Here is a 115343-nt window from a genome sequence, read left to right on the forward strand (position 1 = left end):
ACAGAATTGTCGGAAAAAACTTCTCAACCACGAATAAAGCGCTATTCACACTTAGTTCTTAGATTTTAGAGTTGCTTCCTTACAATACACAGTTTTGATATTCCTGTAAATCTCGTAACGATGATTTACAATTTGATTTGAAAATCACCGCCGAAGTTTACCGAAACATCAGGTCACATATCAGTCAGAGAAAAAGCTCCCGACTTCATTATTAGATGAATGTAAAATTGCTCTCACAAGACATTTCAAAGCATGTCAAACGAGAGATTCTCAAAAGAGCTTTGAGGTATATAAAAGTTCCCGTCTTAACTCTTCATATTGAATTTTATCTCACAAATCAGAGAGATTTGAGAGGAACTCAAAGAGTGATGACAAATATTTAAACGTTTTGCACCAGGGATTTTTTCCAACTTTAAAAAAATAAAAATTATGAATGAAAATCAGCGATCAGCGAAATTAAAAAGAAATGTTGAAAAATTGAAAAATAAAAGACCGCAGAAAACGGTTTTTATTTTTCATAGGTGGTGTACGTTTTTGTTTTTATTACTCAATTGTTTTTGATTATTCAAGTCATAGAATGAACCGAAGTCGATGAGGAGGACTTGATTGATTCGACATTTGGCAGCTGATTAAATCCTGCTTCAAGATCAGAATCAGACGGAATATAATCCGTCATTTTACCTGCCAAATAACTTGAATAAGCTTGCATGTCAAAGTATCCTGTACCGGTTAAGCCGAAAAGAATCGTCTTTTCTTCGCCCGTCTTCTTGCACTCCATCGCTTCATCAATCGCTGTTCGAATGGCATGCGCCGACTCGGGTGCCGGCAAAATTGTTTCGTGCTTGGCAAACAGAACCGCCGCTTCAAACACTTTGGTTTGTTGTACCGATACCGCTTCCATATATCCGTCATGATACAATTTAGACAGAATCGGCGACATACCGTGGTAGCGCAAACCGCCTGCGTGATCGGCTGACGGCATGAATTGACTGCCGAGCGTGTACATGCGCGCAAGCGGCGTAATTTTCCCTGTGTCACAGAAATCATACACATATCTGCCGCGCGTCAAACTCGGACACGAGACCGGCTCCACCGCAACGATTCTGACGTCAGATCTCTCTTTTAATTTGTCTTGCATATAAGGCGCAATCAATCCGCCGAGATTGGAACCGCCGCCGGCGCACCCGATGACAACATCCGGATATTCATCAATAGAATCCATAGCCGCCTTTGATTCCAAACCGATAATGCTCTGATGCAAAAGCACCTGATTCAAAACGGATCCGAGAACGTAACGGCAATTCGGCGTGTTAACCGCCGTTTCAACGGCTTCTGAGATTGCGCAGCCGAGACTGCCGCCGGTGTCAGGATGTTCTTTGAGAATAGAACGCCCGACAGCCGTCGTATTGCTCGGGCTCGGAATAATATCGGCGCCGAATGTTTCAATTACGGATTTACGGTACGGCTTTTGTTCGGCACTGCCGCGAACCATGTAAACCGTCAAATCCAAATTATAGAAAGCGCAAGCCATGGAAAGCGCAGTTCCCCACTGACCGGCGCCGGTTTCGGTTGTCAGACTTGTTAAGCCCTGTTCTTTGGCATAATGAACCTGAGCCGCGGCGGAATTGAGTTTGTGACTGCCGGACGTGTTGTTTCCTTCAAATTTGTAGTAAATTTTTGCGGGCGTTCCAAGTGCCTTTTCCAAATTGTAAGCGCGAATCAGCGGGGACGGGCGGAACATTTTGTAAAATTCCTGTACAGGCTTTGGGATATCAAAATACCGTGTTGTCGTGTCAAGTTCCTGTTTGGCAAGTTCATCGCAGAAAACGGGTTTCAAGTCTTCCAGCGTTGCCGGCTGGTCGGTTGTCGGATTTAAAAGCGGGTCATGCTGTTCTGGCATGTCCGCGCGGATGTTGTAGTATTTTTTCGGAATCTGTTCTTCATCTAAATAAATTCTGTAAGGGATGCTCATATCATAATCTCCTGTTTTTTTGATTTTTGTTTTTCAGTCTGTCAATTTCGCAACAGCGAATCAGAGGGAGATTAAAAACGCCAACATTGTTCTGTAAATTTCATTTGAATTACCTTAATGTTTAGATTATTACAACAATGCATAAATGTATACAAATATATAAGATTTTGGCAGAAAATGGACAGATTTGAAGAAAATGTTAAATTTGTTTATTTATTACACTATCATACACTTTAGCTTCGTTAATGAGAAGAGGCAATCATACAATTCCCATTTTACTGTGTGCTGGTCAGATTTATTTTCTGCTATCAAATTGCCACCGTATGCGACCCATACTGATTCATATTGATTAATACATACGCGAAAAAAGGGGAAAATGACGAAACTCAAATTCTGTAAACATTAAAAATAAAAATTGAGAGAATTTAAGAAAACTGTTTCTCATATTGATTAAAAATTCTCACAATATTTTCAGGATTTCTTCCACCCAATAATAGAATCCAATAATGACCGGGAATATTAATCATGGGATTCCCTTCGGAATAATCATGATCGGGTGCAAAAGATTTGAAAATAAACGTTGACCAATCTGAATCCGATATTTCAATTCCATCATATTCTTGCAAATATCTTCTTAAAGCCAGATATGCGGGTTTTTTAACATTTGTCCGTTCATAAAACGGATGCAGAATTTTTAAAATATTCAGAGACCCGACAGACGTTTCAAATTCTTCATCAAGGGAAACATTATTAGCAACATATTGTTCCATTCTTTTGATATCGTTAGACTCCGTATCATTGATTTTAAGATCTATTCCCAGCTTGAGAGCGGTTTCTTGAGACCAAGCAATATCTTCAGTCAAAGATAAGTCTTCAATGTATGACAAAAGATTTTCATCAAATCCATAATAATCTAAAAGCTTAGGAATAGCAGAATAGTGATGAAAATGAGGAACCTTATCACCTTTTTTACGAATAACTCTCCCGATTCTTTGAATCAATTCCAATCTTGTTTTTGAAGAAGAAACGTTAATACCGATTTCGGCATCAGGGATATCAATACCTTCGTTAAGAATATTTGCTCCGATTAAAATACCGGATTTTGCGGCTTTGAAGTCTTCCAAATTTGTTTTGTAATCTTTAATTTTTGAATGGACAACAAAAACATTTGAAAAATTAATCCTTAATAACTCAGCAATTTCATCACATGTTTCAGTCCTTTTCAAAAACATAATTATTTTTTTATCACTTTTTAGGTACATCTCAGCAAGCTTAGTAGCTTCATCCAATTTAGGTTTTGAGTCATGAATGATTTCCCTGCGTTTGAAAATAAGCGCAAAAAGTTCAACCCATTTTGGAGGTAACGTGATTTTGCACGATTGCGCCGCCGACGTAAAACTTATAAAATCTTTTAAATCAAGAAAATGCGTTTTGTTTACATGATATTTCGGCAGCGGATATTTTCGTTTCCGGAATTCGGTTTCGACCTCTTTTGATTTTTTTAGAATTACATTAGACTCCTCATTAATTTCAGTTAATTTTGTAAGAATAGATTTCGTAATTTTTTCAAACTCTGCATTTTCAGTGTCATCCAAATAAGTCGTATGAAAATCCCATTTAAATTTTGGCAAGATTCCTCTATCAATTGCATTTTTCAGATCAAAATTATATACGACTGGCCCAAGTTCTCTTTCAAGAATATTCAATTTAAAATTACCTTTGTTGTCATCAACCGTCGCTGACAGACCTATTTTTTGTTTTGCTTTAATACCGAAAATTTTGCGATAAGAAGGAGCAGCTGAATGATGAACTTCATCTACAATTAATAAGTCTGAATAATATTTGCTGTTTAAATCATCCAATATTATAGATTCCATTGCTCTTTCATAAATTTTTGAGATTTCTTCGTCCTCGGAAATTTCATCGTGATTAAAAACATTTGCTTCCAATTTTGTGGCATCTTTAACAATTTTTTGAATAGTATTGAAATGAATTGTAACATTATTAAATTTCAATGAACTTTTGTAACTTTTTGTTTCGTCCAATAATGGATTAAATTTCCTTACCGCTTCTTGCCTCCATTGATCCAAAATAGCAGTTGAATGAGCCAATATTCGAACAATTCCCTCTTGATTTGGCCCCAACTCTTCGCTTAATTTCTGAATAGTCATTAAACCGACAACAGTTTTTCCAGTGCCTGTTGCCATTTCAACAATTCCATTCTTGGTCTTACTCCATTCATTAAAAGCTTCTTCTTGATGATCCCAAGGAACTAACATAAGAGAAGGAGAGGAAATCAAACGTCTTTGTTCTGATTCATCCATATCAAAAACTGTTTGCTGGAACTTTTCAATTACATCGAAATAATTCATTTGGACAAATAACTCCAAAAAGAACAAAGCTCTGCCTGGTACAGTAGAATGAGCTGCTGACTCCACACACATTGGATCAAAATTGTTTAAAACACAAATCTTTTTCAGCAGAATCATAAGTTTCTGAGGATTTTCTGCTCCGACATAAGTTTCGTGAATGCCAGCACCATTAAAGCTTCTATAAAAATTCAAAAAGCGTGTTTCAATTCCGGATAAATCGTTTTTTACAATATTGTCGCCTTTAATAAAAGATTCTGAAACGCGTCTTTTTAAAATTTCAAAAAAATAATCGTTGAAATAAGGTTCAAAATTATTCCTATAAACCGAACAATCATATTCAAGATAATTCATAGGACTTGGATAATGCTTTGATTGAAATTTGTAATCGTAATACCAAGATAATTCATCATCAACCAATGATAAGCCATATATATCTTGATCAAATACGGGATGCTGTAAAATCTTATTTTGAAAATAATCATATGTCAGCTATTGTTCACTCTTTTTTTCCGAAAATATATCATTATAAGCCATAAAAACAAACACCGTATAATAAATAGTTAAGGATGAATAAATAATTTTATAAAAAAGGATAAATGACACAAACTTAATAATGCATTAAAGTAATTCTGAAACCCTAATCAATCGATAAGATAATAAATAAAATTACACTTCATTTTTCATTCATATTATAAACGAACTTTAAACCAATTTATTCTATTCAACAGGAGCATCAAGCAATGGATTATCACCTTAAATGTATCGAGTGCGGCGCAGAATTCGGAAAAACCGAAATCATTTACACCTGCCGCGAATGTGACGGCCTTTTGGATGTCATTTACGATTATAATGAAATCAAAAAGAACATGGACATGGAAAAACTCAAAACCGCGCCGCCGTCCGTTTGGAAGTATAAAGATTTGCTTCCGATTGCAATCGAGCCCGTCAGCATCCGCGAAGGCGGCACGCCGCTTTACAAATGCGACCGCCTCGCCGCAAAAATAGGCATCAAAGAATTATATGTCAAACACGAAGGCATGAACCCGACCGGCTCCTTTAAAGACCGCGGCATGACTGTCGGCGTTTCCAAAGCAATCGAACTCGGCATGAAAACAGTTGCCTGCGCATCCACCGGAAACACATCCGCGGCGCTCGCCATTTACGGTGCCAAAGCAGGAATCCCGTCCGTTGTTTTGCTTCCGGCAGGAAAAGTCGCGCTCGGCAAAATCGGACAAGCACTCATGCACGGCGCAAAAGTCATCATGATTAAAGGAAACTTCGATGACGCGCTCGCGCTCGTTCGCGAACTCTGTGAACAGGAGCCGATTTATCTCCTCAACTCTGTCAACCCCTACCGCTTGGAAGGACAGAAAACCATTGCTTTTGAAATTGTCGACCAGCTCGGATTTAAAGTTCCCGACCGCGTCGTTCTCCCCGTCGGAAATGCCGGAAACATTACCGCAATCAACAAAGGCTTTAAAGAATTCGTAACACTCGGAATCACTGACAAACGCCCCAAGATGACAGGCATTCAAACCGAAGGCGCCTGCCCGATTGTCAAAGCGTACAAAGCCGATGCCGATGACATTACGCCGGAAAAGAATCCGGAAACCATCGCAACCGCCATTCGAATCGGCGACCCAGTCAACGCCAGAAAAGCGCTCATCGCCATCAAAGAATCCGGCGGTATGGCCGAATCCGTCACCGACGACGAACTCGTTCAAGCGCAGAAAGACTTGGCACAGCTTGAAGGCATCGGCGTTGAGCCCGCCAGCGCAACATCCGTTGCCGGCCTCAGAAAGCTCGTCGAAGCAGGACTCATTTCCAAAGACGAAACCGTTGTCTGTGTGACTACCGGCCACCTCCTCAAAGATCCGGAAGAAGTCATCAGCGTCTGCGTTGAGCCTGTGACTGTCGAAGCCAATTTGGAAGCTTTGAGAAAAGCCGTCTTTGAATAAGGAAAAAGGAAATTAATAATCGGAATTCCGGTGAAAAATAATGCAAGAGGACTATAACATACAAGAAACCGAATCCAAGTGGCAGGAAAAGTGGAGAATTGAAAAAATATTCGAAGCGAACCCTGAATCCGGCAAGGAAAAATACTTTATCACGATTCCGTTCCCGTATTTAAACGGGAATCTTCATGCCGGCCACACCCGTACCTTTACGATCGGAGATGTTATTGCCCGCTACAAAAGAATGCAGGGATACAACGTCCTTTACCCGATGGGCTTTCACGTGACGGGAACACCGATTGTCGGTTTGGCCGACCTCATTCGCGAACAAGACCCGACCACAATGAAAGTTTACACCGAACTTCACGGCATTCCGAAAAACATCCTCCCGACATTGGACGAGCCCGAAAAAATCGTGGATTACTTCAAAGTCGAAGCCGAATACGCGATGAACATCATCGGCTATTCCATTGACTGGCGCCGTAAATTCACAACAATGGATCCGGCATTCCAAAAATTCATCGAATGGCAATATAATAACCTTTATGACAAAGGCCTCATCGTCAAAGGCTCCCACCCCGTTAAATGGTGTCCGCACGACAACAATCCGGTGGAAGACCACGACATCCTGCGCGGTGAAGAAGCCACGCTTGTCGAATACACGCTGATCAAATTCAGACACAAAGACACGATTTTCCCCTGCGCGACACTGCGCCCGGAAACGGTTTACGGTGTCACAAACCTTTGGCTCAACCCTGAAGTCAGTTATGTCAAGCTGAAAATGGAAAAAGACGAGCTTGAAGAATATTGGGTTGTCAGCAAAGAAGCTTATGAAAAATTGCTTTACACCGATTGGAATGTTGAATTTATTGAAGACATGAATGCGAGCGACCTCATCGGTTTGAAACTGAAAAACCCGGCAACCGACAACATCATCCAGATTTTGCCCGCGCCGTTCGTTCGCGGAAACAACGGAAGCGGTGTTGTAATGAGCGTTCCGGCGCACGCGCCTTACGATTATTTGGCACTCAGAGATTTGGCAAAACAGGATTTGACCGAATACGGCATCACTGCTGATGAAGTGCAAAACATCAAGCCGATTCAAGTCATTGATGTTCCCGATTACGGTGAAGCACCCGCAGCAGAAGTCGTTGCCGAGCTCGGCGTTGTTGACCAAAAAGACCCTAAAGCCGAAGAAGCGACAAAAATCGTATACAGACGTGAATTTCACGGCGGAACCCTCAAAGACATCACCGGCAAATACAAAGGCATGCCGGTTTCAAAAATTAAAGACCGCCTCACGCAGGATTTCATTTCACAAGGCATCGGCAGTATTTTTTATGAATTCAGCGAACCGGTTCAATGCCGCTGCGGCACAATGTGTGTCGTCAACATGGTCAAAGGCCAATGGTTCTTGAATTATTCAAACCCGGAATGGAAAGATAAAGTTTACAAATGTCTCAGTCAGATGGATGTGATTCCGCCCGAATTCCGCGTGGAATTTGAGAACAAAATCGACTGGCTCAAAGACAAAGCCTGCGCCCGAACGAAAGGACTCGGCACACAGCTGCCGTGTGACCCGCGCTGGCTGATTGAATCCCTCGGCGATTCAACCATTTACATGTCTTATTATACAATTGCCAATTACATCAACGACGGAACCATCACGCCTGAAATGATGACGCGTCCGTTTTTGGATTACCTCTTTTTGGATGTCGGAACGGCAGAAGATGCCGCCGCGTCAAGCGGACTCAATGCCGACCTCATCAACAAAATGAAATCGGAATTCAATTACTGGTACCCGGTTGACATTCGCTCTTCCGGCAAAGATTTGGTGCCGAACCATTTGCTGTTCTTCCTCTTCCACCACGTCGCGCTCTTTGATGAATCCAAATGGCCGAAAGCACTCGCCGTCAACGGATTCGTATCCCTTGAAGGACAAAAAATGAGCAAATCCAAAGGTCCGATTCTGACGCTGAAAGAAGCGGTTGACACCTACGGCGCCGATGTGACGCGCATGTACATCCTCTCCGCGGCCGAGCAGGCGCAGGATGCCGACTGGCGTAAAGAAGGCATTGAATCGGCCAGAACACAAATCGGCAGATTCTACACATTCGTTCGCCAAGTCGTTGAAAGCGGCTGCAAGATTCCGGAAAACGGCGATAAAACACACATCGACCGCTGGATTGAAAGCCGCATTCAGCAGTACATCCGCGAAGTCAATATTGCTTTTGATTCAATTCATACGAGACACGCGATTCAAAACGCGTTCTTCCTGATTTATAACGATATCAAATGGTATCACAGAAGAGGCGGAGAACAGTGTTTGACCGAAGTTGTTGAAACCTGGACCAAATTGATGGCGCCGTTTACGCCGCACATTTGCGAAGAAGTTTGGAGCGAACTCGGACACACGGAGTCCATTGCGTTTGTGCCGTACCCGACAGAAAATAAAGCTTTGATTGACGAAGCCGCTGAGGTTGCCGAAAACATCATCATTAAAACGCTTGAAGATGTCGAAGAAATTATTCGCGTGGCAAAAATTACGCCCAAAAAAGTTTACCTTTACACAACGCACGAATGGCGCACCCTGATTTTGAGAAAAGCCGCTGAAATCGCGTTGGCGTCTGACGAATTTGTCCCGACGGAAGAAATTGCGAAAGGCATCAGAACAGATCCTGAAATTATGGATTCCGCCATTGAAACAATGGGCCATTATGTCAAGGAAGATGTGAAAGAAAAAGCCAAAGAAATCACGGAAGCCGTCAGAAACCATGTCGATGTGAAAGAATTGATTCAAAAAAGCATGGCTGACCCGACAATCCGCTCCCGCGGCAAAGAAGGACAGAAATATGTTCAAAAGGTTGCAAATGACATTCGCGGTTCATCCATTGACGCTGTTTTGAGCTATTTGAATGCGAATGTTGATGAAAAACAGATTTTGGAAGAAGCCAAACCGTTCCTTGAAAAAGAACTCGGCTGCCCTGTTGAAATCTTTGACGCTGAAGAGATTGATGCCGGAAACGCATACGATCCCGAAAAGAAATCCAGATTTGCCGAACCCGGCAGACCGGCAATTTATATTGAACAGGAATGAATCAGAAATTGATTCTTTTCTGTTTTTAATATTTTCTTTTTCCGTTTTTAAAAATAAAAATGAATAGAGAAATCACTTTTTTTGAGACAATTCAAGCAATCTTTGATATTGCCATTCCCGCTCTTTTGAAATGATTTGATCATATTCATCAGGCGTCGCTGTAAAAGAAACGGCTTTGAGCGCATATGTTGCTGCGTGAGGTGCGTGTCCTGCCGCGTGCGCTGCCGCAACGGCTTGTCCGACCGAACGGGCTGCAGCGCATGCCGCCGCTTCTGCACCTTCTCCTTCCGTCAGCGGCGTAAAACCGGTGCGGGCAAATTCCGTGTCGACCGCGTCACGGGCAGCATTGTGCGCGGCAACGGCTGCTTTTCTGGCATCCGTGACGGTTACTTCGTCGCGAACCCAGGCGCGTCCGGTTTCAATCGAATCGCGAAGACGCTTGTCGTCGGGAAAGGATGATTCATAATAAGAAAGGATATGCTCAGCGCAATCAAGCGCCCATGTCACTTTTGTTTTTTGGTCTTGTTCATTTAAAATTTGTTCAATCGGATACATGTAAAATCCTCAATTTAAAAAAATAAAAGTAAAAGTGGAATTAAAAATCTAATAAGCTTTTGTTGGCGGTCTTGGAAACAAGCTCGGAAACGTCAATTTCGTCTTTGAGAAGCGCGCTTAAAATGTTGACGGTACGCATTAAGAAATCGGGATCCAATTTGTCGGTATGAATTTCATACGCCGGCGAACTTTTCGGAATCTGCGGCAGCTCATCATAATATTTTTTGAAATCTTTTGATTTGACAACAAGATTGGAATCCGGCGTTGAACCCGTTGTTGAGCTGAAATAACGGGTGATTTGATTGGAATCAATTCCGGCCGCGTTTAATTCGGATTCAAAGCACGGGCGGTCAAAAAGCGTCATAAAAATATAAACGGCGGTTTCAATTTTCGTCGCTGCTGAAGTCATTTTGGAAAGCTTTTCCCCGACCAATCCGTAAACATCAACGGTTTTGACTTCTTTTTTGGTTCTGACAAAGCCGCCGGCATTCTTGTCTTCTTTGAGCGTGTAAATTTTAGACGGCGACAAATCGAATTCATTTAAGCAATCCATATCTTTGAGCGCACGAAGATAGCCTGTCACAATCAAACGATGTTCGTTGAAATCACGGCTTTTCAGCTCGCGGGTAATACCGCTGATAGACAGCTGGCGGCCGTCCTTTAACAGATCATAAATTTCCACCGATAAATCCGAATGTTCCTGCATAAGTACACCAAAATCAATAAACGTATAACGAACGAAAGTAATTAACATGATTGACAATGAATTAAACTTGATTTCACGGGTTTCGAATTTTCGAAACGAAGAGAGGAAACAGAGTTCGTTTAAGAAAAGATGCACAATTTTTTTTGATTAAATTTGCGTATTTTGATAAGTTTAAAATACTTTGCACACCTATTGCGTATCCTGTCTTTTTTAAATCATTTTTGATTTAACAAACAACACAATATATGAATATAACTTTTACCATGTTCGGATACAAATCAGCCGTATTTGATTCAAAAATAAAACGGGCGATAAAGACAGACATGTTTTCGAACGGCTTAAAAACGAACACTGTAAAAACAATTATTGCCGCACAGGCAAAATTTGAGGCTTTGAAAATGGGAGAACGAACGCGAATTATTAACGATCCTTCATATCTGGTTCCTCTTTTGAGAACTTTCAGTTCAAGGACACACAAAAAAGTCTTCGATTTACTTTTATCAAATTGGATGACGCAGGAAGAATTGGATGAAGCAATTGAAGCTGAATCTTTAAGCAGTTTAATCAACCTTAAAAAAGCGGGTCTCTTGGAAAGCAAATGGCGCGTTCCCGAGCCCGGAAAATCCCCGGTCAAGGAATATCATACCTCTTATTCAAATGTTCAAGTGAATTTCCAAAGCTCATTTGAAGATTTAAGCGACATCATTATGCTGGCTTTCAAACCTTATGAAGAAGTGAAAGACACAATCGAAAGCCTTGAAAGAATGGTTGCCGAAGGAAACAATTCCATGAGCAAACTCACCCGCGAATTAAATATGAATACCAGTCACATCTGTGCTATCGCCCGCCGTTCCGACAGACTTTCCGTCATGGGACAGCGTCTTAAATTAGTCGAAAAAGATGAGGAGATATAATCTTGAATGCAAAAATCCTTCAAAGCAAAAGCGAGATGACCAAATTTCAGGTTTTGACGGAAATCGCCGCACATCAGCCGAATGTTCGCCAAAAAGAAATTGCAACCAAAATCGGAATTACACCGCAGGCAGTTTCCGAATACATCAAAGAATTAACGGCGGAAGGATTGATTCATTCTGACGGGCGTGTCCGCTACAAGATCACCAAAGACGGTGTCGAATGGGTTTTGGACAATGCTTCGGAATTAAAACGTTACTCACAATTGGTGATGGAAGACATCATCAGCCATGTTTCGACATGGACTGCCATTTGCGATGAAGCGATTCGAAAAGATGAAAAGGTTTTCATTGAAATGCGCAAAGGATTATTATACGCCAACCGGACCAAAGATACCGGCATTTACGGCACCGCCATCATGAACGGCGAAAGAGGTTTTGATATCGGCGTCACCGATTTGAAAGGATATATGCATGTGGATACCGAATCCATTACAATCTGCAAAATTCCGAGAATCAAACGCGGCGGATCTTCATTTACAAATTTGGATCGCTTAAAACCGATTGTCGAATCCAAGCCTTACATCGGCGCGGTCGGCACGGAAGCGCTCATGGCATTGAAAAGAATCGGCATCACGCCGGATGTTATGTTCGGCGCGTCCGAGTCCGTCATTCAGGCCGCTTACCACGGATTAGCCTCCGTTGTTGTGATCGTTGAAGATGAAGTGTCCTATTTGATGACGCGTCTTGAAAACGAAAGCATTCCATACGAAATTATGGATCTCAGCAAAACCGGCATGAAGTAAACAAAATTTATTCGGCTTCGCCTCACAAATTTTCATGGCAGTTTAAGGCGGTGTTTTCGAAAATCGCTTCGCGATTTTTATGGCTTCGCCTACGATTTCATCGGGTGTTTATTTAAAATTGCTGCGCAATTTTTATGCGGCTTGCGCCGCTTTTAATACAGTCGCAATATAGTAATTTGCAGCGGCAGGTTGCGCGCAAGCCTTTCCGGCTTTTCTTATTTTTTAAAAACGGGGGATTCATTTACATTAATTTTTCAAAAACGGGAATCTGTTTTTTAATAATTACATTAACAAATGGTATTTTATTTTATATTGAAAAACATATATAATGACAGAGAATACTCTCAATCATAATTAAAAACAAAAACAGGTGGATAGATAAAATGAAAATTTTAGTAATTTCCGATACGCATCTTCCCGAATTGAATTCGGATGAGTTTTCCTTTTTTCCCGAGATTCTGCGTCAAAAGATGGATGAGGCAGACATAATCGTTCATGCCGGCGATTTTGAATCGGATGACGCTTACCGCGCATTTCAAAAAACAGGGAAGTTGAGGGCGGTTTACGGCAACCGTGACACGGAAATGATTCGAAAAGCGTTGCCTGAAAAATTGATTTTTGAACAAAACGGCATCAAATTCGGCGTTGTTCATGAAGCGGGGATTTCTTTAAATGATAATACGGCACGCTGGTATGTTTTAAAAGAAATGGGCGTTGACGTTTTGATTTACGGGCATATTCATACGCCGACGATTGATGAATACGGCGGAAAGTTTTTGCTTTGCCCGGGGTCGCCGACAAAAGCCAGAATGTCTGAGCCGTCTGTTGCGGAAATCATTATTGATGAAAAGGAACAAAAGATTGCGGATATTCAAATTATTCCGGTGGGGCAATCTGCCTGCGGTTTTATAAAATTCCGCGATGAATTGGTTAAAAAAAGTGAAAAGGAATAAATAAAACCGGTTCACTAAAAAGAAACAATGGAAACAAAAAATTATCCGAATCAAATAGAAGAAGTTGCCGCTGACGGTGCCGTTGTCGTCTTTTCAGGCGGCCAGGACAGCACCACCTGTTTGTTTTGGGCAGAGAAAATCTACGGGAAAGAAAACATTATTCCCGTCTCTTTTTTTTACGGCCAGAAACATCAGAAAGAACTGGAAGCGGCCGAGAAAATAACAAAAACATACGGTTTTAAGGGAATGAATCTCTCATTGGATTTTTTGAAATCAATTTCGGCTTGCGCATTAACGGAAGAAGAAATTGAAGTTGATAAAGAAATTCCGGAGGGAGAGGATTATCCGAATACTTTCGTTCCCGGGAGGAATTTATTCTTTTTGTCAATCGCCGGCGTGATTGCGCGAAACAACGGCTGGCACAACGTGATTACAGGTGTTTCGGAATCTGATTTCAGCGGATACCCCGACTGCCGTGAAGAATTTATCAGATCCGCCGAAAAAACAATAACGCTGGCAATGGATTATGAGATTAAAATTCATACGCCGCTGATGCATAAAACAAAAGCGCAAACGTGGAAAATGGCAGAAGAGCTCGGTGTTTTTGATTTGGTGGCGGAAGAAACTGTCACTTGCTATAATGGAATTATCGGAAGCGGCTGCGGCGAATGTCCGGCTTGTGCGCTGCGCCAAAAAGGGCTTGAAGAGTATCGAAACGGAATTTATTGAAATGAATCGGTCGTTAGAAAATGAATCATGACGAAAAAATAAATGCGGCGCCGCAGACGGCGGGCGAACACATTCGAGATGATGACATATTTGTCGTTCTCGGCGGCGTTGAAGACGGATACCAGCTGGTAACGGCAGCAGACCCTGTCGCTGACACCGGCGGTTCGAGCCGCAAAGCCGATTCATTTGACGAATATTTAATCGGACCCGAATTGGAAGAGCTCGGGAAAACATCGCCGTTCGGCTTGGTCATTCGCATCGGCATCAAAGACGACGTGAAAGCGGCGGTTTCGGAAAAGGATTTGGAAGCGGTTGTTGAAAAGAAACTCGGTGACATTTTAAATTTGATTTCGGGCGTTTCTCATGAACAAACGCGCGATCAAATTGAAATTAAAATCAGCGTTGATGCCGTTAAAAACGGAGTCACTTTTGAGAAGATTGAAAGTTTTGTCAGGGAACAACTGATGGAAGAATTCCCGTTTATTGAATCGGCAGCGGTTCGCATTTATACAGACAAAGAAGCCGTGAAAGCAGGGCTTGAGATCGCAAGACGCGTTTATGAAAAGCGAGATGAAAGGGCACTTTCGATTCATGATGACGAAGCCGATAAATTCTACGGCTGCAAAATTTGTCAAATCAGCAGCCCGGCGCATGTTTGTGTGATTACGCCGGACCGCCCGTCCGTTTGCGGAACGATTAATTGGTTTGAAGCGGGGGCATCGGCTTTGGCAAATCCCGACGGACATGTTTTTGAAATCGAAAAGGGCGAATTGTTGGATGAGGCGGGCGGAGAGTACGCGGGCGTGAACAGCGCGCTTGCTGTCGGCAGCGGTGGTGAAAACGAGAGAGTTCTGCTTTATTCGCTGATTGAAAATCCGCATACGACCGGCTCGGTTTTTGAGATTATCGCGTTTTATATTCCTGAAATGAACGGCATCGGGCTTATTGACAGAACGACAAAAACGCCGAGCGTGAATTGTTTGACGTTTGAAGAAATGATGATTTTTACGGGATACGGTCAGCAGATTTCCGGGTTTTCGGGCGTCGGCGAAATGTATCTTTTGTCGGATAAATTCATGCAAAAAGAAGGCGGTTGGGACAATGTTGTTTGGATGTCACGTTCTTTAAAGGATAAATTAATTCAAAAAATCGGAATGATGGAGTCCGGCGGTCCGAGATATGAAAAATTGCTCGGCCGGATTCGTTTAATTCCGACGGAAAACGATGCCGAAAATTTAAACGCGCTGGCGGATTATTGGAACCGACATGAATAATTAAATAGGAATTCAGCATTGAATACACCCGAATTATGACGCGTAAAATGAGATATTCCGATTTGGAAAAATTGTTTCAGATTCTACAAACCGAAGGCAAAACAGATTTGCAGCTTTCGGATTTATCGGGCGCGAAAGGAGATGAAAAAGAACTTCTCGCCCGCATTTCTCAAATTTCTTCACTTCTCGGTTGTGAAACGGACAGTGAGCTGGAAGCATTGCTGAGCAATGCGTATCCGGTTTCAGACACGCTTGCCGCCGCCAAATTCAATGTGGCGGATTTCACGCAATTTAAACAATCGATTCAAGAAGTGACGCTCGGCGCAGGCAGCCGGAAAAAACCGTTTGTCATCGGCGGCGAAAAAACAATGCCTTACTTTTTTGACGCGGCAATGCCTAACATCAACCGCGTGACAATGGATGTTTTTGACATGCCGGTCGGCCTTGCCAAATCCGTTCGCTCCAATTATGAAGACGTATTGGAAGATCCTGCCGCCTGGGCGAAAAAATCAGTCAACGAGTTCGGTGCCGACATGATTACGATTCATTTGGTTTCAACCGATCCCGCCATAAAAGACACATCCGCAAAGGAAGCCGCAAAAACCGTTGAAGAGATTTTGCAGGCGGTCGACGTGCCGATTGTGATTGGCGGAAGCGGCAATCCGCAAAAAGATCCGGAAGTCTTGGAAAAAGCGGCGGAAGCAGCAGAAGGTGAGCGCGCGCTCATCGCATCGGCCAACCTGAACATGGACTACCAACGCGTCGGCAACGCCGCTAAAAAGTACGGGCATGTGATTTTATCATGGACACAGATGGACATCAACGCCCAAAAAGAGCTCAACCGCAAACTGTTCCGCCAATGCGGCATCGAGCAAGACGGACTGATCATGGACCCGACAACGGCCGCGCTCGGTTACGGTTTAGATTACGCGTACTCCAACATGGAACGCATTCGAATGGCGGGATTAACGGGTGATGCCGAGTTGGCTTATCCGCTCTCATCCGGAACGACAAACGCCTGGGGCGCCCGCGAAGCTTGGATGATTGCATCTCCGCAAGCAGCGGATTCCGACTGGGGCGACCGTGAGTACCGCGGCCCGATTTGGGAAATTATTACAGGAATGACGCTTGCGCTTGCCGGAAATGATTTGTTTATGATGATGCATCCCAAAGCGGTTCAATTCTTGAAAGAATTCACGGGAATTTTGGGTAATGCCTCAACCGTTGATTCTGAAATGAACGACGATTGGCTGACGGAGGTGTACTGAAATGGCGAAACAAGTCAGCCCGCTAAACATTTATCCGCTTCTTCCCGATGATTGCGAATCGCTTTTCGGAACATCGAAGATGGCGGTTGCAACGCAGCTTGCCGGCAAAAAAATGAAAGTCAGCGATGTTAAGGAAATTTATGACAAACTGCCGCCGGAGTTTGCCGAAAAATACGAAAAACTCGCCGATCTTTTGAGTCCCGCGATTCGTGAAATTGAAATCGGCGCGGGTGACAAAAAAATAATAATCGGCGGCGATGATGTGATGTTCCGCCACACGCTTTCGTTTTACAACAAACCGCCGGTCGCGGTTGATGTTTGGGACACGATGAGTGATGACGAATTGTTTGAGAGAATTAATAAAATTCAATCGTTTCAAAAATTCTATGTCGGCGACTTCCTTTATTTGGATATGATTGCGGTTCGCTCAACATCCGGCAATCCCGAAACATTCGGAAAATGCGTTGAAAAGATTATCGCGCATTCCGATTTGCCGCTGATTTTGTGTACGAAAGATGCAAAAATTATGCGCGCGGGTCTTGACGCGGCGGACGGGAAAAATCCGCTGATGTACGCCTGCGATGTGAAAAACCGCAAAGAAATGACAACGCTGGCGCTTGAATTTGATGTTCCGATTGTCATTACGGCTGCCGGGAATTTGGATGAAACAAAATCGCTTTCGGCAACCCTTCAAAAAGACGGCGTGTCAAAAATTGTGATTGATCCGGGCACCGCTTCTTACAGCGCGGGATTTAAAAAGACATTCCAGAATTTCATCAAGCTCCGAAAAGCGGGACTTGACGGCGACAAAGATTTGGCGTTTCCGCTGATTGCTTTGCCGATTGCCGCAAGAAAATCAAACCCGCGGGCGAATGAGAAACTGCCGCAGGAGATTGTTGCCGATTATCATGAAACAATAACCGCGTCTGCTTTGACGGTTCGCTACGCTGACATTATGATTATTCACGGCTTGGGAGGGCATGAGCTGCTTCCGATTGTTCATGTCACCGACATGATTTACACCGACCCGAGAACGCCGTCTTCGGTTGAGCCCAAACTCTATCAAATCGGAAATCCCGATTCGTCGTCGCCGGTTTTGTTCACGACAAACTTCGCGCTGACCTACTACACGGTGGAAAGCGATTTGGCGTCGGCCGGCTTTGACGGTTACGTTTTGGCGGTCAACACAGGCGGGCTCGGCGTGGAAGCGGCAGTGGCCGGCGGACAGCTGACAGCGGAAGTCGTTAAAAAGAATTTTGAAGAAGCACGGTTTAACTTTGAAGAAACCGATTATCAAACGCTTGTGCTGCCGGGATTGGCGGCGCGTTTGCAGAATGAGATTGAGAAATCAATGAATATCGCGGCGGTTGTCGGCCCGATGGATTCGGGAAGATTGGCGAAGTGGCTGGAAGAAAATTGGCCGCCGGAAAAGAAAACATAATGAAAAACATGACACAAAAAGAAAATAAACTGGACCCGAAACAATCGTCTTCTGCGATGACCGTTTGTCCGGAATGCGGCAAAGAAACGGACAAAACCGTGAAAAATGTTTGTCCGGAATGTTTCGGCAAAAAATTAAAATTATTTGATTTACCGGAGGTACTTCACGCGCGCATTTGCCAGCGCTGCGGCGCCCACTATTACAAAAGCAAATGGGAAGACATGGGAACGCCGGAAGAGGTGGCGATGCTGACAGCGGAAGAGCATCTCGCCATTCCCGACACGATTGACAACGTCACTGTCGGCATGCACCCGCACGCGCGCTCGCCCTACATTTTTGATGTTTTGGTCGATGTTGGAGGCGATGTCGATGATGTTACCTATTATCAAAACGGCAAAACGGAAGTTCGGATTAAAAGAGAAGCCTGTGAAATGTGCAGCCGTCGCGCCGGCGGATATTTCGAAGGAATAATTCAAATCCGCGCCAATAACAGAACGCCGACAAAAGAAGAAGTGATGGACGCGCTGAAACTTGTTGAAGAATCCATGCTGGCGCAGTTGAAAAAGGGAGATAAGCTGGCGTTCGTGACGGATACAATGACGTTTAAAGACGGCGCCGATGTTTATATCGGCTCAACGAAAGCCGGGAAACATGTTTGCAAACACATCATTGAAGTGATGGGCGGAACAGTCACGGAATCATATACGCTTGCCGGTATGAAAGACGGCAAAGATATTTACCGAACGACTTTTGCGATGAAGCTGCCTGAATTTAAGAAAGGCGATGTCGTTTATTTCGAAGACAAAGTGATTGAAATCAAGAACTGCGGCAAGCGTGTGACGGGAATTAATTTGATGAATTCATCCAATTTCTTTATCGAAGGCGAACATTTCAAAAACACAAAACTGCTCGGGAATACCGCAAACGCGAAAGAAACGGTTCTTGTTTCCGTTGAAGAGCACGGCATTCAGATTTTAGATCCGGAAACGTTTGAAACAATTACGATTCAAAAACCGATGGGCTTTAACGCGCTCCCGGGAAGCGAAATTAAAGTGTTCAAGACGGAATACGGAATTTTTGCGCTTTGAAGAAAAAGCAAAAATATAAAAGCTAAAACGCACAGGTTTATCTATTATAAAAAGTCATTATGATTTATATTTTATAAATACGATTTTAACAAAACGAATGCGGGAACATTCGCATGATTTAAAATATCCGAATGAGGTAAACGATTTGATTAATTTAGACGATCCCTTGATTCACGGCTATCTGCTCCGTTTAATCGGTGAAGACGGCATTACATTGATTCGAAATATGCCGGAAGGCGAAGTAACGGATGAAGAGATTTGCAATGCGCTTAATCCGCTTCGCGCCGTTTCAAAGGCAGCCGATGACAGAGTTAAAAAACTGAATATCGAAATCAAAGCGGCCAAAGAAAAGGGCGAAGAAACAAAAAAGCTTGAAAAGGAATTGGCTGCCGCTGAAAAGGAAGCTGTCACCGCCAAAGAAAATGTCGGCGATGAAAAAGAAATCACATTAAACACGGTTCGCAAGATTCTTTTCATTCTTTATGAAAACAAATTCACAATCTGCCACAGAGAAAGAGATGCCAACAGCGGTTGGCTCACATTCCGCTGGATGATCAATATGGACGGCATTTACCACCAGATTGAGCGTGAAAAGAAAAAATTGTACAGAAACTTGGTCAAACGCAAGGAATACGAAGACAACAATATTTTCTACGTTTGTCCGCAGAATTGTCTCCGCCTCGTCTTTGACGAAGCAACAGAAACGGAATTCCTCTGCCCGCTTTGCGGTGAAGATTTGGTTTTCCAGGACAATGAACCGTTTAAAGAACTCTTGGACAAAAGAATTGAAGAGTTTGAAGAAACGGCATGATTTGAATTGCTTGCGCCGCCGCGCGCGAGCAGCACCATTTTTTTCAAAAACGAAACAAAACCCGAATGCATTTTTTAGAATTATTTAATCAAAATTCAGGTGATGAAAATGATTTCAAGAGAAGAAGCCATTCAGATTCTCAAAGACGAAGGCTGTGAAGAAAAAGTCATTCAGCATTGCATTACTGTTGCCGATACCGCCCTTGAAATCGCCCGGCGGAATATTGAGAGAGGACACCAAGTCGATATGGAACTTGTTGAAATCGGCGGTTTGCTTCATGATTTGGGACGCGCGAAAACGCATGGTATGGATCACGCGATCATCGGTGTCGAACTCGCGAAAAAACACGGCATTGAGAAGCCGGTTTTGGAAATTATCAAAAAACATATCGGTGCCGGCGTCACAAGAGAAGAAGCGGCGTATTTCGGATTGCCGGATGATGATTACTTTCCAAGAACATGGGAAGAGAAGATTGTTGCGCATGCCGATAATATGGTCAAAGGCTGTAAAATAATCACGCTGAAAAAAAGAAATAAACTTTTGGAAGAAAACGGCGCGGATGAAGAAATTTGTAAACGGATTAATGATTTGGCGTATGAAGTTGATTTTGAAAACTGCGGAAAAGAGGATTGAAAAAATCAAAAACAAAGAATCAAATCTAATTAAATCAAATCTAATCAGATCAAAGAATTGAATAAGAAAAGAACCGAAAGACCGTTTGAAAAACGTGAACGGGAATAAAATCAAAGGAAAATATATATACATCGAAAACGATTATGTCATAAATTAATATTTAAGCCGGTTCAGAGAACTTTTTTCAAATCGGCTGTTACTTCTGAAATTTAAAACGGCTGACATTGAGAGGTATCGGTTGCGATGCCTTAAAGTGCTTTATTTTATGTTTTCAAAATTTATTTGGAAAAAATAAATTTAAACAGTAATGGTTTTTATAAAATCAAAAAGGGCATAAATTTCAGAGAATGTTTCACAATTAATATTCACATTTATTATAGAAAATTTCAAACAAAAACAATCAGGTAAATTATTATGGAACAAGAAGTACTCAAAGGAACAACGACAGTCGGCATGATTTGTACAGACGGAATCGTTCTTGCCAGCGAAAGGCGCGCAACGATGGGACACTTTATCGCCAGTCGTGAAGCTAAAAAAGTGTACCAGATCAGCGACACCACAGGCCTCACCATTGCAGGTACTGTCGGCGACGCGCAACAGATTGTCCGCGCCATGACAGTTGAGTCAAAACTCTATGAAATGAGACGCAAAGAACCGGTGACAATCAAAGGCCTTTCCACAATGCTTTCAAACATGCTCAATTCCGTTCGAGGGTACGGCGTTCAGCTTTTAATCGGCGGCGTTGACAAAAACGGCCCGTCCCTTTATTCAATTGACGCGTTGGGCGGAACCATTGAAGAAACAAGAGCTGTTTCAACCGGCTCCGGCTCCCCGATTGCTTACGGTGTTCTGGAAGACAATTATAAAGAAGGAATGACCGTTGACGAAGGAGCGCAACTTGCAATCCGCGCGCTTCACAATGCAATGAAAAGAGATTCAGCCTCCGGTGACGCAATCAGCGTCGTTAAAATTACCGACGGCAAATTTATCAGAATGGAAGACGAAGACGTCAATGAATACAGAAAAACATTAAACTGATTCTGTATTTCATTTTTCATTTTTACTTTCAATTTATTGATTCAACTTATTTATTATTTAATTTATTATTCAACTTATTTATTATTCAAGTTTAATGAACGGCGTTTAGATTCTCACATTTAAGCGCCAGAAATAATTGATTTTTTGAGTTTCGAAAGCAGAGCTCCGAAATTGAATCGGCCGCTTTTTTCATGTTGCCTTTTGAAAACGTCATAAATCATTTTTCAGATCAATTCAACAGACTCAAATTTCAATACAATACGATTAGACGATACAATTTATTCATTTTAAAAAAGGAAGAAAATAATGGCAATAGATGACGTTTTAGCTGACCTTCAAAATAAAATCGAAAAAAATCTGCCTGAAGGCGTAACCATTTCAGGCGTGAGTTTTGAAGGCCCACAATTAGTACTTTATACGGAAGACCCGAAAAAGTTTGCCGACGACGGAAATATTATCAGAAATTTGGCCAAGGCGCTGCGTATCAGAATTGCGGTGCGTCCCGACCCGAAAGTGTTGGCAGAGCCGGAGAAATCCATTGAGATTATTCACAAAATCGTTCCGGCGGATTCCGTTATTTCAAATTGTTATTTTGACCCCGATTCCGGCGAAGTGATTATCGAAGCCGAAAAACCGGGACTCGTTATCGGTAAACACGGCGACACGCTTCGTGAAATTACCAAAGAAATCGGCTGGATTCCGAAAGTGGCAAGAACGCCGCCGATTAAATCCAAGACCGTTAAAAATGTCCGCGATTTCATGAGAAACAATCTCAAAGAAAGAAAAGAGATTCTGCGTGATGTCGGCCGTAAAATTCACCGTGAAACAACGCACACAGACCAGTGGATCCGCGTCACGGGTCTCGGCGGCAGTTTGGAAGTCGGCAGAAGCTGCTACCTCCTCTCAACGCCCGAATCTAAGATTATGATTGACTGCGGTGTCAACCTCGGCGCAGAAGACAAAACGCCTTACCTTTACGTTCCCGAAGTCAACAACTTCAGCGAATTGGACGCGGTTGTTTTAACGCACGCCCACATGGACCACCAGGGATTGATCCCGCTGCTTTACAAATACGGTTTTGACGGTCCCGTGTACTGCACGCCGCCGACTCGAGACATGACTGTTCTGCTCCAGCTGGACTACGTTGACATCGCCTCAAAAGAAGGTAAAAAGGTGCCTTACGATTCTTCAACGATTCAAAAAGAATTGTTGCATATGATTCCGCTCGACTACGAAGAAGTGACGGACATCGCGCCTGACATGAAACTGACATTCCACAACGCCGGTCACATTATCGGATCTGCCATTGCGCACTTCCACATCGGCGACGGTCTTCACAACATTGTCTTTACGGGCGATTACAAGTATGAGAGAACACGTCTTTTCGACCCCGCCGTCAACCGTTTCCCGCGTGTTGAAACTGTGATTACGGAAGCAACATACGGCAACAACAACGGTTATCAGACACCGCTTCGGGATGCCGAAAAGAATTTACAGAAAATTATCCGCGACACCGTTAACCGCGGCGGTGCTGTTCTGATTCCGGCATTCGCAGTCGGCAGAAGTCAGGAAGTCATGATTGTTTTGGAAGAAGCCATTCGTAAAGGCTACATTCCGAATGTTCCCGTTTATTTGGACGGTATGATTTGGGAAGCAACCGCGATTCACGCAACGCACCCTGAATATTTGAACAGCGAACTCAAGAAACAGATTTTCCAAAAAGGTCAAAATCCGTTCTTGTCGGAATCTTTCAAGCAGGTTGATTCCAAAGACATGCGTGAAAAGATTTTGGAAGAACCGCATCCGTGTGTCATTATCGCGACATCAGGCATGATGACGGGCGGTCCTGTCATGAGTTATTTCTATAAGTTAGCACCGGATGAACGCAATACGCTTGTCTTTGTCGGCTACCAGGCTGACGGAACCATCGGCCGCCGTCTCCAAAAAGGCTGGTCTGAAATTGCCGTCGGCAACAACAACACTGTCAAAGTCAACATGAACGTGGAAACAATTGACGGTTTCTCCGGTCACTCAGATGTGAGACAGCTTCACGAATACATCCGAAAAATGCAGCCCAAACCCGAGCGCATTTTCACGGTTCACGGCGATGAAAAATCCTGTATCGAATTGGCAGAAGCCTTGCGCAAGAAAAACAGAATTGATGCGAAACCGCTTGTGAATTTGGAAACATTCAGGATTTTGTGACGAAATTCTGATTTTTCTTTCTTTTTTATTTTTCACGCTTTTTTTTGGTTTTATATTATTGACATTCTTTAAAATTCTAGTAAAATTCGATTTTTTTCGGCGTATGGAGATATTATACTCACAAAAACAATATGAGTTGAATAATTTAAAAAGATTCATAAAAAAGACAAAATTGGAGACAGAAGGTGATTCTTCTGTCTCGAAAACAAGTAAAAGATACAATAAATGCAAAAGGAATCAGTATTGGCATATACACATATGATTTTCAAAATGAATATATTTCGTTGACTGACATTGCAAAATATAAAAGCGATGAACCAAATGATGTAATAAAAAATTGGATGCGGGCGCGAGATACAATTGAGTTTTTGGGTTTGTGGGAATTACTCCACAATCCTAATTTTAAACCCGTCGAATTCGACGGGTTTAGAAAAAAAGCGGGTTTAAACGCTTTTACACTTTCTCCTTCAAGATGGATTTCCGCGGTAAATGCAATTGGCATTGTATCGAAATCAGGACGTTACGGGGGCACATATGCACATTCAGACATCGCTTTTGAATTTGCATCTTGGATTTCAGCTGAATTTAAATTATATATAATAAAAGATTACAAGCGCCTCAAAAATGATGAAAACAGCCGCTTATCCTTAAATTGGAATTTGAATCGCGAGATGTCAAAAATAAATTATCGAATTCAAACAAATGCAATTAAAGAGAATTTACTGCCGCCGGAACTTACACAGGAACAGATTTCAATGACATATGCCGGGGAAGCAGATTTATTAAATGTTGCATTGTGGGGAATGACTTCAAAACAATGGAAAGAAACTCGACAGAGTAAAAACGCAAATAATATCCGTGATGAGGCAAGTTTGAATCAGTTACTGGTTCTTGCAAATATGGAAAGCTACAATGCAATACTCATTGAACAAGGAAAAACACAATCAGAAAGGTTAATCATTTTAAACAGATTAGCTGTCAAACAATTAAAAACACTTACAGAAATCAATACAACCGATAGAAGATAAAAGATAAGAGGAAACTTTTTAGAGGAAGGTATATTTTTATCATGACTTTTAATTAAAATGATTAAATTTTTTAAATTTACATAACCAAACCGGTAATCAAAAACAGAAAGCGGAGTAATTTATGAAAGAACTTGATACTATCCGACCCGACGAAAGCAGATCTTACAGCACTTTTTTAACGGACGGTTGTCTTTGCTGTCAAAAAGGCGCGAAAATGGTTTTGTTCGTGACGGGACTTTGCGACAGGGACTGTTTTTTCTGTCCGCTTTCGGAAGAGCGGAAAAATAGAGATGTGATTTTTGCGAATGAACGCGCTGTTTTAACGGACGCAGACGTACTGGAAGAAGCGCGCGCAATGTCTGCCGAAGGAACAGGAATTACGGGCGGCGAACCGCTTTTAGAGCTTGAAAAGGTGATTCATTATATTCGGCTTCTCAAAGAGGAATTTGGAGAGAATCATCACATTCATCTTTATACGTCAACGGCGCCGAGTGATGAATACTTGCAAGTGCTTGCCGCGGCGGGTTTGGATGAAATCAGGTTCCATCCGCCGTTTGAATTATGGGATAAATTAGACGACTCCGATTTTGACGTTTCTTTGAAATCGGCATAGGAAAACGGCATTTGCGCCGGATTTGAAATTCCTGCGATTGACGGGGCGGAAAATGTTGCTGTTTTTGTGAAAAAAGCCGGCGGTTTTTTGAATTTGAATGAGTTGGAATTTTCAGAAACAAATGCCGAAGAAATGAAAAAACGCGGGTATGTTTTAATTGATGATGAGTCCAATACGGTTCTCGGTTCGGCTGAAACGGCGAGAAAGGCGTTTGATGCATTTGATTTGTGCGACTCCGAAAACGGAGAATGCAAAATGAACTTTTGTTCATCCCGTTACAAAGATGCCGTCCAGCTTCGTTTAAGACTTTTGAGAACGGCGCGGCAGAATGCCCGGGATTTTGATGAAATCACAGAGGACGGGACGATTATTTTCGGGCGGATTAAAGTGCCGGCTGAGTTTTTAGAATCTTTTGATGTTTTTTTGAAGGAAAACGAACTGCCGGAAGAATCTTATGCAGTAGACGCGGATCGAAATACAATTGAAACGGCTTGCGGGATTGCCGAGGAGCTGGCAACTATTTTTGAAGAAGAAAATCCGAATTTCGGACAAATTCAAATCTGGATTATTGAACAATATCCGTTCACAGGCGGCTTCGTCGTCGGCAGTGAGCGAATTTACTAATATTTAAAGCTTACGCGTAAAAATTTATAAAGGATTAATCTCTATAAGGATTGTTTAATCCGCTGACGCGTAAGCCGTTTTTCATAATCGGCTGATAAATCTTGCGGATGGTCTCTAAAAACGAATTGTAAAAACAGTTTATAAAATTCGGTTTAAATTATGATAGGGAGTTATAATTTAGCCGTTCGGCAATTCAAAACAGCTTTTAAACGATTTCAAAATCGGACTATTTGCCGTAAAAACTGAAAACAGAACAATTCGGACTTCGTAAACATATGGCATACGAAGTCAACCCAAAAATCAATTAAGGGATACAAAGAGGGGTGTCAGGGCTGCAATCATCAGAAGACAGAGTAAAGGAAAGATTAGAAAAATACCTTTCAAGAGATGAAAACGGAATACGAAAAATTGTATTAAATTTGTTTATTACGGGTGACAAATTCACGACCGGCGACGTTTACAAACATTTGGAACAAGAAAGCTGTGACGTGAGTTACAGAGGCGTTTCCGCTATGGTCGGATTAATGAACACGAGACTCGGTATTTTAAGCATTAATGTTACCGGCGATCACAATATCTATTCATTAAAGGATGACTACAAAACAGTCGTTCAAGCAATTCTTACCCATACCGCTCAGTAATTGAGCATGTTGTTTTTTTGTTTTCGTATTTCGTAAAAAGTAAAAAAAGAATGCTGATAAAGCATTCTTTTATTTTTTATTTTAAAATTATTTTATAATTTTAACTTTCAACAAAATGTAATCATTTTAAAAATGGAATCATTTGAATTTGTTATTAAAATTAGTATTAAAATTATCATTTAAATTACCATTTAAATTATCATTTAAAATTTGAAACGGTTGCCGCTATGCCTCAAAAAAGAAAAAACTCAAGAACTTTTTTGCGTTCCGCTGAATACATTCCGGAACATATCGCTTTTATTATGGACGGCAACCGCAGATATGCTCACCGAAAGGGAAAAGAAGCGAATTGGGGTCATACAGCCGGCGTTTCCGCGGTTGAAAATTTGCTTCACTGGACATATTTGGCAAAAATCAAACACATCACGATTTACGCTTTTTCAACGGAGAATTTCAAGCGGAATCCGACGGAGGTTGAAAGCATTTTTGAGCTTCTTGAAAAGATGCTTTACAAGCTTTCAACGGATGAGAAGATTCTGAGCAAAAAAATCAGGATCAGAATGATTGGCGAAACGGACAATTTGCCCGAAAAAACGCTGAGCGCGTTTAAAGATTTGGAAGAAAAAACCGCCGGCAACGATAAAATGTTTTTAAACGTCGCGCTCGCTTACGGCGGCCGCAATGACATCACACAAGCGTTTGAAAGAATTGCCGAAGAAGCCGTTCTTCCCGAAAATAAAGAAAAACCTGCCGGCGATTTTTTATCGGACGATGAAATTTCAAAATTCCTCTTCCCGTTTTCCGACGAGATTGTCCCCGGTGTTGACTTTTTAATCCGCACGGGAGATGAGCGCAGAACGTCCAATTTCCTGCCGTGGCAAGCAAACGGCAACAACGCCGTCGTCTGTTACTACAACAAATTTTGGCCGGAATTCACATTTAAAGACTTGTTTTACACGCTGAGAATTTACGGGCGTATGGAAGAAGACCGCCGAAAAGACGAAGAACGGCGTCAAAAAAAGATTGACGCATTTTTGGCAGACTTGAAAAGCTGAGCAGCTCGGTGCGCGCGTCGGGGCCCATTTTGAGAATATAATTGGAAGAGCAGAGCGGTTAAAAAAATAATAAAAATGAGAACAAGTGCGCGGTTAAAATTTGATGAGGCAAACCACGACCGCAATCAACCAGCGCGATCAGTTGACAGCAGCAAAGCAAACGGCAAGTAACAGCAGCATAAGCAAACGGCAGGTAGCAGCATAAGCAAACGGTAGGTAGCAGTAGCAAAGCGAACGATAGGTAGCAGTAGCATAAGCGAACGATAGGTAACAGTAGCAACGCAAACAGTAAGGTAACAGTGCTCACGTTCGCGCAAGCGAACGGATGTGATAAGAAAGAGCAGATGCAAGCAGCAAAGCAGATGCAAACAGCAAAGCAGATGCAAGCAGCAAAGCAGATGCAAACAGCAAAGCAGATGCAAGCAGCAAAGCAGATGCAAGCAGCAAAGCAGATGCAAGCAGCAAAGCAGATGCAAGCAACAAAGCAGATGCAAGCAACAAAGTAAATGTAAGTGGCAAAGCAGTGCAGCCGACAGGTACAGAACAAAAATGAATAATAAAAAAGCTATTTTTCACTTTTGCTGTATCGGCTGGATACGAATCCGCAAATTTCCGATTCCTCACTTCACTTCGTTCCGTTCAGAATCGTAAATTAGCGGGTGGTTGTTTGAGATTTAATAAATTATTTGAAAACGTCCGAATGATTTAAAAATAAAATGAAAAAGAGACATTAAATTCAAAAAATAAGAAAAATCTGAATCAAAAAATTAGATCAAAAAATTAAGTCAAAAAAAAGATTAAAAAATAAAAGAAAAAGAAAATCATTCGGTGCTGTCATCGACGACAAGAATGTGATCTTTCTCTTTGCTGTCTTTTTGAACGCAGTCGCTGTTTTCTTGGCAGTAAAGGATTTCTTCAATCGTTTCTGCTGTGATTAATTCGCCGGGAATGCAAATCGGAATTCCGGGAGGGTAAATCATCACGGCTTCGGCGGCGACGCGACCGACGGCTTCACCGATTTTCACCGAAACTTTGTCGGCGTAAAATGCTTGTCTCGGGGACAGGATTTGCGGCGGAACGTAAACGATTTCTTCGGGAATGTCCAGCATTTCGTATTTGCCGTAATAGGTGTCGGACAAATCTCTGAAAGCGTCAACCAATCGCCAGATTGTTTCTTTTGTATCACCGATTCCGATGACGGCCAAAACAATTGTCGGCTCAGCCAATTCCATTTGAATGCCGTATTTTTCAAACATAATGTCGTAAACATCAAAGCCGTCTAAGCCAAGCTTCGTCACGTTGATCACGATTTTAGTCGGATCGTAAGTCATTGTCGTGACACCTTCGTTTTCGTCCAAAACGGAAAGGCCGGGAATTTTGGAAATCTCTTTCTTTACTTTGCGGCATTCATGAACGAGTTCGTGAAAGATTTCTTCGCCTTGCGTTGCCAAAAGTTTTCGGGACGATTCCAAAGACGCCATCAGCAGATAGCTCGGACTCGTCGTATGGAACATAAGAACGCGCTTTTTAATAGAATGATATTTGACCAATCCTTCGTTGTGTAAAAGCATCGCGCTTTGCGTGAGCGAGCCGCCTGTTTTGTGCGTGCTGGCGACAACTAAATCAGCGCCGAGTTCGGCTGCGGATTTCGGAAGCGCGGACGAAAAGGAAAAATGCGCGCCGTGTGCTTGATCCACCATCACGACAATATCTTTGCTGTGCGCGTATTCGATGATTTGTTCCAGATCGGCGCACGCGCCGTAATATGTCGGATACACCAGGAAAAGCGCTTTCGCATCGGGATTGGCTTCAACGTATTTTTGAATCGTTTTCAGCGTCATGCCGCTGGCAATCGCAAAATTCTGATTGATTTCAGGTTCCATGAAAACGGGAACCGCGCCTGATAAAATCAATGAATTCGTCACGGATTTGTGAGCGTTTCGCGGGATGAGAATTTTTTCGCCGTCATAACAAACCGTCATGATCATGATCTGAACGCCGCTGCTGCTGCCGTTGACCAGATAAAAAGCGTTGTCGGCTTTGTAAGCTTCGGCTGCCAATTCCAAAGAGTGTTTGATAACGCCTTTGGGATGCGCGAAAGTGTCCATTCCGACGGGAGAATTAACATCCATCAAATAAACTTCTTTGCCGACCAACTTTTGAAAATCGTCTTCACGAATTCCTCTTTTGTGGCCGGGGACATCATACGACGTGATATTCTTCTGATCGAATTCACGTAATGCATCAATAATAGGGGTAGCATTTTGGTCCATCTACACTTATAACCTCTGATTTATTTCAACAAAGAAAACAAAAACGGTATGGGGACATTAATAAAACAGATATTTTAGAACAGAGGTGTTTTTCGATATCCGTTTTCGCCTTTTTCCGTCAAAATAAATTAAACAAAATCATAAAAAGATTTCAATATTTAAAACTAGTCCTTTACAAATGCAAATCCAAATGTAAATCCAAATGTAAATCCAAATATAAATCCAAATATAAATCCAAATATAAATCCAAATAAAACGGCTAAATAAAACAAAATGATGCAGCAAAAATTAATATGATTTCGAACGCATTTCTATTCAAATAATAAAAAGGTGTTTTAAAATGGATTGCATTTTCTGTAAAATCATTGCCGGAGAAATCCCGTGCTACAAAATCTATGAGGATGAAAACGCGCTTGCCTTTTTGGATGTCGGCCCCTGCGCCGACGGACATACGATGGTGATTCCGAAAAAGCATTCCGACGCGCTTGTTGAGATGGCGCCCGAAGAAACCGGCAAACTTTTTGAAGCCGTCAACAAAGTTTCCAACCAAATCATGAATAAAATGGATAACATTACAGGTCTCACAATCGGCGCGAACACATACGAATCAGCCGGTCAAACCGTGATGCATACGCATATCCACATATTCCCGCGCTACGAAGGCGACGGCGGCGGCACAACACATTCTATCGTTGATTCGGCAACCTCCAAAGATCCCGAACAGCTGAAGAAAATGCATGAAATACTGACAAAATAAAAAATAAAAAAAATGAAAATAAAAAAAAATATGAAAATAGCCGGCAACCGGGAAATGAATCGGATAAGGCATTAATCAACATATCAGTATATCAGCATATCAGAGCATTTTGCATATCTTTCCCGTCTCGAAGGAAATACCATGGAATCTGAACAAAAATACGGCAAATATTTCGGTGTCTGCGCTTCATTTCATCACTCAAAAGCGTGTCTTTGTCCGACATGCGCTTTGCACCCGGATTTTGGAAACGTTATGTACTGCGCCAAAGGCAGCTGCCCGACGTATGGGTCAGGCAATGAAAACGGAGAAGTCGGAACAATCGGATTTGATGAAGCTGAAAAAGAAGATAATACGGAATGTTTGTGTCAAAAATGCGCTGTTTACAAACAATTCGCTATGGAAGAATCCGATTTCTGTAAACCGGAATAAAATAGCACATTATAACACTAAATGTTATAACATTAAAATGAGATGAATATGAATCACATGAATCAACCGGAATCGAAATGCAATTGCAGCGCGCCTGCAAAAGGAAGATACGACCGGCAGCTACCGCTCTTTGGAAAAGCAGGCCAGCAGAAATTAGCGGAAGCGTCTGTCTTTATTGCCGGAACAGGCGGTCTCGGCTCCCCGGTTGCGACATATTTGGCGGCTGCCGGTGTCGGGAAAATTGTTTTGCTGGATTGCGACACGGTTGAAAAAACGAATTTGAACCGCCAATTTTTGCATCATGAAGAAGACATCGGCCGAAAGAAGGCGGAATCCGGTGTCGAAAAGTTAAAACGGATGAATCCCGAGATACAGGCGGAATCCGTTTGTGATTTATTGACGGAAGAAAATGTTGAAAATTTAATCGGCGATTGTCAGATTATTGTTGACGCGCTTGATAATGACCGAACCCGAAGAGTTTTGGCGGCTTTTGCGGTTCGAACGAAGCGTCCTTATTTCCATGCGGCCGTCTCCGGATTTCAGGGACAGCTCGCTTCATTTTATCCGGAAGACGGACCGTGTTATTTCTGCGCGTTTCCGGAGTCAGATGAGGGCGAAAATGACTCTAATAAATCGGTTTTTCCGATTGTCGGTGCCACTGCGGGTATTATCGGATCCATGCAGGCGAATGAAGTTATCAAATACATAACAGGCACGGAAAAAAAACATATCGGCAAATTGTTTATTTGGGACGGATTGGCGAACACTTTTGATTTCATTGAAATTGAAAAAGAGGCCGATTGCGAAATTTGCGGCAAAAACAAATGAATGCAAACATTAAACATGAGTGAGAGGGATAAAAATGAAAATTTCAATATCCGTTTTCGGAACGCATAAAAAAATAACCGAGAATCTGATTCACATGGAAATTCCGGAACAATCAAGTGTCAAAGGTTTAATCACAGAGTTTGCGTTCACCCACTTAGCTGACCCTGATTTGGTGATAGATAAAGAAGGTAATCTGAAACGCCATTTAATCATTCAAGTCAATAAAAAAAGAGTTATACCGGGCAAAGCAGCCGATTTTATATTAAAAGACGGCGATGAAGTCACGGTCTATCCATCCGTTTCAGGAGGATAAATTTTCATATCCTTTTTCAAAATCCGTTTTTTCAATCATTTCGATTTTTTCTCGTTTGTTCCGTTTCATTTATTCCATTTCGTTTGTTCCATTTCGTTTGTTCCATTTCATTTATTCCGTTTCGTTTATTCCGTTTCGTTTGTTCCATTTTCATTTGTTCCTTTTTCTTTTATTCTATTTTCTTGTTCCTTTTTTCAATGAACAAAACCGAAACATCCGTTTTATTAATTTTCAACCCCGAACGCCCGTTAAAACCCAAAATAAAAAACGATTTTTTGTTTTAAGGTTTAGTCGGCGTTCGTTTTTTTAGAAATTGAGAAAAAACGATGTTTTGATTCAATCAAAAAATATTGAAAAAACGAAGCAATCACCTCCAACGACGCGTTTCACGAGCGTAAGCGAGTGAAAGAAGGAGTTGGAGATTCACCCCTGCGATTAATAAAAACTAAGCAGGGGCGGTAAGATATGCGCATAATATTCACTTTTGAAAAAATATTTTCATTAATGGCAGGGAGTAATCCGCAATTTTCAATTTCATTCGCTTCGCTCATGAAATCTCAATTGCGGTCGTTTTTGAACTTTTCATATATTAAAACAAAACCGAAACATCCATTTCATTATTTTTTCAACCCCGAACGCCCGTTAAAACCCAAAATAAAAAACGATTTTTTGTTTTAAGGTTTAGTCGGCGTTCGTTTTTTTAGAAATTGAGAAAAAACGATGTTTTGATTCAATCAAAAAATATTGAAAAAACGAAGCAATCACCTCCAACGACGCGTTTCACGAGCGTAAGCGAGTGAAAGAAGGAGTTGGAGATTCGCCCTACAATTCAATAAAAAACAAACCGGACCCTGGTATATTGAACAGATTCACCATTAGTAGAAAAATGATTTCAATTACGGCGGGGAGTAATCCGCAATTCTGCAATTTTGTTCGCTACCGCTCACAAAATCTTGAATTGCGGTCGTTCTTGAACTTTTCACAAATTAAAACAAAAATGAAACATCGCTTTTCATTATTTATTCAAATCCGAACGCCCTTTAAAATCCAAAATAAAAACCGATCTTTATTTTAAGGTTTAATCGGCGTTCAGGTTTTCGATATTGAAAAAACGATGTTTCGGTTTAACAAAAATTAAATGAGATAAATAAAGAGAAAATGAAATAGAAATGAAATAAAATAAAAGATAAAATGAAATAAAAATTAATTTTTTCGTTTTGATTTATTCATCATTTATTTTGGATTGAATAAATTTCAAAACGGAAATCGCATCTTCTTTTTTGATATCGGCGGCATTTCCGTCGGCAATCCATTTTTCAAAAGAATCGAGTTTTTGGCTGTCAATTGCTTCTGTTCCTTTGGCTTCTTCGATTAAGAAATCGTATGTTCTGTCGGGATAATACATTTCAGCGGCGATTTTAAAGAGAGCCGCGCTTTCTTCCGGTGTTAAAACGATTTCGGAGGCGGCTTTTTCCAAAGTGGCGCGAATATTGACCAATGCTTCCGACACGGCTTCGTTTGAAACGGGATCGCAGATGACGGCAACTTCATCGTCGGACTCAACGACTCCGTTTTTGTAAAGCTCGAAAACGTTTCCGATGCCGACCATTCCGAATGACTCGGTTTCCGATGCGCGAAGCGCGCCCATGCTGGAAGCACCGGCAACAAAAATGCCTTTGTTGAGCGCGGAAAGAATTTCGCGATGACCGACCGAACATTGTTCAAAAAAAACGCCGTCAATGAGGCAAATTATATCAGGATTTTCAGCGGCGGCTTTTTCCAAATCACCGCGAGATGCCGGCGGCCGAAAATCTGCGCTCGGCAAAAGAGAGCGGGCAGTTTTCAAATCCAAACTCGGCCCGAGAAAAACAATAATTGATTTAGCCGCCATAATTTTTCAAGTTAAATTTCAAGTTAAATTTCAATTAAAAGTCAATAATGCCGCTCACAAATCCGTTCACGTTTCACGAACATATTTGCGAACCCTGCCACCTGTTTTTGCAGCCTTTGAGCGCGCCGCCTTGCATCGAACGCCCATTCTGTCAGAATCAATCGCATAAGCTTCAATTCCCGGAATAATCACGTGAACAACCGGAATTCCGAGTTCGGGACGCGTTAAATCCTTGACAATAACGGTCTGAAGCCCGACACGATTCAAAGCGCGAACCGTGTTTTTAATTTCATCCAAAAAGTCATCCGTTGAAATGTCTTTCAGCGCGTTCCATTGGACGGTTGCGGATTCATCAAACCATTTCGCGTTCAAGCGTTTGGTACGGTCATATCCGATTTGCTTGCGGACATCTGCAATTGTTGCGTCTTCGCGGGCACCGTGAATCTGAGTGGCGCGGCTTTGGGCAACTTCAGTGAGCGCACGAAGTGCTGCGATTTTCGGAGAAGAATGCGTCCCCATGCCGAGACAAAGCAGCGTCGGATCTTTCAATTCAACATCATCCGCGATTGCCGCAATCGTTGGAAGACCGATGTCGCTTGTGATATCGCGAAGAAAAACGTCGACGCCGGCTTCTTTAAAAGTGTTGATTAAATTCAAAATATCAGCGTCATCAATGTCAACAATCAATCTGCCGCCGGTTTTCTCGGCTTCGCAAAGCGACCAGGCATCACGCTCAATCACTTCGCACATAGCATGAAAAGTCGCTTCTTCAAGAGCGTTTCCGGAAGCAATTCCGTTTGTCCCGGTTCTGAAAACCGAATAATAGTGAGACGGAAGCGGGTGATAAATCGCCGCGGCGGGAACAAGAAGTTCTTCCAAAAGAAGTGTTTCGCCGTCATCGGCAAACAATATTTCATAAGCGGGCGTCCATGGAATAACCGCATCAGGATCAACCGCTTCGGGTAAAATTAATTCAACGGGATCCAAAACTTCAAATTCTTCTGCCAAAACGGGATACTTGCCGGTCACGAGTTGGTCATCTTGCTGAAGCTCCGCTGAGTAACGTTCCATCCCTTCCATGATGGCAGAAACACGCGCCGCAATCGGTGTCACGCCTTTGCCGTTGTAAACGGAAATCGCGCCGTCCGCCGCGCCCGGCCGAATGCATGAAAAAACGGGAATGTTGAGACGGTCCAATTTGGTGATGTCGGCGACCCGCGTAATGCCGGCAACTTCCGTCAGCGGTTCAACAATTTCAAAGGTTTCTTCGGGAGACTTGATGCGGTGAGTCTCTTTACGATACAGTTTTTTGCAAGATTTGAATTCCATGTTGCGTGAAAAACGAATCGAAATGATTTAACAGTTTTCAATGAATAAAAAAAGAGAGAGAAAGAAAAGAAAAAGAAGATAGAAAAAGAGAAACAAAAGGAATGAAAAGGAGAATGAAAAGGAGAATGAAAAGAAGAAACAAAAGGAATGAAAGAGAAAAACAAAGGAATGAATAAAAAGAATGTCTTCTTCTGCTGTTAATTATTAAAAGAAAAGAAAGATGAGTACACTGGCCGGGACTCGAACCCGGGTTCGAGCGTTGGCAACGCCCGGTGATAACCACTACACTACCAGTGTCCTTCGATTATGAAACAATTCTAAAACTGCTTCAAGCTATTAAACGGTTTCGATAGCTAAATGCCCAAAGCCGGACTTGAACCAGCGACAACTGCCTCTTCAGGGCAGCGCTCTCCCAACTGAGCTATTTGGGCACAGATGTGCTGCCGTTTATTCCGGCATACAGCTTAATCGAAATTTGATGGGCCCGCTGAGATTCGAACTCAGGACCTCCGCCATGTCAAGGCGACGTCATAACCATCTAGACCACGAGCCCATTAACGAACATTGTAAGGAAGTTTTCGGATTATCGGAAAAACCGAAATCGTGACAGCTTATTGCTGCCTTGTTCCCTTACGGCTGTGCACTTCTCATAAATATGATAATCGTATATAAAGGTTTTGAGCTGCGGGAGCAGTCCTTTAAATATGCGCCGGAAAATCGCAAAAATTGAATGATTTTATTGAAATGTTTAATTTTATTGATTTAACTTTTGTTGATTGTTTAATTTAAGAAATTTAATAGAAAACATTCGGCGTTTCGGTTGCATTATCAAACGTCATTGTTTTGCCGTCAGGGAAATACAATGCCAAGTGTCCGACTTCATATCCCAATCGGTGACTGTCATGAAGATAATACAATCCCTCCCGTCTGGAAGAATTGATTAATTCGATTGTCGCGGTCGTTCCGTGAACAGAAGTAATTCGATATTCTTCGAAATCATAAAGCAAAACATCCAGATAAGGATCCAGATTGCGGCTGCCGAAGAAGAAAACATATAACTGCGACAAAAATCCGACTTCATAATCAATCCTGACCGTTGCATTTTCATTGGTAAAATGAATATCCATTTGGTTAATATGAATCGGCGGTTGAGAAGAAAGCGAATATTGAAACATTGTCGAAGCTACTAAAATCACTGAAACGGCAGCAAACAATATAAAAAAATGAGACGCTTTCATTTAATTTCCTCAATACCGAGAAGGTTACAAACTTTAACTACCATTTGGATAGCGTTTTTTGAATATATAATATTCCTCAGTAATTATGATTAATGAAATTATAATCAATGAAATTAGAATCAGTGAAATTAGAATCAGTGAAATTATGATATTCCCCGATGAAAAACGAAATAACATAAATTACGCCGTCAAACAACAGTCAAAGAAAACTGTTTTAACGGAAGAGAAACAACAAACAGTGTTATAAAATGGTAAACAAGAGTGAATAACCAAATGACAGGGGATATATTGGTGAACATGGACAAAGAAATGACAAAGAAATACCTCATTGCCGGCATTGCGGGAATGATTGTCGGCATAATTCTCGGTTTTGTCGGCGGATACGCTTTCTTGGCATTGGTTATTATAATAGTCGGATTGACGGCATACAAATATTACAGAGTAAAAAATGGAGAAATTATTGAACCGTACGGTTTGATTGAGAAAATCCAATACACGGCAGTCGGCGTTATTGTTGCAGTCATTTTTTATTCATTAATTGCCGTTCAATATTTGGTCGGCATTTTTCTTTGCGTCGGCATCATTCTTTTGGCGGCGGCTTTGATCCATGCAATTCGAACAGATGTGTTGGCAATGGATAATTAATCACTATTTTTTATTATTTTTTATTGAATGATTATTTTTATTGAACAGTTTTTTAACTGTTATTTTTTTATAATCTGTTTTGTACTGTTATTTCTATTGATTTGATATCTATTGATTTGGTATCTATTGGTTTGATATCTATTGATTTGATATCTATTGATTTGGTATCTATTGGTTTGATATCTATTGATTTGTTTTGTAACTGTTTTTTATAACCTGTTTTTTACGACTATTTTTATTGATTTGTTTTTGATGGAATTATATTTTAACAGATTCAAGGAATACCCTTTTTAGAAACATTTTATTTGAATTTTCAAGAATTAAGTTCTTATACAGTAATATCGCTTTATATTCTGGGATACCATAAAATAAATAAGATAAAAGAGCTTGTTTATTTATTCTGTAAGCTTTTTACAAGGTTTCGTTTTTTTAATTGATTCTTAATCAGCGTATCGATTTTTAATATTTTAGAATTTAGTGTGATAAAAATGGAAACATTCAACAAACTCGCAGAACAAAAGCCTGAAGACGGCACGTTCTTTGAGGAAAACACCACTCCAAAAACGGATGTTGAAGTTGCTGAAGGTACCGGACCCGTTACCGAAACCTCGGAAACCGGATACGACGGCCCCGAGATAAAAGATATTCCAAATGACAACGAGAATATCGAGCTCGGATACAGCTTCAATAACACAGGAGAGATAGACGTCCCGCCGCTTTTAATTGATCAGATTTTAGGTCAGGAACAAGCGGTTGAGATCGTTAAAAAAGCCGCCCGCCAAAGACGTCACGTGATGATGATCGGAACGCCGGGAACGGGTAAATCCCTCTTGGCAAAGGCAATGGCAGAACTGCTTCCGAAAGAAGAATTGGAAGACATTCTTGTATATCCGAATGCAGAAGACTCTAACAACCCGCGCATCCGCAGAGTGCCGGCCGGGAAAGGACGCGAAATCGTCGCCGCCCACCGCGCCGAAGCACAGAAAAAAGCGCAGTCGAAAACAATGATTTTAATGTTTTTGATGGTCGGTATTGTTATCTATACGATTTTTACCGGTCAGAGTATTTTAATTGCGATATTTATCTGTCTGCTTCTTTTAACAGTCGGCCGCCAGTTTATCGGCCGCGATGAAGCGCTGATTCCGAAACTCCTGGTTACCAACTACAACAAGCAGCAGGCTCCTTATGTTGACGCAACCGCAGCTCACGCAGGCGCGCTCCTCGGTGATGTCAGACACGACCCGTTCCAGTCAGGCGGCCTTGAAACACCGGCACACGACCGTGTTGAAGCCGGTGACATTCACAAAGCTCACAAAGGCGTTTTGTTTTTGGATGAAATCAATATCTTAGGCATTGAATCACAACAGAGTTTGTTGACAGCGCTTCAGGAAAAAGAATATGCAATTACCGGTCAGTCTGAAAGAAGTTCGGGCGCGCTTGTCAAAACCGAACCGGTCCCCTGTGACTTTATTATGGTGGCTGCCGGAAACATTGACGCGCTTGAAAAAATGCACCCTGCGCTTCGTTCCAGAATCAAAGGCTACGGTTATGAAGTTTATATGCGCGAATCCATCCCGGATACGCCCGAAAACCGCGACAAATTCATTCGCTTCGTGGCACAGGAAGTCATGCGTGACGGACACATTCCGCAGTTTGACGAAGATGCTGTGAAAGAAATAATTCGTGAAGCGAAACGCCGTTCCGGACGCAAAGGACAATTGACGCTGAAGTTGAGAGACTTAGGCGGCTTAGTCCGTGTGGCCGGCGACCTTGCGCGTGCGGATAATGCGCCGTTTACGACAGCTGAGCACGTGCTGCGCGCCAAAAAGATTTCACGCTCCATTGAACAGCAATTAGCTGACCGCTACCTTGAAAACAAAAAGGATTATGAATCCTTCTTCAAAGAAGGCGGCGAAATCGGTCGTGTCAATGGTTTAGCCGTTATCGGCGGTGACTCAGGCATTGTTCTTCCGATCATTTCGGAAGTCACGCCTTCGATGTCAGGTGCTCAAGGCAACATCATTGCAACAGGTCAATTGAAAACAATTGCGCGTGAAGCGGTGAAAAACGTTTCCGCCGTGATTAAGAAAGTGACCGGCAAAGAAATTGAAGCAATCGACATTCACATTCAGTTTGTCGGCACCTATGAAGGTGTTGAAGGGGACAGCGCATCCGTTTCAATTGCAACAGCCGTTCTTTCCGCGTATGAAAAGATTCCGGTTAATCAGACAATTGCTATGACAGGGTCACTCTCCGTTCGCGGTGATGTGCTTCCGGTCGGCGGCGTGACGTACAAAATTGAAGCGGCTGCACAAGCAGGCATCAAGAAAGTCATCATTCCAAAAGCCAACGAATCTGATGTCATGATCGAAGATGCCTACAAGGATATCATTGAGATCGTACCGGTTTCAAACATTACGGAAGTCGTCGAACACGCGCTTATTGACGGCCCGAGAAAAACTGAATTTCTTAAAAAATTGGAAGCGGCTTTAAAACCCGCTGAGTAAATGAAAAAATAATGTAAAAAGTCGGAACATTCCGGCTTTTACCTCTTTTATTTTACTTTTTATTACCGGATCTTACAAGAAAACAGCGGAGCTTTCCGATGCATAATTTATCAAAAATGGAACTATAGAATATAAGTAATTCTAAAAAAGAGAGTTTTTCTTTATAACTGTTGCGGCAAGTTTAAATAGTATGAACTGGCTTATACACAGTATAATTCATTTGCGGATTGCAATTGATTATTGCCGCTTCGATTTTTAAATCTCAATGATTAACTCATAAGCGATTTAAGGATTTAAAGGTTATGTTATCGAACACGCTCGACAAATTAAGCGATTTGTAAACGGTTCGAAAACAAAAAAACACATACGGATTAACAAACATCGAAATGATGACGTATTTTGAGGATTTATGAAACGACTCGGAACTGTATCGCATTTGCACGGGAAATCCTGTTTTGTTGTCAAATATGACACGCCTGACGGAACACCGCTGAATAAGATGATGAATTTGCAAGTGATTGATAAAAGTGTCCGCCCTGTCGGGAAAGTCGTGACGGTCTTCGGATCGGAAAAGCAGCCGTATTTTTTGGTGCGTATTTTTAGGGAATTGGATACCGCGCAGGCAAAAAAATTGGTCAAAGAAAAAGTCTACGTTAAATAATCCCTGCGAAATGACCTCAAAAAGCAATGATTAAAAACAATTCGCCTCAAAACGGAAAATAAAAAATAAGTGATGATAATGGTAGAAATAGAAAGGGTTCGATATTCTGAAACGGTCAACCGAGATAAAATTAAAGAGATGATTCGCGCCAAAAAGGAGAAGGAGACACCTAAAGAAACGGAAGTCTACTCCTGTCCGGAATGCGGCAGTCAAAATCTCGTTCACGATTATGAGCGCGCGGAACTTGTCTGCGGCGACTGCGGTCTTGTTGTTGACGCCGACTTCGTTGACGAAGGTCCGGAATGGCGTGCATTCGACCACGACCAGCGTATGAAACGCTCCCGTGTCGGTGCTCCGATGACATACACCATCCACGACAAAGGTTTGTCCACGATGATTGACTGGAGAAACCGTGACTCATACGGTAAATCCATCTCTTCCAAAAACAGAGCGCAATTATACCGCCTCAGAAAATGGCAGAGACGTATTCGTGTCAGCAACGCAACGGAAAGAAACCTTGCGTTCGCGCTTTCCGAATTGGACCGTATGGCCTCCGCATTGGGTCTTCCGAGAACTGTTCGTGAAACAGCGTCTGTCATTTACAGAAAAGCGGTCGACAAAAACCTCATCCGCGGACGCAGCATTGAAGGTGTTGCCGCTGCAGCTCTTTATGCAGCCTGCCGCCAGTGCGGTGTTCCGAGAACGCTTGATGAAGTCGAAGAAGTGTCAAGAGTCAGCAGAAAAGAAATCGGCAGAACATACCGTTTCATTTCAAGAGAACTCTCACTCAAACTCATGCCGACTTCTCCGATTGACTACGTCCCGAGATTCTGCTCCGGCTTGAATTTGAAAGGTGAAGTTCAGTCCAAAAGTGTTGAAATCTTAAGACAGGCTTCCGAGAAAGAATTAACAAGCGGTCGCGGCCCGACGGGTGTTGCTGCAGCAGCCATTTACATTGCATCTATTCTCTGCGGTGAACGCAGAACGCAAAGAGAAGTGGCCGATGTTGCCGGCGTGACCGAAGTGACGATTCGAAACCGTTACAAGGAACTCGCTGAAGAATTAGATATTGAAATTATTCTCTGATGAGGATAAATTTTCATTTTTTTCATTACTTAATTTTTTATTTATTTTTTTAAAAAAAGTGAATGAATTTGAAAACCAAATTCATTCAACCTTTACTTTTTTGATTTAGCTTCAAATTCAAGCAGGAGCTGCGCCTGTGCCGGTCGGCGGCACTGACAAATCGTCTGCTGCTTGCGGTGTGGTTACTTGGGTCGGCCAATTGCCGCCTTGCATACGTCCGCCACCACCCGGCATGCCGCCACCCATACCGCCGCCCATGCCGCCTAAAGCACTCATATTCAATGCGGAAGCATCAATCAGTGCGTCAGGATTTGCTGTTTGGTCTTCACTTGTTGACGGAACGGTACCGTCCAATTGTCCCTGGATGCTTTCCGCGCGAAGCTCGCCGAAAACACGCATCTCTTCAACCGCTGTCACATATTCGTCATAAGTGAAGAAAGCTGTTTGATCGTTTTTCACGTGTTCGCCGATTAGATCATCCAGTTCCGTGATTTTGTTATCATAATAACCGCTGTTGAAATACTCATCAACGATTTCCTGAAGATATTCATGATACAAGTCCATGTATTCATCTTCCGCAAGCAAGACACCGATGAGCGGGCGGTCTTCCATGCTGACCCCGGAAACAGGCGTGTCAATCGGGAAGTTGACTGTTGAAGACGCGGTCCCGCTTTGGAATGCGCCGAATGCCAAATTATAGTCCCACGGCAGGATTGTAATTTGCCCGTCCTTTTCATACAGATAGTAATTGTGCTTCAAACCACTGACATAACTGTCCAGATTCACGACAACTGTATTCACCGCAAAATAACGAAGCGTGTGATCAACATCGACATAAGTTTCCAATTCTTCGCCGGCATTCAAATATTTCAAAGCGGTGATGACGCGATTGAAATCCGAATTTTTAGCATTTTTGAAAACGGCGTTCTCAAAGATTTGACTGTAGCTGGAAATGTTGTCGTCGGTATAAACCAAATCTGCGCCGCCGCCGGTTCCCATGCCGCCGAAATTCTGACGCGTATTACCGGCTTCCGCCATTGCGGCTGCAATCGCTGCCCGGTCTTCTTCCGTGAATGTGCCGTCTTCTTGAGTTTCAAATGTTGTGCCGTTCACGGTAATCGTTTGATTATCGGCCGATGTCGCCAAGGTTATCGATGCCGTTGGCATCGCTTGATTGCCTTGAATCGGTATCATCTGTCCGTTCCGGTTCGATATTTCACCGAAGTCACCGTCGAAGTCGCCGTCTTCGGGACGAGTGATACCCATACCGCCGCCGAAGTTGCCGCCGCCTTCCGGTCGATTGCCGCCCACATTGCCGCCGCCCATGCCCATTGTTTCAGGCTTGTAGAGCTGACCGAAGTCACTGCCGTAGACACGCATTGCAAAGTCTTCTTCCATGACTTCAATTGCCAGATAAAGACCCCAAGGCTCGCCGTTCATCGTGATGTCCGCGAAATTGAACAGCGGGGAGGCGACGCCCATGTAAGTCATCATGTCATAAGCCAAATATTCCTTCATGTAAGACGGGTCCTGATACATATTGTTGATAACGAATTCTTCCAAACCGAAGAAAGTTTGACCGTCAATGTAAGTGTCCGCCTTCAATTTGAAACTGTATCTGTCCGAATCACTGCTTGCGACTTGCGATAAACTGGTCATTCCTTTGGTTCGAATGCCGACGGAGTAGAAGGTTTCACCGTTTATGGTCACATTCGCCATGTAAAACTCTTCCGTCAACGGATTTTCCAATAACGCCATCCAGTTTTCCTCTGACATATCAATGCTGATTGACGTAATCATGCTCTGATTGAAGATCTTGTCTTCGTAATCGGGATGAGCGCTTGCCGATTGAATGCCGAGAAGACTCGGATTGTACATCAGAATACAGACAAGAAGAACGGCGAAAACGACAAAGACTGCCGTCACGATGTTGAGATATTTGCTGTCAATGAAACCGCCTTTCTTATCTGACGCGCTCATGTCACGTATTCTCCGTTGTAGCTGACTAAAACCGCGCTCTTCACGCCGGAAGTTTCAGAAATCTTATTCAAAAACTTGCTTTCGGAATCCGGCAGACGAACTTCAATCGTTAATTCGGTACCGACACCGGAAAGTGTCTTGGAACGAAGAACATGCTTCTTAACGGAAGATTTAATGATGTCCATGACAGCGGTTTCGGCTTTGTCACCGTCGAAATCAACGACAAGAATATACGGCTGGTCAGTCGGCTTGCGAACAGAGAAGATCATCAAAATAATACCGATAAAAACGGAGCCGAAAACAGCAAGCGGAATGAGACCGGCACCGGTGACGATACCTGCTGAAATTGCCCAGAACAAATAAGCGATGTCCATCGGCTCCTTCACGGCCGAGCGGAAACGAACAATTGACAACGCGCCGACCATACCCAGTGACAGAATGATGTTGGAACTGATTGCGATAATAATCATTGTCGTGACGACAGCCATCGCAATAAGGGAAACACCGAATCCGGACGAATACATCACGCCGCTGAACGTTTTCTTATAAACGTAATAAATGAAAAGACCGATAATGAAAGATAAAATCATGGCAATTGCCATATCTGTCAATGAAAAATTTGTAATATTGTCAACAATGCTTGAAGACAATATGTCATTAAATGTTAAAGTAGCCATATTTTGTTTACTCCTAAAATAAAGGATTCGCCGTTACATTCGCTGTCGGGCGAATATTAAAGGCGGGTCCCGTTTCAAACCGATATTAATTTTTTTAAATCATTTTTAAAATTTTATTTTTTTAATTTTGTTTCTTAAATTTCAGTTTTTTTAATTCTGCTTTTTAATTCTGCTTTTTAATTCTGTTTTTTAATTTTGTATTTTAATTTCTGTTTTTAATGGATATATTATACAAGATATCAAACGAGAAAGATTTCCGGGTTTTTAGCCAGTACAATATGCCCGATTAAAGTAACAAAAGCGATAATTGTTGATATTTGATGAACCGGAAGCCAATGCTTGGATTTGTTCATTTTCTTTCTCAGATAAAAACTGCCGACCGCAATCAAACAAGATGCCATGCAGACGATTCCAAGGACAAAAGGCAACCAACCGACTGTTTCAATGCTGTAAATTGAAAGAACGCCGTGAATGAGTGCCAAAGCAATCATGGCAAAGCCGATCGGCAAATGAATTTTCATGAAAAACTTATCAAATGTCTTTAAAGCCGAAACGCCTGTTTTTGAAAGTCTTTTACTGATGAATTTCAGCACAACCAAAAGGAACAGCAGAAGCGCAATTTTGGAAATAACATGATCCAATAAAATGACGGAAGATAAATCAATTGACATTTTTCTCCCTCATCCGAACATACGCGCGACGGCGTATTTTGAAAAAGCCGTATTCTTTCTGTTTTGAACGCGAACAGAATTGCGGATCAATTCCGGCAGATATTCATCGTATTTGACCTCCATGATGATGATGTTCGTTCCATGTGTCCGAACCGTTGGAAGGTCAGCGTTGAACATGTCTTTTGCATGAACGCCGGTCGTAATCTGAGAATCAAGCGTGATGCGGGTATTTCCCGGCTTGTAAATGAACGGTTCGCGAATATAGTCGACAACCGTTTTCGGCCGAAGTAATTCAAATTTCATTTTTGCATAAAGCTCGACCAAAAGAGCGTGTTCGGATTCTTTCATCCAAGCGGTATCGCCTGCAATCAAGCGTTTGCACTGATCTTGTGTGACAGGCGCATCCATTTTGTTGCAGTATCCGTTGATTTTTGTTTTCTTTTCCAATCGAATGAAAGAAGAATCATCATTATACATACGGATTCTGAACTTTTCGCGATTATTGACACCATCCACTTTTTCGCGAAGAACGCGATCGTTAGGGGTTTCAAAATATAAACTGCGGATTTTGTAAGTTCCGTCTTCATTGACATGCAAATCACGCTCGGCAAAAGCAGATAAACGACTCTTAATTGTCAAATAATCTGCCATGTTGATGTAGTATTTGAGTTCATGCCTGAATTGTAAGTTCTCCATATATCGTTTTCTCCGTTTTAAAGGGGGTTATTGTAAACCTGTTTTTGATTATAGGTTTACATTGAAGAAGTAATAACGGATATATAAAATTGGCGGCAATAGGGAATCAAATAAAAAAGAATGGGAAAGAAGCCGACATTTAATGAAAAACTTCGTATTTCTGAAAAACGGATTTAATCGATACATCAGATTTTATAATTAAATAAAACCCGAACGCCCCTTAAAATATGAAATTTAATCGGCTTTATTGTTAATGGTTAAATCGGCGTTCGGTTTACATAAATTCAAAAAAAGGATGTATGTTTTTAAAGAATTAATAATTGAAAAACAACTCAACCACCGCTAATTTGTATTTCGCCCGAAGCAAAGCGGAGGGTGAAATGCAAATTTGCGGATTTATCCCTCGCCGATACAGCAAAAACAAAGAAGAGTTTTTCAATATTATACAGTTTATTAATGCAGCGCGTCTCATTTTCTCGTGCCACCATTTCTTTTGAGTTTGCCGTCAGCATCTGTGTCTGCTTTGCTGCGTTCATCTGCTTTGCTGCGTTCACTTTCTTTGTATCACATCCGTTCGCTTGCGCGAACGGTCTTGCTGCCGGCCGGCTACGTTGTCGCCGACTGCTTGGAAATCGGCAATACCGCCGTGCGCGAGCCGCATCATTTTCTCAAAATATTAAAATTGAGGCGAATGTTCTTCAAAATATTACAACCGAAGCGAATATTTCTCAAAATATTAAATCGAAACGGATCGTTATTAAAAAATAAATAAAAAAAGGTCAGCCGAACATTCGGGCGACCGCGTATTTTGAAAAGGCTGTATTTTTGCGGTTTGGAACCTGAACGGAAGTTTGAACAATTGCCGGGAGGAAATTGTCATATTTTACTTCCAAAATAATGACATTGGTACCGTGCATTCGAACAGTCGGAACTTTCGGGTTAAACATATCTTTGGTATGAATGCCGGTTTTGATTTGAGAATCAAGCGTCACGCGGACATTTCCCGGTTTGTAGATGAACGGTTCGCGAACGTAATCAACAACCGTTTTCGGCCGAAGCTGTTCGTATTTCATTTTGACGTACAATTCCGTTAAAAGCGCTCTTTCGGAGTGTTTCATCCATGAAATGTCGCCTCCCAAAAGTTTTTCACATTCATCGCGCGTCACCGCAGCGTCAATTTTGTTTGCAAAGCCGTTTACTTTCGTTTTCTTTTCCAGACGAATGTAAGAATCGTCATCATTGTACATACGAATGCGGAATTTTTCACGATTGTTGACACCGTTGATTTTTTCGGACAAAATTCGATCTGTCGGAGTTTCAAAATACAAACTGCGGATTTTATAAGTGCCGCTTTCGTTGACATTTTTGTCTTTATCGGCAAAAGCGGACAAACGGTTTTTGATTGTCAGATAATCGGCAACGTTGATGTAATACTTCAACTCATGCCTGAATTTCAGATCCTGCATTAAATATCCACCCTCGTTTGATTCTCATTTTCAATTTCGCCTTCGTTTCCATTTTCGCCTTCGTTTCTCGGATTTTCAGAAGGAAGCGCGTCGGGATCAGAAGAAACGCCGGGCTCATTCATATTTTCAGGCAACGTTGAAGGCGGATGTTTTTGAATAATAACCGAATATCTCGGATTTTCAGGCTTAATGTCATAAACAAAAGTCCGCTCCATAAACATCGCGTCAACCGGCGCGTCTTTGGACAAATTCGTTTGGTCAACCCGCTGATCGAAGTGAGTTTTTGGAATTGTGCCGTTCAATTGCCCGTCCAAGCTGCGTGACCTGTACTGCCCGAATACACGCAGCGCCTCAACGCCTGCCGCATACCGTTCATAAGAAACGAACGCTGTCGGATCATCACGAACAGAGTCGCCGATCATTTCGTCAACCGAATTAATCGTTTCTTCATACCGCCCGTTTTTGAAATATTCTTCATTGAACGTGTCGATGTATGAATAATATTGTTCTTTGTAAGTTTCATTTTTCAGCATCATATTCAAAAGCGGCCGATGATACATTGAAACATTTGAAAAAATCGGCGTGTCAATCGGATAATCAACGACTGACGGCGTGCTGTTGTCTTTGTATCCGTCAAACGCGAAATTCATGTCCCACGGAAAAATTAAGATCTTGCCGTCGTTTTCATACAAATAATAATTCTGAAGCGTCGGTCCGGTGTAAGTATCCATGTTAACAATAATACCGTTGACCGCAAAAAACGCAAGCGTCTCATTAACGAAAACATAATTCTCTAAATCGTCGCCTTCATTGACATGCTTGATTGCAGTTATCACGCGCTGAAAATCGGATTTGGATGTGTCGGAAAAAACCACATTTCCGAAAAGCTGCCAATAATCCCAAATGCTGTCTGTTGTGTAAATGAGAGATGCGCCCTGATTCAAATCCGCATCCGGTGGCGGCATGTATCCGTTGTCTTTGGGTGAATTGACCTTATCAAATTTTTCGGGCTTGTAAAGATGACCGTAATCATTACCAAAAACGCGTTTCGCGAAATCATCTTCAACCGCTTCAACAGCCAAATAAAGACCCCAGTCCTTACCGTTAATGTCAATGTCAGCGTAAGCGAAAAGAGGTGTCGGAACGCCCATTGAATCCATCGCGTCATACGCCAGGTATTCTTTCATGTATGTCGGATCACGATATTGATTGTTGACAACAAAATCGGTGAGCCCGAAAAAAGTCTGTCCTGTAATGTATTCGTCGGCTTTGAATCTGAAACTGTAACGGTCGGAGTTGCTGGCTTCAACCGAAACGAGACTGGAATATCCTTTCACCCGAATGCCGACGGCATTAAATTTTTGCCCGTTAATCGTCACGTTGCACGGCATATAATTTTTGTCGGACGGATTGGACAGCAAATAATCCCAATCTTTTTCGCCCATTTCGATTTCAATCGTTGTGATTTCGCAGCGGTTGAACATCATTTCGTCATAATTCACAGCTGATGCGGCGGATTGAATCGGAATTAAATTCGGAGCGACGAGCATAAGCGTCACAAAAATAAGAGCGGCAGCGATGAGCACGACTGCCAGCACGTTCATATATTTACTGTTGATGAGACCGGATCCTTTGTCGGAATGATCGGAACTCATGTCACATATTCTCCGTTATAACTGACCAAAACGGCACTGCCGACCCCATCCGTTTTTGAAATTTTGTTCAGGAATTCGCTTTCCGAATCGGTGAGACGGACTTCAATTGTCAGTTCGGTGTTGCCTTCAGATAATGTTTTGGAACGAAGGACGTGTTTTTTAACGGAAGTTTTGATGATTTCCATCACTTCTTTTTCAACGTCATCGCCGTTGATGTCAACAACGAGAATGTAAGGTTTGTCGAGCGGTTTTTTGCTGGCGAAAATAATCAGGATAAGTCCGATGAAAGCGGAGCCGAAAACGGCGAGCGGAATCAAGCCGGCGCCGATGACAATGCCTGCTGAAATGGCCCAAAAGAGGTAAGCGATGTCCATCGGTTCTTTAACAGCGGAACGGAAACGGACGATTGAAAGCGCGCCGACCATACCGAGTGAGAGAATAAGATTGGAACTGATGGCGATGATAATCATTGTCGTCACAAGCGCCATGGCCATCAAAGAAACACCGAATCCGGACGAATACATGACGCCGGAAAAGGTCTTTTTGTAAACGAAAAAGATAAACAGGCCGATGATGAAAGCCAAAACCATTGCGATAAAAATGTCTGTTAACGAAAAGTCGACAACATTGTTGATCAGATTCGATTCAAAAATATCATTAAAAGTCAGAGTCGCCATTTAATTTCCCCGATAAACCATAATATGAATGATGAAATGTTTCAAGATGTAAGATTAAGAGATAAATAAAGTAAAACAAATATTTAAAAGAAAGGCTTGAAACGGCAATCAGACCTGTGCTGAAACAAAATCAAAAAGAAAGTCGAAACAACAAAAAACGAAAAGCAACAGAAAAGCAACAAAAAATGAATAAAAAATGAATAAAAAATGAATAAAAAAAGTAAATGAATAAACCGGAATCAGAAGTCCGGTTTGGATAATGCGTATGCAATGCCGCAAACAACAACGCCGCCCAAGACAAGAGCGAGTTGGTTCACATCGCTTGTCAAGTCAAGTCCCGTTAACGGTGCGCCGAATGCGTACCATGCGAAAAGAACGATCGAAAGAGCGACGGATGCCACTGCAACATATGCGAATTCTTTAATGCCAATCATTTGAAATCACCTGATATTTGAAATAGTTTTTAAATTTATATAGTTTATCCTTTTCGATTACAGAATTAAATATAAACGGTCGACAGAATCAATTCAATTTTTTTGGTTTTGTTTGATTTTGGTTTTGTTCGATTTGGGTTTTGTTCGATTTTGGATTTTGAATGAAGATTGAATGAAAACGAACTCATTTTTTTAAAAAAATAAAGCCCGAAATAACCACCGCTAATTTTGATTCCGGCTGAGTGAAACGAAGACGGAAGCGAAATTTGCGGCTTATGACCCGCCGTCGATAAAAACGAATTATAGATTAAAATTAAGACATAATCAACATCTCTCGGCCGCATCTGATTTTCTGCGTTCTGTTCAGCCTGAGGTCTGCGTTGCCGCGTTCTGTTCAGACAGAGGTCTGCGTTGCTGCGTTCTGTTCAGACAGAGGTCTGCGTTGCTGCGTTCTGTTCAGACAGGTCTGCGTTGCTGCGTTCTGTTCAGTCAGGTCTGTGTTGCTGCATGCATCTGCTCATTCTTATGACAGCCGTTCGCTTACGCGAACGTGGGCACTGTTACCTGCCGTTTGCGTTGCCGCTGTTACCTGCCGTTTGCGTTACCGCCGTTACCTGCCGTTTGCGTTGCCGCTGTTACCTGCCGTTTGCGTTACCGCCGTTACCTGCCGTTTGCGTTGCCGCTGTTACCTGCCGTTTGCGTTGCCGCTGTTACCTGCCGTTTGCGTTGCCGCTGTTACCTGCCGTTTGCGTTGCCGCTGTTACCTGCCGTTTGTGTTGCCGCTGTTACCTGTCGTTTGCGTTACCGCTGTTACCTGCCGTTTGCGTTGCCGCTGTTACCTGCCGTTTGCGTTGTCACTGTCATCTGCCGTTTGCGTTGCCGCTGTTACCTACTGTTTGCGTTGCCGCTGTTACCTGCCGTTTGCGTTGCCGCTATTACCTACCGTTTGTGTTTCTGCAGTCACCTTACCGTTCGTGTTGCTGCTGTTTCGCCGCGCGTCACCGCTGTCCTCAACATCCTACTATTCATACATTCTTCATACATTCATAAAAGCGATCCGAATTTTTATCAATAAAAATAAAATACAACCGATTCCAATTTCTTAAAATTAATAAAAATAAAAACGGAGGAAAAACATTGGATCAAATTCAATATTATGACGCCAATCAAATTGAAGGGCGTTCCATGACGATTATTTTAGATAACGGAAAACTGGAAACGATTTCCAAAAACAGTTCGAAAGGCGCGGGAATTCGGGCGCTTTGCTGCGGTTCTTGGGGGTATACCTCAATTGACGGCGAAACGGATTTGGAAACAGGAATTAAGAACGCGTCGGAATTGGCGGCTTCCATGAATAAGAATACGCCCAAAGAGCGTGTGATTCTCGGGGACGTGCCGAAAAGAAAAGTCGGCAGCATGCCGGCAATTAAAATCAATCCCGAAGACATCAGCATTGAAGAAAAAGTCGAACTGCTTCGGGAAATTGAAAAATATGCCAAAGAAGAAAGTATCAAAAGCACCCGCGTTTCATATTCGGAATCCATTTTGATGACACGCTTCATGAATTCAGAAGGCGAAGAAAGAGAATACAAAACGATTAAAAGCGGATTTTCAGTATCCGCCGTTGCCGCCGAAGGAAATAATTATCAAGCAGGACGAGAAAGCCGATTCAACATTGCCGGCTATGAAATTTTTGAAAAAAACGATCCGTATCAATTGGCAAAGGATGCCGCTGAGACGGCAAAATTACTTTTGAAAGCCAAAACGCCCAAAGGCGGCGCGCTTCCCGTGATTTTAGATCCGGAACTTGCCGGCGTTTTTACGCATGAAGCAGTCGGGCACGCGTCTGAAGCGGATTTGGTGCTTCAGAATGATTCCGTCCTTTCCGGAAAACTCGGGAAACAAATTGCATCACCCAAAATCACGGTGATTGATGATCCGACCCTCCATGAATACGGTTATTATCCGTTTGACGCTGAAGGCGTGCCGTCCGAAAAAACGGTTTTGATCAAAGACGGCGTGCTGAATTCGTACATGCATTCCAGAGAAACCGCCGGCGTTTTTGAAGGCGTTTCCGGAAACGCGCGCGCCCAAGGATATTCAATGCCGGTCGTTCGCATGAGCAACACTTACATTGACAAAGGGGACGCGACGTTTGAAGAAATGTTAGAAGACATCAAAGACGGCATTTATTTAATCGGCTCCCGCGGCGGTCAGGTCAATACCGGGGAAGGCGTTTTCCAATTCAACGCCGAGAAAGGATATCTGATTCAAAAAGGCGAAATCACCGATTTAGTCCGCGACGTTTCATTGTCGGGACAAACACTTGACATTTTAAACCAAATCAAAATGGTCGGAAAAGATGTGAAACTGCATGCCGGCCACTGCGGCAAATCCGGGCAAACCGTTCCGGTGACCGACGGCGCGCCGCACATTTCAATTTCAAAAGCAACGGTGGGAGGTGCTTAAAATGACAAAAATCAATGCGGATAAAATCTTTCCCGAAAATAAGATTTCCATTGAAGAAATCAAATCGGGCATTGAAAAAGCACTTGCGCTTTCCGAAAAACTCGGCGCGTCCGACGCGGAAATTGTCTTTTCGATCGGGGAGTCGACAAGCATTCAATTTAAAAAAGACATCATTGAAACGGCAAAACAAAGCACAAGTGCCGGTTACGGTGTTCGCGCGGTTGTCAACGGCGCCGTCGGGTTTGCCGGAACCAATCTGATGTCGGATTTGGAAAACACGCTTCGGACGGCGGTCGCTTCGGCGAAAGTGATGGAAGCGGATCCGCTCTTTAAAAATTTCCCCGAAAAAGCGGTGTATAAAGAAGTCGGTGGCTTGTTTGATGATAAAATCGTTGACATGAGTTTGGATGAATGCATTGAATGCGCAACCGATATGATTTCAGGTGTCAAAAGCATTGAAAATATGATTCCGACTTCCGGCGGATTTTCAAGATCGGTTTCATACTTTATGATTATGAATACAGACGGCTTATCCGCTCAACGGAAAGGAACAGCCGTTTCAGGATTTACGGATGTGACAACAGCCTCAGGCGAAGTTTCAACGGCTTATGATTATAATGTGTCGCGCAAAAAAGACGTTGATTTTACCGTCATCGGCAAAAATGCGGCGGACTTGGCGAAAAAATCATTGAAAGGTATTTCCTGCGGCGCGGAAAAAATGCCTGTGATTTTCCATCCGTTTTCGTTTGCCGACATTTTGGAAAACACGCTTGTGCCATCCGTTGACGCCGACAATATCCAAAAAGAAAGGTCCGGCCTTGTCGGCCGCCTCGGCGATGAAATCGCACATTCCGATTTGTCAATCATTGATAACGGAACACTTGAAGGCGGTATTTCAAGCGGTGCTTTTGACGATGAAGGCACGCCGACGCAGAAAACAACCGTCATTGGAAACGGCATTCTGAAATCATATTTGTATGACAGCTACACCGCAGGAAAAGACAATGTCAAAAGTACCGGAAACGGATACCGTTATTCCTACTCATCCGCGCCGGGCGTTGATTTCAGCAATTTTATCATTGACTTCCCGCAAAGTGATGTCATTGCCGAAACGAAAAAAGGCATCTATGTCAACACAGTCATCGGCGCGCATACGGCCAATGAGATTTCAGGCGATTTTTCAATTGAAGGACGCAATGCGTTTTTGATTGAAAACGGTGAAATTTCAAAGCCGATTAAATCGGTCATGATTTCGGGCAACATTTTTGAAATGCTCAAAAACATTGACGGTGCCGGAAAAGACGTTCGTTCTGTCGGCGGTATCATTACGCCGTCGATTCGAATTTCAGAGATGAGCGTCATCGGCGAATAAAGAAAGAATAAGGAGAGCGGAGTTGTAACTCCGTTTTCTAATTCTATTTAAAAGTTGCTTGGGAAAAATCAACTAATCGGAATGATTTTTAAGACTGAAAAGAATTGTCATTTTGACAGAATAAATATATTTTTATAAAAAATCAGAGCCAAAATCATTTAATAGGATATTTCCATTTTTCAATCTATACTTATAGATTTAAGCAACCTGCAAGTGATTTGTGGCGAATCATGCAGTTGTTTACAGGTATACTCATTTTCAATCAACGTCCCGTATATGAATCAGTAGAGGATTTCATATCTGATATTACAATAATACGAATAAAAAACGGTTAGCCATTTCGTCGGGACGAATACAGAACGGAGGAAAACTTTTGATAAAGTATACATACATGTTCGGCGCAGGCCAGACAGAGGGTAAAAGTGACATGAGAAATCTCCTTGGCGGAAAAGGAGCAAATTTAGCTGAGATGGCAAATTTAAACATTCCTGTGCCGCCGGGTTTTTCGATTACAACAGAAGCCTGTACGCATTATTTAGCGAATAAAGGGTTAACGGACGAAATGCATAAAGAAATTTTAGCGGCCGTTGACAAACTCGAAAAAACAACCGGTAAAAAACTCGGCGACAATGCCGACCCGCTTCTTGTTTCTGTCCGTTCGGGCGCAAGAATTTCCATGCCGGGCATGATGGACACCGTCCTCAACCTCGGATTAAATGATGTTTCTGTTGAAGGTCTCTCCTCCAAGACCGGAAATCCGCGTTTTGCTTATGACTGTTACCGCCGTTTCATTTCAATGTTCGGCGATGTTGTGCTTGATATTGAATTTAATAAATTTGAAAAAGCACTTGAAGCACAAAAGAAAAAGTCGGGCGTTGAATCCGACACCGATCTTTCTGTCGAAGATTTAAAAGAAGTGATTGCCGCTTCCAAAAAGATCGTTAAAGACGAAAAAGGATTTGATTTTCCGCAAAATCCCGAAGAACAATTATTCATGGCAATTAATGCTGTTTTTGATTCATGGAACTCTCAGCGCGCCATCACATACCGTAAAATTAACAACATCCCGGGAGACTGGGGCACTGCCGTTAACGTTCAATCCATGGTTTACGGAAATATGGGTGACAATTCCGGAACCGGTGTCGCGTTTACAAGAAACCCGTCAACCGGCGAAAACAAATTCTTCGGCGAATATCTCATCAATGCCCAGGGCGAAGACGTTGTTGCCGGCATCAGAACGCCGTCTGAAATTTCAACGCTTGAGAAGAAAATCCCTGATGCTTACAAACAATTAATCGACATCTGTCAAACCCTTGAAAAGCATTTCAAGGATATGCAGGACATTGAATTTACAATTGAAGAAGGCAAACTCTACATGCTTCAGACCAGAAGCGGCAAGAGAACCGCTAAATCCGCAACCAAGATCGCTGTTGATATGGTTGACGAAGGACTCATTGACAAAAAGACTGCTGTGACGCGCGTGACGCCGGCCCAGATTGATCAACTTCTTCACCCGATGATTGACCCGTCCTGCAAGCAAGATGTAATCGCCAAAGGTCTTCCCGCATCACCCGGCGCTGCTGTCGGAAAAGTTGTTTTCACACCTGAAGATGCTGAAAAGATGGTTGGAAAAGGCGAAAAAGTCATTTTGGTCAGAACTGAAACATCTCCCGAAGACATCGGCGGCATGTATGTTGCCGAGGGTGTTTTAACAGTCAGAGGCGGTATGACGTCTCACGCGGCTGTTGTCGGCAGAGGAATGGGCAAGCCCTGTGTCGTCGGCTGCGGTGACATTACAATTTCAGAAGCCGAAGACAACAAGTTTTATGTCGGCGACCTTGTCATCAATGAATTAGACTTTATTACGATTGACGGAAGCACCGGCTGTGTGATTTTAGGTGAAATGCCTTTGATTCCGCCGGAAATCAGCAAAGAAATTGAAGTGCTTCTCGGCTGGGCAGATGAAATCCGTGACCTCGGCGTCCGCACAAATGCAGACACCCCCGAAGATGCGCAAAAAGCATTGGATCTCGGCGCAGAAGGTATCGGTCTTTGCAGAACCGAACACATGTTCTTTGAAGAAAACAGAATCCCGGTCGTTCGTGACATGATTCTTTCCGAAACCAAAGAAGAACGCCAGAAATTTTTGGACAAGCTTTTGCCGATGCAGCGCGAAGATTTTACACAGATTCTCCGTGTCATGCAGGGAAAACCCGTAACAATTCGTTATTTGGACCCGCCGCTTCACGAATTCCTCCCAAAAGTCTATGAACTCAAAGAAGATTTGGAAGCGCTCAAACAGAAAAATGCGCCCAAAGCGGAAATTGAGAAAGTTGAAAAGATTATTGACCGTGTCGTCAATTTGCATGAACTCAACCCGATGCTCGGCCACAGAGGCTGCCGTCTCGGCATTACTTATCCTGAAATTTACAACATGCAGACGCGCGCTATTTTTGAAGCGGCCTGCCGTCTTCATAAAGAAGGCATCACCGTCAAGCCCGAAATTATGATTCCGCTCGTCGGCCACGTTCGCGAATTGGAAATCACAAAGAAGGATGTTGTTGAAACCGCTCAAAAAGTCATGGACGAATGCGGCGTTAAAATCGACTACACTGTCGGTACAATGATTGAATTGCCGCGCGCAACGATGACCGCTGACAAGATTGCCGCAGAAGCGGACTTCTTCTCTTTCGGCACAAACGACTTGACGCAGACAACTTTCGGTTTCTCAAGAGATGATGTCGCGAAATTCATTCCGCTTTACATTGAAGAAGGCATTTTGCCCGAAGATCCGTTCGTTGCCATCGATCAGGAAGGCGTCGGTGAACTCATGCGCATCGGTGTTGAGAAAGGCAAATCCACCAAACCCGATTTGAAAATGGGCATCTGCGGCGAACACGGGGGCGAGCCGAGCTCGATTCGCTTTGCTTACAACCTCGGTTTGAATTACGTCAGCTGCTCGCCTTACAGAGTGCCGATTGCACGTCTGGTGGCAGCACAGGCAAAACTTGAAAATGAAAAGTAATATTGAAAAATCGGTAACAACCGATTTTTCGACATATACTTTTACTTTTCACTGATTTTTTTGCTCTTATTTTTGCTCTTATTTTTGCTCTTATTTTTGCTCTTATTTTTGCTCTTATTCTACTGTGTGTTTTTCTCTTTTTCGCGACCTATTGACGTTTTGAGACATCTCGCGGCTGAGTTTTATGGATTCCGCTGTGTTTTTTCATTGCTTTTCATGCTTTACATTGCTTTTATTAGACCTATTGTTTTTTGTTGGCGATTTGTTTCAGAATTTTTAATTTTTAAACTGATATTTTTATATATCGAATCAGCATTGATTTTTTGTTCAACATAACTAAAAAATATCGGAATGATTTATCATGAATCCTGAAAAAACGCCCGCCGACTGGTGTGCAATTTCTTCCGATGAAACCTGTGATTTGCTTCAAACAAATCCTCAAGGGTTATCAAATGAGGAAGCTGAGCGACGTTTAAAAGAAAACGGCCCGAACAAACTTGACGAAAAAGGCAAAAAATCGGTTATTACTATTTTTCTCTCTCAATTCAAGGACTTGATGATTTGGGTTTTGATTGCGGCAGCCATTATTACGGCATATGTCAGCCATATGGAAGGCGAGCCGCCGATTGATACGATTATTATTTCAATTGTTGTGAGTCTCAATGCGATTTTGGGAACCGTTCAAGAATTTAAAGCGGAAGCCTCTTTAGAAGCTTTGAAAAAGATGGCGGCACCAAACGCGCGCGTTTTAAGAAACGGCGTTGTTAAAATGATTCCGGCAACGGATCTTGTTATCGGCGACATTGTGATTTTGGAAGCGGGAGATACCATTCCGGCTGATATTCGAATTCAGGAAGCAAATTCCTTAAAAATTGAAGAATCCGCGCTGACAGGCGAATCCAAAGCCGTCAACAAAACAGTCAACCCATTAGCCGGCCCGGACGGCAGAAAAATATCCCTCGGCGATCAAACAAATATGGCGTTTATGGGAACGAATATTGTTTACGGCCGCGGCAGCGGTGTTGTCATTGCAACCGGAATGAACACGCAAATCGGAAAAATCGCGGGGCAGTTATCGGAAACAAAGAAAGAAACAACGCCGCTTCAAAAGAAATTGAATCAGATTTCAAAATACATTTCAATTATTGTTATTGTGATTGCTGTTGTCGTTTTTGCAATCGGATATTTGACGGGACAAGACACACTGACCATGTTCTTAACAGCAGTCTCGCTTGCCGTTGCCGCAATTCCTGAAGGCATGGTGGCTGCCGTAACGATTGTTTTAGCACTCGGCATGTCTCGGATGGCAAAGAGAGGCGCATTGGTCAGGCGGCTGCCGGCAGTGGAAACGCTCGGCTCAACACAAGTCATCTGCTCGGATAAAACGGGCACATTGACGCAGAACAAAATGACTGTCAAAAAGATGTGGGTTTTTGAAGAAATTGATGACCCGCATTCAAAAGACCTTGATTTGCTGACGGAAGCGTTTGCTGAATGCAATGATTCCAGAATTGATGAAAACGGCAAATCAACCGGCGACCCGACGGAAAATGCTTTTTTGGATTATTTGATGGAAAACGGTTTGAAAACGGCAGACGATCTCAAAAAGCGGGAACGTGCCGGAGAAATTCCGTTTGATTCAGACAGAAAACGCTCAACGGTTGCCGTTTTAAAAGAAAACGGCGGTTTAAGGATTTATGTCAAAGGCGCAGCGGAAAGTATTGTTGACCGGTCTGTGTCCGCTTTTAAAGACGGTGAAATTGTTCCGATGACGGATGAGATGAGAAAATCCATTCTGACGGCAAATGAAGAAATGGCTGAAAAAGCGCTTCGTGTTTTGGCTTTCGCTTACAAAGACGTTGATACTGATTCTGCCGACTTTGTGGATCCTGTCGGCTCTGCAGTTTCTGCAACTTCTGCGGATTTCGCAGACTCATCAGATACCGTGATTGATGTCAGCATTGAAAATATGGAAACGATTGAAAACGGTCTTATCTTCTGCGGTTTGTCGGGAATGATTGACCCGGCGCGCCCGGAAGTGAAAGAAACGATTAAAGTCTGCCGTCAAGCCGGAATTACACCGGTCATGATTACGGGTGATCACAAAACAACGGCTGTTGCAATCGCAAATGATCTCGGTTTACTGGATGATGGAAGAATTGCAATTACGGGCGCGGATTTGGAAGAGATGAGCGATGCCGAATTGGACCAAAAAATCACTGAGATAGGCGTTTACGCGCGTGTTTCGCCGGAACATAAAGTCAGAATCGTCGATGCTTGGCAAAAACGCGGCAAAATTGTCGCGATGACCGGTGACGGCGTGAACGACGCGCCGGCGCTCAAACGCGCTGACATCGGCGTCGGCATGGGCATCACGGGAACGGATGTTGCCAAAGGAACATCGGACATGGTTTTAACGGACGACAATTTCGCGACGATTGTGATTGCCGTTAAGGAAGGGCGCGGTATTTTCGATAATATTCATAAAACGGTCAGCTTTTTGCTGTCTTCAAACATCGGCGAAGTGCTTGCGATTTTGACGGCGACGATTCTCGGGTTTACACTTCTGTCACCCATTCATATTTTGTGGGTGAATTTGGTGACTGACACATTCCCGGCGCTTGCGCTCGGCGTTGAGCCGCCTGAAGAGGATATTATGGACAGAAAACCGCGCGACCAGAAGATTCCGTTTTTAACAAATCGTCAATGGGTGAATATTTTCGTCATCGGCGCGGTTGACGCGATTTTGACGCTGGTTGCGTATTACATCGGCAGTCAAACATCGCCGGAAACAGGCATCACGATGGCGTTTATAACGCTCGGCTTGATTCAGTTATTTGTCGCGCTCGGCTTCCAATCGGAGCGCAGCAGCATTTTCAAGATTCACCCGAGAGAACATCCGTATTTGTGGCTCGCGTTTTTCGGCTCGGCCGCGCTTCAAGTTGTCATCGTTTTGGTGCCGTTCTTAAGAGATATCTTCGGCTTGACCGCATTGACGCTCATTCAATGGGTATTCATTTTGGCACTTTGTATCGGAATGCTGCTGTTTATTGAACTCAGAAAAGCAGTTTTCAGATATTTGCATAAAAGAAGAAATGCGGGTCAGGAACAAGTTGTTTAAACAAAATATCTTTTTGAAAAATCAAAAAAGATATTTTTTATTTTAAATTTTTATGAAAACTTCAGGTACGACCGCAATTGAAATTTCATGAGCGAAGCGAATGAAATTGAAAATTGCGGATTCTTACCACGCCGTCTTTAAACCCGATTCAATCGGATTTTAATTGAAGCGAACATCTCAGTTTTTGTCGTTTATTGAACTGATGAAGCGAATCTCCAACTCCTTCTTTCACTCGCTGACACTCGTGAAACGCGTCGTTGGAGGCGGTTATTTCGTTTTTCGATTATTTTTGATTGAATCGAAACATCGTTTCTTCTCATTTTTAAAAAAGTGAACGCCGATTAAACCTTAAAATAAAAACCGGTTTTTTATTTTGGGGTTAACGGGCGTTCGGATTTATTGAATAATGAAAAACGATGTTTGATTTTTGTATTAATTAATGAAAAGTTCAAATACACCGCAATTGAAATTTCATGAGCGGAGCGAATGAAATTGAAAATTGCGGATTATACCACGCCGTCGACGAAACCAAGTCAACGAATAATTTACATTTAGTATAACAGATTCTGTTGTTTATTCAACGAATGGGAAGAATCTCCAACTCCTTCTTTCACTCGCTGACGCTCGTGAAACGCGTCGTTGGAGGTGGCTACATTGGTTTTTCAATAATTTTTGATTGAATCGAAACATCGTTTTCTCTCAATTAAAAAAAAACGAACGCCGATTAAACCTTAAAATAAAAAACGGTTTTTATTTTAGGTTTTAACGGGCGTTCGGATTTGAAAAATAATGAAACGATGTTTCAGTTTAAACAAAACTTCATCATAACCCGAAACAACCGCCCGCTAATTTCCATTCCGAATTGAGTGAAACGAAATGAGGAATGGAAATTTGCGGATTCGTACTCATCCGATACAGCAAAAATGACAAAACGCTTTTCAAATCAAATTTATCCCAACCATTCAATTGCACGAACATGAGCACTACCGTCTCCGTTCGCTCGAATTAATCGCCTTCTATTTTCGACCTGCTGCCACGCGCGCGAGCCGAACAATTTTTAAAAAATAATGAAAAGGGAACCTGCATTTTTTCAAAAATAAAGGCATCCTGCAAAATGATTCATAAAATTGAAAAAAAGTAAAAAGGTAAAAAAGTAAAAAAAGAAATGAAAATAAAAAAAATGAAAGAAAACAAAAAAAAGAAAATAAAAAAGAAAACAAAAAATGAAAAGAAAAAAGAAAACAAAAAATGAAAAGAAAAAAGAAAACAAAAAATGAAAAGAAAAATGAAAGATTGGAGAAGTGTTTACACTTTATTCTCCGCGAATCCTTCCACCAACACATCAATTTGAACCGGGGGTTTTTGCGGGTCATAAATCATTTCTTTTGTTTTGACTCGGATTTCAACGTCCGGTTCGTTGATGTCGTTTTCTTTCATGTATTTGTAAATGTCTTTTTTGGCAAATGTTTCGGCGTAATGAACGGCGGCGTCTTTGGTCGGAAAAGAACGCTGTCCTTCGGTTGTGAATGTTGTGTAACGAATTGTCCAGTCGCCGTTTTCTTCTTCCTTGGATTCAACCTCAACGCGGATTTCAATGCGTTTCGCGAGTTTCCCGGCCAAACAGCCGACGGCGTTGCCAACGGCATAATGTTCGGGCGCGATAATTTCAGCATCCAAATATTCTCCCAATTCCGAAATGAAACATTGAACAGGCGCGCCGATTAAAATAATAGGAATATCGGATTTGAACCGCAAATAAGAACCATTGCCGGTTCCGCCGAACTTGTCCATAAACAAATTCAGCTCATCCCTTGAAAATGTATCATTCAGGAAAAGAACCGCTTCAACCGCCATAATTTTCGCGAACTTGCGTTTGATGAAACGGCAGAAATCCTCTTTGGCCATATTGAAAATTTCAGCCAGCTTTCGGGCACCAAGTTGAGCGGCTTCAACATCCCACTGCACAAACTCGCCCGTCACATGAAGAACATCTGTCGGCGTAAATCCGATCAACTGAATCAAACGCTTGTTAACCAGCGTTTCAATGATATCAAACGGAATTTCACCCTCGGGGAAGTCTTTCCAATTCAAATCATCCAAAAATACAGGCTCATCGCCGATTTTCTGATAAGCTTTCATTTCATCAGACGAAAGATTCGAAGCCTCATAACCGCTTCTTAAAACCAGCGTTGTCTTCTGCAAAAATTCACTCAAAGACATATTATGAGCTGCCCAATGATCTTTCAAAGTATCGGCAAATTTCGGATACATAACGGCAGCGCGGCAAATCGGAATGACACGTCTCGGCCCGATCATAACGGAAGGAAGACGGGCGTCCACAACATTGTCTGCCTTAATCCAAATATGACTGTCACCGCCGGCAGCAATTGTTTCCATTTTAATTGCGCGCACTTTTGTTTTCCATCCGCCGACAGTTGCGCCGAGATCGGAAATCTGCGGAATGCCGTCTTCAATCATAGACACATCCGTACTCGTTCCGCCGACATCAATTGCCAAACAAGTTTCTTTTCCCGAAAGGAAAGACGCGCCGAGAACACTGGCCGCCGGCCCCGAGAAAATCGTTTCGACGGGCCGATCCATCACTTCGCCGAACATGGCGACAGCACCGTTGCATTTAAGCATCGTTGTTTTCACTTTCATGCCGCGACGCTTTGTCTCTTCGGCAACGGCTTCTAAGAAAACGCGCGCAACCGGCAAAAGAGACGCATTCAGATAGGCTGTCACACCGCGCTCATACGCGCCAAGCGACTGCGCCAGCTCATAACCGCAAACAACAGGATAGCCCGTCAATTCATGAATCAGCTGACGGGCTGCTTTCTCGTGATCCGGATTTAAAATACTGTAAAAAGAAGAAACCGCAAAAGCCGACACTTTGTCCTTCACAGACAAAACGTATTCCCGAATGCCGTCCAAATCAAGTTCTTCGTTTTCAGCACCGCGGTAATTGTGGCCGCCTTTGACGACAACGCAATTGTCTTTGAGATGTTCCGGAACTTTTTGGGAACCGATGAGAATCAAAGAAACCGGCGCGCCATTTTTTTCCAAAATCGTGTTTGTCGCGAATGTTGTAGAAACCGACAACAGTTTGACTTGTTTTAAGATTGCAGGATCTAACAGGTCCAACACATTCTGAATACCGCGAAGCGGATTCGGGTAAGTTGTCAGCGCCTTTTGAGATTGCAGGATTCGGCGGTCATCCATGTCCACCAAAGCCGCATCCGTATATGTGCCGCCTGCATCAATTCCCAATGAAATGTTTGTCAAAAACATCAACCTCCTGATTATAATTTGGCAATTCTGTTTTGTTCAATTTCCCCCGAAATGAACGAATCTGCCGCCTTATTGTTAAAATGATAAATGAATAAATAGGATTGAACACAATTAAACCTTTTCAGATTGAAGAACAAACAAATAATTGACAAAATGTAAACGAATTATATATAAATCAGAAAATGCTTATGATGGAATTGATTTAAATTAAAAAAAGTTCAGAGCAGGCGAATTTATATAAATAAAAAGGATGGTATTAAGTTCATGAAAGCATGTATCATGTGCGGCGGGACGGGAACGCGGCTTCGCCCTTTGACATTTAAGCGGCCCAAACCGATGATCCCCATCTCCAACAAGCCGTCTGTCCTTCATCTCATTGAACACCTCTCAAAAGAAGGATTCAATGACATTGTCATCACGCTCGGTTACAAAGGCGAAGACGTGGAAGAAGAACTCGGCGACGGCAGCGTTTACGGCGTCCACATTGATTACGTTTATGAAAAAGAAAAGCTCGGAACGGCCGGCAGCGTTAAAAACGCGCAGGAGTTGCTCGGCAACGAACCGTTTATCGTTGTCGGCGGCGACCATGTTATGACGCTCAACCTGCGTGAAATGTTCCGCTTTCATCAAAATAATGATGCTGATGTGACAATCGGCCTTCTTTCCATTGACGATCCGAGAGAATTCGGTATCGCCGACATGGATATCAACAACCGTATTTTACGCTTCTTTGAAAAACCCAAAGCCGGCGAAATCTTCAGTAACCTTGCCAGCACCGGTATTTACGTCTGCAATCCGTCCGTTTTTGATAAAATCCCGAGCGGTCAAAAGTTTGATTTCGCAAAAGATCTGTTCCCGATGATGCTCAGCAACAATGAGCGTATCAACGGCGTTTTGGTTCGCGGCAAATGGACAGATGTCGGAAGCGCCGGCGCGTACCGCGACGCTCAAAAATGGATGTTGGACGATATGACCGAAACGGTTTTAGAAGGAAAATTCATTTCAAACGGCAAGATTCAAGGTCCGCTTCATGTCGGAACGGGCGTTGCGGTCGGCGACAACTCTTCACTTGTCGGTCCGCTGGTCATCGGTGAAAACACAATCATCGGCGAACGCGTCTTAATCGGCCCGTATTCCGTTATCGGGTCAAACTGCGTCATTGAAGATGACGTGAAAATTTTATCTTCTTATGTTTTTGACGGCACGAAAATCGGCAAAGGAACCACTTTATCGGGCGCGATTGTTGACAGCGACTCCGTTGTCGGTGCCGGCAGCAGCCTGGAAAACGGCACAATTGTCGGGCCGAATTCCCGCCTCGATGAAGATGTTACGATTCACTCCGGCGTTAAACTGTGGCCGGAAACCGTGATTTCAAAAGGTGAAAACGTCAAAGATGACAAGCTGAATGAAAAATACGGAACAGATATCAGCGGGTCTTAAATTAATACAAAAACGGAACAAGGGTAAAGGAACAGGGGAAAATAACGAAATGAGGGGAAAATAACGAAATGGTGGATTATAAGAAATTTTTCATAATCAGCCTGGCAATCAGTTTGATTTCGGCTGTCGCAATCATCTTTTTGACGACAGATGCCGACACCATCGAATCGCTCAAACAGATTCGTTTAGAATACATCGTTGCGGCCCTCCTGCTTCAGGTCTTATCTTACGTATTAACGGCGCGGAAAACGAAGTTTTTACTGCGCTCACTCGGCTATCAAATCAGAACGCGCCACGCGCTTGAAAATGTGCTGACCGGCATTTTGTTGGCCTCGCTGACACCGTCATCCGTCGGCGGTGAGCCGGTCCGGATTTTGCTGCTTCGCAAAAATTCAAAAGTTCCTGTCGGGAAAGCCACCGCCGTTATCTTTATGGAGCGGTTTTTGGACGCGTTTTTCATCTTCTTATGTCTGATTCCGTCTATGTTTGTTCTTCGTTCTTTCTTAGCGAGCGAAGAAGGCAAAGGCATTTGGGGCATTGACACGCTTTTGATGATCGGAATCGCGGTTTTATTTGTCCTTTTGGCTGTTTTGATTTACGCGATCATTCGGCCGGAATTCGCAAAAAAGCTTTGCCGCAAGATTTTGATATTTGCGGAAAAGAAAGCGCCGGCAAAATATAAACCGAAAATCAATAAGTGGATTGTTGTGTCGGAAAATGAAATTGATCTTTTCCAATCCAGTTTCAAACGATTTGTTTCCGTCGGAAAATTGAATTTGATTGTTGCCGTTGTCTATACCGTTCTTTACTGGGCTGTTCATTTCTCGGTTCTTTGGCTGATTCTGCTCGGCTTAAACGTTCATCCGGATTTGCAATTGATGTTCGCGACGCAAATCGTTCTTTCAATCATCATGGTCATCCCGGCAACGCCCGGTGCCAGCGGCATTACGGAAATTGCGGCTTACACATTGTATTCCCTGTTCATTCCGTCATCTCTTGTCGGCGTCACCGTCATCGCTTGGCGCGCAATTACATATTATGTCAATATCGCCGCCGGTTCGCTTGCCAGTTTGAAAGTGATTCGAAAATACGGCATCAACGCGTTCGGTTCTTCAAACGGCGAAATGGAGATATTGGATCCGAACAACAATACATAATCGTCATCTAATCATTACAACAATGCAACAATGTGCAACCGTTTATATTGGAAAAACGGATCTTGAAAATGATACATTTTTATATGAAGTCAAATAAGTATGGCTTCATCTCACTTTTTCATATTTTTAAACGTTATTCTGCTTCAGTGCAGACGAAAAATTAATCGGTGTATTATAAAATGTATGTCAATAGTAATTGTGTCGGCTGCAGCCAGTGTGTTGCGTTTTGCAAACACGGTGCAATCACTGCCAAAGGACGCGCGGTGATTTCGGAGAAATGTAAAGAATGCCGCGTTTGTCTTTCTTATTGTCCGATGAAAGCGATTCAACCCGGAAAGGAGGCTTGAAATGACGGAAATGGAACAAAAGAAAGCGGTTGTCATCGGGTCGGGTCTTGGCGGTTTGCTGACGGCGGCGCAATTGGCCAAAGACGGCTGGTCAGTTGAAGTTTATGAAAGATTATCACTGATCGGCGGTCGTTTTGCAAACATCGAATACAACGGCTACCAAATGTCAACCGGCGCGCTTCACATGGTTCCGCACGGCATCAAAGGTCCGCTTGCGACGATGCTTCGCGAACTCGGCGCGGATTTTGACATTGTTCAATCGGATCCGATGGCAATTGTTCGAATGCCCAAAGATTTGAGCCAAACAAATTATAAAGACGGTTTTGAAGATATTTCTTATTTGGATTTTAAGAAGCATCTGACATCTAAAAACAAAGTGATGATGGTTCTTTTAACGCTCGGCTTCAAAGTCGGTCTCATCCGCCCCAAGAAAACGGGATTCAAAACATGGTATTCCAAGTATATTCAGGATGACAGAATCGACCGCTGTGCCGACTCTTTTGCCGGCTGGGCGCTCAGCACAACCGCTGATGAAGTCACAACACGCGAAATGTTTGAAATTTTCCATAATGTTTACAGATACGGCGGCCCGGGCATTTTGGTCGGCGGCTGTCAAACCGTGATTGATGAACTTGTCAGAATCATTTCATCCTATGGCGGCACAATCACAACCGACACTGAAGTGACAAAAATAATTGTCAAAGATTGCAAAGCGACAGGCGTTGTTGCCGGCGGCAAAGAGATTGCGGCTGATTTGGTGATCAGTGACATCGGCCACAAAGAAGCCTGGGAAATTTGCACCATTGACGGCGTTGAAGGGGAATGCGCGTCTCATGTTTTGGCATTGTCTTCTTCGGTTTTCAAAGATTACGAAGAAAAGCTGGATGCGATGAAACCATCTGCCGGTTTGAAAATTTGTTTCGCGTCTGATGAGCGGATTTTGCCGGAAGGATGCAGCCTTATGCTGACGCCTTATTCGAACAGAATCAACGGTTTAAACGAAGTGACAAATGCCGACCCCGGCTTGGCGCCGCCCGGAAAGCATTTGGTGATGTGCCACCAGAGAACGGCGCTTGACAGATTGAGCGAAATTGATGAGGAAATCGAACTCGGCCTTCAGGATGTCAAAGATATGTTCCCCGACAAAAACATTGAAATTTTAATGGTTCAGGTTCACCACGGCAGATGGCCGGTCAACCGCGCTTTCTCGGGAACGGATTTCGGAAACAAAACGCCTGTCTCAAACTTACTTGTCGTCGGCGACGGCGCAAAAGGCGAAGGCGGCATTGAAATCGAAGGCATTACGCTTGGTGTCCGCGACGCGATGAAAATCATCCGCGACATGAACTGAGATTTAAAAATAAGAATCGGTGAAAAAATGAAAAACCGTCCGATTACTTATTCTAAAAATATTTTTATTCCCGTCACGAATGTTTGCCGGAACAAATGCGCCTATTGCGGTTTTCGGCGTCCGGCAGAACATCAGGACGCTTTTTTAATGACTGAAGAAGAAGCTGCGGCTGTTTTAAAACGCGGTGCTGACGCGGGATGTACGGAGGCGATGTTTGCTTTCGGCGAATCTCCCGAACAAAATCCGGAATTTAACAAGAGATTCGGAAAACAGCTGAAGGATGCCGGTTTTGAAACAGTCATTGAATACACGGCGCATCTTTGTCGGTTGGCTTTGGATTTCGGATTGCTGCCGCATGTTAACGGCGGTGTTTTGTCTTTTGAAGAATTGAAAATGCTTGCGCCGCTGAACGCGAGCATGGGTTTGATGCTTGAGACAACGGCGGATGTTCAGGCGCATAAAGACTGCCCCGGAAAAGTGCCGGCGGCGCGTTTGGAAATGATTGAAAATGCAGGGAAGCTGAAGATGCCGTTTACGACGGGGCTGCTCATCGGAATCGGTGAAACACGAAACGATTGGGTTGAATCTCTTCAGGTGATTCAAAAACTTCATGAAAAATACGGTCACATTCAGGAAATTATTTTGCAGAATTACACGCCGAATTCGGGTCAGGAAAATATTATCCGTGATTTGAAACCGCCTTCAAAAGAAGATATGATTGACTTGATCCATTTGACAAAAAACATATTGACGCCGGACATTTCAATACAGGTCGCGCCGAATTTAATGCCGCCGCTTGAATTGATTCAATACGGCGTGACGGATTTGGGCGGCATTTCTCCCGTAACGATTGATTTTATTAATCCGGAATCCGATTGGCCGGAAATTGAAGAATTGAAAAATCTGCTGAGTTCTAAGGGATATGAGTTCAAAGAACGCCTCCCTGTTCATCCGCACTATGTGAAAAAGGGATGGTACGGCGCGGAAACTGAAGCGCGGATTAAAGAATTGGCAGACGTTAACGGTTATAGAAAATATTGAAATGATTCCCTTTTTTGTTTTCTTTTTTGTTTTTTTCCTGTTTTCTTTCTTGTTTTCTTTCTTGTTTTCTTTCTTGTTTTTCTGATACATTTTTTATTTTGTTTTTAAATTTCAATTTCTTTTTTTAAATTTGTACTTTCACTCCGCTTGGTGCCGTCATATATATTCTTGCGTTGAAATCAAACGCAAAAAGATATGACGGAGCTTTGAAAATGGAATATGAATTATTAATTTTGATTTTACTCGGCACCGCCGTTTTGCTTCTTTTGATCAATTTGTTTTTGACAATATTCAAAAAAAGCGGCGGTGCTGCCGGAATCTGCGGCGATTTTCAGGATTTTTCTAAAAAACTGGATGAACAGACCGCGTTTATTCGCAGTGAATTTGACCGCGACCTTTCCCGATTGGATTTGAATCTTCGAAATGAAATTGCTCAAAATCGTGAAGAACTTGGCATTTCTTTGAATCAGAATCGAAAGGAAATGACAGCAGCTCTTTCTTTGTTTCAGACGTCTCAGGAAAATAAATTTCAGACTTTTGAAAAACGCCAAACGGAATTGAATCAGATTACGGAAGCGAAACTTGAAAAGATCCGTGAAACAACGGAAATCCGAATTGTTCAAATGCAGTCGTCTAATGATAAAAAATTGGATGAAATGAAAAATATCGTTGACGAAAAGCTTCAGGAAAGTGTCGAGAAAAGATTTAATGAGTCATTTAAAGGAATCAGTCAACGTCTTGATGATGTTTTCAAGGGTCTTGGAGAAATGCAGACGCTTGCAAACGGTGTCGGGGATTTGAAAAAGGTTTTAACGAATGTAAAAACACGCGGCAATCTCGGCGAAATTCAACTCGGTGCGATTTTAGAAGAAGTACTGGTGCCGGATCAGTATGATAAAAACACGCCGATTCAGCCGAATTCGGCGGAGCGCGTGGAGTTTGCCGTCCGCCTCCCGGGAAAAGACGGGGAAGGGCCGATTTATTTGGCAATCGATTCGAAATTTCCGATTGAAGATTATCAACGCCTTTTGGATGCTTATGAAAATAATCCCGAAGAGATTGAATCCTGCGGAAAACAATTGGAAACGGCGGTTAAAAGAAACGCGAAAACGATTCAGGAAAAATACATTTGTTTGCCGTACACAACGGATTTTGCGATTATGTTTATCCCGACGGAAGGGTTGTACGCTGAAATTCTGCGCCGTCCCGGTTTATTTGAATTTGTTCAGCGCGAATATCGTGTCACAATTGTCGGTCCGACGACTTTGGTCGCGTTTTTGAACAGCCTTCGAATGGGATTCCAAACGCTCGCCGTTGAAAAAAGAACCGGTGAAATCCAAAAACTTCTCGGTGCTATCAAAACCGAATTCATCAAATTCGGTGACCTGCTTGAAAAAACACGCAAAAAACTGGATGAAGCGGCAAGCGTTTTGGACACGGTCGATTCTAAAACAAGAAACATCAACCGCAAACTCAAACAAGTCCACGAACTCCCGGAAGCCGATTCAACAAAATTATTGGGAACCGGAGACGATTTTGAATTGTATGAAGTTTAAATTAAACATCCGTTCTCCAAATAAAATAAAAAATCATTTCCCAAATTAAATAAAACATCATTCCACAAATTAAATCAGCCATCGTTTCCCAAATTAAATCGAAATATTTGTTTTCCAAACTAAACCGAAACATCCGTTCCCTAAAAAAATCAAACCCGAACGCCCGTTAAAACCCAAAATAAAAAACCGGTTTTTATTTTAAGGTTTAACCGGCGTTCATTTTTTCTGAAATTGAATAAAACGATGTTTTGATTCAAATAAAATAGATGAAAAACAAAAGCAACCACCTCCAACGACGCGTTTCACGAGCGAAGCGAGTGAAAGAAGGAGTTGGAGATTCGCCCCACTCGTTGAATAAACACCAGAATCTGCTATATTAAATTGTAAATTATTCGTTGACTTGGTTTCGTCGACGGCGTGGTATAATCCGCAATTTTCAATTTCATTCGCTTCGCTCATGAAATTTCAATTGCGGTCGTTCTTGAACTTTTCACATATTAAACCAAAAATGAAACATCGTTTTTCATTATTTTCAAACCCGAACGCCCATTAAAACCTAAAATAAAAAACCGATTTTTATTTTAAGGTTTAATCGGCGTTCATTTTTTTCAGAAATTGAGAAAAAACGATGTTTTGATTCAAATAAAATAAATGAAAAACAAAAGCAACCACCTCCAACAGCGCGTTTCGCGAGCGAAGCGAGTGAAAGAAGGAGTTGGAGATCCGGACCCATAAAATTAATTAAACCATGTGAGAAGGACTTAATGTAATCAAATTTAAGCCAATTTAATTGGTTTCATCAACGGCGGGGAATAATCCGCAATTCTGCAATTTTGTTCGCTGATGCTCACAAAATCTTGAATTGCGGTTGTAAGTGAACTTTTCTTGAGTACGAATAAACTAAACATCTTTTTTGAATTGAATTTCAAATTTGAACGCTCATTATTATTTAAGATTCAAAATGAGAAGATTTGAAAATACAGCGTTCGCTTTTTGATTAACTTACGAAAAATGATGTTTGTTTTTGCTCAACATAACGAAAAAAAGAAAAAAAGAAAATTGAAAGTCAAAACTTTCAATTTAAGAGTTTAAAGCGCGCTCCATGACGATGTCAACAATTCTATCGTCAGCGCCGAGCGGTTTTTTGTAAATAATTTCAACGTCTTCCGGAATGTCAACGGGGTCGCCGTGGTGGTGACCGTGGTGATGTCCGTGACCGTGGGCGTGACCATGCTCATGTTTGTGATCGTGGTCATGGTGGTGATCATCGTGACCGTGATGGTCATGACCGTCATGATCATGCTTATGTCCGCTGCAAGCACATTCTTCTTCTTTCAAAAGACCGAGGATTCTCGGAATATCTTTTTCCGTGTGCGTTCCGGGAGCCAAAAAGACAGGGACAACAATGATTTTCTTGGAGCCGCCGTCAATGATTTTTTTGAGCGCATCGGGAATGGAAGGTTCATTGAATTCCATTAAACCGATTTCAACATTTTCAAATTCATTTCTTGCTTTCACTTTTTCGGCAACATCCAAAATCAACTGCTTCGAATACGGCAACTTGCTACCGTGTCCGACCAATAATAAAGTTTCTTTGACCATAATGATTCTACCATTTCAATTAACTCGAAAAGAGATATGTAAGAGATAAGTAATGCATCTGAAGAGGAATTTATGTTATATAAGAGTTGTGAATTCACATGAAGTGTGAAAAAAATGACTGAAAATAACATTCCTGTTTAAAAAGATAAGATTCAGATTTAAAAAAATGACAAATATTCGTCTTGGTGAAAAACGTTTAAATAATTAGAAACAGTGATATATGAAATAAATTTCTATGCAAAGAAAAAATTTCGTCAACCTTTAAAAATGTTGGTTGATGATTAAAACATAAGAGGAAAAAATATGACAACCGAGAGGAAAGAAGATTATCTGAAAAAAATTGACAAAATCGTTGCCGAGAAAGGATATGCCCAAGTCAAAGACATTTCACGTGAATTAGATGTCGGACCGTCAAGCGTGACAGGAATGCTCAAAAAATTGACGGATGAAGGATACATCAATTACGAAAAATACGGCGGCGTCACATTAACGCAAAAAGGAAAGGAAACCGCAAACAGCACTAAGAAAAAATACACTACCATCAAAGGCTTTTTGATGGCGCTCGGCGTTTCCGAAGCCGTCGCCGAAGACGATGCCTGTAAAATGGAACACGTCATCACGCCCGACACATACGACATCTTCCTCAGATTCTGCGAATTTTCAATCACGGAAAAAGGCACCAATCAAATGGAACACTTTAAAAAATATTGTGAAACCGGCGAAGTTGAAAAATGTATGTGCGGTGCGCCTAAAGTTCAAAAACTTTAAGCAACGTCATCTTTTTTCAATCTTTTTTAATTTCTTTCCAATCTTTTAATCTTTTTTCAATCTCTTTTTCAATCTTTTTTTCAATCTCTTTTTCAATCTCTTTTTCAATTTTTCTAATCTCTTTTTTTATCTCTTTGAACTCATCAATAATTTTTAACGATTCATTCACGCTGTCCGTTAATGTTATATTCATTTACCGTAAATAGAAAAACCGATGAGAGCAATCAAAACCGTTATTCCCTTTAAACCCGACAATCCTAAATCGAGATTAGCTCCCGCTTTAACGGAAGAAGAACGGAAAATTTTTGTCGGGCTCTCGCTCGAAAATGTTCTTTCGGTTTTAAAAGAATCCGGAATAAAACAGGTGGATATCTTGTCCAAAAGCGCATTAGACGCGGAAGATGAAAAACGCCTGAAAACAATTTCAGAGACCGGTTTTGAAATCACCATCATGATTGATGAATCTGATTTAAACACCGCCGTGAATGCATATTTAAGATCCTCAGAAAATCCGGTTTTAATTGTTATGGCGGATTTAGCACTTTTAACAAAAGAAAATATCGAAGCGATGACCGCACCCGCCCGGAACACCAAAAAAACGGATTACATTCGAATTGCGCCGGGAAAAGACGGCGGCACAAACATGATGTTTATCGGCGCGCCGGACGTTTTTGAAGTGAATTATTACGGTGAAAGCTTTAAAAAGCATAAAGAAGAAGCAGAAAGAAAAAATTTAATATGTGAAATTCATGAATCTTTCTATGCGGCTGCCGATATGGACGAGCCCGAAGATTTAAATGACATCTTACAGCACGGATCCGGAAAAATTCGTGATTTCGTCAATGAGATACTTATCGATAATGATTGAAAAGGTAAGATAGAGCTCTATATAAAATAGATAGAATTAAATAGATTCCGTTTCATTTGAAAAATGTCTAAAAGCGTGCCCCATTGACAAGAAAGGAGCATCATTCAAGGACAATGAATATATAAAAGAATGAAGAATCACTCTTTCAACTGTATCATATTTATTATCTTTTTATTTTAAAATCCCCATTCAGGTGACATAAGTGACAGTAATTATTAATAGAAACAAGTGCGGCTATTGCGGTGCGTGTGTGGCAGTTTGCCCGACAATGGCACTTGATTTAAAAGAGGTCTGGATTGACGTTGATGAGAGTCTTTGTAACGGCTGCTCAACGTGCAAAAAAGTATGCCCGATCGGCGCAATTGAGGTGCAAAGATGAAAGACGCATATGATGTCATTGTTGTCGGCGGCGGCCCGTCCGGTGCCGTTGCAGCCAGATTCGCAGCAGAAGGCGGCGCATCTGTTCTTTTGATTGAAAAACGCCAAGAAGTCGGTGACCCGATTCGCTGCGCTGAAGGTGTCGGAACAGGCGACTTGGACAAATATTTGGACATTGAAGACCGCTGGATTGCAGCGCCGATTAAAGGCGCAACGATTTATGTCCCGGGCGCAGCACCGATTAAAATGCGTGCCAAAGATGAAAACCAAATTTACGGTTACATTTTGGAGAGAAAAATTTTCGACCGCGCGCTTGTCGAAAGAGCCGCAAAAGCAGGCGTTGAAGTTTACACAAAAACATCCGCAACCGGTTTGATTATGAAAGACGGCAGAGTTGCCGGCGTTAAAATCAAACGTTTGGGCGAAGAAAAAGAAGTTATGGCAAACGTTGTTATCGGTGCCGACGGTGTTGAATCCAAAGTCGGCAGATGGGGTGGCATTAACACGACCCTTAAACCGGCAGACATCGAAACCGGCGTTCAGTATTTGATGACCGGAATTGATATTGACGAAGACAATGTCGAATTCTTTATGGGCAGCGAATATGCACCCGGCGGCTACGTTTGGATTTTCCCCAAAGGAAAAGGACGCGCAAATGTCGGCATCGGTCTTCTCGGAAGCAAAATCAAAGAAGGCGGACGCCCGATTGATTTCCTGAACAGATTCGTTGAAAGCAGATTCCCGAACGGAAAAATCATTGAAATGAATTACGACGGTGTCCCTGTTTCCGGCGGCATTGACAAAATTTACGGCGCAGGTTTGATGCTTGTCGGCGATGCGGCGCAGTTGTCAGATCCGATCACAGGCGGCGGCATTAAACACGGTCTTTGGTCCGGTGAATTGGCAGGCAGAAATGCAGCGGAAGCTGTTGCGTCCGGTGATTTCTCCGAAAAATCCATGAAAAAGTATCAGAAAGCCTGGGAAGAGAAAGGCGGAAAAATCATGAGCCGCGATTTAATTTTGAAGAATTATTACATCGACATGAGTGACGAAGAAGCGACAAAGGTTGCTCAGGCGGTCGAAGGCGTTGACTTCACCGGCGTTTTGGATGTCTCACAGCTCGTGAAAATCCTTGCCAAAGTCGATAAAAAATTGTTGCTCAAGTTGGGCGCAAATCAGCTCGGTTTGTAATAAACCGGCTGACATTTCTTTTTTTATTTTCTTTGATTTTTCTTTTTTTACTATTTTTCGGTGTCAATATGAAAACGGAATACGATGTTATTGTCGTCGGCGCCGGACCCGCCGGATCAATTGCCGCCAAAACTGCTGCTGAAAAAGGTTGCAGCGTTCTGCTGATTGAAAAGCGGCAGGAAATCGGTGTTCCGATTCGATGCGCGGAAGGAACATCCAAAACCGAGCTGATGAAATTCATTGATATTGATCCGTCTTTTACTTGCAACGAGCTTCACAAAGCGGAAGTTCACGCACCCGGCAGCACTTCTTTTTCAATTACAACCAAAATGTCGGGCATTGACGGTGAAGCCGGCATCATTTTGGACCGAAAAATCTTCGACCGCCATTTGGCAAATCTTGCCGCAGCGGCCGGAGCGAATGTTTACACCAAAACCCCTGCAACAAATCTGATAATGAGAGACGGGAAAGTCGAAGGCGTTGTTTTAAATCATCTCGGCGAAGAACGCAAAACCCGTTCAAAAATCGTCATCGGTGCGGACGGAGTTGAATCCAAAATCGCCCGAATGGCAGGGATTGACACCGCCTTAAATCTCAAAGAAATTGAATCAGGCGCACAGTTTTTGGTTTACGATGAAACCATTGACCAAACAAAATGCGATATTTTCATCGGCAACGAAATTGCCCCCGGCGGCTACATTTGGATTTTTCCGAAAGGGAATCATACCGCCAATATCGGAATCGGAATATTGGGAAACAAAAACAACGGAAAAAATGCGATTCAATATTTGGAAAAATTTATCGCAGGCAAATTTCCAAACGCTCAAATCCTCGGCACCGCATTCGGCGGTGTCCCTGCATCAGGCGGGCTGAAGCGAATGACAGCAGACGGACTGATGCTGGCAGGCGATGCCGCGCGGCAAACCGACCCGATCACCGGTGCCGGCATCCGTTACGCGATGTATGCGGGCAAAATGGCAGGCCGAACGGCAGCAGAAGCAATCGCGGCAGGCGATTACAGCAATCATTTCCTCCAAAAATATCAAAACGAGTGGGATAAAACGCTCGGAAAAACCATTCGCCGCAATTACAAAATCAAAGAAGCGTACAATACATGGGCGGATGAAGACATGAATCGGATTGCGCAAATGGCTGCCGGTCTTCCGCTTGAAGATTTTGAATTAAAGGAAGCCATAATCGCTGTTTTAAAATCTGATAAAAAACTGATGTGGAAAATGAAAAGCGTTTATTACGACCTGTTAAAAGCCATGATTTAATCATTTCATTTTCCACTTAATGAATGCTTTAATCCAAACCGCACTCATCTGAAACTATTAATAAGACCACGCTTGTTTTTAATATATTAAACATATGAATAAAAGGAGTATGACAATGAAAAAAGCGGTTCCGATTTTGGTTTTATTAATCCTGTCAATATTTTTAATTTGTCCGGCGTATGGTGATTCTCAAATCGCTCCCTATTCTTATTCGATTGAATTTGAAGAATACGGCACAGTTTTTTACATGACAACAGACAGCGATTCATATCCGTTTATTGATACAAGTCACCTGCCTGAAACGGGTTTATACAAAATTGACACGCTTGAGAACATCTACACAATGGATGAATATTTTTATGAAACGGATTTGTATTTCACCCCTGACGGCATGAATTTCGCTGCAATGACTTGGCAGGAAACGAATGAAGAAAGATGTGTCCGGTTTTTTGAAAACGGAAAAGAGTATAAACATTACAGTGCCGCCGAATTGATGGAAGATCCGTCAAAGAGAAGTTTTTCTGCCTCCCATTATAATTGGAGAGAATATCAAGAACGAGAAGAGATATTTGATCAAAATAACAGTACGTTGTCGGTTGTGACATTAGACGGCGTTTATTGTCAATTTGACATTAAAACCGGAGAAATTCTCCAAAAAGAAGAGGCAAACCCGACGCCTGCAGAAATAATCTGCGGAAAAATGCCGCTGTGGCAGCTTGCGATTCCATTGCTGATCATTCTGTTAATCGGCGGCGGCCTTTATTGGTATTGGAAAAAGAGAAATAAGAATTAAATTAAATTTTTTCATTATTTCCTTTCTTTTTTGAATTTCAGATGAATTCAGCTATTAATTTCACTGCATTCTGAATCTATTAATAAAATCGCATCGTTTAATTTGAAAAAACAATCGGAGTTAAAAGATGCTGAATATGATAAGTCCCTGCGGTGTTGATTGTTCGATTTGTGATTATTATAAGAAAGATTGCGGCGGCTGTTTCGCAATTCAAGGAAAAGTTTTTTGGACGGAATATACAGGTGAAAAAAATCTGCGCGATTTACGACTGTGCCGTCAACGATAAAAGTTTAAAACACTGCGGCGGCTGCGAAGAATTGCCATGTCACCGTTATTTCGACAATATGGATCCGGCGTATACAAAAGAAGAACATATCGCAGATACGAACCGTGTGTGATTTTGCTCAAAGAATTGAATGAAATCAAAAATAAATAAAAAACAGCGGAAAAAGAAAAATGTAAGATTTTTCGATTATTTTTCTTTTTTACTTTCCTTTTTTCGATAAGTTTCTTTTTTTTGGATTATCTTTTCCAGAATTCTCTCGTAAACAGCAGAATCACGGTGTACAGTTCCAGTCTGCCGATCCACATGTTAAAGATGAGAATCAGGCGGGAAGCGGCCGGAAGCACGCTGAAATTGTCGAGCGGGCCGATGAGACCGAAGCTCGGGCCGACATTTCCAAGAGCTGTCAGTGCTGACGTAACAGCTGAGACCAAATCAAGGCCCAGGATGCCTAAAAGAACCGAACTGACTAAAAGAATCACAAAATACAGAATCATAAAAGAAATCGTTGAGTGAACCGTTTCTTCCGATAAACTGCGTCCGTTGTATTTGACGGGTTTGACGGCGTTTGGGTGAATAAATTTAAAGACATCGCGGCGGACGTATCTGAAAAGGATAATCCAGCGGACAAAAGTCGGGCCGCCGGATGTTGAGCCGGAACAGCTGCCCGTTAACATCGCTAAGAAAAGAATGATTTTTGCAGCATCGCTCCACATATTAAAATCAACGGTTACCAAACCGGTTGTCGTCATCAAACTGCTGATCTGGAAGAAAGCGTGTTTTATTGACATTATCAAATCGTAATCCGTGTCGCGCAGCAAAATGATTGCCAAGGCAGATGAAACGAGGAGGAAGAAAGCAATGTATACGCGGAATTCTTCGTCTTTTAAAAGATAACGAATGCCCTTTGTCATGGATTTGTAAATCAAAGCGAAATTGGTTCCCGCAATAATCATGAAAATGATGATGATAACAAATGTCAGCGGGTTGCTCAGTATCGGCAGAACGCTGTCAGTGTAAGGCGCAAAACCGCCGCTTGACATAACTGAAAAGGCGAACGCGAAAGAATCGTACGCGGAAACGCCGAGCAGGAATAAAAGAATCACTAACAAAGCCGTGACACCGATGTAAAAGAGCCACAGAATTTTAGCCGTGCTGCTGATTTTCGGGCTCAGCTTGTCTTCTGTCGGGCCGGAAAATTCCGCTTTGTAAAGCTGGCGCCCTTTCATATTCACTTTCGGGATGACGGCAATAAACAAAGCGACAACACCGAGACCGCCGAGCCATTGAAGCAGGGCACGCCAAAACAAAAGGCTTTTCGGGAACAGTTCAATGTTTGCCATCACGGTGGAACCTGTTGTTGTCACGCCGGACATGCTTTCAAAAAACGCATTTATCGGAGACATGCCGGAAAGCAGGAACGGAATCGAGCAGACAAGCGCGCTGAAAAGCCAGCTGAGCGCGACAACCGAATAGCTTTCCCGAACAGTCCATTCATCCTCATCCGTTTTTTGAAATTTAATATGGCATATGAGGCCGATCATTCCGGTAATAATGATGGAAGCCAAAAACGGGCTGACCGGTTCATGATAATAGAAAGCGAGGGCTGCCGGAACTGTTTGGACAAGTGCCAGCAACAGCATAATTTTTCCGACAATTGAAAAAACATTATTGAAATTCATGCCCTGCACCATGATTGTTTTTATTTAAACAGCCTGTTTAATTTAGAATAAGCTTCCGGCTTGGAAAAGATGATGACGCGGTCTTCGGGAAGAATCGTTAAACTGCCGTTGGGAATAAGGGGCTCGTTGCCGCGGACAATCATACTGATAATGGCATCCGACGGGAAATGAAGGTCTTTGACAACCGTTCCTGCAATTCTGGATTTTTCCGTGACGGAATATTCCAATATTTCGGATTGGGCCTGCGGCAGCGCGCGCAGAGACTCGATGCTCGTGCTGAGCGTCAGGCGCAGAACCTCATTGATCGTCGCATTTCGGGTGCTGAGCGCGATATCAATGCCGACCATTTCAAAGACTGGAATATAATCAGGATGTGTCGTCCGACCGATGATTTTTTTTGCGCCGAAATGTTTGGACATCAGTCCGCACAAAAGATTCTTTTCGTCGCTGTCCGTGACGGAAACAACAACATCTGAATTTCCGGCGCCTTCTTCTTTGAGAAGATCAATGTCTGTCGCATCGCCTTTTAAAATCAAAGAATGCGGCAGCAAATCCACGACTTCCAGACACCGCTCTTCGTTTTGTTCAATTATTTTCAAATCAATTAACGGATCTTTATCAATGAGGTTCGCCAAATAGAAACCGACATCACCGCAGCCGATGAGTATAATTTTCTTTTTCCGCTTTTTGGAAGGTTCGGTTTCGGGAGAGAATAACGCTTCGACTTTGTCAACATCGCCGGTCTTGGCAATCACAATAACGTGATCATCCGGCATGACATAGCTGTCGCCGTTTGGGATAATGACATCTTCGCCGCGAAGAATCGCGCTGACCGTACACACTTGATTTAAGCGGAGATCTTTAAACAGCTTGCCGATGAGCGGATTGGATTCCGAAATGATGAATTCAATCATTTCGACTTTGCCTTCTGCGAAAACTTCAACGTCGACTGCGCCGCGGATGTAAAGAAGCTCGGCGATTTCAGAGGCCAGCGACAGTTCGGGACAGACCATGACATCGACGCCGACTTCCGGTTTTTGAGAAACGGGTTTTTTGATATAATCAGGATTACTGACACGCGCAATTGTTTTGGCTTTGCCTTGCGTGAGCGTTTTAGCGGCCAGACAGGAAAGAATGTTGATTTCATCGTTGCTGGATACCGCGACAAAAAGGTCAAACGCCGGCAATTCTCTCAAAAGGTCGACATTCGCGCCGTTTCCGACCATGACCTGAACATCTAATTCATTGGCGCGGGCCGCGCGTTCAGCGTCTTTATCAATGACGATAACATCATTTTTATCCGACATGACTTTGGCGATATTATAACCCACTTCGCCGGCCCCGATCACAACCACTTTCATGGAAATCTTTCCGCATTTAATTTTATAAAATGAATTAAGTCCCGATTCAATAAGCCGTCATTGTTATGAATGATTTCGGCGTTAAGAACGAAATCGGGATAAATGTTAACAAACCGATGTGAAATAAAGAATGTTAATATATATAATTTAAACCCATTTGTCATCAACATAAACCGAAAAGAAGAAACATTATCAAATAAACGGAGAAATAAATGTCTGATAAAAATTCCCCTGTCGTCACCGATTTGGTGAAAGGCGGCTTTCCGTATTTGGAGCAGAAAATTTTAGAATGCAAAAATTGCGCGCTTCATGAAACGGTAACAAACAAAGTCATTTCAAAAGGATCTGAAAATCCGAAAGTTGTTTTTATCGGCGAAGCCCCCGGCAAAAATGAAGATGAAACCGGCATCCCGTTCTGCGGCCGCGCCGGAAAACTCTTGGACAAATTTATTGACTATATGGAACTCAAAGACGGCGAATGGGCTGTCATTAACACGCTGAAATGCCGCCCGCCCGCGAACCGGACACCGACAAAAAAAGAAATTGAGATATGCCGCCCGTTTTTAACAACACAGATTGAATTGATGAAGCCGACCATTATCATTCTCCTCGGAAACACCGCCGAAAAGGCATATGGCGAAACCTTGGAATGGGGCGAATCCAAAATTGATGAAAACGGTACTCATATCGTTAAAATATTCCATCCGGCCGCTTTGATTTATCAAAGATCAAGAGAAGCCGAACAGTACGGATATTTGGATAAATATCGGTATTTATGGAATGAATAAAATTCAAATCTTCAATTTATTTTTAAAATGTGTTTTTAAAATTTATTCAAGATTAATGCTAAATTTATTTCAAGACCTGTCTTTAATGATTGGATTTTGAAATAAATATTCAACTATTTTTAAAAACGGATGCGTTTCTTTTAAAAGGTTTTTCATTTTAAAAATTTCACAACACTTATGGCATTTATTTCAAAATGAATGGTTCACACTCGAATTTTCGATAACATCTCCGATGTGTTTTCGTTTAATTCGTTGAATAAAATGCTGCGATTATTATGAATTCAGATGTTGTCAAAGAATTGAAAAACCGTTTTGATAAAATCAGTCAATGCCTGCCTGATGAGAATATAGAATTTTGGTTTGCCCGTGACTTAATGGAACCGCTCGGGTATTCCCGATGGGAAAACTTTCAATCGGTTATCAAAAAGGCAATTGACTCCTGTAAAGCAGGAGGAGGAGAACCAAATAACCATTTTCGTAGCATTACGAAAATGGTCAATTTGGGCAGCGGAGCAGAACGTTCGATTAACGATTTCATGCTCACCCGTTACGCTTGTTATCTTATTGCCCAAAACGGGGATCCGCGTAAAGAAAGCATTGCTTTTGCACAGAGTTATTTTGCGATTCAAACCAGAAAACAAGAAATGATTGAAGACCGAATGCGTCTTCAAATTCGAATGGATGCCAGGGAACGATTACGCGAGTCTGAAAAAACATTTTCTCAAAACATCTACGAAAGGGGTGTAGATTATGCCGGTTTTGGCCGGATTCGTTCAGTGGGAGATACAGCACTTTTCGGTGGTCAAACAACACAGATTATGAAAAAGAAATACGGCATAACACAAACACGTCCTTTGGCAGATTTTCTCCCGACACTGACCATTGCTGCAAAAAATCTGGCAACTGAAATGACAAATCATAACGTTTTGCAAGAGGAATTACAGGGAGAAATGCCCATAACCGCCGAACATACCCAAAATAATGTAAGCGTTCGAAACATGCTTGACCGACGCGGCATAAAACCGGAAAATCTTCCTCCCGAAGAAGATATCAAAAAACTGGAGCGACGTGTGAAATCTGAAAAGAAAAAACTTGAAAACAAATCCGGAAAACTTCCTGAAACAGACAAAAATAAAAAAAAGGAAAATTAAAAAAAGAAAGAAAAGAGAAAAAGAAATTTAAAAAAAAGAGAAAACAAAATTTAAAAAAAGAAAATGAGAATTAGTCGGATTCGCCGACAATCATTCTCAATCCGATAATTGTTTTCTCAATATCCTGCGCCGGAATGGAATAAAGCAATTCGCCCGGCATAATTTTGGTGTAAGCGCGGCTGCCGCTGCAACCGATCGTCATATTGGGTTTGCCTGTTTTAACGACTTGAGCAACGGCATCGGAACAGACACTTTGTTTTCCGGAGAACTCCGCTGTGATGCGGCCGCCATCGCGGTATTCCCACCCTTGCGTCAAAAGCATGGCTTGCATCGGGTTGCAAATGAAAATGACGACATCCGGCTCAAACGAGGCTTTTTCAAGCGGACCGTAGAGTGCGATTGAATTGGAATTCGGTGCCAAAAATGTAATCATATCAACTGTTTTTTTGGCGGCTTCAACGGTTTCAAAATGATGGAGACCGTCGCAATAAAATTCACCGCTCCTGACTTTATCAGACAATTTGGTCAGGCCGAGCGCTGCCGCACCACCTTTGCATTGATGATTTTCAAGTGTTGTATAAAACATTTCCCCGGTGCGGCGGACATGATCCGTTATTTGGCAGTGACGCATTTGACGGTCAATTTGTGAGAATTTTCCGGTCACTTCGTCTTCATTGCCTGCGGGAATCAGCTTAATGGCAACGGGAGATCCTTCCAATTGAAGAAGCGATTTCAATTCACTGCCGTAAGCATTCATTTGCTCCAAATTCATGATAATTACCCTCTTTGTTTTTGATAACTTGTTTTGATTGTTTTGATAATTCGGCACTTTGGTACCTTTCTGTAACTCGTTTTATCCATGTAATTAAATTACACGCATTTATCAATTATTAAAGATGATATTTAATTACTTTTCTGAAACGGCGGTTGACCTCAAAAATAGCAGAACAGAAAAATAAAAAAAACGAGTCGGAATTCAAAAAAACCCATTAATTGTAATGATTTGTCATTGAGATGGAGAGATAATGACTGTGAAATGATATAATCCGTATATTGAAAAACAAATAGAAGTGATTGAAAACAAAATAGCCGGAGAATTACCAATCGAGACATCTGCTTCGTATTTTGAATTAAATGATTTAAAATTTTTACCACAACATATTTAAATAGAGAAGAAATTCTGAAAAATACTGAATTTGAGAGACATGACTTCAAAAATGATAAATTCGATTAATTTATCACGATAATTCATTCCGAATTAAACATGATAAATAATTTCGCCAAGCATATGAAATAAATAAGAGAAATGCGTAAGCGGTTTACTCATACTGATTTTGAATTCAAATGAGTAAAATTATATCATTTTTGAAATCTAAGATCTCAGATTCAAAGGAAATTCAATAAAAACGGTAGAGAGAGGATTTATCCCGAAAATTCCGGCGATAAAAAGGTGATTGAATGAGTAAAACAGTAGAAATTAAACCGACAACCCGACACGAGGGCCACACGAATTTGGTTCTGACCGTTGACGATGAAGGCATCGTTGAGTCAGGCGCATATCACAGTGTGACGCCGGTCAGAGGTTTTGAAAAATTCTTATACGGAAAAGTTGCAGAATTCGCACCGATCGCGGTTTCACGCTTCTGCGGAATCTGCCCGACAGCACACTCGACATCCTCCGTTGAAGCGCTTGAAAGAGCCTGCGGCATGGAACCGTCAAAAGACGGATTGATTTTAAGAGAATTGACAGCAATCGGAAACAAAATGCATTCCCATCCGCTTCACCAGTTCTTGATTGCACCCGACTACGTCCCCAAAGACGAATACGCCGACGTTGTCAAACGCATTCAGGAAATGAGAAAGATCGGACAGTACTTTGTTGACACAATCGGCGGCGAAGCCATCCACCCCCCGAACATCAAAATCGGCGGTATGGCCAAAAATATCACGCCCGAAGCAAAAGAAAAGCTCATCTCCCGCGCAAAGAACTATTTGGAACTCGCGGCTGTCCAGTGCGACTACATGATGAACCTTTACAACGAAAGAAAGCTCAATGACGGAACAGAAATTCCCGAAAAACTCGGCTACCACGACTATCCGCTTTTGGCAACCAGTTTGACCTACGGCGACATTTCAAAGTTCGACTATTCACAGGCTGTTGAATATTCTCCCTTTGAACACTACCCCAAGGAAGTCGCGCTTCAGGCCTGCACAAACATTCCGAAATACAAAGGAAGTTTGGTTGAAGTCGGACCTCGCGCCCGTATGGTTACATTTAAAGATTTCAAAGAAACAAAAGGCGCACTCGGCATTCACAAAGCAAGAGCGTTGGAAATGGCTCACTACGCTGAAAGAGCATTGGACCTTTTGGACGAATTAAACACAAGCGGTGCTCCATTCTGTACGGACCCGATTGTCGGCGACGGCGAAACAGTCGGTGTCGGCGCAATTGAAGCCGCCCGCGGTCACAATGTCCACGCGGCAGTCGTCGGAAAAGACGGCAGAATCGTTGAGTACAGCGCAATCGTTGCAACCACATGGAACATTCCGATTATCGGAGAAGCAACCGTCGGACACCACTACAAATTTGCCGAACACGTTGTTCGCGCATATGACCCGTGTGTCTCCTGCGCAACGCACATGATTGCAAAAGACTATGACGGAAACACCGTCGATGAAAAGTTGTTTAAATAAATGTCCCACAAAGTATTTTTCTAATGATTCCATATAATTAATCTCCATATAAATAAAAATGAGATTAATACATAGAATAAACCAGGTGAATTTATGCCGGAATACCTTGAAAAAGAAACATTAATTCTGGGTTGCGGAAATATCCTATTAGCGGATGACGGATTCGGATTTGCGGTCGTTCAGCGTTTAAATGAGCTGAAAGAAACAACACCGAAACTGAAATCGGAAACTGTCGGAATCATTGATGCAGGAACAGGAGCTTCACACTTCATTCTTTCTTTGATAGATGAAGAATCGAAAGTCAAAAAAGTAATCATTGCCGATATTATTGATTACGGTTTAAAGCCGGGGGAATTAACGAGACTTTACCCCGACGATTTGCCGAAAATCCCCAAATATCACATTGATGCGCATGATATGCCCCTTGCGGGAATGCTGAATGATATCCATAACAGATACGGTATTGAAGTTGTCGTCATCGGATGCCAGTATAAGTATATGTCCGCACCGGATGTTTGCGTTGAACTTTCAGAAGAAGTAACTGCCGCTGTTGATAAAGCCGCCGAAATGGTTTTAGAAGAATTGGAAAAATGACCGGGACAGAGTAGATGTTCTCTGCTTGGAGAACAATTGAAATGAAAATCGGGTGATTATATTGGTAAAAATCTCACATGTCCACATGAGCGGATGTACGGGTTGCTTGATCTCGTTTGCTGACACATACGAGAAGCTGCTTGACATATTAAGCGCCGTAGATCTCGTTTACGCCATTACATTGGCAGATGAAGTGACAAAAGTAACGGAAACGGAAGACAAAATCGTCATTGAACGTGTTTATCCGGATGAAGTTGATATCGCGTTAGTGGAAGGAAGCATTTGCTTAGACGACCACCACGCTGTTGAATTAATCAAAGAAGTGCGCGAAAAATCAAAAGTTGTTGTCGCGCTCGGCTCCTGCGCTGTAACAGGCGGCGTGACCCGCTTTGGTCGTGGCGGTCAAAACCCGCAGCCGACTCACACAGCATTCGTACCGGTCGCTGAAGTCGTGAAAGTTGATTTCGCGCTCCCCGGCTGCCCGCCCTCAACCGACTCAATCGTCAAATTCGTGATGGCGGCTCTTGAAGGCGACACGGATTACTTGGAAATGTACGCCGAATTCGTGAAATACACAGACGCCAGCGGTGAAAACCTCATCAAACAGGTCATCAGCCAGGGTCTTTGTATGGGATGCGGTACATGCGCCGCCGCCTGCCAAATGCGTGCGGTTGCCATGTATGACGGCAAGCCCGACATTCGTATGGAAATGTGCATCAACTGCGGTTCCTGTGTTTTACAGTGCCCGAGAATCAGAATGCCTAAATCAAAAGGACTTTTGGAGGTGTGAAGGATGACAAAACCCATCGGAGATTATATTGAAATTATTTCAGCACGCTCCACCGACCAGGAAATCTTAAAGAGATCACAGGACGGCGGCATTGTAACGGCAGCTTACATTTACGGTCTTGAAAATGGTCTCTTGGACGGCGTTATCGTCGCCGACACGACAGAAGGCTTCAAACCGATGCCCAAAATCGCAAAGACCAGAGAAGACATTTTGTCCGCCCGCGGTACAAAATACTCCCTCAGCCCGAACATGTCTCTTGTTAAAGACGCTGTGAAAGAACACGCGCTTGAAAAACTCGGATTTGTCGGAACGCCCTGCCAAGTAATTGCCATGAAAAAGATGATGCAGTACCCGGCCGCATTCCGCGGAACGGTCAACAACATCGGTCTTGTCATCGGCATTTTCTGTATGGAAAACTTCCCGTACAACGGCATGAAAACATTGATTGAGGAGTATGCCGGCGTGAAAATGACAGACGTTTTAAAGACGGACATCGGCAAAGGAAAACTCTTTGTTTATCCGAAAGACGGCAGTGAACCGATTGCCATTCCGATCAAAGAAACCATGCCGTTTGAACAGAAATCCTGCCACGTCTGCATGGACTACACCTCCGAATACGCAGACTTTGCCACCGGCTCTGTCGGATCACCCGACGGCTGGAGCACAGTGATTATCAGAAACAAACGCGGCAAAGATTTCATTGACAAAATGATTGCCGCCGGCAAATTGGAAACACAGCCGTTGGACATGGAAAGCAAATTCGGTTTCGCAATGATTGAAAAATTGTCAACGGACAAGAAGACCAAGAATGCAAAAGAAATCGAACACCGCATTGAAATGGGACTTCCTGTCCCTTATTAATGGATTGAATTTGCGAATAAAATTTGGAAAGGATTCGTCCTTTCCGCCTCTTATTTTTAAATACATTTTTTAATGCCGTTTTTAATGCCGTTTTTAAATACCGGAATTCAATCGAATACTGTTTTTAAATTAGAAATTCAATTGTGTTTTGAATAGCGGCTGCAATTGTGAATTTTGATTGTGACGTGTTGTTGAATTGATAGAATTATAAATTACAGAATTCTGATTACAGGATTACAATAGAATTGTGTTTACAGAATTACAATTATAGAAAATATGCCGAAATTGACAGAACAATATAAGAATTAGAAACCTGTTTCGAGTTATAAGATTGGAAAACGATTTTTTTGCAGGACTGAGAGGGAAAACTAAACTATATAAATATCAAAACAGTATCTTACAAGCATATTTTACACGTTGTAAACAAAAGCCTGTAAAAACAGAATTCGGTGAACGATTATGGCAAATTTTTCAAAATATTTAGGAAAAGAAGAACGTGTCCTTAACTCTATTGATATGAAAGATGAGACGGTATGGTCAAACAATAATGTGGCTGCATCTGAATATAAGAGTTGGACAACGCTTGTACTGACAAATAAACGCCTTTTCTCGTTAAACAGAAGAAAACTCCACATGAGAGAATTCCGTTTGGAAGATGTTGTTTCAACAGGATGGACTTACCGCCCTCAATGGGGAAAAATTATTTGGGGATTCATATTTTTAATCATGGCGGCGCTCCTTTACATTAATTCGGCCGCGATCGGCTATTATTTGGCGCAATACAGCGCCGTTTATTTCGGAACGCACACAGATGCTGAAGTCGTTTCAATGCTCAGTCAATGGGTTGTTTATTTTGCAGCCATCGTCGGGATTTTGGCAATTATCAGTTTGTTTTCTTACTTCCTTTTGAAAAGAACAACATTTATGATGACAACCAAAGACGGACGCGAATACAAATTCCTGCTTCGCGGCAGACGCAGCCAAATTGATGACTTCCGCATGGCTGTTCAGGATGCCAAAGATTTATACTATGAAGAGACGGAAAACCGCTACTTCGACAAGATGAGAACGGTTTTGTTCGACCAATCCAATTATGAATACGCTTTAAACAACGCAAATGCGAACAGTGTTCCGGTCAGCGAGCCTGACCAGGAAAAGCTGAAGAAAGAAGAATATTTGCTTTGGGAACGCAAAAATGCCAAATTAGGCGGCGCACCCGACAGAGAACAAATTGGCGGCGGCGGACACAATCTGCTTTCCGATACAACCATGCAACTGAACACAGACGGCACCTTGCAGATTGAAGCAGGCGGCGCCTACCAACTGACCGCTGACGGACAATACCTCTTAGACGACAACGGCAACTATTTGCTGGACTCAAAAGAAAATTATTTGCTGAACGCGGACGGATCTTACCAACTGAATCCGGACGGCACACGCCGCTTGAATCCGAGTTCCGTGAAAGCGTTGTCAAACGGCGGTCACCAATTGAAATCATCTTCAATCCCGAGCGAAGCGCCGTTGGCCATGAAAGCAGCAGATATTTTCGAGCAGATGGGCTTTGACGTGTCCAAGTTAACGGCCGGTGATGCGGACATGCTCTTGTACAAAGACAATCTCCGCTACATTGTCATGATTGACAACGATGAATTCGGCACAATTACAAACAGAAAAATCGAAAAAGCAATTGATGCCAAAAATCATTACAAGACCGATTTCGGGCTCTTTATTTCAGCCGGCGACATGACGGATGAAATTCAAGAATACGCCAACAGCAACAATGTGAAAATTATTTACATCAGAAAAGCGGAATGATTTCCGTTTTCTCTCTTTTTTTTCTTTTAGTTCTTTTCTTTTCGCTCTTTTTTCTTTTCTCTTTTTTCCTTTCTCTTTTTTTCTTTTCTCTTTTTTCCTTTCTCTTTTTTTCTTTTCTCTTTTTTTCTTTTTCTTTTCTTTCTTTTTCTTTTTCTTTTTCTTTTTTCTTTTATTTTCTTTCGTCTTTTAAAATCGTTTTTCACTTTCATCAAATCGTGAAGAAATTTTATAAATCCGTCAAGCCTTATTTGAGCTATGTCAATTTATAATCAATTACAAGTTCTTCAATATGAATTCGAAAAATACAGAGATGCTGATACAGACAAACCTTCTTTCTTCTATTTTGTCGAGCATTGCGGAAAAGTCAAAGGCGTTACCGACACTTTTTTTGAAGATGTTTCGGAGATGACTCCGATTGAAACGCCGGTTGCCGGAAACAATCTTCAAACCGTTCAGATCATTCGAACGGTTGCCCGAAAAACAATGGCGGAGCAGAAATTGGTTGCCAAAGCGTCAGAACTGCCGATCAGCAAAGCGTGGACCGCAAACGGCATTTCAGAAACAATGGTTCGAATAAAGAAATTGGAACAAAACGCAGCCGTCAAAACCGAAAATTTGACAAAAATTGAAACAATGATTGCGACAACAATGACTGTCGGAAATTACAAATCGATTAAAAAAGTGGTTGTCGAGAGTTTAAGAGAAAAAATAAAGAATCCGAAAGCATCTGTTGAATCACATATTCCGGTGAAATACCGCGTTTTTATCGGCAAAGAAGATATTCAAACCGCCAATATGATTTTAAATTTCATCGTGCCTGAGATGGAAGAAGCGAATGTTGATGAAATTGAAAACATGAATTATGTCAGTTTTAAATATTCTATTTTGATGCTGATAACGGCATTGCGCCTGACATATGAATTCCCGCCGAATTATGAAATATACCGGTTCTGCGCAACGCTTCCGAAAAACCCGAATGAAAATTCCGAACTGATTCAAAAATTGGAAAATATGATTGTGTTTACGGATTCCAAAATGTCCAATGTCATGAAACTGGCAAAAATATATGAAAAATATGAACAGTACGAATCCAAAGTTCTCGGCGAAAAGGATTAAAGCAGTCGATTTCAACTGGCCGAAATAAATATAAAAGTAATTAATTAATAGTCATTTGTATTAATAATATGACAATTAAATTAAAATATAACATTAAACTTTGATAATACTCATGAGTATTAAACGGGTTTTTATCCTTTTGGTCATTATACTGCTGCTGTTCAGCGGTCTAATCGCTTCCGGTTGTATCGAAGAAAACGAACCGAAAAATGAAGTGAAAGCGAACCGTGTCATCAGAGGCGCCACTTTTTACATTGATAATTTTGATGAAGAAAAGGCATCTGACGAGGAAGTCGTCAAGTCCCTTGCAAAAATCATTCGAAATTTCGATGTCATCGGCCTTCAAGGAATAAAAGACCCCGACGGCAAAGCCATGCAGATTCTGATTAAAGAAATGAATAACGGAACGCATGAAAACGGAACGCCGTATAACTACCAGTTCAATTTAAGCGAAATGGTCGGTCGAACAACTTGCTGCGAAGAACAATACGCTTACATTTATGACAGAGATGTCTTGTATCCGTCTTCAACCCCGCGCATGTATTCCGAACCGGATGGCGATGTTTTTAACAGAAATCCGTATTTAATCGCCTTCAGAGCCTATGAAGGACAAGGCCAGGTTTTGTTTGTTCTGCTGACGACAGATAAAAACAACACGAAAGAGGAAATTGACGCGCTTCCGCAATTGATTGAAAATATCAAAAAGGAATATGCCGGCCATGAAAATATTACAATTGTCGGCAATTTGTATTCGGATGAGCCGTATTATGACAAAACAACAGACTCCCCATTGAAATCCGATGAATATGTTTGGATTATCAGAGATGATATGCCGACAACGACGGACGGTTACACATATGACAGAATTATCGCAACGTCGAACTTAAAAGGATCTTATGCCGGAAAAGCAGGCGTTTTCAATTTCAGCGAAGAATACGGATTGAATAAAACACAAACCGAAGCAATTTCAACGCATTATCCGGTTTATGTGGAATATTGGACATATCCGCCGAATTCTTAAATGAAGCGAAAAATTTGCGTTTTCTTTTTTTCATTTTTTTCTTCTTTTTTTCCTTTTCCTTCTTTCTTTTTTCCTAATTCTTCTTTCTTTTTCCTTTTTGTCCTTATTCTTCTTTCCATTTCCCCATTCTTTTTTCGTCTTTCTCTTTTTTATTAGAATGTTCCCGTTCGGAATTATTACATGACAGATATGAAGGAATAGTTTCGTTTAGACAAAATAAATAAATCCTATAAACGAATAATTGTAAAGCATGGGAATCAAAAACAAAACGTTTTACGGTTTGATTTTATTGATACTGTTGATTTCTGTTTCCCTGTCGGGCTGCTTGGCAGAGTCGGCAGAAAAGAAATCAAATTACACGAAGAACGATGCCGGCGAAGGTGTCGTTGTAGTGGCTACTTATTACATAGAAGATTTCAATGAGAAAAAAGTATCAGATCCCGAAATTTTGGACACGCTTGTCAAAACCGTTCATCATTTTGATATTATTGCCGTACAAGGCATTGACGATCCGAACGGAACCGCAATGGAAAAACTGGTGACGGCATTAAATAACGGCACGGACGACACAGGAAAGAGCTATTATTATCAGTATAATTTAAGCACGCCTATCGGACCGGCCAGCGACCAAGAGCAATACGCATTCATTTACAACAGAAATGTTGTGTATCCGGCAAGCATTCCGCGCATTTATTCAGAGCCGCACGGTGATGTTTTCAAGTGGGAGCCGTATATGTTGGTGTTCCGCGCCCATGAAGGAACGGGAGACATTCTGTTCATCAACATTCACACAGACCCGAACAACACCGCAAGTGAAATTGATGAATTGTCAAAAGCGGTCGACCATGTCAAAAATGTTTATACCGGTCAGCTGAACATGACAATTTTAGGAAACATCAACGCGGATGAGCCGTATTACAATAATACGACAACGGATTCGCCGTTAAAATCGGATGAGTTCTATTGGGCAACAACAGACAAATGTTTGTCAACAACAGATGGAAAAGCGTATGACAAGATTGTTGTCACTGAAACAACCAGTCATTTCCTGATCGGCTCAAAGGGTGTCTTTAACATTACAAAAGAATACAATTTGACGCAAGAGCAAGCGGAAATCATCTCAACACACTATCCGGTTTACGCCGAATATTGGAGATATGCGCCCAAAAAATGAAAAGAATGCTTAATCGCATTCTCCTTTATTTCCATTTATCTTTTTGCTGATTCAACTTTCATTTTTTCATTTCCACGCTTCATTTTTCATATTCAAATTCATAAACGCCCCCCGATTAGTTCTAATTTTGAAAAACGAGTGACTCACACGCGACCGCCCCGACAGACGATCGAATTGTACACTGTATTCAGATACGGCGAAGCCGTACAAAATGCGAAGCGTTTCACAAACACCACCCTCCAATCGAAGGCAAAGCCATTAAAATGGCGAGCGAAGCGAGACATTTTCTGCAAACACCGCCCAAAAAGCACCCATGAAAAATCGTAAGCGAAGCGCACGATTTTTGACGAAACAAATAAATCAAGTGAAACCGTTTTGTTTTTATGAAATCGAAATCCGCGATTTTAGTCGTTCTTTTATCTGTATTGCTTTTAACCTCCCTTTTTGCCGGCTGTATTGATGGCGATATGCCGGATTTGAATAATTCAACCGGAAATACGACGGAAAATATAACGCCGCCCGTTGAGAATGAAACAAACAACACCACACAAACGCCGCCTTCTGAAAATGTTTCTGAAAAAGAGCAGATTTCAATTGCTGCGTTTAACATTCAGATTTTCGGTCAATCCAAAGCGGCCAAAGATGATGTGATGGATGTTTTGGTGAAAACCATCCGCCGTTACGATGTTGTCGGCGTTCAGGAAATCCGCGACTCAAGCGGCACATCCCTCCCGAAACTGGTTGAAATGATTAACAACGGCACCGATGAAAACGGTAAACCGTACAATTACGATTATGTTGTCAGCGACCGACTCGGCCGTTCTTCCAGCAAGGAACAATACGCTTACATTTACGATGCGAACTCCGTTTTTGTCGCAAGCGAACCTTTGGTCTACCCTGAGCCGGACGGAACAGACCCGTTTGAGCGCGAACCGTACATGGTAACATTCAGAACGCATGCCGGCGACTTTGACGCGCTTTTTGTTTTGATTCACACCAAACCCGATGACGCGAAAAATGAAATTGATGAATTGGACAGCGTTGTTCAATATGCCAAAACCATTTACAAAGACCAGGAAAATTATGTTGTAATGGGCGACTTTAACGCTGACGGCTCTTATTTCAATGAAAAAGGCGACTCCGCTTTAAAATCCGATGAATATGTCTGGATTATCGGAAATGATGAAGTGACAACCACCAAATCGAAAAACACATACGACAGAATTGTGATAACAAAGTCGCTGGAAAAATATTTCACAAACACGTCAGGTGTTTTTAATTACACCGCCGAATATAACTTAACGGCAGAAGAAACGTATGCGGTTTCCGATCATTATCCGATTTACGCGGACTTTTGGACAGTTGCAGCCAATTGGTTCGCCGGCTTGTTCAAACATATGCAAACCGAAAATGTATTCTGAAATGGGTCTGAATTTTAATTTTAAAAAAAGAAAAGACGCTGATATATTATCAGCGTTTAAATTTAATTTTTGTTTTCGTTTATTAATTTTAGTTTATTATTTTAAGAAATAATCGCGCCTTGTGAGATAACCGCGTTTTCTGAAACGGTTGCGCCGGGCAAAATAATAACGCCCTGATCAATCACGGCACCGCTTCCGATAACAGCGTTTGACATCACGACAACGCCTTGTTTAATCACCGCGTTTTTGCCGACTGTGACGCCGGACCCGATAACAACGCCCTGGCTGATGCGCGCGCCGGATTCGATGACGACATCTGACCCGATAGTAACGCCTTGTTCAACAATTGCGTCCGGCGCAATGCTGACGTTTTCGCCGAGTTTTGTTCCTTCGCCGACTCCGCCGCTTGGCACATTCTGAGTTTGGTTTGCGTTTGTCGAATTGACAATTTCGCCTTGCGTGAGGACAGATCCTGCAGGAACTGTAACGCCCGGAAGAACAATAACGCCCTGATCAAGAATAGCACCTTCGCCGATAACAGCGCCGAACATGACAATGACGCCCTGTTTGATGACGGCGTTTTTACCGACTGTCACGCCGGTGCCGATGACAACGCCCTGATTAATATGCGCGCCGGATTCGATGACCGAATTGGAGCCGATTGTGACACCGTGTTCGATGACGGCATCAGATGCGATACTGACGTTTGATCCGATTTTTGTTCCTGCGCCGACAGAAATATTTTGATTGATATTTGTACTTTGATTTGTGTTTGTGCTTTGATTCTGTTCGCCATTGATCGAATTGCTTTCGTTGTCTGCAATTTGACTGTCATTAAGCGTACTGTTGTTCAAGCTGCCGGCATCAGAACTGATACAGCCTGCTGCCGAAACGAACAAGATAAGTGTAATAAATAAAACGAATCCCATATTTTTCATAATTTCACCTCATTGTCTGACCGGATTGCGCGTCAAATATTTCTTTGTAACGCGGATCCAATTCAAACGCCTTTTCAAATGCTATATCCGCTTTTTCTTTGTCGCCAATAACCTGAAGCGCAACGGCTTTGCCGAAATAAGCTTCGGCTGTCGGCTCAAGCGCGATGGCTTGATCGTAAAGATTTATCGCTTCATCAGGAAAGCCGGTTTGAACATAAACGAATGCGGCTTCCATGTAAGCGGGCACAAAAGTCGGATCGATTTCAATCGCTTCTCTGAAAGAGCCGATTGCATCATCAAATTGCCCCAAAACAGCGTGTGTATAACCGCGATTGAACCAAACATCCGCTTGGTCGCCGTCGATTTCAGAAGCTTGAACAAAACATTCAACCGCTTCATCAAAGCGGCCGAGTGCATTTAAGAGAATGCCCAAATTGTTCCACGCGTCATCATATTCGGGACGAAGCTCAACAGTTTTTTTGTAAGCGGCAAGCGCGTTATCAGCATCACCGATTGAATCGAGTGCCAACGCTTTGTAATACCAAACATCCGGATTTTCCGGATCGGATTCCAAAGATTTATCAAATTCAAAAATCGCGTCATCGTATTTCCCAAGCGCGCCAAGTGCCACAGCTTTTCCGAAATGCGCTTCTTTATAATCAGAGCGCAGTGCGATGGCTTTGTCATACGCTTCAATCGCTTTTTCGAAATGACCGAGTTCACCGTAGGCAATCCCTTTGCCGAGCCACGGATTCGGGAATTGCGAATTGGCAGCAATACTTTTATCGAAATATTGAAGCGAATCAAGAGCGCGGCCGCTTTCCATTAAAACATAGCCGGCACCGTTTAAGAAAACAGCGTCATCCGGATAGTAAGAAATCGCTTTTAAATAAACCTGATATGCATCCTCTTTTTTGCCGAAACGGCTCAAAACAGCGGCTTTGCTGCGCAAAAGCATCGCGTTTTCGGGCTCGAGCTCAAGACCGCTTTCAAATGCCTGTAAAGCCTCATCCAATGCGCCGTCTGCCGCCAAATCCATGGCGATCTTATGCCATTTTTGAGCATTGACTTCTTCGCCGCCATCCGCATACGGACACGAAAAAGCCTCGTCATCCGGCGGAAGAAACATATTTAATTTGTTTTCATCAGACATTTTAAACCTCTTTAAAATACAAAATACAGTTAAGGTATAAGTAATAAATCGGAGAAAAATCGAAGAAGGAATAAAATCGAGAAAAATAAATCAGAGAAAAAAACAGAGAAGAAATAAAATCAGAGAAGAAAAACAGGGAAGAAATAAATCGGGGTTATCAATATAAATCATGAAAACCTTTTGACCATATAAAATCAAAAGGAACAGACTGAAATATTTATAAAATCAAAACCGGAGAAGATTTTCGGTGGACGTTAAAATCAAAAACTTGACATTTGAAGCCGTATCCGACGCTGTTGCGGAAATATTGAAAATATCGGAAACAACGCTTCCAAAAGACACGCTTGCCGCCATTAATCGCGCAGCTGCCAAAGAATCCGATACAATTGCAAAAGCCCAATTGGAAGCCATATTAAAAAACATCGAAATCGCCGGCGAAAAAAGCGTCCCGATTTGCCAGGACACAGGCATTTTCATTTTTTTCGTTGAAATCGGACGCGATCTTCATTTAAATTTTGATTTGGAAGGCGCAATCCGCAACGGATGCGCAAAAGCAACAGAAACCGTTCCGCTTCGGCCCAATGTCGTTGATCCGCTGACACGACACAACACAAAAAACAATCTCGGCGACGGATTGCCGGAAATGAATTATGCTTTTGTTCCCGGAAACAGTCTGAAAATTACGGTTGCCCCCAAAGGCGCCGGCTCGGAAAACATGAGCGCGTTAAAGATGTTTACACCGACTGAAATTCCGAAAATTAAAGAATTTATTGTCAAAACCGTTTTAGACGCAGGCGGCAAACCGTGTCCGCCCGTCATACTTGGAATTGGAATCGGCGGTTCGTTTAATCAATCCGCGAAATTGGCAAAAGTTGCCCTTTTGGAAAAATTGAGAGACCCCGATGCCGAAAAAGACCCAACTGCTGAAAACGATTCCGATATTTATGATGAGTTTGAAAAGGAAATACTGGACGCTGTCAATGATCTCGGCATCGGATGTATGGGACTCGGCGGAGACACAACCGCCCTCTCCGTTCGAGTGAAAAAAGCGTCATGCCACACAGCATCGCTGCCGGTTGCGGTCAACGTTCAATGCTGGGCGAATCGTCACGCAACCGCCGAATACAACGGAGGCGGCAACTGATGTCAAAAACCCATTATCTCAAAACACCGCTTTTTGAAACAGACATCTCTGAAATCAATGCAGGCGACGTCGTTTACATATCGGGTACAATTTACACCGCCCGTGACGAAGCTCATCTTCGAATTTTGGAATACGATGAAGAAAGCAAATCGCTTCCGTTCGATTTGGAAGGAGCGGCGATTTACCACTGCGGACCGGTCATGGAAAAAAAAGAGGACGGTTGGAAAGCTGTTGCTGCCGGGCCGACGACAAGTGACCGGATGACAAAGATGACGCCGGCTGTTTTGAAAAATCACGGCATCCGCGTTTTAATCGGAAAAGGCGGTATGGAAGGGCTTGCCGAAACAATGAGCCGGCAAAAATGCATTTATCTTTCATATACAGGCGGATGTGCGGCTTTGGCAGTTGATATGATTCAAAAAGTTAATGGTGTCGCGTGGGAAGATTTGGGAATGCCCGAAGCCGTTTGGGAACTTCAAGTTGAAAAATTCGGTCCGCTGATTGCCGGAATTGATACAAAAGGAAACGACCTTTTCAAAGACGTCAAAGAAAAAGCAATTGCATCATTTCAAAAACAGTTTAAATAAACCCGAAGAGAATTATGGCAGCCGATAAAATCATTATGCATATTGATATGGACAGCTTTTTTGCATCCGTTGAAATACGTGACAATACGGATTTAAAAGACAAGCCTGTTGTTGTTTGTTCAAAAACATTCCATCTCCACAAAGACACAGCCAGAGGCGTGATCAGCGCAGCGTCTTACCCGGCACGCAAATTCGGCCTTCACTCGGCAATGCCGCTCGCGGAAGCCAAGCGTCTCTGCCCGGATGTCGTCTGCCTTCCGATGAATAAAACCCTGTACAAGCAGGTTTCAGACAACATCATCAAGATTATCCAAAACCATGTCAAAACCGTCCAACAGGTCAGCATTGACGAAGCGTATGTTTTGTTCAAAGACACTGTCAAAACATTTGATGAAGCGGCAGAATGCGCCCGTGAGATTAAAAAGGAAATCGAAGCCGTTGAAAGAATTACATGCTCCGTCGGAATCGCGCCGAATAAATCCGTTGCCAAAATCGCTTCAGGTTTTCAAAAGCCGAACGGTCTGACAGTCGTGCACCCGGAAGAAGTCGCTGATTTCCTGTCACCACTTCCGGTCACCAAGATTCCGGGTGTCGGCAAAAAAACATCTGAAACGTTTGACATGATGCGTATTCAAACCATCGGCGATCTTGCAAAAGCGGATAAACGTCAAATTTATGAAAAACTCGGCCGTCAGGGAATGGCTTTTCAGGAGATTGCAAACGGCATTGATGTCTCCCAAGTGATGGAAACAGCCGACGTCAAATCAATCAGCCGTTTTTATTCGTTTAATCCGTACACGAATGACTCTTCTGCCGTTGCACTGGGAGTAGAATCTGTTTCCGAAGAAGTGCATATGATTTTAATGCAGAAAAGAATGTTTTTTAAAACAATAACCGTCGGCATCAGATATGCGGATTTCACAACGCTTACAAAATCCAAAAGCCATACGGTTCATACATCTGATATTTTCTTTTTAAAAAGGCATGCCAAAGACATGATTGAAGAATTGATGGCAAACAATGAAACCAATAAAAAGATCAGACAAATTAACATCGGCGTCTCAAATCTCAAAAAAACAGATGTCAACCAAATGCAATTAACAGACTTTTTTTAAAAACGCTTTCAACCCATTTATTAAAAAACAAAAATATTGAAAAACAGCAATACCAGCTAGAAAAATATTGAAAAACAGAAGCAACGGCTAAAAAACATTGAAAAACAGCAGTAACAGCTATAAAAATCATTGAAAAACAGCAATAATAGCTATAAAAATCATTGAAAAACAGCAATAATAGCTATAAAAATTAAAAACAACAGCAATAGCTATAAAAATTAAAAACAACAGTAACCTCTATAAAAATCATTGAAAAGCGAAGTGTGAATTCACGTCTTGGATTTTCGGATGAAAAGAACGACAACCAAAGACAAGATAACACAGGCTGCCAATCCGACGCCCGGAATTGTCTTTTCAGGCTCTCTTGTTTGTGTTTGTGGAGAAGGAACAGCAGAACAGTTAATGTATCCCTGAGGATGTGTGTTTAATTCCACAACAATCGGGATGTCATCAATGCCGTATGATTTGCCGGCATTTTGAATAATTTGAACAATCGCGTTGATATCTTCTTCAGAATAATCAGATTCGGAATAAACATAAATATGAACAAAAGAACTCGGACATCCGTATCCGATAACAAATCCGCCGTTATCCCAAAGATACGGATCTAATTCGCCACTATTGTCAACCTTTTTCATGACGCCTTGAAGCAGAACAAACCATTCATACGATTCACGGCCTTTTGCTAAAACAGGAACGGTGCCGGAAACGACAATCACGTTTTCAGAAGATTTGGCGCGTTCAAAAAGAGCAGAGTCAGTTGCGGGCGTATCATCGATAATTCGTCGGATATAAGCATCTGAAAAATACTCGCCCGTATACGATTCTGTTGCTCCGGCAGGAAGCACGGAGGAGAATGCCAAAGAGAGCAGCATTATTAAAACAAACAGACGGCTGATTATTTTTGTGAGTTTGCTTTTCCGGATGTCAGCCATAATTATCTCAGATGATCATATGTATAATAATTATTTAACAACAATTACAGTCAACGATTTTAAAAAAATATCGATTAACTAGTAATAGTGAATGTTTATAAAATGCAGTAGATATATATATACATTTCCGAATGAAAATAGCAACACTTATCGTAATTGAAAATGAACACGAATTAGAAAAAGAATAGAAGAAGAAAAGAGAAGGATTATTTTCTCAGTTTTCGGGCGGATAAAACAACCGCGGCAACAAGCAGAATGCTGATACCGAGACCAACGCCGGGAATGGTTTTGACTTCATCCTGGGGCTGTGTTGACAGATCGGCAGGGAAACTCTGCGCATGTGTCTTCTTTGCGACAACAACGGGAAAATCCTTAATGCCTGCCTCTTTGCCGGCATCCTGAACAACTTTTATGACTTGTGCAATATCTTCATCCGAATATTCGGAATCGGCATTGACGAAGATTTGAATGTGATCGCCGGGGCAACCGTAGCCGATAACAATGCCGCCGTGGTCCCACTGATAAGGAACTAACAACCCTTTTTGATCTATATTCTTCAAAACATCCTGAAGAACAAGACTCCAGCGATATGCGTCTTCACCTTGAGAAAGAGCCGGAATTGTTCCTGCAACTGCAACGGTGTTCGGATCGGATCGGACCTCATCAAGCAATGCAGGATTTGTCGCAGGTGTATTATCAATAATAGATTGGATGTATTCGGCAGGTAAATAACTTGAAGTTACTTCGCCTTCCGCCGCTGAAACAAAAGAGACGGAAAGGAAAATGAGTAACAGCAGAACAAAAAAGACGGACACTCGTCGTAAATAACGGCTCCGCAATAATATTTCTGCATTCATCATAAATTCCTTCGATTTTTGTTTTCAACATCTGTCGACATGACATGAAAATGTTAACATTCATGAAGAAATGCTGAACAAATTCACTTACAAATATGATTTAATGATGAAGTATTATAAAAAGATTCTCGTAAAAAGGAAAGATAACGACGAAATGTAATGATAATTAGATATAATTATAATCGCAATCTAAAGAAAGGTTTTAGAATACAAAGAATTTAAATTTTTCAAAAAAGTGATGAATGGGAGCTCTTTAATAAAAGATATTCCCAATTAAATATTTATTTTATCAGCGATCATTCAGCGTTAACGGAACAACACCCAAACGATCTCTGATTTCTGTGCACGGAACATAATAGACTGTACCGTCACCGTCGCCGCCTTCAAGAATGCCGAGAAGAACTGCAACATCTTGCTCGGTTCCGTTGACAATTGCTCTGGTTTTAACATAAATCGGACCGCCGCTGTCACCAGGGACGGAATAAGATTCTGTAGACAATTCCTTGATGACACCGACATGATTAACAGTATAATTAATTGTGCCGTTTTTAACAGTGAATGTTTGATTGTAGCGGACACCGTAATACGTCCCTTCCGTATTGCCGGAAACGACACCGGATTTGCACAAAGGCATACCGCTGCTGATGGCACCCTCATAACCGATGACATCCAACAATTGATCGTCTCTTTCGCCGGTATAAATGGCTGCTTTAACATCAGACGCGTTCAGCGGAATGAAAACAGAGTCTCCTTCCTTGCTCATCTTTGAAAACGTACCGATTGCGTTGCTGTTACCGTAAGCTTGTCTCGGTTGATAAGAAGTTGCATTTTCGAAGTGGAAAACGTGGGCGACCGTGACGATGCCGCGAGAATCAGAATCGTTGACCTCTTTGGCCGCATAGCCGATGGTTCCGCCGCTTGTGGAGGTTGCAATCATCAACCCGCCGACCATCGGCCTGACTCTCTCGGTTGCCAATCCGTCGTAATTGCTTGCGGAAGACAATTTGACAGTTTCCGCAGAGCCGCCGAAAATGGAACGGATGCGAGTCATCAAAGACGGATCGCCGGAAAGACCTTCGTTGTCAAAAGCGTAATTATTAGAAGACATTGAAACAGTTTCGAAATCACTGCGGAGATCGGTTAAATTTTCAATTCCGTCATAAATTCTGAGACCTTCGTATCCGGAATCATAAAGATACAAAAGCTGCTCTTCGGTCAAATAAGAATCAATCATTTTTCCTTTAAAAAAGACCAACGGCGCATCGTTGAGACCTTCCAGTGAAGCGTAGTAATCAACGCGTGCTTTTATGGCGAGCATATCTTTTTCCGTAAGCTCGTCAATACGTTCGTCTAAAACCATAATAGATGTATAACAAACACACTGCGTGCCTTGACCAATGACGACACCGCCGTTTGCGTAATGGTAGCTTTGCATGACTTCGTCGTCTGCCAAAGCTCTCGAGATGTTACCCATTTGGAGCCAGTATTCGTAAGCCTCAATTCCTTTTGCTTTATCGGGGATAACGCCATAGACAGCTAATACATCCGGATTATTTTCCAGCATGAAATCAAATCTGTCTATTTGAGTTCCGGTTGTTTCGTCCACGATTTTCTGAATTTCTTCTGCCGTCATATTGTGGTATGAAGAATATCTGAGATCGTTGATAGCGAAAGTCGGAGTTATAAATCCGCCAATCACGAAAATTAATAATGCAACGAAACATACCCTTTTTAATTGTACCCGCATTCCAAATACTCCATAATAATGGAAACCATTTCCAATTGAGTCTTCTATCGAATAAGAATGTATTCATAATTAAATATTTTATACGTTCTATCTTTATAGATAGAATATATATTTAAATTTTTTGAAGCTAAAGCGACCTTATTAAGAATAAAACCGAATAGGGTGAATTTAATAATACACCTTTTATGAAGCACGGTTTATAATCACCATAAATATACTAATAAAGTATATTAGTAGGTTATTCAACAAACAGAATATTGATACACATCATATATGAACTTATTTCTTCGGACCGCTATTAAATAGAATATATAAAATATAGACCTTGAGAAAAGCGGAGATCAATTTGGAATTATGTTTCATTCAATTCGGCATCGGCTTTTCGTCGCCAGCCTTTCTTTTTGCCCTTTGTTTGTTCCATATTTTTGTCAGATTCATTGTTTTCCGCATTTTGGGTACCGGAATCGCCGCGAAGTTTTCGCTCCAAATCCCGAATAATATCACGCATTTGAATCGCCCGTTCAAAATCCAACATTTCGGCAGCCAAATTCATTTCGGATTCGTATTGAATAATTAAATTCGGAATTTCCGCTTTCGGGACATATTTGACATCTGAAATTTCAGCGACCTGTTCACGAATCGGTTTTCGAATCGTTTGCGGTGTGATGCCGTGTTTTTTATTGTAATCCATCTGAAGAGTGCGACGTCTTTCTGTCTCCCCCATTGCATTCTTAATGGAATCCGTCATTTTGTCGGCATAAAGAACGACTTTGGAGTTTGAATTACGCGCCGCGCGGCCGATAATTTGAATCAGGCTTCGGGCATTGCGCAAAAATCCTTCTTTGTCCGCGTCTAAGATGCCGATGAATCCGACTTCGGGAATGTCCAACCCTTCTCGAAGAAGATTGATTCCGACCAACACGTCAAAGTTGCCGAGACGGAGATTTCGAATAATTTCCGTCCGCTCAATCGTTTTAATATCGGAATGCAGATAGCGCGTTTTAATGCCGGCTTCGGCCAAATATTCCGTCAGCTCTTCAGCCAGCCGTTTGGTTAATGTCGTTACAAGCGCGCGATCACCGTTGGCAATCACTTTATTAATTTCAGAGATAATGTCGTCCACTTGCCCTTTAATCGGGCGGACTTCGACAATCGGGTCCACCAATCCGGTCGGCCGAATCACTTGTTCAACAACTTGAGCGGATTGTTCGATTTCATAATCGCCGGGCGTCGCAGATACAAAAATTGTGTGTTTCATGTATTGTTCGAATTCTTCAAAACGGAGCGGTCGATTGTCAAAAGCACTCGGAAGTCTGAAACCGTAATCGATCAAAGATTTTTTACGGGCGCGATCGCCGTTATACATACCATGAATCTGCGGCAGTGTCTGATGGCTTTCATCAATAACAACTAAAAAGTCATCGGGGAAATAATCAATCAAACAATACGGCTGTTCGCCCGGCTTTCTGCCGTCAAAGTGCATTGAATAATTTTCAATTCCTTTACAGCTGCCTGTTTCTTGAATCATTTCCATATCATAAAGCGTTTTTTGTTTGAGGCGGTGTGCTTCAAGCATATCCAATTCAGGCAGACGCTCTTCCAATTCAGCCAGAATGCCTTCGATTGCGCGATCTTTGACATCATCGGGAACGACGTAATGGCGCGCAGGATAAATAAAAAAGGAATCCATATCAAAATTTTTCGTGGCGTTCAAGCCGTCTATTTCTGAGATTTTATCAATTTCATTTCCGAAAAACTCAATTCGAATAATATTTTCATAATAACCGGGCATGACATCAACGATATCCCCTTTGACGCGGAACCTTCCGGGCGCAATTTCTAAATCGTTGCGCTCGAACTGGCTGTCCACAAGCCTGCCGATTAAATCGTTGCGCTTCATGTGCATGCCGACCGTGACTTCAACCCCCATCTGCTCGAAGCGTTCCGGATTGCCGAGACCGTAAATGCAGGAAACGGAAGCAACGACAATAACATCGCGGCGGGAAACAAGCGAGGCGGTTGCTTCAAGGCGCATTTGCTCGATTTTCGGATTGATTTGAGCGTCTTTTTCAATATACTGATCCTTGGCGGGAATATAAGATTCCGGCTGATAATAATCATAATAAGAAACGAAATATTCAACGCGGTTTTCGGGGAAGAATTCTTTAAATTCATTATAAAGCTGCGCTGCCAATGTTTTGTTATGCGCGATAACAAGCGTCGGTCGCTGAACTTTTTCAATGACATTTGCAATCGTATACGTTTTTCCGGAACCGGTCACACCCAAAAGTGTTTGGAAACGGTCGCCTCGGTCGACACCTTCGGCTAATCGGGCGATAGCGTCCGGCTGAGAGCCCTTCGGCGTCAGTTCCGAAATTAATTTTAACGGCGGAGAATCGCGTTTTCGCGTCTTAATTTCCAAATCCTTTTTAGAGTTCATGATTACCGTTGCACTCGTTTGAATGAGATAAATAAATTCAACTGAATTTAAAAATTACACAATATAGTATATTAATCTTTGATAACCGAAGTGAAAGTGTCAAAAAAATGAAGAAAAACAAAAGGAAGAAAAACAAAATAAATGTCGTGTTTAAAAATAAATGAAACCCCAAACAACCGCCCGCTAATTTTCGTTTTTGAACGGAGCGAAGCGAAGAGAGAAAACGGAAATTTGCGGATTCGTACCCCGCCGATACAGCAAAAAATGAACAATCGACTTTACATCCGGATTCGCCTTAAGTATCAGCTTTGCTGCGTGCATCTGCTCTTTCTTATCACATCCGTTCGCTTGCGCGAACGTGGCCACTGTTACCTGCCGTTTGCGTTACTGCCGTTACCTGCCGTTTGCGTTACTGACGTCACCTGCCATTTGCGTTACTGCCGCCACCTGCCGTTTGCGTTACTGCCGCCACCTGCTGTTTGCGTTACTGCTGTCACCTGCCGTTTGCGTTACTGCCGTTGCTGTCGTTTGTCACTCACCTCACCAAAACCACGCGCCGCGCGCGAACCGCACCAATTTTCCAAAAATACAAAAAATTGAGGAACAATTTCAAAAAATAAAAAGAACAGAAGAGGGAAGTTTTAAAAATAAAAAGAACAGAAGAAGGATTTTGTTAATCAAACAATTATTCCATAAATTTTTTCTTATGTTTTGAATACAGCTCATGCACCATCCCATCCGACAAACCGATAATCGGCGCGTGAATGGTTTGGATATGACAGACATTTAAAATATGACTGTAAATGTGACAGGCGTGAACGATAACATCGGCACGGTCCGGTTTTAATCCGAGTTCTGTTACGCGTTCTTCGACAGAATAATTGTGCAATAATTCATCAACGTCTTCGAGGTCGGTAATTTTCAAGGGTTCATTGTTGACTTTTCCGGCCAGCAGATACAAACTGCGGATGTTCCCACCGCTGCCGATGCCGATGACATTGTTTCCGCGAACGGTTTTTCTCAACCATTTGTCCATTTCTTTTCGGGTTTCTTTCAAAACGAAGCCTTCTTTTAAACGAATACAGCCGACATTGAAGGATTTGGATTTTCGAACACCGTTGCCGACGTAGGTGATTTCCGTACTGCCGCCGCCGACATCAATATAAAGATAAGAATAACGCGGGTCAAAGTTTTTCTCGATATGATTGGCATAAATCAGCTTCGCTTCCTTTTTGCCGTCAATGATTTTCAAATCAATTCCGGTTTTTTTCTTGATTTGTTTGGCAAGTTCTTTTCCGTTTTTCGCCTCGCGCAAAGCGGATGTTGCGCACGCCATCGTATCGGTGACATGGAACCCGTCAATAATTTCACGAAAGCCGCACATGGTTTTAATCAGCATTTTCGCTTTATCATCTGAAATTTTTCCGCGTGAGAAAGCGTCTTCGCCTAAGCGGACCGGAACACGCAGCATTGTCATGCGCTCAAAAATAACTTCGTCCTCAACCGTGCGCACATCCGTCAACAACATGCGAATGGCATTCGATCCGACATCAATGGTTGCAAAAATCATTTCATTCTTCCTTGATTAATGAAATGAATGTTCTCTTTTTTAATCTTTTTTAATGTCCGCTTCAATAAATTTTATAAAAGGAAGCGCCTATCTATCAAGAATAATGTATGCTTTTTGTATACATTTCATATACATTTTGTATTTTGGATACAGAATATTTGCATACAGAATGTATTTGCACACAGAATGAATTGTAAAAAACGTCTCAAAAACGTTACCCCATTAGGAGGTTTTAATTAATGAGCTCAAATAACTATGCTCCGGACGCATCCGGAAATCAGTTTCTGTCAAAAGTCTATATGTGGATGTTTGTCGGAATGTTAATCACGGCGGTCGTCTCATACGCAATTTACACGAGTCCGTCACTTCAGGCAATGTTTTTGCCGTACTACTTTATCTTATTAATTCTGGAACTGCTTGTTGTTATTATTTTAAGCTGGAAAATCAAATCCATGTCGCCGGCAATGGCATCCGGAGCGTTTATAATTTATGCGCTGCTGAACGGAATTACCCTGACGGCGATTATAATGTCCTACACAATTTCGTCCGTATTCATTGTCTTTGTTGTAACTGCCGGCATGTTTATCGGCATGAGTTTGGTCGGATTTTTCACAAAGAAAGATTTAAGCGGCATCGGACGCTTTGCAATTATGGCTTTAATCGGCATTATTCTTGCGATGATTTTGAACATGCTTTTGTATATGATTATGCCGAGCACGGCTGTTTGGATTGATTTGGGCATCAGCATCATCGCTGTTTTAATCTTTGCCGCGTTAACCGCTTATGATACACAAAAAATAAAAGAAATGGGAAAATCCATCGAATACGGTGCGCCTTATTCACAGAATTTGGCAGTCATCTGCGCTTTGAATTTGTATTTAGATTTCATCAACCTGTTCCTTAATCTGCTTCGCATTTTCGGCGACAGGAGATAAAATATCGAGAATGTGAGTAATTGCATTCTTCTTTTTTCTTTTTTAAATTTCTTTTTTAAATTTCTTTTTTAAATTTTCTTTTTTATTTTCTTTTTTTAATTTCGAACGGATACGGCTTTATATTTTCATTTCAGATTATCGCTATGAAAGATTTCGTTATAATCGGAAACAAAGCTGTCAACGGCGGCAAAATTTCTTTAAACGACCTCCCGGGATCTGCCGGAAGAATGGATGTTTTGTGCCGCTGCGTGACGTCCGCGCTTTTTATTTCATTTGGAATGAGACGCGACATTAATGTTTGGCTGATTTTAAAGGGCGAGCCCGGCCCGGATAAAATTGTTCGTTTTAACGGCGAAACTATGCGCTCGTTGAATCCGGATGAGAGAAGTTCGGGGTCGCTGATTCAAAAAGCCCTTTTGATTGACGCGTCCGAAATTGAAAAACAATCGACCCCGGGTGTTTTTGTCAGATACGGAAATTTAGCGCAGCTTTTGAATGAATTTTCAGAAGAAAAGCGGCCGCTGTTTTATTTGAAAGAAGATGGCGACGACGTGACAGAGATGATTCAAACGGAATCCGCCGCGCTTTTGGAAAACGGCGTTTATATTTTGGGCGATAATCAAGGCGTTTTTGAAGACGATGAAAAGATGATTGAAAACGCAGATGCATTAAAGATATCAGTCGGACCGATTTCACTGCTTTCAAGCCAATGTATTACGCTGATATTAAATGTGCTCGACAGGGCAACGAATAAATAAATATAAAAACAAAAGAAGAATAGTAAGAAAGAGCAAAAATTGTTCGTTTCAACATACACCATGAGGAGAAAATAAAATGACCCCTGAAGAAGAAAAAGTTCTGACTGCAATGAAATCTATCGGAAAACCGCTCAGACCGGGCGACGTCGCCGTTGCAACGGGTATTGACAGCAAAGAAGTCAGCAAAATCATTGCTTCATTAAAGGACCAAGGCCTTGTCGACTCCCCGAAAAGATGCTATTACGCCCCGAAATGATTGAATCCTCAATCATTTTTCTATTTTCTTATATTTTTCTCATTTTCTTTTTACGTCGACCCGCTCCATTTTTCTGTTTTTTCGCGCTGGTTCACCCGCCCTTATCTTTTATATATCAGATGACTTATTCTATGAACAAGAAATCAATTGAAAGTGTGCTTACAAGAAGCCGGTTTCAATAACAAGCAATATTTTTTCAAATTATTTTTGATTAATTGAAGAATTATTTTAATTTGTTTTTGGAGAGAAAGTATGGCAGAAAAAGGCGTCGGCAATTTTTTAAGAAGAACATTTGCACTCAAAAAGAATGAAGAAGAAACAAAAGTCGAAAAGAAAACGCCGGCGCGAAGAACGCCTGCCAAATCAGCCGCAAAACCGGCAACCCGATCGACAGCAAAAACAACAACCAAATCGGCAGCGAAAACAGCAGCCAAGCCGGCAGCAAAAACAGCAGCCAAATCGGCGACAAAAACAGCAGCCAAACCGGCAGCGAAAACAACAGCCAAACCGGCAGCGAAAACAGCAACCAAGCCGGCGGCAAAAACACCCGCCCGACCTGCAACGAAAGCCGCACCTGCAAGACCCGCCGCTGCGCCTTCAACGCCGACTGCCGCGCCGAAAACAAAAACGCCTGTCGAATTATCAAAAACGATGACAAAAGCCGACAATGTCCGTCTTTATATTTATCAGAATTATTTTAAGCCGGCCAAATTAAAAGGACAGAATAAAATTACATTGATTGCCGGCGATATTCATACCGATATGGGTTTAAAGTCGGAAATGCCGACCGTCACTTCAGCCATGAAAACGCGAATCGATCGGCTATATGACGTGGAAATTTTAGAAGTCAAGCCGCCGAACGGCGCAAATTCCAAATTGACCGTCAGATATGATTTGAAAAATTTATACATGGAAGAAGAATCGATCAAGCCGGTTACTGAGAAAATCGAAAAGCTCGGAACGGAAACGGCGAGAAAAACCGTTTCAACAAAGACAGCTGATTCCGAAAGCAGTTATTTGATTTTAAAAGAATTGGAAGAAAAGCTGCGCTTGTTTGTTTCTGACCGCGTTGAAGCGCGTTTCGGAAAAGAATGGTGGAAAGGCACCGACATGAGTTTTTTGGCAGACCGCTGGAATGAACGCAGAATCATGAATGACCGCACGAATCCGGATAAAAAAAGAAACACCAACGAACCGCTGATTAATTACGCCGGTTTCAGCGACTACCGCAGAATCATCAACAATCCGTTTGCATGGGACGCTTTTGAAGAATATTTCCCTGACCGCGGATGGATTATTCAGCGTTTGAAAGAATTGGATCCGATCAGAAACGCGATTATGCACCACACGCCGCTTGAAGAGGATGATTATATCCGCCTCAGTTTGTATTCCAGAGATATTTTAAAAATTATTGACAAGCCCGCCGGAAAAGGAAAATCCGCGAAATAAAAACGAAAATAAAAGGAGAGGGAAAATGCCGAAAGGAAAAATCAAAAACAGAGATAAGCTCAGTCAAACCGACAAAGAAAATGTCACGGTTTTGCTTCAGACAGCCAAAGAAGCCGGAGCGATTGAAGCACTTTATATTGACTGCGAAGATGTGGTCGTTGACGACCGTGTCCGCCTGAAATGTTTTGTCCCCCTCTGCCGTCACTACGGCGATTTGGTGTGTCCGCCGAATGTGCCGACACCGGACGAATTCAGAAAATATTTGAAGCTTTACAGATTTGCGCTTTTGGTTTCAACCCAATATGACAATCCGCCGAAACCGGCATCGTTGGCAGATTCCGAAGACGTTTCCAATGAAATCCGCAAAAAATCGAAAGATTTATCCGACATTTTACTTCGCTTGGAAGGCGTTTCCCTTCAAAAAGGATACAGATTCGCGGCCGGATTTACCGGCGGCAGCTGTCATTATTGCGATTCCTGCGTCAAAACAGGCGGCGAATGTAAAACACCGTATCGGGCACGACCCTCTATGGAAGCCGTCGGCGTTGACGTTGTCGGAACGCTTCAAAAAGTAGACATGGCACTCGAATTTCCCGTCAGCGATAAAGTAAAATGGTGGGGACTTTTGTTGGTGGATTAAAATCCCCTTTTTTCTTAATTTGTATTCTTAATTTGTATTTTTACGTTGTAATTTCTGTATGTTATTCTTTTTTTGATTTTCTTGTTCAATCCTGAACCGTAAAATCATCAAAATCTTCAGCGAATTCACCTTCTTCGAAATCATCTGTCGTCATCATTTCGGCTTCCGCCATATCTTCTGCCGTCGTCAAATCTTCGATGCCGGGCTCGTTTGTGATATCGCCTTCGAAAGTCGTGTTTTCTAAAATATCTTTTAAAATTTCATCAACATCGCTTTCAACCATGTATTTTTTTGAGAAATGGTTGGTCACATTTTCGATATCGCGGCGCAGTAATTCTTCGGCGTGCGGGTGATCTTTTGTGATATATTGCGGCCAGTCGATGAGCTGAACGCCTTCGTCCGATACGAAAATATTGTATTCGCTGAGGTCGTTGTGAATGATTCCTTTGGAATAAACCAAACGGATTTGTTTGAGAATCTCATCCAAATACCATTCGGGATCAAGGACTTTTGTTTTGGACAGTTCGCTGCCTTTGGCAACTTCCATGATAATTGTGTGACGGTTTTGATCAATCGGTTTGGGAATTGAAATATCCGGATACAGATTTTTCATGATCGTAAATTCGCGCTTTGCGGCCAAGCGGGCGGCGTAAATCCATGAAAAATGCTCTTTGCCAACCAAATGCTCGCGCGTTCTTTTGACCTGCTTGAAGCTGGTTCTCCCTTCGCGGTGTAATTTGAGAATCAAAACTTCGGGCTCGGCGATTTCAATTTCAGGCTCTTTGAGAACTTCAACGACAACGGATTCTTTGCCGACGCCGATTTCACTGCCGACGGCAGCAATTGTTTTGCGCTGAACATAAGTATGAAGTGCGAGCGCGTCATACGCTTCAAAATAAATTTTATAGCCTTCATACGGATCAAGCGTTCCGATCACCATTTTTTTGCGGCGCAGACGCTCTAAATGAAAAGCCAATTTCTCGGTGGGAAGCCCGACATATTTCTTCAGTTCGGGAACGGGAACCCATTCATAATTTTTCATTTCGATTTCAATACCCGTTAAAATACGAAAATCGCGAGGAGATAAATCTTTGAAATTTCTCAGTGTATCATCAAACATTGAACGAAGATAAGCGGTTCGAATATTAAATTGTTTTATTCTTTTTTCATTTGAAACTCTTTTTTATTTTTTATTATTGATTTTTTATTTTCGTACTTCAACCCCCGAAAAACTCATATGAAAACGAATCATTTTCAGTTTCATGAGAGTTAACTGCGAAAAAGAAGCCGTCAATCAAATGGCTTTAGAAATTCTTGCCGCCGCGCGAACAGCACCGAAAGCAAAAGGCTTTGACAATATTGTGACTTACCTGTTAGAGGAAGAAGATGTTGAAAAAGTTGCAACTGCCATGGAAAATCTGGCCGAAAAGCTCGGCGCATTTTTAATCCGCGACGCTGAGAATATAAGAAATTCGGATGCCGTCATCATGATCGGATTAAAAGAAACCCGCCCGATCGGCCTCAACTGCGGTGCCTGCGGTTTTGAAACTTGCGCTGATTTTAAAAATGCGGAAAAAACGAAAGAAACGCCGTTTAACGGTCCGATTTGTTCCGTCAAATCCGTTGATTTGGGAATTGCGCTCGGATCAGCCGCCGCCAAAGCCAAAGACATGTGTTTGGACAACAGAATCATGTATTCCGCCGGCGCTGCCGCCTGCAAAACCGGAATGATTGACGCAGAATGCGCGTACGCGATTCCGCTTTCCATGTCCGGCAAAAGCATTTATTTTGACAGAGCGGAAATGGCTGCCGCGAAACAGATGAAAAAATAAATAATTGTTTAAAAAACAGAAAGCAATACATCAATTTAAAATCAAATTAAATTAAAACCCGAACGCCCGATAAAACCCAAAAATAAAATGATCGACTTTATTTTAAAGGTTTAATCGGCGTTCGTTTTTTCATAAATTAAGAAAAACGGATGTATGATTAAAAAATAACTAAAACCCGAAACATCCGCCCGCTAATTTTCGATTCTGAACGAAGCGAAGCGGAGTGAGGAATCGGAAATTTGCGGATTCGTACCACGCCGATACAGCAAAAACAAAAAGCTTCTTTTTAAGTCAAATTTATTCACAGGTACGTTCTTTGCCGCATGCATCTGCTCTTTTTTATCACATCCGTTCGCTTGCGCGAACGTGACTGCCGCTGCCGAAAAACTGACCGAAAAGCCGGCGGTATTCTGCCGCCAAAGCCAGCCGCCGCGCGAGCTGCACCATTTTACATAAAATACACAAAATCGGAAATACCATTTTTCGTAAATGTTAAAGAAAAACAAAAGGGGAAATCAAAAAAAAAACAAAAAAGAAAACAAAAATAATAAAAAAAATGCGGAAAACTCCGCATTGTTTTAAATTTGCATTCATTTTGAAAAATTAAATTTAAATTAATCTTCAAGAGAATCTTTAATTTTCTTAAAGAAGCCGCCTTTCTCTTTTTTCTCTTTCTTTTTTGCGCCGGCTTTTGTGGTTGCTTCAAAACCGGAAGATTTGGCGAAATCCTCAAGCATCTTGCGCTGTTCCGGATTCAACTTGTCCGGCGTAATCAAATTGACCGTCACATATTGGTCGCCGACGGATTTGCTGTTCACGTGCGGGAAACCCTTTCCTTTCAACCGGAAAGTGCTGCCGTTTTGCGTTCCTTCAGGAACCGTCATCGTGACGTCGCCGCCAAGTGTTCTGACTGTAATCTCCGTTCCGAGCGCTGCCTGAATAAAGTTCAAATCGACATTGACATAAACGTCATCGCCTTCCCGAACGAAGTAGTTGTCGGGCGTGACGCGGACAATCACGTACAAGTCGCCTGCGGGAGCACCGGGATCACCGACATTGCCGTCACCGGGATAGCGCAAACGCATACCGTTTGGAGCGCCGGCCGGAACCGCGACAGACATTTTCTTTGTCGAGCGCACTTTCCCCTTGCCGGAACATTTCGGACACGGCGTTTCGATCATTTGACCGTTGCCATGGCAAGTCGGGCAAGTGGATTGAGAAATCATATTGCCGAAAGGCGTTTGAATTGTTCTTGAAACGGATCCGATACCGCGGCATTCAGGACATGTTTTTGCAATCGTTCCGGGCTTGGCACCGGTTCCCGAACATTTGTCACACATAATGATTTTCGGAACTTCAATTTCAACCGTCTTTCCTTTGTAAGCTTCTTCCAATGTCAAACGAAGCTCATATTGCAAATCGGCGCCGCGCTGAGGACCGCGTGAACGTGTTCCGCCGAATCCTCCGCCGAAAATATTGCCGAAAATATCACCGAAAATGTCACCGAAATCACTGAAATCAGCGCCGCGGAAAATATCTTCTTCTGAGTAGCGGCTGTCAAATCCGGCATGACCGAACTTATCATAAGAAGCGCGTTTTTCAGAATCCGATAAAACAGCATAAGCTTCAGAAATTTCCTTAAATTTTTCCTCCGCTTCGGGAGAATCATTCTTATCGGGATGGTATTTCATCGCAAGCTTACGATAACTCTTTTTAATCTCGTCGTCGGATGCGCCTTTTTGTACGCCGAGAATATCATAATAATCTTTCTTTGTTGTCATAAAGAACCCTTTTTTGAAAATGAATAAATGATACTGATTATAATGAGCAGTAATAAAGATGATGGAAGATTTACAAAGTAATTGAATATCTTTGAATTGCGGCAGATGAATGAACAAGATTAAAAAACGAGATAAATTTTCGACTGGATGTTAACTAATTGTTCGATGATTGACGATAAAAGATCAAATATAATCGGCATTTGTCTCGCTTAAACTACTATAATGACCTGAAATATTGAAATAGATGAAATATTTATTATAAGCCTGAATGCGGAAAAGCATTCGACAGGATTTACCCAAAAACACGAACATAAAATCCCGTCAAATAACCTACCTAATGAAAATATCCGCTGAAATACGGCGGATATCTTTCATGTAAGGCTTCTTCTATCGTTTTAGGATGTTTTTCGTTTTTGAGGGTTTTGTTGTTTCGTTGGTTAAACTTTGTTGTGTTTTTGGGTAGCGTTTTTGGTATTATTCGATGTGATTAACGGTAACCCGGAAAGTCATTCAAATTTGGTTTGGTTTTACAGGGTGGTTTACATGATATTTTGTTGCATGGGTTTGCATATATCGTTGAATGATACCTAAAGTTTCCTCACGTCGAATAAGCGTGAGTTATGAAGACAATTCCGCGAACGGAAAAGTCATTTTGACAGACCTGTCGAATTTTAACAGAATTTCGGCAATCGTGAAAGTTTTAAAATTTCAATCGAATTTTTAATTGAATTTCAAGCTCAATCTTAATTGAATTTTTAAGTTCAATCATTAAATTGAATTTCAAGTTCAATCTTAATTGAATTTTTAAGTTCAATCAAATTTTAATTCAATGAAATTTACAGTTTTCAAGAAAACCTTTTTCAATCCGTTAGAATTTACGCCATAGAATCAGGCGCAGGTCGGTTGCATAAAAGGAGCAGAACAAATGTCCTGCACCCTTTTATCCAATTCCTCATAGTTCGTTTTACACATGCGAACGCCGCTTTTAATTTATTTTTGGTCGTCGCTTGAGCCGTCTTCGACAGGCTCTTCATAATCATTGGCATCGTTGTATTCAACCGGTTCTTCATATTCGGCATCGACAGCATCGTCGTTTGAAGCCGTATATTCTTGTGATGCGCCATAATCGGCAGCACCAGAATCAGAACCAGCCTGAGCTTCGGAAGCTTTTCTGTACAATGCTTCTGAAATCGGATAAACAGCGGTTTCTAAGGCTTCGGATTTGGCTTTAATTGCCTCAATATCCGGACCTTCAAGTGCTGTTTTAAGTTCATCCATTGCCGTTTCGACCGCTTTCTTTTGATCTTCGGTCACGATATCGGCAGGAGCTTGAGAGACTGCTTTTTCAGCCGCGTTCAAGAGAGAATCGGCGTTGTTGCGGATTTCAATTTCTTCCTTTCTCTTCTTGTCTTCTTCGGCG

General features: G+C 42.2%; 102 protein-coding genes, 3 tRNA genes and 1 pseudogene (1 of these 106 running past the window's edge). 66 read left to right on the top strand and 40 right to left on the bottom strand.

Going from position 1 to position 115343, the window contains the following annotated elements; translation table 11 throughout:
• Positions 1-565: 565 nt before the first annotated feature.
• On the bottom strand, positions 566-1972 hold the full coding sequence (locus C7391_RS03285) for a TrpB-like pyridoxal phosphate-dependent enzyme (RefSeq protein ID WP_133517138.1): 1407 nt from the start codon (positions 1970-1972) through the stop codon (positions 566-568).
• A 425-nt stretch (positions 1973-2397) separates the two neighbouring features.
• Positions 2398-4761 (bottom strand): DEAD/DEAH box helicase, encoded by a 2364-nt coding sequence (locus C7391_RS03290; RefSeq protein WP_133517139.1) that lies wholly within the window; start codon positions 4759-4761, stop codon positions 2398-2400.
• Between the two features lie 323 nt (positions 4762-5084).
• On the opposite strand from C7391_RS03290, the gene thrC reads away from it, so the two are divergent.
• Together thrC and leuS are read left to right on the top strand one after the other, a co-directional pair.
• Positions 5085-6302 (top strand): threonine synthase, encoded by a 1218-nt coding sequence (gene thrC, locus C7391_RS03295; RefSeq protein WP_133517140.1) that lies wholly within the window; start codon positions 5085-5087, stop codon positions 6300-6302.
• A 40-nt stretch (positions 6303-6342) separates the two neighbouring features.
• Entirely contained in the window at positions 6343-9396 is a 3054-nt protein-coding gene (leuS, locus tag C7391_RS03300; protein WP_133517141.1) for a leucine--tRNA ligase, read from the top strand.
• A 72-nt stretch (positions 9397-9468) separates the two neighbouring features.
• On the opposite strand, the gene C7391_RS03305 is transcribed toward leuS, so the two are convergent.
• Positions 9469-9951: a putative immunity protein gene (locus C7391_RS03305; RefSeq protein ID WP_133517142.1), complete on the bottom strand. Its 483-nt coding sequence runs from the start codon at positions 9949-9951 to the stop codon at positions 9469-9471.
• A gap of 40 nt (positions 9952-9991) precedes the next feature.
• The gene (locus C7391_RS03310) at positions 9992-10657 is read right to left on the bottom strand and encodes a hypothetical protein (RefSeq protein ID WP_133517143.1); all 666 of its coding nucleotides are present in this window, start codon (positions 10655-10657) and stop codon (positions 9992-9994) included.
• Between the two features lie 398 nt (positions 10658-11055).
• Here C7391_RS03310 and C7391_RS03315 point away from each other — a divergent pair, with 398 nt between their 5' ends.
• From C7391_RS03315 to uppS, 17 genes are all read left to right on the top strand, one after another.
• Positions 11056-11571, top strand: coding sequence for an ArsR family transcriptional regulator (locus tag C7391_RS03315; RefSeq protein ID WP_133517144.1), 516 nt, complete (start codon positions 11056-11058; stop codon positions 11569-11571).
• A 35-nt stretch (positions 11572-11606) separates the two neighbouring features.
• Positions 11607-12374, top strand: a complete 768-nt coding sequence (locus tag C7391_RS03320; RefSeq protein ID WP_208107059.1) for a DUF7839 domain-containing protein — start codon at positions 11607-11609, stop codon at positions 12372-12374.
• A 383-nt stretch (positions 12375-12757) separates the two neighbouring features.
• Positions 12758-13327: a metallophosphoesterase gene (locus tag C7391_RS03325; RefSeq protein ID WP_133517146.1), complete on the top strand. Its 570-nt coding sequence runs from the start codon at positions 12758-12760 to the stop codon at positions 13325-13327.
• Between the two features lie 27 nt (positions 13328-13354).
• The gene (gene queC, locus C7391_RS03330) at positions 13355-14056 is read left to right on the top strand and encodes a 7-cyano-7-deazaguanine synthase QueC (RefSeq protein ID WP_133517147.1); all 702 of its coding nucleotides are present in this window, start codon (positions 13355-13357) and stop codon (positions 14054-14056) included.
• A 20-nt stretch (positions 14057-14076) separates the two neighbouring features.
• Entirely contained in the window at positions 14077-15330 is a 1254-nt protein-coding gene (locus C7391_RS03335; protein WP_133517148.1) for an acetyl-CoA decarbonylase/synthase complex subunit beta, read from the top strand.
• A 35-nt stretch (positions 15331-15365) separates the two neighbouring features.
• Entirely contained in the window at positions 15366-16598 is a 1233-nt protein-coding gene (gene cdhD / locus C7391_RS03340; RefSeq protein WP_133517149.1) for a CO dehydrogenase/acetyl-CoA synthase subunit delta, read from the top strand.
• A gap of 1 nt (position 16599) precedes the next feature.
• Complete coding sequence (gene acsC, locus C7391_RS03345; RefSeq protein ID WP_133517150.1) at positions 16600-18039, top strand: acetyl-CoA decarbonylase/synthase complex subunit gamma; 1440 nt, start codon at positions 16600-16602, stop codon at positions 18037-18039.
• Positions 18000-19127 carry a 60S ribosomal export protein NMD3 gene (locus C7391_RS03350; protein WP_133517151.1) on the top strand — a complete coding sequence of 376 codons (1128 nt, stop codon included), beginning with the start codon at positions 18000-18002 and terminating at the stop codon, positions 19125-19127. The genes acsC and C7391_RS03350 overlap by 40 nt, the downstream gene beginning before the upstream one ends.
• 145 nt (positions 19128-19272) lie before the next feature.
• Positions 19273-19938: a transcription factor gene (locus C7391_RS08650; protein WP_394343203.1), complete on the top strand. Its 666-nt coding sequence runs from the start codon at positions 19273-19275 to the stop codon at positions 19936-19938.
• A gap of 108 nt (positions 19939-20046) precedes the next feature.
• Positions 20047-20571, top strand: a complete 525-nt coding sequence (locus C7391_RS03360) for an HDIG domain-containing metalloprotein (RefSeq protein ID WP_133517152.1) — start codon at positions 20047-20049, stop codon at positions 20569-20571.
• Between the two features lie 411 nt (positions 20572-20982).
• Entirely contained in the window at positions 20983-21609 is a 627-nt protein-coding gene (gene psmB, locus C7391_RS03365) for an archaeal proteasome endopeptidase complex subunit beta (protein ID WP_394343204.1), read from the top strand.
• A gap of 306 nt (positions 21610-21915) precedes the next feature.
• A complete protein-coding gene (locus C7391_RS03370; protein ID WP_133517154.1) occupies positions 21916-23814 on the top strand; it encodes a beta-CASP ribonuclease aCPSF1 in 1899 nt (632 codons plus the stop codon).
• Between the two features lie 185 nt (positions 23815-23999).
• Positions 24000-24842, top strand: coding sequence for a KilA-N domain-containing protein (locus tag C7391_RS03375; protein ID WP_208107053.1), 843 nt, complete (start codon positions 24000-24002; stop codon positions 24840-24842).
• A gap of 121 nt (positions 24843-24963) precedes the next feature.
• Complete coding sequence (locus tag C7391_RS08515; protein ID WP_223610994.1) at positions 24964-25455, top strand: radical SAM protein; 492 nt, start codon at positions 24964-24966, stop codon at positions 25453-25455.
• A gap of 87 nt (positions 25456-25542) precedes the next feature.
• On the top strand, positions 25543-26079 hold the full coding sequence (locus C7391_RS08520; protein WP_223610993.1) for a hypothetical protein: 537 nt from the start codon (positions 25543-25545) through the stop codon (positions 26077-26079).
• Between the two features lie 323 nt (positions 26080-26402).
• Positions 26403-26720: a DUF2551 domain-containing protein gene (locus C7391_RS03385; RefSeq protein ID WP_208107054.1), complete on the top strand. Its 318-nt coding sequence runs from the start codon at positions 26403-26405 to the stop codon at positions 26718-26720.
• A 227-nt stretch (positions 26721-26947) separates the two neighbouring features.
• A complete protein-coding gene (uppS, locus tag C7391_RS03390) occupies positions 26948-27775 on the top strand; it encodes a polyprenyl diphosphate synthase (protein WP_133517155.1) in 828 nt (275 codons plus the stop codon).
• A 125-nt stretch (positions 27776-27900) separates the two neighbouring features.
• On the opposite strand, the gene C7391_RS03395 is transcribed toward uppS, so the two are convergent.
• The 3 genes from C7391_RS03395 to C7391_RS03405 all read right to left on the bottom strand — a co-directional run bounded on the left by C7391_RS03395 (position 27901) and on the right by C7391_RS03405 (position 30048).
• A complete protein-coding gene (locus tag C7391_RS03395) occupies positions 27901-28125 on the bottom strand; it encodes a hypothetical protein (RefSeq protein WP_133517156.1) in 225 nt (74 codons plus the stop codon).
• Complete coding sequence (locus C7391_RS03400) at positions 28079-28294, bottom strand: hypothetical protein (RefSeq protein WP_166627388.1); 216 nt, start codon at positions 28292-28294, stop codon at positions 28079-28081. The genes C7391_RS03395 and C7391_RS03400 overlap by 47 nt, the downstream gene beginning before the upstream one ends.
• Positions 28295-28596: 302 nt before the next feature.
• Entirely contained in the window at positions 28597-30048 is a 1452-nt protein-coding gene (locus tag C7391_RS03405) for an aminotransferase class I/II-fold pyridoxal phosphate-dependent enzyme (RefSeq protein ID WP_133517158.1), read from the bottom strand.
• 340 nt (positions 30049-30388) lie between these two features.
• On the opposite strand from C7391_RS03405, the gene C7391_RS03410 reads away from it, so the two are divergent.
• The 4 genes from C7391_RS03410 to C7391_RS03425 all read left to right on the top strand — a co-directional run bounded on the left by C7391_RS03410 (position 30389) and on the right by C7391_RS03425 (position 32375).
• The gene (locus tag C7391_RS03410; RefSeq protein WP_133517159.1) at positions 30389-30805 is read left to right on the top strand and encodes an HIT family protein; all 417 of its coding nucleotides are present in this window, start codon (positions 30389-30391) and stop codon (positions 30803-30805) included.
• A gap of 141 nt (positions 30806-30946) precedes the next feature.
• Positions 30947-31234, top strand: a complete 288-nt coding sequence (locus C7391_RS03415; protein WP_133517160.1) for a DUF2769 domain-containing protein — start codon at positions 30947-30949, stop codon at positions 31232-31234.
• 48 nt (positions 31235-31282) lie between these two features.
• Complete coding sequence (locus tag C7391_RS03420) at positions 31283-32062, top strand: HesA/MoeB/ThiF family protein (protein WP_223610991.1); 780 nt, start codon at positions 31283-31285, stop codon at positions 32060-32062.
• A 34-nt stretch (positions 32063-32096) separates the two neighbouring features.
• Positions 32097-32375 carry a MoaD/ThiS family protein gene (locus C7391_RS03425; RefSeq protein WP_133517161.1) on the top strand — a complete coding sequence of 93 codons (279 nt, stop codon included), beginning with the start codon at positions 32097-32099 and terminating at the stop codon, positions 32373-32375.
• A gap of 1222 nt (positions 32376-33597) precedes the next feature.
• Here C7391_RS03425 and C7391_RS03430 read toward each other — a convergent pair.
• The 6 genes from C7391_RS03430 to C7391_RS03455 form a co-directional block, all read right to left on the bottom strand.
• Positions 33598-34266 (bottom strand): TfuA-related McrA-glycine thioamidation protein, encoded by a 669-nt coding sequence (locus tag C7391_RS03430; RefSeq protein WP_133517162.1) that lies wholly within the window; start codon positions 34264-34266, stop codon positions 33598-33600.
• Positions 34267-34332: 66 nt separating this feature from the next.
• The gene (locus tag C7391_RS03435) at positions 34333-35595 is read right to left on the bottom strand and encodes a YcaO-related McrA-glycine thioamidation protein (RefSeq protein ID WP_133517163.1); all 1263 of its coding nucleotides are present in this window, start codon (positions 35593-35595) and stop codon (positions 34333-34335) included.
• Positions 35596-35820: 225 nt separating this feature from the next.
• Positions 35821-35892 (bottom strand) — tRNA-Gly (locus C7391_RS03440).
• A 61-nt stretch (positions 35893-35953) separates the two neighbouring features.
• Positions 35954-36026, bottom strand: a tRNA-Phe gene (locus C7391_RS03445).
• A gap of 48 nt (positions 36027-36074) precedes the next feature.
• Positions 36075-36148, bottom strand: a tRNA-Val gene (locus C7391_RS03450).
• 241 nt (positions 36149-36389) lie between these two features.
• A complete protein-coding gene (locus C7391_RS03455) occupies positions 36390-36833 on the bottom strand; it encodes a hypothetical protein (protein WP_133517164.1) in 444 nt (147 codons plus the stop codon).
• 273 nt (positions 36834-37106) lie between these two features.
• Here C7391_RS03455 and C7391_RS03460 point away from each other — a divergent pair, with 273 nt between their 5' ends.
• The 4 genes from C7391_RS03460 (at position 37107) to C7391_RS03475 (ending at position 41732) form a co-directional block, all read left to right on the top strand.
• Positions 37107-37478, top strand: a complete 372-nt coding sequence (locus C7391_RS03460; protein WP_133517165.1) for a hypothetical protein — start codon at positions 37107-37109, stop codon at positions 37476-37478.
• A gap of 488 nt (positions 37479-37966) precedes the next feature.
• Positions 37967-39985, top strand: coding sequence for an ATP-dependent protease LonB (lonB, locus tag C7391_RS03465; RefSeq protein ID WP_133517166.1), 2019 nt, complete (start codon positions 37967-37969; stop codon positions 39983-39985).
• 409 nt (positions 39986-40394) lie between these two features.
• A complete protein-coding gene (locus C7391_RS03470) occupies positions 40395-40646 on the top strand; it encodes an H/ACA ribonucleoprotein complex subunit GAR1 (protein WP_133517167.1) in 252 nt (83 codons plus the stop codon).
• Positions 40647-40724: 78 nt separating this feature from the next.
• Positions 40725-41732 (top strand): transcription initiation factor IIB, encoded by a 1008-nt coding sequence (locus tag C7391_RS03475; RefSeq protein WP_133517168.1) that lies wholly within the window; start codon positions 40725-40727, stop codon positions 41730-41732.
• 117 nt (positions 41733-41849) lie between these two features.
• On the opposite strand, the gene C7391_RS03480 is transcribed toward C7391_RS03475, so the two are convergent.
• The 9 genes from C7391_RS03480 to C7391_RS03520 all read right to left on the bottom strand — a co-directional run bounded on the left by C7391_RS03480 (position 41850) and on the right by C7391_RS03520 (position 49988).
• On the bottom strand, positions 41850-43712 hold the full coding sequence (locus tag C7391_RS03480; protein WP_133517169.1) for a CotH kinase family protein: 1863 nt from the start codon (positions 43710-43712) through the stop codon (positions 41850-41852).
• The gene (locus C7391_RS03485; protein WP_133517170.1) at positions 43709-44389 is read right to left on the bottom strand and encodes a DUF4956 domain-containing protein; all 681 of its coding nucleotides are present in this window, start codon (positions 44387-44389) and stop codon (positions 43709-43711) included. The genes C7391_RS03480 and C7391_RS03485 overlap by 4 nt, the downstream gene beginning before the upstream one ends.
• A 239-nt stretch (positions 44390-44628) precedes the next feature.
• Positions 44629-45060 carry a hypothetical protein gene (locus C7391_RS03490; protein ID WP_133517171.1) on the bottom strand — a complete coding sequence of 144 codons (432 nt, stop codon included), beginning with the start codon at positions 45058-45060 and terminating at the stop codon, positions 44629-44631.
• A 9-nt stretch (positions 45061-45069) separates the two neighbouring features.
• The gene (locus tag C7391_RS03495) at positions 45070-45756 is read right to left on the bottom strand and encodes a polyphosphate polymerase domain-containing protein (protein ID WP_133517172.1); all 687 of its coding nucleotides are present in this window, start codon (positions 45754-45756) and stop codon (positions 45070-45072) included.
• A 332-nt stretch (positions 45757-46088) separates the two neighbouring features.
• A complete protein-coding gene (locus tag C7391_RS03500; RefSeq protein WP_166627389.1) occupies positions 46089-46292 on the bottom strand; it encodes a hypothetical protein in 204 nt (67 codons plus the stop codon).
• Positions 46293-46535: 243 nt separating this feature from the next.
• On the bottom strand, positions 46536-47222 hold the full coding sequence (locus C7391_RS03505; RefSeq protein WP_133517174.1) for a polyphosphate polymerase domain-containing protein: 687 nt from the start codon (positions 47220-47222) through the stop codon (positions 46536-46538).
• Positions 47222-48877 (bottom strand): CotH kinase family protein, encoded by a 1656-nt coding sequence (locus C7391_RS03510; RefSeq protein ID WP_133517175.1) that lies wholly within the window; start codon positions 48875-48877, stop codon positions 47222-47224. The genes C7391_RS03505 and C7391_RS03510 overlap by 1 nt, the downstream gene beginning before the upstream one ends.
• Positions 48874-49554, bottom strand: coding sequence for a DUF4956 domain-containing protein (locus tag C7391_RS03515; RefSeq protein ID WP_133517176.1), 681 nt, complete (start codon positions 49552-49554; stop codon positions 48874-48876). Before C7391_RS03515 ends, C7391_RS03510 begins: the two co-directional genes overlap by 4 nt.
• Positions 49555-49793: 239 nt before the next feature.
• Positions 49794-49988, bottom strand: a complete 195-nt coding sequence (locus tag C7391_RS03520; RefSeq protein WP_133517177.1) for a hypothetical protein — start codon at positions 49986-49988, stop codon at positions 49794-49796.
• Positions 49989-50368: 380 nt separating this feature from the next.
• On the opposite strand from C7391_RS03520, the gene C7391_RS03525 reads away from it, so the two are divergent.
• From C7391_RS03525 to C7391_RS03545, 5 genes are all read left to right on the top strand, one after another.
• Positions 50369-51094, top strand: coding sequence for a hypothetical protein (locus tag C7391_RS03525; RefSeq protein WP_133517178.1), 726 nt, complete (start codon positions 50369-50371; stop codon positions 51092-51094).
• A 31-nt stretch (positions 51095-51125) separates the two neighbouring features.
• Positions 51126-52457 (top strand): TldD/PmbA family protein, encoded by a 1332-nt coding sequence (locus tag C7391_RS03530; protein WP_133517179.1) that lies wholly within the window; start codon positions 51126-51128, stop codon positions 52455-52457.
• Between the two features lies 1 nt (position 52458).
• On the top strand, positions 52459-53829 hold the full coding sequence (locus tag C7391_RS03535; protein ID WP_133517180.1) for a TldD/PmbA family protein: 1371 nt from the start codon (positions 52459-52461) through the stop codon (positions 53827-53829).
• Between the two features lie 391 nt (positions 53830-54220).
• Positions 54221-56854, top strand: a complete 2634-nt coding sequence (ppdK, locus tag C7391_RS03540) for a pyruvate, phosphate dikinase (protein WP_208107060.1) — start codon at positions 54221-54223, stop codon at positions 56852-56854.
• Positions 56855-57215: 361 nt separating this feature from the next.
• Positions 57216-59975, top strand: coding sequence for a cation-translocating P-type ATPase (locus C7391_RS03545; RefSeq protein WP_133517182.1), 2760 nt, complete (start codon positions 57216-57218; stop codon positions 59973-59975).
• Positions 59976-61280: 1305 nt separating this feature from the next.
• Here C7391_RS03545 and C7391_RS03555 read toward each other — a convergent pair.
• Positions 61281-63260 carry a hydantoinase/oxoprolinase N-terminal domain-containing protein gene (locus C7391_RS03555; protein WP_166627390.1) on the bottom strand — a complete coding sequence of 660 codons (1980 nt, stop codon included), beginning with the start codon at positions 63258-63260 and terminating at the stop codon, positions 61281-61283.
• Between the two features lie 270 nt (positions 63261-63530).
• Here C7391_RS03555 and C7391_RS03560 point away from each other — a divergent pair, with 270 nt between their 5' ends.
• The 6 genes from C7391_RS03560 (at position 63531) to C7391_RS03585 (ending at position 70158) form a co-directional block, all read left to right on the top strand.
• Complete coding sequence (locus tag C7391_RS03560) at positions 63531-64706, top strand: sugar phosphate nucleotidyltransferase (protein WP_133517185.1); 1176 nt, start codon at positions 63531-63533, stop codon at positions 64704-64706.
• A gap of 68 nt (positions 64707-64774) precedes the next feature.
• Positions 64775-65863, top strand: coding sequence for a lysylphosphatidylglycerol synthase transmembrane domain-containing protein (locus C7391_RS03565; protein ID WP_133517186.1), 1089 nt, complete (start codon positions 64775-64777; stop codon positions 65861-65863).
• 179 nt (positions 65864-66042) lie between these two features.
• Positions 66043-66210 carry a 4Fe-4S binding protein gene (locus C7391_RS03570; protein ID WP_133517187.1) on the top strand — a complete coding sequence of 56 codons (168 nt, stop codon included), beginning with the start codon at positions 66043-66045 and terminating at the stop codon, positions 66208-66210.
• Position 66211: 1 nt separating this feature from the next.
• Positions 66212-67561: a phytoene desaturase family protein gene (locus tag C7391_RS03575; protein WP_223610988.1), complete on the top strand. Its 1350-nt coding sequence runs from the start codon at positions 66212-66214 to the stop codon at positions 67559-67561.
• A gap of 27 nt (positions 67562-67588) precedes the next feature.
• A complete protein-coding gene (gene cofG / locus C7391_RS03580; protein ID WP_133517188.1) occupies positions 67589-68602 on the top strand; it encodes a 7,8-didemethyl-8-hydroxy-5-deazariboflavin synthase subunit CofG in 1014 nt (337 codons plus the stop codon).
• 212 nt (positions 68603-68814) lie between these two features.
• Positions 68815-70158, top strand: coding sequence for a DNA recombination protein RmuC (locus C7391_RS03585; RefSeq protein ID WP_133517189.1), 1344 nt, complete (start codon positions 68815-68817; stop codon positions 70156-70158).
• A gap of 1080 nt (positions 70159-71238) precedes the next feature.
• On the opposite strand, the gene cfbA is transcribed toward C7391_RS03585, so the two are convergent.
• A complete protein-coding gene (gene cfbA / locus C7391_RS03590) occupies positions 71239-71760 on the bottom strand; it encodes a sirohydrochlorin nickelochelatase (protein WP_133517190.1) in 522 nt (173 codons plus the stop codon).
• A gap of 303 nt (positions 71761-72063) precedes the next feature.
• Here cfbA and C7391_RS03595 point away from each other — a divergent pair, with 303 nt between their 5' ends.
• Positions 72064-72528, top strand: coding sequence for a metal-dependent transcriptional regulator (locus C7391_RS03595; protein WP_133517191.1), 465 nt, complete (start codon positions 72064-72066; stop codon positions 72526-72528).
• Positions 72529-72544: 16 nt separating this feature from the next.
• Here C7391_RS03595 and C7391_RS08265 read toward each other — a convergent pair whose 3' ends face one another.
• Entirely contained in the window at positions 72545-72721 is a 177-nt protein-coding gene (locus C7391_RS08265; protein WP_166627391.1) for a hypothetical protein, read from the bottom strand.
• Between the two features lie 21 nt (positions 72722-72742).
• On the opposite strand from C7391_RS08265, the gene cofC reads away from it, so the two are divergent.
• The 6 genes from cofC (at position 72743) to C7391_RS08445 (ending at position 77433) form a co-directional block, all read left to right on the top strand.
• Positions 72743-73396, top strand: a complete 654-nt coding sequence (gene cofC / locus C7391_RS03600) for a 2-phospho-L-lactate guanylyltransferase (protein WP_133517192.1) — start codon at positions 72743-72745, stop codon at positions 73394-73396.
• A gap of 202 nt (positions 73397-73598) precedes the next feature.
• A complete protein-coding gene (locus C7391_RS03605) occupies positions 73599-73775 on the top strand; it encodes an indolepyruvate ferredoxin oxidoreductase subunit alpha (protein ID WP_133517193.1) in 177 nt (58 codons plus the stop codon).
• Positions 73772-74965, top strand: a complete 1194-nt coding sequence (locus tag C7391_RS03610) for an NAD(P)/FAD-dependent oxidoreductase (protein ID WP_133517194.1) — start codon at positions 73772-73774, stop codon at positions 74963-74965. The genes C7391_RS03605 and C7391_RS03610 overlap by 4 nt, the downstream gene beginning before the upstream one ends.
• Positions 74966-75033: 68 nt before the next feature.
• Positions 75034-76242, top strand: coding sequence for a geranylgeranyl reductase family protein (locus tag C7391_RS03615; protein WP_133517195.1), 1209 nt, complete (start codon positions 75034-75036; stop codon positions 76240-76242).
• Between the two features lie 115 nt (positions 76243-76357).
• Positions 76358-77035: a hypothetical protein gene (locus C7391_RS03620; protein ID WP_166627392.1), complete on the top strand. Its 678-nt coding sequence runs from the start codon at positions 76358-76360 to the stop codon at positions 77033-77035.
• Positions 77036-77277: 242 nt separating this feature from the next.
• Complete coding sequence (locus tag C7391_RS08445; protein WP_208107055.1) at positions 77278-77433, top strand: DUF3795 domain-containing protein; 156 nt, start codon at positions 77278-77280, stop codon at positions 77431-77433.
• A gap of 124 nt (positions 77434-77557) precedes the next feature.
• On the opposite strand, the gene C7391_RS03630 is transcribed toward C7391_RS08445, so the two are convergent.
• Together C7391_RS03630 and trkA are read right to left on the bottom strand one after the other, a co-directional pair.
• Entirely contained in the window at positions 77558-79000 is a 1443-nt protein-coding gene (locus C7391_RS03630; RefSeq protein ID WP_166627393.1) for a TrkH family potassium uptake protein, read from the bottom strand.
• A gap of 20 nt (positions 79001-79020) precedes the next feature.
• On the bottom strand, positions 79021-80361 hold the full coding sequence (gene trkA, locus C7391_RS03635; RefSeq protein ID WP_133517198.1) for a Trk system potassium transporter TrkA: 1341 nt from the start codon (positions 80359-80361) through the stop codon (positions 79021-79023).
• Between the two features lie 212 nt (positions 80362-80573).
• On the opposite strand from trkA, the gene C7391_RS03640 reads away from it, so the two are divergent.
• Both C7391_RS03640 and dinD read left to right on the top strand, forming a co-directional pair.
• The gene (locus C7391_RS03640; protein WP_133517199.1) at positions 80574-81149 is read left to right on the top strand and encodes a uracil-DNA glycosylase; all 576 of its coding nucleotides are present in this window, start codon (positions 80574-80576) and stop codon (positions 81147-81149) included.
• Positions 81150-81424: 275 nt separating this feature from the next.
• A complete protein-coding gene (dinD, locus tag C7391_RS03645; protein ID WP_133517200.1) occupies positions 81425-82300 on the top strand; it encodes a DNA damage-inducible protein D in 876 nt (291 codons plus the stop codon).
• A 70-nt stretch (positions 82301-82370) separates the two neighbouring features.
• Here dinD and C7391_RS03650 read toward each other — a convergent pair whose 3' ends face one another.
• Complete coding sequence (locus tag C7391_RS03650; protein ID WP_133517201.1) at positions 82371-83072, bottom strand: DUF169 domain-containing protein; 702 nt, start codon at positions 83070-83072, stop codon at positions 82371-82373.
• A gap of 686 nt (positions 83073-83758) precedes the next feature.
• Here C7391_RS03650 and frhA point away from each other — a divergent pair.
• From frhA to C7391_RS03675, 5 genes are all read left to right on the top strand, one after another.
• Positions 83759-84994, top strand: a complete 1236-nt coding sequence (frhA, locus tag C7391_RS03655; protein ID WP_133517202.1) for a coenzyme F420 hydrogenase subunit alpha — start codon at positions 83759-83761, stop codon at positions 84992-84994.
• 93 nt (positions 84995-85087) lie between these two features.
• Positions 85088-85588 carry a coenzyme F420-reducing hydrogenase, FrhD protein gene (gene frhD / locus C7391_RS03660; protein ID WP_133517203.1) on the top strand — a complete coding sequence of 167 codons (501 nt, stop codon included), beginning with the start codon at positions 85088-85090 and terminating at the stop codon, positions 85586-85588.
• A gap of 61 nt (positions 85589-85649) precedes the next feature.
• Positions 85650-86378: a coenzyme F420 hydrogenase subunit gamma gene (gene frhG / locus C7391_RS03665; protein WP_133517204.1), complete on the top strand. Its 729-nt coding sequence runs from the start codon at positions 85650-85652 to the stop codon at positions 86376-86378.
• Positions 86379-86381: 3 nt separating this feature from the next.
• The gene (gene frhB / locus C7391_RS03670; protein ID WP_133517205.1) at positions 86382-87239 is read left to right on the top strand and encodes a coenzyme F420 hydrogenase subunit beta; all 858 of its coding nucleotides are present in this window, start codon (positions 86382-86384) and stop codon (positions 87237-87239) included.
• Between the two features lie 459 nt (positions 87240-87698).
• Positions 87699-89054, top strand: coding sequence for a restriction endonuclease (locus C7391_RS03675; RefSeq protein ID WP_133517206.1), 1356 nt, complete (start codon positions 87699-87701; stop codon positions 89052-89054).
• A 26-nt stretch (positions 89055-89080) separates the two neighbouring features.
• Here C7391_RS03675 and C7391_RS08270 read toward each other — a convergent pair whose 3' ends face one another.
• Entirely contained in the window at positions 89081-89263 is a 183-nt protein-coding gene (locus C7391_RS08270) for a hypothetical protein (RefSeq protein ID WP_166627394.1), read from the bottom strand.
• A 46-nt stretch (positions 89264-89309) separates the two neighbouring features.
• Between C7391_RS08270 and C7391_RS03680 the strand changes: the two genes are divergently transcribed.
• Together C7391_RS03680 and C7391_RS03685 are read left to right on the top strand one after the other, a co-directional pair.
• On the top strand, positions 89310-90170 hold the full coding sequence (locus C7391_RS03680; protein ID WP_133517207.1) for a hypothetical protein: 861 nt from the start codon (positions 89310-89312) through the stop codon (positions 90168-90170).
• A 112-nt stretch (positions 90171-90282) separates the two neighbouring features.
• Positions 90283-91191 (top strand): hypothetical protein, encoded by a 909-nt coding sequence (locus tag C7391_RS03685; protein WP_133517208.1) that lies wholly within the window; start codon positions 90283-90285, stop codon positions 91189-91191.
• Here C7391_RS03685 and C7391_RS08570 read toward each other — a convergent pair.
• The gene (locus C7391_RS08570) at positions 91188-91310 is read right to left on the bottom strand and encodes a hypothetical protein (RefSeq protein ID WP_263295306.1); all 123 of its coding nucleotides are present in this window, start codon (positions 91308-91310) and stop codon (positions 91188-91190) included. The two genes, C7391_RS03685 and C7391_RS08570, sit on opposite strands and share 4 nt — an antisense overlap.
• 170 nt (positions 91311-91480) lie before the next feature.
• On the opposite strand from C7391_RS08570, the gene C7391_RS03690 reads away from it, so the two are divergent.
• The gene (locus C7391_RS03690; protein ID WP_133517209.1) at positions 91481-92365 is read left to right on the top strand and encodes a hypothetical protein; all 885 of its coding nucleotides are present in this window, start codon (positions 91481-91483) and stop codon (positions 92363-92365) included.
• A 383-nt stretch (positions 92366-92748) separates the two neighbouring features.
• On the top strand, positions 92749-93786 hold the full coding sequence (locus C7391_RS03695; RefSeq protein WP_133517210.1) for an endonuclease/exonuclease/phosphatase family protein: 1038 nt from the start codon (positions 92749-92751) through the stop codon (positions 93784-93786).
• A gap of 101 nt (positions 93787-93887) precedes the next feature.
• Here the strand turns inward: C7391_RS03695 and C7391_RS03700 are convergent, their stop codons facing one another.
• Together C7391_RS03700 and C7391_RS03705 are read right to left on the bottom strand one after the other, a co-directional pair.
• Positions 93888-94724, bottom strand: coding sequence for a DapH/DapD/GlmU-related protein (locus tag C7391_RS03700; RefSeq protein ID WP_133517211.1), 837 nt, complete (start codon positions 94722-94724; stop codon positions 93888-93890).
• A 4-nt stretch (positions 94725-94728) separates the two neighbouring features.
• A complete protein-coding gene (locus tag C7391_RS03705; protein ID WP_133517212.1) occupies positions 94729-95877 on the bottom strand; it encodes a tetratricopeptide repeat protein in 1149 nt (382 codons plus the stop codon).
• A gap of 247 nt (positions 95878-96124) precedes the next feature.
• Between C7391_RS03705 and C7391_RS03710 the strand changes: the two genes are divergently transcribed.
• The 3 genes from C7391_RS03710 to dinB are packed head-to-tail and all read left to right on the top strand — an operon-like array spanning position 96125 to position 98723.
• Positions 96125-97021 carry a fumarate hydratase gene (locus C7391_RS03710; protein ID WP_133517213.1) on the top strand — a complete coding sequence of 299 codons (897 nt, stop codon included), beginning with the start codon at positions 96125-96127 and terminating at the stop codon, positions 97019-97021.
• Positions 97021-97608 (top strand): FumA C-terminus/TtdB family hydratase beta subunit, encoded by a 588-nt coding sequence (locus C7391_RS03715; RefSeq protein ID WP_133517214.1) that lies wholly within the window; start codon positions 97021-97023, stop codon positions 97606-97608. Before C7391_RS03710 ends, C7391_RS03715 begins: the two co-directional genes overlap by 1 nt.
• A gap of 14 nt (positions 97609-97622) precedes the next feature.
• A complete protein-coding gene (dinB, locus tag C7391_RS03720; RefSeq protein ID WP_133517215.1) occupies positions 97623-98723 on the top strand; it encodes a DNA polymerase IV in 1101 nt (366 codons plus the stop codon).
• A gap of 269 nt (positions 98724-98992) precedes the next feature.
• On the opposite strand, the gene C7391_RS03725 is transcribed toward dinB, so the two are convergent.
• From C7391_RS03725 to uvrB, 4 genes and pseudogenes are all read right to left on the bottom strand, one after another.
• Positions 98993-99658: a hypothetical protein gene (locus tag C7391_RS03725; RefSeq protein WP_133517216.1), complete on the bottom strand. Its 666-nt coding sequence runs from the start codon at positions 99656-99658 to the stop codon at positions 98993-98995.
• A 206-nt stretch (positions 99659-99864) separates the two neighbouring features.
• The gene (locus C7391_RS03730; RefSeq protein WP_133517217.1) at positions 99865-100473 is read right to left on the bottom strand and encodes a hypothetical protein; all 609 of its coding nucleotides are present in this window, start codon (positions 100471-100473) and stop codon (positions 99865-99867) included.
• A gap of 331 nt (positions 100474-100804) precedes the next feature.
• The gene (locus C7391_RS03735) at positions 100805-102262 is read right to left on the bottom strand and encodes a hypothetical protein (protein ID WP_133517218.1); all 1458 of its coding nucleotides are present in this window, start codon (positions 102260-102262) and stop codon (positions 100805-100807) included.
• Between the two features lie 469 nt (positions 102263-102731).
• Positions 102732-104702 (bottom strand): annotated as a pseudogene (gene uvrB, locus C7391_RS03740) (excinuclease ABC subunit UvrB); the annotation flags it as partial.
• A 315-nt stretch (positions 104703-105017) separates the two neighbouring features.
• Here uvrB and C7391_RS03745 point away from each other — a divergent pair.
• Entirely contained in the window at positions 105018-105302 is a 285-nt protein-coding gene (locus C7391_RS03745) for a hypothetical protein (protein ID WP_133517220.1), read from the top strand.
• An 85-nt stretch (positions 105303-105387) separates the two neighbouring features.
• Here the strand turns inward: C7391_RS03745 and C7391_RS03750 are convergent, their stop codons facing one another.
• The gene (locus C7391_RS03750; protein ID WP_133517221.1) at positions 105388-106272 is read right to left on the bottom strand and encodes a Ppx/GppA phosphatase family protein; all 885 of its coding nucleotides are present in this window, start codon (positions 106270-106272) and stop codon (positions 105388-105390) included.
• 239 nt (positions 106273-106511) lie between these two features.
• Here C7391_RS03750 and C7391_RS03755 point away from each other — a divergent pair, with 239 nt between their 5' ends.
• The 5 genes from C7391_RS03755 to C7391_RS03780 all read left to right on the top strand — a co-directional run bounded on the left by C7391_RS03755 (position 106512) and on the right by C7391_RS03780 (position 110310).
• A complete protein-coding gene (locus C7391_RS03755) occupies positions 106512-107207 on the top strand; it encodes a Bax inhibitor-1/YccA family protein (RefSeq protein ID WP_133517222.1) in 696 nt (231 codons plus the stop codon).
• A 143-nt stretch (positions 107208-107350) separates the two neighbouring features.
• Complete coding sequence (gene trmY / locus C7391_RS03760) at positions 107351-107965, top strand: tRNA (pseudouridine(54)-N(1))-methyltransferase TrmY (RefSeq protein ID WP_133517223.1); 615 nt, start codon at positions 107351-107353, stop codon at positions 107963-107965.
• Between the two features lie 76 nt (positions 107966-108041).
• Positions 108042-108221: a MarR family transcriptional regulator gene (locus C7391_RS03765; RefSeq protein WP_133517224.1), complete on the top strand. Its 180-nt coding sequence runs from the start codon at positions 108042-108044 to the stop codon at positions 108219-108221.
• Between the two features lie 252 nt (positions 108222-108473).
• A complete protein-coding gene (locus tag C7391_RS03775; protein WP_166627395.1) occupies positions 108474-109670 on the top strand; it encodes a Swt1 family HEPN domain-containing protein in 1197 nt (398 codons plus the stop codon).
• A 25-nt stretch (positions 109671-109695) separates the two neighbouring features.
• Complete coding sequence (locus C7391_RS03780) at positions 109696-110310, top strand: DUF2284 domain-containing protein (protein ID WP_133517227.1); 615 nt, start codon at positions 109696-109698, stop codon at positions 110308-110310.
• An 85-nt stretch (positions 110311-110395) separates the two neighbouring features.
• Here the strand turns inward: C7391_RS03780 and C7391_RS03785 are convergent, their stop codons facing one another.
• Positions 110396-111430 carry a serine/threonine-protein kinase RIO2 gene (locus tag C7391_RS03785; RefSeq protein WP_133517228.1) on the bottom strand — a complete coding sequence of 345 codons (1035 nt, stop codon included), beginning with the start codon at positions 111428-111430 and terminating at the stop codon, positions 110396-110398.
• 142 nt (positions 111431-111572) lie between these two features.
• Here C7391_RS03785 and C7391_RS03790 point away from each other — a divergent pair, with 142 nt between their 5' ends.
• Entirely contained in the window at positions 111573-112142 is a 570-nt protein-coding gene (locus C7391_RS03790) for a ferredoxin domain-containing protein (RefSeq protein ID WP_133517229.1), read from the top strand.
• Between the two features lie 614 nt (positions 112143-112756).
• Here C7391_RS03790 and dnaJ read toward each other — a convergent pair.
• Both dnaJ and dnaK read right to left on the bottom strand, forming a co-directional pair.
• On the bottom strand, positions 112757-113923 hold the full coding sequence (gene dnaJ, locus C7391_RS03795) for a molecular chaperone DnaJ (protein WP_133517230.1): 1167 nt from the start codon (positions 113921-113923) through the stop codon (positions 112757-112759).
• Positions 113924-114913: 990 nt separating this feature from the next.
• Positions 114914-115343, bottom strand: the final stretch of a protein-coding gene (gene dnaK / locus C7391_RS03800; protein WP_133517231.1) for a molecular chaperone DnaK. The gene runs 1493 nt beyond the window's last position; 430 of the gene's 1923 nt are visible here — the last part of the coding sequence; its start codon lies beyond the right edge, outside the window; it ends in the stop codon at positions 114914-114916.

Origin of the sequence: Methanimicrococcus blatticola (assembly GCF_004363215.1) — an archaeon.
GTDB classification, from domain to species: domain Archaea; phylum Halobacteriota; class Methanosarcinia; order Methanosarcinales; family Methanosarcinaceae; genus Methanimicrococcus; species Methanimicrococcus blatticola.

What these genes read in the sequence shown, in the direction of transcription:
- C7391_RS03595 (WP_133517191.1), top strand. Translation starts at nt 72,064, where the DNA reads ATGACAACCGAGAGGAAAGAAGATTATCTGAAAAAAATTGACAAAATC.
- dnaJ (WP_133517230.1), bottom strand. Translation starts at nt 113,923, where the DNA reads ATGACAACAAAGAAAGATTATTATGATATTCTCGGCGTACAAAAAGGC.
- frhB (WP_133517205.1), top strand. Translation starts at nt 86,382, where the DNA reads ATGACAAAACCCATCGGAGATTATATTGAAATTATTTCAGCACGCTCC.
- C7391_RS03505 (WP_133517174.1), bottom strand. Translation starts at nt 47,222, where the DNA reads ATGCAGGATCTGAAATTCAGGCATGAGTTGAAGTATTACATCAACGTT.
- C7391_RS03515 (WP_133517176.1), bottom strand. Translation starts at nt 49,554, where the DNA reads ATGGCGACTCTGACTTTTAATGATATTTTTGAATCGAATCTGATCAAC.
- C7391_RS03320 (WP_208107059.1), top strand. Translation starts at nt 11,607, where the DNA reads ATGACCAAATTTCAGGTTTTGACGGAAATCGCCGCACATCAGCCGAAT.
- C7391_RS03305 (WP_133517142.1), bottom strand. Translation starts at nt 9,951, where the DNA reads ATGTATCCGATTGAACAAATTTTAAATGAACAAGACCAAAAAACAAAA.
- C7391_RS03435 (WP_133517163.1), bottom strand. Translation starts at nt 35,595, where the DNA reads ATGGAATTCAAATCTTGCAAAAAACTGTATCGTAAAGAGACTCACCGC.
- C7391_RS03620 (WP_166627392.1), top strand. Translation starts at nt 76,358, where the DNA reads ATGAAAAAAGCGGTTCCGATTTTGGTTTTATTAATCCTGTCAATATTT.
- C7391_RS03615 (WP_133517195.1), top strand. Translation starts at nt 75,034, where the DNA reads ATGAAAACGGAATACGATGTTATTGTCGTCGGCGCCGGACCCGCCGGA.
- dinB (WP_133517215.1), top strand. Translation starts at nt 97,623, where the DNA reads ATGGCAGCCGATAAAATCATTATGCATATTGATATGGACAGCTTTTTT.
- C7391_RS03715 (WP_133517214.1), top strand. Translation starts at nt 97,021, where the DNA reads ATGTCAAAAACCCATTATCTCAAAACACCGCTTTTTGAAACAGACATC.
- C7391_RS03640 (WP_133517199.1), top strand. Translation starts at nt 80,574, where the DNA reads ATGTCTGATAAAAATTCCCCTGTCGTCACCGATTTGGTGAAAGGCGGC.
- C7391_RS03495 (WP_133517172.1), bottom strand. Translation starts at nt 45,756, where the DNA reads ATGGAGAACTTACAATTCAGGCATGAACTCAAATACTACATCAACATG.
- C7391_RS03560 (WP_133517185.1), top strand. Translation starts at nt 63,531, where the DNA reads ATGAAAGCATGTATCATGTGCGGCGGGACGGGAACGCGGCTTCGCCCT.
- C7391_RS03410 (WP_133517159.1), top strand. Translation starts at nt 30,389, where the DNA reads ATGGATTGCATTTTCTGTAAAATCATTGCCGGAGAAATCCCGTGCTAC.
- C7391_RS03750 (WP_133517221.1), bottom strand. Translation starts at nt 106,272, where the DNA reads ATGATTTTTGCAACCATTGATGTCGGATCGAATGCCATTCGCATGTTG.
- C7391_RS03685 (WP_133517208.1), top strand. Translation starts at nt 90,283, where the DNA reads ATGAGTATTAAACGGGTTTTTATCCTTTTGGTCATTATACTGCTGCTG.
- C7391_RS03755 (WP_133517222.1), top strand. Translation starts at nt 106,512, where the DNA reads ATGAGCTCAAATAACTATGCTCCGGACGCATCCGGAAATCAGTTTCTG.
- C7391_RS03415 (WP_133517160.1), top strand. Translation starts at nt 30,947, where the DNA reads ATGGAATCTGAACAAAAATACGGCAAATATTTCGGTGTCTGCGCTTCA.
- C7391_RS08570 (WP_263295306.1), bottom strand. Translation starts at nt 91,310, where the DNA reads ATGGAAAGAAGAATAAGGACAAAAAGGAAAAAGAAAGAAGAATTAGGA.
- C7391_RS08270 (WP_166627394.1), bottom strand. Translation starts at nt 89,263, where the DNA reads ATGAAAGTGAAAAACGATTTTAAAAGACGAAAGAAAATAAAAGAAAAA.
- C7391_RS03565 (WP_133517186.1), top strand. Translation starts at nt 64,775, where the DNA reads ATGGTGGATTATAAGAAATTTTTCATAATCAGCCTGGCAATCAGTTTG.
- C7391_RS03575 (WP_223610988.1), top strand. Translation starts at nt 66,212, where the DNA reads ATGACGGAAATGGAACAAAAGAAAGCGGTTGTCATCGGGTCGGGTCTT.
- C7391_RS03360 (WP_133517152.1), top strand. Translation starts at nt 20,047, where the DNA reads ATGATTTCAAGAGAAGAAGCCATTCAGATTCTCAAAGACGAAGGCTGT.
- C7391_RS03650 (WP_133517201.1), bottom strand. Translation starts at nt 83,072, where the DNA reads ATGAATTTGGAGCAAATGAATGCTTACGGCAGTGAATTGAAATCGCTT.
- C7391_RS03430 (WP_133517162.1), bottom strand. Translation starts at nt 34,266, where the DNA reads ATGGCGGCTAAATCAATTATTGTTTTTCTCGGGCCGAGTTTGGATTTG.
- C7391_RS03700 (WP_133517211.1), bottom strand. Translation starts at nt 94,724, where the DNA reads ATGAAAAATATGGGATTCGTTTTATTTATTACACTTATCTTGTTCGTT.
- C7391_RS03695 (WP_133517210.1), top strand. Translation starts at nt 92,749, where the DNA reads ATGAAATCGAAATCCGCGATTTTAGTCGTTCTTTTATCTGTATTGCTT.
- frhA (WP_133517202.1), top strand. Translation starts at nt 83,759, where the DNA reads ATGAGTAAAACAGTAGAAATTAAACCGACAACCCGACACGAGGGCCAC.
- C7391_RS03680 (WP_133517207.1), top strand. Translation starts at nt 89,310, where the DNA reads ATGTCAATTTATAATCAATTACAAGTTCTTCAATATGAATTCGAAAAA.
- C7391_RS03785 (WP_133517228.1), bottom strand. Translation starts at nt 111,430, where the DNA reads ATGTTTGATGATACACTGAGAAATTTCAAAGATTTATCTCCTCGCGAT.
- C7391_RS03490 (WP_133517171.1), bottom strand. Translation starts at nt 45,060, where the DNA reads ATGTCAATTGATTTATCTTCCGTCATTTTATTGGATCATGTTATTTCC.
- C7391_RS03470 (WP_133517167.1), top strand. Translation starts at nt 40,395, where the DNA reads ATGAAACGACTCGGAACTGTATCGCATTTGCACGGGAAATCCTGTTTT.
- C7391_RS03480 (WP_133517169.1), bottom strand. Translation starts at nt 43,712, where the DNA reads ATGAGCGCGTCAGATAAGAAAGGCGGTTTCATTGACAGCAAATATCTC.
- trkA (WP_133517198.1), bottom strand. Translation starts at nt 80,361, where the DNA reads ATGAAAGTGGTTGTGATCGGGGCCGGCGAAGTGGGTTATAATATCGCC.
- C7391_RS03325 (WP_133517146.1), top strand. Translation starts at nt 12,758, where the DNA reads ATGAAAATTTTAGTAATTTCCGATACGCATCTTCCCGAATTGAATTCG.
- cofG (WP_133517188.1), top strand. Translation starts at nt 67,589, where the DNA reads ATGAAAAACCGTCCGATTACTTATTCTAAAAATATTTTTATTCCCGTC.
- dinD (WP_133517200.1), top strand. Translation starts at nt 81,425, where the DNA reads ATGAATTCAGATGTTGTCAAAGAATTGAAAAACCGTTTTGATAAAATC.
- uppS (WP_133517155.1), top strand. Translation starts at nt 26,948, where the DNA reads ATGCCTCAAAAAAGAAAAAACTCAAGAACTTTTTTGCGTTCCGCTGAA.
- thrC (WP_133517140.1), top strand. Translation starts at nt 5,085, where the DNA reads ATGGATTATCACCTTAAATGTATCGAGTGCGGCGCAGAATTCGGAAAA.
- leuS (WP_133517141.1), top strand. Translation starts at nt 6,343, where the DNA reads ATGCAAGAGGACTATAACATACAAGAAACCGAATCCAAGTGGCAGGAA.
- C7391_RS03310 (WP_133517143.1), bottom strand. Translation starts at nt 10,657, where the DNA reads ATGCAGGAACATTCGGATTTATCGGTGGAAATTTATGATCTGTTAAAG.
- C7391_RS03780 (WP_133517227.1), top strand. Translation starts at nt 109,696, where the DNA reads ATGCCGAAAGGAAAAATCAAAAACAGAGATAAGCTCAGTCAAACCGAC.
- C7391_RS03455 (WP_133517164.1), bottom strand. Translation starts at nt 36,833, where the DNA reads ATGAAAGCGTCTCATTTTTTTATATTGTTTGCTGCCGTTTCAGTGATT.
- C7391_RS03460 (WP_133517165.1), top strand. Translation starts at nt 37,107, where the DNA reads ATGACAGGGGATATATTGGTGAACATGGACAAAGAAATGACAAAGAAA.
- C7391_RS03675 (WP_133517206.1), top strand. Translation starts at nt 87,699, where the DNA reads ATGGCAAATTTTTCAAAATATTTAGGAAAAGAAGAACGTGTCCTTAAC.
- cfbA (WP_133517190.1), bottom strand. Translation starts at nt 71,760, where the DNA reads ATGGTCAAAGAAACTTTATTATTGGTCGGACACGGTAGCAAGTTGCCG.
- C7391_RS03500 (WP_166627389.1), bottom strand. Translation starts at nt 46,292, where the DNA reads ATGAACGCAGCAAAGCAGACACAGATGCTGACGGCAAACTCAAAAGAA.
- C7391_RS03790 (WP_133517229.1), top strand. Translation starts at nt 111,573, where the DNA reads ATGAGAGTTAACTGCGAAAAAGAAGCCGTCAATCAAATGGCTTTAGAA.
- C7391_RS03520 (WP_133517177.1), bottom strand. Translation starts at nt 49,988, where the DNA reads ATGATTGGCATTAAAGAATTCGCATATGTTGCAGTGGCATCCGTCGCT.
- C7391_RS03425 (WP_133517161.1), top strand. Translation starts at nt 32,097, where the DNA reads ATGAAAATTTCAATATCCGTTTTCGGAACGCATAAAAAAATAACCGAG.
- C7391_RS08515 (WP_223610994.1), top strand. Translation starts at nt 24,964, where the DNA reads ATGAAAGAACTTGATACTATCCGACCCGACGAAAGCAGATCTTACAGC.
- C7391_RS03630 (WP_166627393.1), bottom strand. Translation starts at nt 79,000, where the DNA reads ATGAATTTCAATAATGTTTTTTCAATTGTCGGAAAAATTATGCTGTTG.
- ppdK (WP_208107060.1), top strand. Translation starts at nt 54,221, where the DNA reads ATGTTCGGCGCAGGCCAGACAGAGGGTAAAAGTGACATGAGAAATCTC.
- C7391_RS03405 (WP_133517158.1), bottom strand. Translation starts at nt 30,048, where the DNA reads ATGGACCAAAATGCTACCCCTATTATTGATGCATTACGTGAATTCGAT.
- C7391_RS03725 (WP_133517216.1), bottom strand. Translation starts at nt 99,658, where the DNA reads ATGGCTGACATCCGGAAAAGCAAACTCACAAAAATAATCAGCCGTCTG.
- cofC (WP_133517192.1), top strand. Translation starts at nt 72,743, where the DNA reads ATGAGAGCAATCAAAACCGTTATTCCCTTTAAACCCGACAATCCTAAA.
- C7391_RS03545 (WP_133517182.1), top strand. Translation starts at nt 57,216, where the DNA reads ATGAATCCTGAAAAAACGCCCGCCGACTGGTGTGCAATTTCTTCCGAT.
- C7391_RS03285 (WP_133517138.1), bottom strand. Translation starts at nt 1,972, where the DNA reads ATGAGCATCCCTTACAGAATTTATTTAGATGAAGAACAGATTCCGAAA.
- C7391_RS08265 (WP_166627391.1), bottom strand. Translation starts at nt 72,721, where the DNA reads ATGAATATAACATTAACGGACAGCGTGAATGAATCGTTAAAAATTATT.
- frhD (WP_133517203.1), top strand. Translation starts at nt 85,088, where the DNA reads ATGCCGGAATACCTTGAAAAAGAAACATTAATTCTGGGTTGCGGAAAT.
- C7391_RS03610 (WP_133517194.1), top strand. Translation starts at nt 73,772, where the DNA reads ATGAAAGACGCATATGATGTCATTGTTGTCGGCGGCGGCCCGTCCGGT.
- lonB (WP_133517166.1), top strand. Translation starts at nt 37,967, where the DNA reads ATGGAAACATTCAACAAACTCGCAGAACAAAAGCCTGAAGACGGCACG.
- C7391_RS03335 (WP_133517148.1), top strand. Translation starts at nt 14,077, where the DNA reads ATGAATCATGACGAAAAAATAAATGCGGCGCCGCAGACGGCGGGCGAA.
- C7391_RS03585 (WP_133517189.1), top strand. Translation starts at nt 68,815, where the DNA reads ATGGAATATGAATTATTAATTTTGATTTTACTCGGCACCGCCGTTTTG.
- queC (WP_133517147.1), top strand. Translation starts at nt 13,355, where the DNA reads ATGGAAACAAAAAATTATCCGAATCAAATAGAAGAAGTTGCCGCTGAC.
- C7391_RS03535 (WP_133517180.1), top strand. Translation starts at nt 52,459, where the DNA reads ATGACAAAAATCAATGCGGATAAAATCTTTCCCGAAAATAAGATTTCC.
- C7391_RS03485 (WP_133517170.1), bottom strand. Translation starts at nt 44,389, where the DNA reads ATGGCTACTTTAACATTTAATGACATATTGTCTTCAAGCATTGTTGAC.
- C7391_RS03420 (WP_223610991.1), top strand. Translation starts at nt 31,283, where the DNA reads ATGAATCACATGAATCAACCGGAATCGAAATGCAATTGCAGCGCGCCT.
- acsC (WP_133517150.1), top strand. Translation starts at nt 16,600, where the DNA reads ATGGCGAAACAAGTCAGCCCGCTAAACATTTATCCGCTTCTTCCCGAT.
- trmY (WP_133517223.1), top strand. Translation starts at nt 107,351, where the DNA reads ATGAAAGATTTCGTTATAATCGGAAACAAAGCTGTCAACGGCGGCAAA.
- cdhD (WP_133517149.1), top strand. Translation starts at nt 15,366, where the DNA reads ATGACGCGTAAAATGAGATATTCCGATTTGGAAAAATTGTTTCAGATT.
- C7391_RS03315 (WP_133517144.1), top strand. Translation starts at nt 11,056, where the DNA reads ATGGGAGAACGAACGCGAATTATTAACGATCCTTCATATCTGGTTCCT.
- C7391_RS03370 (WP_133517154.1), top strand. Translation starts at nt 21,916, where the DNA reads ATGGCAATAGATGACGTTTTAGCTGACCTTCAAAATAAAATCGAAAAA.
- C7391_RS03510 (WP_133517175.1), bottom strand. Translation starts at nt 48,877, where the DNA reads ATGAGTTCCGATCATTCCGACAAAGGATCCGGTCTCATCAACAGTAAA.
- C7391_RS03475 (WP_133517168.1), top strand. Translation starts at nt 40,725, where the DNA reads ATGGTAGAAATAGAAAGGGTTCGATATTCTGAAACGGTCAACCGAGAT.
- C7391_RS03735 (WP_133517218.1), bottom strand. Translation starts at nt 102,262, where the DNA reads ATGCGGGTACAATTAAAAAGGGTATGTTTCGTTGCATTATTAATTTTC.
- C7391_RS03775 (WP_166627395.1), top strand. Translation starts at nt 108,474, where the DNA reads ATGGCAGAAAAAGGCGTCGGCAATTTTTTAAGAAGAACATTTGCACTC.
- C7391_RS03765 (WP_133517224.1), top strand. Translation starts at nt 108,042, where the DNA reads ATGACCCCTGAAGAAGAAAAAGTTCTGACTGCAATGAAATCTATCGGA.
- C7391_RS03705 (WP_133517212.1), bottom strand. Translation starts at nt 95,877, where the DNA reads ATGTCTGATGAAAACAAATTAAATATGTTTCTTCCGCCGGATGACGAG.
- C7391_RS03570 (WP_133517187.1), top strand. Translation starts at nt 66,043, where the DNA reads ATGTATGTCAATAGTAATTGTGTCGGCTGCAGCCAGTGTGTTGCGTTT.